This window comes from Frigoribacterium sp. VKM Ac-2836 (assembly GCF_013248995.1).
Lineage (GTDB): Bacteria > Actinomycetota > Actinomycetes > Actinomycetales > Microbacteriaceae > Frigoribacterium.
Map to the genome: position 1 here is coordinate 798,118 of NZ_JABRPK010000001.1, position 115,343 is coordinate 913,460.

Annotated in this window: 104 protein-coding genes, 2 tRNA genes and 1 pseudogene (2 of these 107 only partly in view); 78 read left to right on the plus strand and 29 right to left on the minus strand. The window is 70.3% G+C overall.

Annotated features, from left to right (window positions below; translation table 11 throughout):
- The 9 genes from HRF36_RS03730 to rbfA form a co-directional block, all read left to right on the plus strand.
- Positions 1 to 225, plus strand: partial view of a hypothetical protein gene (locus tag HRF36_RS03730; RefSeq protein WP_173206364.1) — the end only. The gene continues 258 nt to the left of window position 1, outside the view; 225 of the gene's 483 nt are visible here — the last part of the coding sequence; its start codon lies off the left edge, out of view; its stop codon occupies positions 223 to 225.
- A complete protein-coding gene (locus HRF36_RS03735; RefSeq protein WP_173206367.1) occupies positions 216 to 1,214 on the plus strand; it encodes a VWA domain-containing protein in 999 nt (332 codons plus the stop codon). Before HRF36_RS03730 ends, HRF36_RS03735 begins: the two co-directional genes overlap by 10 nt.
- The gene (locus tag HRF36_RS03740; RefSeq protein WP_371739994.1) at positions 1,211 to 2,317 is read left to right on the plus strand and encodes a VWA domain-containing protein; all 1,107 of its coding nucleotides are present in this window, start codon (positions 1,211 to 1,213) and stop codon (positions 2,315 to 2,317) included. The genes HRF36_RS03735 and HRF36_RS03740 overlap by 4 nt, the downstream gene beginning before the upstream one ends.
- Positions 2,314 to 3,147, plus strand: a complete 834-nt coding sequence (locus HRF36_RS03745; protein WP_173206370.1) for a hypothetical protein — start codon at positions 2,314 to 2,316, stop codon at positions 3,145 to 3,147. Before HRF36_RS03740 ends, HRF36_RS03745 begins: the two co-directional genes overlap by 4 nt.
- A gap of 26 nt (positions 3,148 to 3,173) precedes the next feature.
- The gene (locus tag HRF36_RS03750) at positions 3,174 to 4,934 is read left to right on the plus strand and encodes a proline--tRNA ligase (RefSeq protein WP_173206373.1); all 1,761 of its coding nucleotides are present in this window, start codon (positions 3,174 to 3,176) and stop codon (positions 4,932 to 4,934) included.
- Between the two features lie 164 nt (positions 4,935 to 5,098).
- Positions 5,099 to 6,088, plus strand: coding sequence for a transcription termination factor NusA (nusA, locus tag HRF36_RS03755; protein ID WP_173206376.1), 990 nt, complete (start codon positions 5,099 to 5,101; stop codon positions 6,086 to 6,088).
- Positions 6,089 to 6,182: 94 nt separating this feature from the next.
- Positions 6,183 to 6,485 (plus strand): YlxR family protein, encoded by a 303-nt coding sequence (locus tag HRF36_RS03760; RefSeq protein WP_173206379.1) that lies wholly within the window; start codon positions 6,183 to 6,185, stop codon positions 6,483 to 6,485.
- Positions 6,486 to 6,574: 89 nt separating this feature from the next.
- A complete protein-coding gene (gene infB / locus HRF36_RS03765; RefSeq protein ID WP_173206383.1) occupies positions 6,575 to 9,370 on the plus strand; it encodes a translation initiation factor IF-2 in 2,796 nt (931 codons plus the stop codon).
- Positions 9,371 to 9,471: 101 nt separating this feature from the next.
- Positions 9,472 to 10,014: a 30S ribosome-binding factor RbfA gene (gene rbfA, locus HRF36_RS03770; protein ID WP_173206386.1), complete on the plus strand. Its 543-nt coding sequence runs from the start codon at positions 9,472 to 9,474 to the stop codon at positions 10,012 to 10,014.
- A gap of 30 nt (positions 10,015 to 10,044) precedes the next feature.
- Here the strand turns inward: rbfA and HRF36_RS03775 are convergent, their stop codons facing one another.
- The gene (locus HRF36_RS03775; protein WP_371739996.1) at positions 10,045 to 10,914 is read right to left on the minus strand and encodes an A/G-specific adenine glycosylase; all 870 of its coding nucleotides are present in this window, start codon (positions 10,912 to 10,914) and stop codon (positions 10,045 to 10,047) included.
- 68 nt (positions 10,915 to 10,982) lie between these two features.
- Between HRF36_RS03775 and HRF36_RS03780 the strand changes: the two genes are divergently transcribed.
- Genes HRF36_RS03780 through HRF36_RS03800 form a run of 5 tightly spaced genes read left to right on the plus strand, consistent with a single transcriptional unit; the run spans position 10,983 to position 14,318 of the window.
- Positions 10,983 to 11,537 carry a hypothetical protein gene (locus HRF36_RS03780; protein ID WP_173206389.1) on the plus strand — a complete coding sequence of 185 codons (555 nt, stop codon included), beginning with the start codon at positions 10,983 to 10,985 and terminating at the stop codon, positions 11,535 to 11,537.
- A 46-nt stretch (positions 11,538 to 11,583) separates the two neighbouring features.
- Positions 11,584 to 12,483 (plus strand): tRNA pseudouridine(55) synthase TruB, encoded by a 900-nt coding sequence (gene truB / locus HRF36_RS03785; RefSeq protein WP_173206391.1) that lies wholly within the window; start codon positions 11,584 to 11,586, stop codon positions 12,481 to 12,483.
- Positions 12,480 to 12,848, plus strand: coding sequence for a hypothetical protein (locus tag HRF36_RS03790; RefSeq protein WP_173206394.1), 369 nt, complete (start codon positions 12,480 to 12,482; stop codon positions 12,846 to 12,848). The genes truB and HRF36_RS03790 overlap by 4 nt, the downstream gene beginning before the upstream one ends.
- Before the next feature lie 46 nt (positions 12,849 to 12,894).
- A complete protein-coding gene (locus tag HRF36_RS03795; RefSeq protein WP_254280995.1) occupies positions 12,895 to 13,371 on the plus strand; it encodes a hypothetical protein in 477 nt (158 codons plus the stop codon).
- Between the two features lie 5 nt (positions 13,372 to 13,376).
- Positions 13,377 to 14,318 (plus strand): bifunctional riboflavin kinase/FAD synthetase, encoded by a 942-nt coding sequence (locus HRF36_RS03800; protein WP_173206397.1) that lies wholly within the window; start codon positions 13,377 to 13,379, stop codon positions 14,316 to 14,318.
- Between the two features lie 46 nt (positions 14,319 to 14,364).
- Here HRF36_RS03800 and deoC read toward each other — a convergent pair whose 3' ends face one another.
- Positions 14,365 to 15,093 (minus strand): deoxyribose-phosphate aldolase, encoded by a 729-nt coding sequence (deoC, locus tag HRF36_RS03805; RefSeq protein WP_173206400.1) that lies wholly within the window; start codon positions 15,091 to 15,093, stop codon positions 14,365 to 14,367.
- 26 nt (positions 15,094 to 15,119) lie between these two features.
- On the opposite strand from deoC, the gene HRF36_RS03810 reads away from it, so the two are divergent.
- The 5 genes from HRF36_RS03810 (at position 15,120) to HRF36_RS03830 (ending at position 19,779) form a co-directional block, all read left to right on the plus strand.
- Positions 15,120 to 16,739, plus strand: a complete 1,620-nt coding sequence (locus HRF36_RS03810; RefSeq protein WP_173206403.1) for an SDR family oxidoreductase — start codon at positions 15,120 to 15,122, stop codon at positions 16,737 to 16,739.
- A complete protein-coding gene (locus HRF36_RS03815) occupies positions 16,736 to 16,942 on the plus strand; it encodes a hypothetical protein (RefSeq protein WP_173206405.1) in 207 nt (68 codons plus the stop codon). Before HRF36_RS03810 ends, HRF36_RS03815 begins: the two co-directional genes overlap by 4 nt.
- A 94-nt stretch (positions 16,943 to 17,036) precedes the next feature.
- Positions 17,037 to 17,621: a GDSL-type esterase/lipase family protein gene (locus HRF36_RS03820; RefSeq protein WP_173206407.1), complete on the plus strand. Its 585-nt coding sequence runs from the start codon at positions 17,037 to 17,039 to the stop codon at positions 17,619 to 17,621.
- Positions 17,622 to 17,624: 3 nt separating this feature from the next.
- Positions 17,625 to 17,996, plus strand: a complete 372-nt coding sequence (locus HRF36_RS03825) for a DUF6804 family protein (RefSeq protein WP_173206408.1) — start codon at positions 17,625 to 17,627, stop codon at positions 17,994 to 17,996.
- Between the two features lie 127 nt (positions 17,997 to 18,123).
- A complete protein-coding gene (locus tag HRF36_RS03830) occupies positions 18,124 to 19,779 on the plus strand; it encodes a stealth family protein (RefSeq protein ID WP_254281097.1) in 1,656 nt (551 codons plus the stop codon).
- A 42-nt stretch (positions 19,780 to 19,821) separates the two neighbouring features.
- On the opposite strand, the gene HRF36_RS03835 is transcribed toward HRF36_RS03830, so the two are convergent.
- Complete coding sequence (locus HRF36_RS03835; RefSeq protein WP_173206412.1) at positions 19,822 to 20,298, minus strand: NUDIX domain-containing protein; 477 nt, start codon at positions 20,296 to 20,298, stop codon at positions 19,822 to 19,824.
- A 38-nt stretch (positions 20,299 to 20,336) separates the two neighbouring features.
- Here HRF36_RS03835 and HRF36_RS03840 point away from each other — a divergent pair, with 38 nt between their 5' ends.
- Positions 20,337 to 21,170: an oxygenase MpaB family protein gene (locus HRF36_RS03840; RefSeq protein WP_173206413.1), complete on the plus strand. Its 834-nt coding sequence runs from the start codon at positions 20,337 to 20,339 to the stop codon at positions 21,168 to 21,170.
- A gap of 66 nt (positions 21,171 to 21,236) precedes the next feature.
- Here HRF36_RS03840 and HRF36_RS03845 read toward each other — a convergent pair whose 3' ends face one another.
- The 4 genes from HRF36_RS03845 to rplU all read right to left on the minus strand — a co-directional run bounded on the left by HRF36_RS03845 (position 21,237) and on the right by rplU (position 24,345).
- Positions 21,237 to 22,205, minus strand: a complete 969-nt coding sequence (locus HRF36_RS03845) for a phosphodiesterase (RefSeq protein WP_173206414.1) — start codon at positions 22,203 to 22,205, stop codon at positions 21,237 to 21,239.
- A 232-nt stretch (positions 22,206 to 22,437) separates the two neighbouring features.
- Positions 22,438 to 23,613 carry an alcohol dehydrogenase catalytic domain-containing protein gene (locus HRF36_RS03850; protein ID WP_173206415.1) on the minus strand — a complete coding sequence of 392 codons (1,176 nt, stop codon included), beginning with the start codon at positions 23,611 to 23,613 and terminating at the stop codon, positions 22,438 to 22,440.
- A gap of 124 nt (positions 23,614 to 23,737) precedes the next feature.
- Positions 23,738 to 24,004: a 50S ribosomal protein L27 gene (gene rpmA, locus HRF36_RS03855; RefSeq protein WP_043596143.1), complete on the minus strand. Its 267-nt coding sequence runs from the start codon at positions 24,002 to 24,004 to the stop codon at positions 23,738 to 23,740.
- A 29-nt stretch (positions 24,005 to 24,033) separates the two neighbouring features.
- Positions 24,034 to 24,345, minus strand: a complete 312-nt coding sequence (gene rplU / locus HRF36_RS03860) for a 50S ribosomal protein L21 (RefSeq protein ID WP_123518083.1) — start codon at positions 24,343 to 24,345, stop codon at positions 24,034 to 24,036.
- An 87-nt stretch (positions 24,346 to 24,432) separates the two neighbouring features.
- Here rplU and HRF36_RS03865 point away from each other — a divergent pair, with 87 nt between their 5' ends.
- Positions 24,433 to 25,071, plus strand: coding sequence for a hypothetical protein (locus HRF36_RS03865; RefSeq protein ID WP_173206418.1), 639 nt, complete (start codon positions 24,433 to 24,435; stop codon positions 25,069 to 25,071).
- Between the two features lie 30 nt (positions 25,072 to 25,101).
- On the opposite strand, the gene HRF36_RS03870 is transcribed toward HRF36_RS03865, so the two are convergent.
- The 6 genes from HRF36_RS03870 to HRF36_RS03895 form a co-directional block, all read right to left on the minus strand.
- Positions 25,102 to 25,605, minus strand: coding sequence for a DUF779 domain-containing protein (locus HRF36_RS03870; protein ID WP_173206421.1), 504 nt, complete (start codon positions 25,603 to 25,605; stop codon positions 25,102 to 25,104).
- Positions 25,605 to 27,146 (minus strand): aldehyde dehydrogenase family protein, encoded by a 1,542-nt coding sequence (locus HRF36_RS03875; protein ID WP_173206424.1) that lies wholly within the window; start codon positions 27,144 to 27,146, stop codon positions 25,605 to 25,607. The genes HRF36_RS03870 and HRF36_RS03875 overlap by 1 nt, the downstream gene beginning before the upstream one ends.
- Before the next feature lie 159 nt (positions 27,147 to 27,305).
- Complete coding sequence (locus HRF36_RS03880) at positions 27,306 to 28,556, minus strand: GAF domain-containing protein (protein ID WP_173206427.1); 1,251 nt, start codon at positions 28,554 to 28,556, stop codon at positions 27,306 to 27,308.
- Between the two features lie 163 nt (positions 28,557 to 28,719).
- The gene (locus HRF36_RS03885) at positions 28,720 to 29,055 is read right to left on the minus strand and encodes a TraR/DksA family transcriptional regulator (RefSeq protein ID WP_371739997.1); all 336 of its coding nucleotides are present in this window, start codon (positions 29,053 to 29,055) and stop codon (positions 28,720 to 28,722) included.
- Positions 29,056 to 29,074: 19 nt separating this feature from the next.
- The gene (locus HRF36_RS03890; RefSeq protein WP_173206430.1) at positions 29,075 to 30,097 is read right to left on the minus strand and encodes a glutathione S-transferase family protein; all 1,023 of its coding nucleotides are present in this window, start codon (positions 30,095 to 30,097) and stop codon (positions 29,075 to 29,077) included.
- Between the two features lie 93 nt (positions 30,098 to 30,190).
- On the minus strand, positions 30,191 to 33,634 hold the full coding sequence (locus HRF36_RS03895; protein ID WP_173206433.1) for a DNA polymerase III subunit alpha: 3,444 nt from the start codon (positions 33,632 to 33,634) through the stop codon (positions 30,191 to 30,193).
- A 131-nt stretch (positions 33,635 to 33,765) separates the two neighbouring features.
- Here HRF36_RS03895 and HRF36_RS03900 point away from each other — a divergent pair, with 131 nt between their 5' ends.
- Together HRF36_RS03900 and HRF36_RS03905 are read left to right on the plus strand one after the other, a co-directional pair.
- Positions 33,766 to 35,058, plus strand: coding sequence for an aromatic acid exporter family protein (locus tag HRF36_RS03900; protein WP_173206436.1), 1,293 nt, complete (start codon positions 33,766 to 33,768; stop codon positions 35,056 to 35,058).
- Positions 35,059 to 35,258: 200 nt separating this feature from the next.
- Entirely contained in the window at positions 35,259 to 36,623 is a 1,365-nt protein-coding gene (locus HRF36_RS03905; RefSeq protein WP_173206439.1) for a glucose-6-phosphate dehydrogenase, read from the plus strand.
- Between the two features lie 65 nt (positions 36,624 to 36,688).
- Here HRF36_RS03905 and HRF36_RS03910 read toward each other — a convergent pair whose 3' ends face one another.
- The 7 genes from HRF36_RS03910 to HRF36_RS03940 all read right to left on the minus strand — a co-directional run bounded on the left by HRF36_RS03910 (position 36,689) and on the right by HRF36_RS03940 (position 43,419).
- Positions 36,689 to 38,527, minus strand: coding sequence for a glycoside hydrolase family 15 protein (locus tag HRF36_RS03910; protein ID WP_371739998.1), 1,839 nt, complete (start codon positions 38,525 to 38,527; stop codon positions 36,689 to 36,691).
- A 13-nt stretch (positions 38,528 to 38,540) separates the two neighbouring features.
- Positions 38,541 to 39,224: a nicotinamide riboside transporter PnuC gene (gene pnuC / locus HRF36_RS03915; RefSeq protein ID WP_173206445.1), complete on the minus strand. Its 684-nt coding sequence runs from the start codon at positions 39,222 to 39,224 to the stop codon at positions 38,541 to 38,543.
- A gap of 135 nt (positions 39,225 to 39,359) precedes the next feature.
- Positions 39,360 to 39,686, minus strand: a complete 327-nt coding sequence (locus HRF36_RS03920) for a DUF6504 family protein (protein WP_173206448.1) — start codon at positions 39,684 to 39,686, stop codon at positions 39,360 to 39,362.
- 120 nt (positions 39,687 to 39,806) lie between these two features.
- Positions 39,807 to 41,090, minus strand: coding sequence for a type II toxin-antitoxin system HipA family toxin (locus HRF36_RS03925; RefSeq protein WP_173206451.1), 1,284 nt, complete (start codon positions 41,088 to 41,090; stop codon positions 39,807 to 39,809).
- The gene (locus HRF36_RS03930) at positions 41,087 to 41,449 is read right to left on the minus strand and encodes a helix-turn-helix transcriptional regulator (RefSeq protein ID WP_173206453.1); all 363 of its coding nucleotides are present in this window, start codon (positions 41,447 to 41,449) and stop codon (positions 41,087 to 41,089) included. Before HRF36_RS03930 ends, HRF36_RS03925 begins: the two co-directional genes overlap by 4 nt.
- 96 nt (positions 41,450 to 41,545) lie before the next feature.
- Positions 41,546 to 42,586 carry an App1 family protein gene (locus tag HRF36_RS03935; protein WP_173206455.1) on the minus strand — a complete coding sequence of 347 codons (1,041 nt, stop codon included), beginning with the start codon at positions 42,584 to 42,586 and terminating at the stop codon, positions 41,546 to 41,548.
- A gap of 38 nt (positions 42,587 to 42,624) precedes the next feature.
- Positions 42,625 to 43,419: an SOS response-associated peptidase gene (locus HRF36_RS03940; RefSeq protein WP_371739999.1), complete on the minus strand. Its 795-nt coding sequence runs from the start codon at positions 43,417 to 43,419 to the stop codon at positions 42,625 to 42,627.
- On the opposite strand from HRF36_RS03940, the gene HRF36_RS03945 reads away from it, so the two are divergent.
- The 5 genes from HRF36_RS03945 to HRF36_RS03965 all read left to right on the plus strand — a co-directional run bounded on the left by HRF36_RS03945 (position 43,387) and on the right by HRF36_RS03965 (position 47,435).
- The gene (locus HRF36_RS03945) at positions 43,387 to 44,115 is read left to right on the plus strand and encodes a TetR/AcrR family transcriptional regulator (RefSeq protein WP_371740000.1); all 729 of its coding nucleotides are present in this window, start codon (positions 43,387 to 43,389) and stop codon (positions 44,113 to 44,115) included. The genes HRF36_RS03940 and HRF36_RS03945 overlap by 33 nt on opposite strands.
- Before the next feature lie 128 nt (positions 44,116 to 44,243).
- The gene (locus HRF36_RS03950; protein WP_173206461.1) at positions 44,244 to 45,080 is read left to right on the plus strand and encodes an ABC transporter ATP-binding protein; all 837 of its coding nucleotides are present in this window, start codon (positions 44,244 to 44,246) and stop codon (positions 45,078 to 45,080) included.
- Positions 45,077 to 45,766: an ABC transporter permease gene (locus tag HRF36_RS03955; protein ID WP_173206464.1), complete on the plus strand. Its 690-nt coding sequence runs from the start codon at positions 45,077 to 45,079 to the stop codon at positions 45,764 to 45,766. The genes HRF36_RS03950 and HRF36_RS03955 overlap by 4 nt, the downstream gene beginning before the upstream one ends.
- On the plus strand, positions 45,763 to 46,503 hold the full coding sequence (locus tag HRF36_RS03960) for an ABC transporter permease (RefSeq protein ID WP_173206466.1): 741 nt from the start codon (positions 45,763 to 45,765) through the stop codon (positions 46,501 to 46,503). The genes HRF36_RS03955 and HRF36_RS03960 overlap by 4 nt, the downstream gene beginning before the upstream one ends.
- Positions 46,500 to 47,435: an ABC transporter substrate-binding protein gene (locus HRF36_RS03965; protein WP_371740001.1), complete on the plus strand. Its 936-nt coding sequence runs from the start codon at positions 46,500 to 46,502 to the stop codon at positions 47,433 to 47,435. Before HRF36_RS03960 ends, HRF36_RS03965 begins: the two co-directional genes overlap by 4 nt.
- A 95-nt stretch (positions 47,436 to 47,530) precedes the next feature.
- On the opposite strand, the gene HRF36_RS03970 is transcribed toward HRF36_RS03965, so the two are convergent.
- The gene (locus HRF36_RS03970; RefSeq protein WP_173206469.1) at positions 47,531 to 48,199 is read right to left on the minus strand and encodes a DedA family protein; all 669 of its coding nucleotides are present in this window, start codon (positions 48,197 to 48,199) and stop codon (positions 47,531 to 47,533) included.
- 143 nt (positions 48,200 to 48,342) lie between these two features.
- Here HRF36_RS03970 and HRF36_RS03975 point away from each other — a divergent pair, with 143 nt between their 5' ends.
- The 4 genes from HRF36_RS03975 to cydC are packed head-to-tail and all read left to right on the plus strand — an operon-like array spanning position 48,343 to position 54,187.
- Entirely contained in the window at positions 48,343 to 49,755 is a 1,413-nt protein-coding gene (locus HRF36_RS03975; protein WP_173206472.1) for a cytochrome ubiquinol oxidase subunit I, read from the plus strand.
- 43 nt (positions 49,756 to 49,798) lie between these two features.
- Positions 49,799 to 50,800, plus strand: a complete 1,002-nt coding sequence (cydB, locus tag HRF36_RS03980; RefSeq protein ID WP_173206474.1) for a cytochrome d ubiquinol oxidase subunit II — start codon at positions 49,799 to 49,801, stop codon at positions 50,798 to 50,800.
- A gap of 10 nt (positions 50,801 to 50,810) precedes the next feature.
- Entirely contained in the window at positions 50,811 to 52,457 is a 1,647-nt protein-coding gene (gene cydD / locus HRF36_RS03985; RefSeq protein ID WP_173206477.1) for a thiol reductant ABC exporter subunit CydD, read from the plus strand.
- Positions 52,454 to 54,187, plus strand: coding sequence for a thiol reductant ABC exporter subunit CydC (gene cydC, locus HRF36_RS03990; RefSeq protein ID WP_173206480.1), 1,734 nt, complete (start codon positions 52,454 to 52,456; stop codon positions 54,185 to 54,187). Before cydD ends, cydC begins: the two co-directional genes overlap by 4 nt.
- A 30-nt stretch (positions 54,188 to 54,217) precedes the next feature.
- Here cydC and HRF36_RS03995 read toward each other — a convergent pair whose 3' ends face one another.
- Positions 54,218 to 55,045 (minus strand): aminotransferase class IV, encoded by an 828-nt coding sequence (locus HRF36_RS03995; protein WP_173206482.1) that lies wholly within the window; start codon positions 55,043 to 55,045, stop codon positions 54,218 to 54,220.
- Between the two features lie 32 nt (positions 55,046 to 55,077).
- Between HRF36_RS03995 and HRF36_RS04000 the strand changes: the two genes are divergently transcribed.
- From HRF36_RS04000 to holA, 6 genes and pseudogenes are all read left to right on the plus strand, one after another.
- Complete coding sequence (locus HRF36_RS04000) at positions 55,078 to 56,502, plus strand: anthranilate synthase component I family protein (protein ID WP_173206485.1); 1,425 nt, start codon at positions 55,078 to 55,080, stop codon at positions 56,500 to 56,502.
- Positions 56,503 to 56,682: 180 nt separating this feature from the next.
- A complete protein-coding gene (gene leuS, locus HRF36_RS04005) occupies positions 56,683 to 59,229 on the plus strand; it encodes a leucine--tRNA ligase (RefSeq protein ID WP_173207900.1) in 2,547 nt (848 codons plus the stop codon).
- A gap of 89 nt (positions 59,230 to 59,318) precedes the next feature.
- Entirely contained in the window at positions 59,319 to 61,847 is a 2,529-nt protein-coding gene (locus HRF36_RS04010) for a M60 family metallopeptidase (protein WP_173206487.1), read from the plus strand.
- Between the two features lie 128 nt (positions 61,848 to 61,975).
- Positions 61,976 to 62,668, plus strand: coding sequence for a ComEA family DNA-binding protein (locus tag HRF36_RS04015; protein WP_173206490.1), 693 nt, complete (start codon positions 61,976 to 61,978; stop codon positions 62,666 to 62,668).
- A gap of 497 nt (positions 62,669 to 63,165) precedes the next feature.
- Positions 63,166 to 64,461, plus strand: a pseudogene (locus HRF36_RS15730) (ComEC/Rec2 family competence protein); the annotation flags it as partial.
- Between the two features lie 654 nt (positions 64,462 to 65,115).
- Complete coding sequence (gene holA / locus HRF36_RS15735) at positions 65,116 to 66,150, plus strand: DNA polymerase III subunit delta (protein ID WP_254281104.1); 1,035 nt, start codon at positions 65,116 to 65,118, stop codon at positions 66,148 to 66,150.
- A 114-nt stretch (positions 66,151 to 66,264) separates the two neighbouring features.
- On the opposite strand, the gene rpsT is transcribed toward holA, so the two are convergent.
- Complete coding sequence (gene rpsT, locus HRF36_RS04025) at positions 66,265 to 66,525, minus strand: 30S ribosomal protein S20 (RefSeq protein WP_043596189.1); 261 nt, start codon at positions 66,523 to 66,525, stop codon at positions 66,265 to 66,267.
- 244 nt (positions 66,526 to 66,769) lie between these two features.
- Between rpsT and HRF36_RS04030 the strand changes: the two genes are divergently transcribed.
- From HRF36_RS04030 to hemW, 5 genes are all read left to right on the plus strand, one after another.
- On the plus strand, positions 66,770 to 67,921 hold the full coding sequence (locus HRF36_RS04030; RefSeq protein WP_173206495.1) for a pyridoxal phosphate-dependent aminotransferase: 1,152 nt from the start codon (positions 66,770 to 66,772) through the stop codon (positions 67,919 to 67,921).
- A 54-nt stretch (positions 67,922 to 67,975) separates the two neighbouring features.
- Positions 67,976 to 68,284 (plus strand): DUF4190 domain-containing protein, encoded by a 309-nt coding sequence (locus HRF36_RS04035; RefSeq protein ID WP_173206498.1) that lies wholly within the window; start codon positions 67,976 to 67,978, stop codon positions 68,282 to 68,284.
- 94 nt (positions 68,285 to 68,378) lie between these two features.
- Positions 68,379 to 70,229, plus strand: a complete 1,851-nt coding sequence (lepA, locus tag HRF36_RS04040) for a translation elongation factor 4 (protein ID WP_173206501.1) — start codon at positions 68,379 to 68,381, stop codon at positions 70,227 to 70,229.
- A 5-nt stretch (positions 70,230 to 70,234) separates the two neighbouring features.
- Positions 70,235 to 71,008: a DUF1990 family protein gene (locus tag HRF36_RS04045; RefSeq protein WP_173206504.1), complete on the plus strand. Its 774-nt coding sequence runs from the start codon at positions 70,235 to 70,237 to the stop codon at positions 71,006 to 71,008.
- Positions 71,009 to 71,010: 2 nt separating this feature from the next.
- Positions 71,011 to 72,237, plus strand: a complete 1,227-nt coding sequence (gene hemW, locus HRF36_RS04050; protein WP_173206507.1) for a radical SAM family heme chaperone HemW — start codon at positions 71,011 to 71,013, stop codon at positions 72,235 to 72,237.
- A 94-nt stretch (positions 72,238 to 72,331) separates the two neighbouring features.
- Here the strand turns inward: hemW and HRF36_RS04055 are convergent, their stop codons facing one another.
- Positions 72,332 to 72,829 (minus strand): DUF4870 domain-containing protein, encoded by a 498-nt coding sequence (locus tag HRF36_RS04055; RefSeq protein ID WP_254280997.1) that lies wholly within the window; start codon positions 72,827 to 72,829, stop codon positions 72,332 to 72,334.
- Between the two features lie 181 nt (positions 72,830 to 73,010).
- Between HRF36_RS04055 and hrcA the strand changes: the two genes are divergently transcribed.
- From hrcA to leuA, 13 genes are all read left to right on the plus strand, one after another.
- Positions 73,011 to 74,033: a heat-inducible transcriptional repressor HrcA gene (gene hrcA / locus HRF36_RS04060; protein WP_173206511.1), complete on the plus strand. Its 1,023-nt coding sequence runs from the start codon at positions 73,011 to 73,013 to the stop codon at positions 74,031 to 74,033.
- 108 nt (positions 74,034 to 74,141) lie between these two features.
- Complete coding sequence (dnaJ, locus tag HRF36_RS04065; RefSeq protein WP_173206514.1) at positions 74,142 to 75,254, plus strand: molecular chaperone DnaJ; 1,113 nt, start codon at positions 74,142 to 74,144, stop codon at positions 75,252 to 75,254.
- Between the two features lie 2 nt (positions 75,255 to 75,256).
- Positions 75,257 to 76,000: a 16S rRNA (uracil(1498)-N(3))-methyltransferase gene (locus HRF36_RS04070; protein WP_173206517.1), complete on the plus strand. Its 744-nt coding sequence runs from the start codon at positions 75,257 to 75,259 to the stop codon at positions 75,998 to 76,000.
- Positions 76,001 to 76,050: 50 nt separating this feature from the next.
- Positions 76,051 to 76,428, plus strand: a complete 378-nt coding sequence (locus tag HRF36_RS04075; RefSeq protein ID WP_173206520.1) for a histidine triad nucleotide-binding protein — start codon at positions 76,051 to 76,053, stop codon at positions 76,426 to 76,428.
- The gene (locus HRF36_RS04080) at positions 76,418 to 77,533 is read left to right on the plus strand and encodes a PhoH family protein (protein ID WP_371740002.1); all 1,116 of its coding nucleotides are present in this window, start codon (positions 76,418 to 76,420) and stop codon (positions 77,531 to 77,533) included. Before HRF36_RS04075 ends, HRF36_RS04080 begins: the two co-directional genes overlap by 11 nt.
- Positions 77,530 to 77,991, plus strand: coding sequence for an rRNA maturation RNase YbeY (gene ybeY, locus HRF36_RS04085; RefSeq protein WP_173206526.1), 462 nt, complete (start codon positions 77,530 to 77,532; stop codon positions 77,989 to 77,991). Before HRF36_RS04080 ends, ybeY begins: the two co-directional genes overlap by 4 nt.
- Before the next feature lie 4 nt (positions 77,992 to 77,995).
- Entirely contained in the window at positions 77,996 to 79,297 is a 1,302-nt protein-coding gene (locus HRF36_RS04090; RefSeq protein ID WP_173206528.1) for a hemolysin family protein, read from the plus strand.
- Between the two features lie 61 nt (positions 79,298 to 79,358).
- The gene (gene era / locus HRF36_RS04095; RefSeq protein ID WP_173206531.1) at positions 79,359 to 80,297 is read left to right on the plus strand and encodes a GTPase Era; all 939 of its coding nucleotides are present in this window, start codon (positions 79,359 to 79,361) and stop codon (positions 80,295 to 80,297) included.
- A gap of 135 nt (positions 80,298 to 80,432) precedes the next feature.
- Positions 80,433 to 81,695, plus strand: a complete 1,263-nt coding sequence (locus HRF36_RS04100) for a sensor histidine kinase (protein WP_371740003.1) — start codon at positions 80,433 to 80,435, stop codon at positions 81,693 to 81,695.
- Positions 81,692 to 82,384, plus strand: a complete 693-nt coding sequence (locus HRF36_RS04105) for a response regulator (RefSeq protein WP_371740004.1) — start codon at positions 81,692 to 81,694, stop codon at positions 82,382 to 82,384. Before HRF36_RS04100 ends, HRF36_RS04105 begins: the two co-directional genes overlap by 4 nt.
- Positions 82,385 to 82,618: 234 nt before the next feature.
- A complete protein-coding gene (locus HRF36_RS04110) occupies positions 82,619 to 83,950 on the plus strand; it encodes an esterase family protein (protein WP_173206534.1) in 1,332 nt (443 codons plus the stop codon).
- Positions 83,947 to 86,532 carry a DUF2156 domain-containing protein gene (locus tag HRF36_RS16225; protein ID WP_173206537.1) on the plus strand — a complete coding sequence of 862 codons (2,586 nt, stop codon included), beginning with the start codon at positions 83,947 to 83,949 and terminating at the stop codon, positions 86,530 to 86,532. Before HRF36_RS04110 ends, HRF36_RS16225 begins: the two co-directional genes overlap by 4 nt.
- Positions 86,533 to 86,739: 207 nt before the next feature.
- Positions 86,740 to 88,500 (plus strand): 2-isopropylmalate synthase, encoded by a 1,761-nt coding sequence (gene leuA, locus HRF36_RS04120; protein WP_173206540.1) that lies wholly within the window; start codon positions 86,740 to 86,742, stop codon positions 88,498 to 88,500.
- 232 nt (positions 88,501 to 88,732) lie between these two features.
- On the opposite strand, the gene HRF36_RS04125 is transcribed toward leuA, so the two are convergent.
- A complete protein-coding gene (locus HRF36_RS04125) occupies positions 88,733 to 89,395 on the minus strand; it encodes a TRIC cation channel family protein (RefSeq protein ID WP_173206543.1) in 663 nt (220 codons plus the stop codon).
- A gap of 34 nt (positions 89,396 to 89,429) precedes the next feature.
- On the opposite strand from HRF36_RS04125, the gene recO reads away from it, so the two are divergent.
- Together recO and HRF36_RS04135 are read left to right on the plus strand one after the other, a co-directional pair.
- Complete coding sequence (gene recO, locus HRF36_RS04130; protein ID WP_173206546.1) at positions 89,430 to 90,173, plus strand: DNA repair protein RecO; 744 nt, start codon at positions 89,430 to 89,432, stop codon at positions 90,171 to 90,173.
- Positions 90,170 to 90,967 (plus strand): isoprenyl transferase, encoded by a 798-nt coding sequence (locus tag HRF36_RS04135; RefSeq protein ID WP_371740005.1) that lies wholly within the window; start codon positions 90,170 to 90,172, stop codon positions 90,965 to 90,967. The genes recO and HRF36_RS04135 overlap by 4 nt, the downstream gene beginning before the upstream one ends.
- An 11-nt stretch (positions 90,968 to 90,978) precedes the next feature.
- Here HRF36_RS04135 and HRF36_RS04140 read toward each other — a convergent pair whose 3' ends face one another.
- Both HRF36_RS04140 and HRF36_RS04145 read right to left on the minus strand, forming a co-directional pair.
- The gene (locus tag HRF36_RS04140) at positions 90,979 to 91,650 is read right to left on the minus strand and encodes a hypothetical protein (RefSeq protein ID WP_173206551.1); all 672 of its coding nucleotides are present in this window, start codon (positions 91,648 to 91,650) and stop codon (positions 90,979 to 90,981) included.
- A 32-nt stretch (positions 91,651 to 91,682) separates the two neighbouring features.
- Complete coding sequence (locus HRF36_RS04145; RefSeq protein WP_371740006.1) at positions 91,683 to 92,639, minus strand: LysR family transcriptional regulator; 957 nt, start codon at positions 92,637 to 92,639, stop codon at positions 91,683 to 91,685.
- Positions 92,640 to 92,720: 81 nt separating this feature from the next.
- On the opposite strand from HRF36_RS04145, the gene HRF36_RS04150 reads away from it, so the two are divergent.
- The 5 genes from HRF36_RS04150 to HRF36_RS04165 all read left to right on the plus strand — a co-directional run bounded on the left by HRF36_RS04150 (position 92,721) and on the right by HRF36_RS04165 (position 97,605).
- Positions 92,721 to 93,761, plus strand: coding sequence for an aminotransferase class V-fold PLP-dependent enzyme (locus HRF36_RS04150; RefSeq protein ID WP_173206557.1), 1,041 nt, complete (start codon positions 92,721 to 92,723; stop codon positions 93,759 to 93,761).
- A gap of 78 nt (positions 93,762 to 93,839) precedes the next feature.
- Positions 93,840 to 95,225, plus strand: a complete 1,386-nt coding sequence (locus HRF36_RS04155) for a glycine--tRNA ligase (protein ID WP_173206560.1) — start codon at positions 93,840 to 93,842, stop codon at positions 95,223 to 95,225.
- 495 nt (positions 95,226 to 95,720) lie between these two features.
- Positions 95,721 to 96,650 (plus strand): hypothetical protein, encoded by a 930-nt coding sequence (locus HRF36_RS15745; RefSeq protein ID WP_254280998.1) that lies wholly within the window; start codon positions 95,721 to 95,723, stop codon positions 96,648 to 96,650.
- A gap of 122 nt (positions 96,651 to 96,772) precedes the next feature.
- Positions 96,773 to 97,441, plus strand: a complete 669-nt coding sequence (locus HRF36_RS04160) for a DsbA family protein (protein ID WP_371740007.1) — start codon at positions 96,773 to 96,775, stop codon at positions 97,439 to 97,441.
- Entirely contained in the window at positions 97,438 to 97,605 is a 168-nt protein-coding gene (locus HRF36_RS04165) for a hypothetical protein (protein WP_173206566.1), read from the plus strand. Before HRF36_RS04160 ends, HRF36_RS04165 begins: the two co-directional genes overlap by 4 nt.
- On the opposite strand, the gene HRF36_RS04170 is transcribed toward HRF36_RS04165, so the two are convergent.
- Entirely contained in the window at positions 97,595 to 98,119 is a 525-nt protein-coding gene (locus HRF36_RS04170) for an aminoacyl-tRNA deacylase (RefSeq protein ID WP_173206569.1), read from the minus strand. The two genes, HRF36_RS04165 and HRF36_RS04170, sit on opposite strands and share 11 nt — an antisense overlap.
- 15 nt (positions 98,120 to 98,134) lie before the next feature.
- On the opposite strand from HRF36_RS04170, the gene dusB reads away from it, so the two are divergent.
- From dusB to HRF36_RS04220, 10 genes are all read left to right on the plus strand, one after another.
- Positions 98,135 to 99,292 (plus strand): tRNA dihydrouridine synthase DusB, encoded by a 1,158-nt coding sequence (gene dusB, locus HRF36_RS04175; protein ID WP_173206572.1) that lies wholly within the window; start codon positions 98,135 to 98,137, stop codon positions 99,290 to 99,292.
- Positions 99,293 to 99,339: 47 nt separating this feature from the next.
- Positions 99,340 to 100,611, plus strand: coding sequence for a deoxyguanosinetriphosphate triphosphohydrolase (locus tag HRF36_RS04180; RefSeq protein ID WP_371740008.1), 1,272 nt, complete (start codon positions 99,340 to 99,342; stop codon positions 100,609 to 100,611).
- Between the two features lie 133 nt (positions 100,612 to 100,744).
- Positions 100,745 to 102,652, plus strand: coding sequence for a DNA primase (dnaG, locus tag HRF36_RS04185; RefSeq protein WP_173206575.1), 1,908 nt, complete (start codon positions 100,745 to 100,747; stop codon positions 102,650 to 102,652).
- Positions 102,653 to 102,878: 226 nt separating this feature from the next.
- The gene (locus tag HRF36_RS04190; protein WP_173206578.1) at positions 102,879 to 104,501 is read left to right on the plus strand and encodes an ABC transporter substrate-binding protein; all 1,623 of its coding nucleotides are present in this window, start codon (positions 102,879 to 102,881) and stop codon (positions 104,499 to 104,501) included.
- Between the two features lie 157 nt (positions 104,502 to 104,658).
- The gene (locus HRF36_RS04195; RefSeq protein ID WP_173206581.1) at positions 104,659 to 105,753 is read left to right on the plus strand and encodes an ABC transporter permease; all 1,095 of its coding nucleotides are present in this window, start codon (positions 104,659 to 104,661) and stop codon (positions 105,751 to 105,753) included.
- 2 nt (positions 105,754 to 105,755) lie between these two features.
- A complete protein-coding gene (locus tag HRF36_RS04200) occupies positions 105,756 to 106,769 on the plus strand; it encodes an ABC transporter permease (protein WP_173206584.1) in 1,014 nt (337 codons plus the stop codon).
- Positions 106,766 to 108,499: an ABC transporter ATP-binding protein gene (locus HRF36_RS04205; RefSeq protein ID WP_173206587.1), complete on the plus strand. Its 1,734-nt coding sequence runs from the start codon at positions 106,766 to 106,768 to the stop codon at positions 108,497 to 108,499. The genes HRF36_RS04200 and HRF36_RS04205 overlap by 4 nt, the downstream gene beginning before the upstream one ends.
- A gap of 2 nt (positions 108,500 to 108,501) precedes the next feature.
- Positions 108,502 to 109,401 carry an ATP-binding cassette domain-containing protein gene (locus HRF36_RS04210; protein ID WP_173206606.1) on the plus strand — a complete coding sequence of 300 codons (900 nt, stop codon included), beginning with the start codon at positions 108,502 to 108,504 and terminating at the stop codon, positions 109,399 to 109,401.
- Positions 109,398 to 110,453, plus strand: a complete 1,056-nt coding sequence (locus tag HRF36_RS16230) for an NAD(P)-dependent oxidoreductase (protein WP_173206609.1) — start codon at positions 109,398 to 109,400, stop codon at positions 110,451 to 110,453. The genes HRF36_RS04210 and HRF36_RS16230 overlap by 4 nt, the downstream gene beginning before the upstream one ends.
- 113 nt (positions 110,454 to 110,566) lie before the next feature.
- A tRNA-Asn gene (locus tag HRF36_RS04220) sits at positions 110,567 to 110,639 on the plus strand.
- A 130-nt stretch (positions 110,640 to 110,769) separates the two neighbouring features.
- Here HRF36_RS04220 and def read toward each other — a convergent pair.
- Positions 110,770 to 111,339, minus strand: coding sequence for a peptide deformylase (gene def, locus HRF36_RS04225; protein WP_173206612.1), 570 nt, complete (start codon positions 111,337 to 111,339; stop codon positions 110,770 to 110,772).
- Positions 111,340 to 111,380: 41 nt separating this feature from the next.
- On the opposite strand from def, the gene HRF36_RS04230 reads away from it, so the two are divergent.
- The 5 genes from HRF36_RS04230 to HRF36_RS04250 form a co-directional block, all read left to right on the plus strand.
- Positions 111,381 to 112,295, plus strand: a complete 915-nt coding sequence (locus tag HRF36_RS04230; protein WP_173206615.1) for a DMT family transporter — start codon at positions 111,381 to 111,383, stop codon at positions 112,293 to 112,295.
- A 96-nt stretch (positions 112,296 to 112,391) separates the two neighbouring features.
- Positions 112,392 to 113,675, plus strand: coding sequence for a glycosyltransferase (locus tag HRF36_RS04235; RefSeq protein ID WP_371740009.1), 1,284 nt, complete (start codon positions 112,392 to 112,394; stop codon positions 113,673 to 113,675).
- Between the two features lie 57 nt (positions 113,676 to 113,732).
- Positions 113,733 to 113,806 (plus strand) — tRNA-Ile (locus tag HRF36_RS04240).
- 110 nt (positions 113,807 to 113,916) lie between these two features.
- Complete coding sequence (locus HRF36_RS04245) at positions 113,917 to 114,264, plus strand: hypothetical protein (protein WP_173206618.1); 348 nt, start codon at positions 113,917 to 113,919, stop codon at positions 114,262 to 114,264.
- A gap of 332 nt (positions 114,265 to 114,596) precedes the next feature.
- Positions 114,597 to 115,343 carry the start of a hypothetical protein gene (locus HRF36_RS04250; RefSeq protein ID WP_173206621.1) on the plus strand. It continues 2,214 nt past the right edge of the window, so only the first 747 of its 2,961 coding nucleotides appear in the window; it begins with the start codon at positions 114,597 to 114,599; its stop codon lies off the right edge, out of view.

The following is a 115,343-nucleotide window of genomic DNA, read 5'->3' on the forward strand; positions in this document are numbered from 1 at the left end:
CGCGGGGTGCACTCCCGGCTCAGCCTGCTGTTGCGATTCTTCGCCCACGAGACGAACGGTGTCGACACGCACGTGATGACCCTCGCCGACCTGCGCGAGTCGAACCTGCCCCGGCTCGCCGGGGCGGTCGAGCAGTACTACCCGCCGGCCTTCCGTCTCGAGCAGCCCGGCGACCCGGCCCGTGCCGTCGCCACCGCGAGAGACGTGGTGTCGTCATGGGGCTGATCTTCTGGTGGTTGCCGCTCCTCGCATTGGCGGTCGTGGCGGTCGCGGCGTCGCTCTACGTGCGATGGAGGCGTAGGGACCGAGCGCGCCTCCGTCGGCTCGGTGTCCCGGTCGCGCACGGCGAGCGACTGACCGCTCTGCCCACCTACCAGCGTGTCGTGCGGCGCTACCGCATCGCCCTGGCGTTCGTGCTCGCCGCGATGGTCGCCCTGACGGGCATCAGCGTGCTGCTGGCGGCTCGGGTGTCGAGCACCGACGTCGTCGAACCGCAGTCCTACAAGCGCGACATCATGCTCTGCCTCGACGTGTCGGGCTCGATGACCGAGGTCGACTCCCAGATCGTCGACACGTTCTCGTCGCTCTCCCAGGGGCTCGACGGTGAGCGCGTCGGGCTCTACCTGTTCGACAGCTCGGCGGTTCAGGCCTTCCCGTTGACCGACGACTACGACTTCGTCCGCACGCAACTCGAGCAGTACCGCGACTCGTTCGACACCATGGGCGAGAACGGCATCCGTTATTGGACGGGCACCGATCTCGGTGACGGTGCCTCGCTCATCGGCGACGGCCTGGCCTCGTGCGTGCTCGGGTTCGGTGACGACGACAGCACACGACCGAAGTCGGTCGTGCTCGCCACCGACAACTACGTGAACGGCAAGGCCCTGCTCACGCTCACCGAGGCAGCCGACCTGGCGAGCGAGCGTGACGTCCGCGTGTACGCGGTGAACCCCGCCGACCACGGCACCGACGCCGTGGCCGACCAGGTCGCCGCCGAGCTCCGTACGGCGGCGGAGTCGACCGACGGTGGCTACTACGCCCTCGACGACTCGACGACCGTCCCGCAGATCGTCGACGAGATCGATGCCCGCGAGGCGGGGCTCTTCACCGGCACCCGACGGCTCGTGGTGACCGATCACCCGCAGGGGCTGGTGATCGCCGCCCTGCTCGTGGCCATGGGCGGGCTCGTGATGCTCTGGCGGGTGCGGCTGTGACCGCTCGTGCGCTGGTCTTCCAGCCGGTGCTTCCCTGGTGGCTCCTCGCCCTGGCCGCCGTCGCCCTGCTCGGGTTCACCGGCTGGCGCGTCGTAGCCGAGCGTGGCCGACGGCGGGCCCTGCTCACCTGGGCACGGCGCCTGGCGATCGTCGCGTTGCTGCTCGTCGTCGCGGTGCGGCCGAGTCTGCCCGGCGGGTCGGCCCAGGCGTCGGTCGCGCAGCTCAACGTCTTCTTCGTGGTCGACACGACGTCGAGCATCGCGGCCGAGGACTGGGGTGACGGCCAGCGTCGCCTCGACGGGGTGCGGTCCGACATCGCCGAGGTGACCACGCAGCTGGCGGGCGCTCGGTTCTCGCTTCTGACCTTCGACAGCACCGCCGTCCTGCGGACACCTCTGACCGACGACGCGTCCGCCGTGGTCGCCGCTACGGACGCCATGAACCAAGAAGTCACCTACTACTCGAGCGGCAGCTCCATCAGCGAGGCGAACGACCTCCTCTCGGAGCGACTGACCGAGGCACGCCAGAGCGCCCCCGAACGGGCCAACGTCGTGTACTACCTCGGCGACGGCGAACAGACGAGCGGCACGGAGCCCGAGAGCTTCGCCGGGTCGGCGGGCGACGTCGACGGCGGGGCCGTCTTCGGTTACGGCACCGAGCGAGGGGGGAAGATGCGCGTCTTCGACGGCTACGGCGACGAGTACTCGACCAAGGAGTACATTCAGGATCGCACTCGACCCGGCGATCCCGACGCCGTCTCGACGATCGACGAAGACGCCCTGCGGCGCATCGCCGAGCAGCTCGGCGTGGCGTACGCGCACCGCACGGCCGGCACCTCCGTGGACGCGGCCGTCGCGGATGCTCGCGACGGGGCCGTCGCCTCCGACGAGGGGCGGGCCGACAGTCTGATCGACCTCTACTGGATCGCTGCGGTCCCGGCGTTCCTCCTGCTGTTGCTCGACGTCGCCCTCGTCGCTCGGGCGCTGGGAGAAGTCCGTCCGACGAGACCCCAGCGCGACGAGGGTGTGACGGGTCGTGGGCGTGGCCGAGCCACGACGTCGGCTCATGATTCCCCACGATCCGAGAGGCGAGCCCGCCCGTGACCGACACCCTCGTCCCCCCGCCCGTCGACGAGATCCGTCGCGCCCACGAGGAGCACGCCGAACCCGGCGTCGAGCAGTATCGGAAGCGCCTCCGGCGTCGGCTCCTGCTCTGGTCCGCACCGGTGGTGCTCGTCGTCCTGCTCGTGGCCCTGAAGCTGCTCAGCCTGCCCGCCTTCGCCGCCCTGACGCAGTGGTCGTACGGCGACCGCGAGTTCGAGCGCAGCGCCTCCCTCACCGAGCCGCTCGGCGTCGCCAACGCGATCGAGCCGTGGGTGCACCACTTCGACCGCGGCACGGCGTACGCGCAGATCGGCGTGCTCGACGTGGCACGTGGTGAGTTCGTCACGGCACTCGACCTCGCCCCCGACGACGCGACGATCTCGTGCGTGATCCGTGTCAACCTGGTCCTGACCATCGAGGCGCAGGGCGACGCCGCCCTGCTCGAACTGCGCTACGCCGACGCCGAAGCGCTCTACGAACTCGGCAAGAAGACCATCGACGAGGCGCCCGAGGGCTGCTTCCAGCCGCCGGAGGACCCCCAGCAGCCCGACACCTCCCAGCCGCTCGACGACGCCCAGCAGCGGCTCGACGAGAAGGGTGATCAGGCTCAGGGCGGTCAAGGAGACGAGCAGCAGCCGGGTGGTGACGGAAGCGACCCCGGCGCCGGGGGAGACGACCCCGGTGAGGGCGAGGGGCAGGCCGAGTCCGACGACCCCCTCGACCAGCTGCAGCAACAGGGCGAGCAGAGCCAGCAGCAGCAGCAGCAGGACACCGACCGCGATCGCTACTACGAGCAGAACCCGGGCGACTACGACGGCAAGCCGTGGTGACCCGGGAGCGCCCCTAAGCTGGACGGGTGTCCACACGTCTCTCCCAGCTCTTCGTCCGCACCCTCCGAGAAGACCCTTCCGACGCCGAGGTGACCAGCCACCGGCTGCTCGTCCGCGCCGGGTACATCCGGCGTCAGGCACCCGGTGTCTTCGCCTGGCTGCCGCTCGGCCTACGGGTCAAGGCCAAGATCGAGGCCGTCATCCGCGACGAGATGCAGGCCGCCGGTGCGCAAGAGGTGCACTTCCCCGCCCTGCTGCCGCGTGAGCCCTACGAGGCCACCGGTCGCTGGACCGAGTACGGCGACGGCATGTTCCGGCTGAAAGACCGCAAGGACGCCGACTACCTGCTGGCCCCGACGCACGAAGAGGCTTTCACCCTGTTGGTGAAAGACCTCTACTCGTCCTACAAAGACCTCCCGCTCACGCTCTTCCAGATCCAGGACAAGTACCGCGACGAGGCCCGTCCCCGCGCCGGTCTGCTGCGTGGTCGCGAGTTCACCATGAAGGACGCCTATTCGTTCGACGCGTCCGACGCCGGGCTCGACGAGAGCTACCAGAAGCAGCGGGACGCCTACGAGCGCATCTTCACCCGTCTCGGCCTCGAGTACGTCATCGTGAAGGCGGACGCGGGCGCGATGGGTGGTTCGCGCAGCGAAGAGTTCCTGCACCCCACGGCCATCGGCGAGGACACCTTCGTCCGCTCGGCGGGCGGCTACACGGCCAACGTCGAAGCCTTCACGACCATCGTCCCCGAGACCGTCCCGCTGGACGGTCTGGCACCTGCCCGGCGTCTGGCCCCGGCCGACACCCCGACGATCGACTCGCTGGTCGCGCAACTCGAGACCGAGGAGCCCCGCGACGGTGGCCGGTGGACGGCTGCCGACACGCTGAAGAACGTCGTCGTCGCGCTCAGCCACCTCGACGGCACCCGTGAGCTCGTCGTCGTGGGGCTGCCCGGTGACCGTGAGGTCGACATGAAGCGGCTCGAGGTCGCGTTCGCCCCGGCCGAGGTCGAGGCCGCCGGTGACGCCGACTTCGCGAAGAACCCCGTGCTGGTCCGCGGTTATCTCGGCCCCCAGGTGCTCGGCGGCGAGTCCGACTCCGGCATCCGCTACTTCGTCGACCCGCGCGTGGTCGAGGGATCCGCCTGGGTCACCGGGGCGAACGAGAAGGGCGTGCACGTGGCCGACCTGGTCATGGGTCGCGACTTCACCGCGGACGGCACCATCGAGGCGGCCCAGGTCCGCGAGGGCGATCCCGCCCCCGACGGGTCCGGCCCCATCGAGACGGCCCGCGGCATGGAGATCGGCCACGTCTTCCAGCTCGGTCGCAAGTACGCGGAGGCGCTCGGCCTGAAGGTGCTCGACGAGAACGGCAAGCAGGTCACGGTCACGATGGGCTCGTACGGCATCGGCGTGACGCGAATCCTCGCGGTCATCGCCGAGGCGAACAACGACGCCAAGGGTCTCATCTGGCCCGCCAACGTCGCGCCCTTCGACGTCCACGTCGTGGCCACGGGCAAGGACCCCGTGGTCTACGAGGTCGCCGAGAAACTCACCGCCGACCTCGAGGCCCACCGCCTGGACGTCCTCTACGACGACCGTCCCAAGGTCTCGCCCGGCGTGAAGTTCGGTGACGCCGAGCTCCTCGGCGTACCGCAGATCGTCGTCGTGGGCCGCTCGGCCGGCGAGGGCGTCGTCGAGCTCTGGGACCGCCGCACGGGCGACCGCACCCCGGTCCCCGTGGCCGAGGCCGTGGCGACCCTGACGGCACCGCGGGCTTCCTGACCGCCGGCACCGTGCCTCCTCGTCCCGGTCGTGACGACCCCGAGGAGGCGCGGTGCCGACCCCGGCCGACGGTCCGCCGGGCACCCCGCTCTCGGGTACCGTAGGGGGATGCTGCGCGCGCCATCGTGCGTGCAGCCTGCAGATCTGAATAGTGGAGGCCCTCAGTGGACATCGACCTGAGCGTGCTGCGTCTCATGGAGCGCGAGCGTGAAATCCCCTTCGACGAACTCGTGCGCATCATCGAGCAGGCCATCTTGACGGCCTACCTCAAGCACACGAACCAGCCCGAGAGTCGCATCCCGGTCGCTCGCGTCGAACTCGACCGCAAGACCGGGCACGTCTCGGTCTACGCCATCGAGCGCGACGACGAGGGCGAGGTCGTGGGCGAGGCCGTCGACAGCCCGAGCGACTTCGGCCGCATCGCCGCCTTCGCGGCCAAGCAGGTCATCAACCAGCGCCTGCGCGACATCGGCGACGACAAGGTGCTCGGTCAGTTCAAGGGCCGAGAGGGCGACATCGTCGCGGGCGTGATCCAGCAGGGGCCGAACCCCCGCATGATCCACGTCGATCTCGGCACGGTCGAGGCGATCCTGCCCCCCGAAGAGCAGGTTCCGGGTGAGAAGTACACCCACGGGTCGCGCATCCGCGTGTACGTCACGGGCGTCAGCAAGGGCACCAAGGGGCCGCAGATCACGGTCTCCCGCACCCACCCCTCGCTCGTGCGCAAGCTCTTCGCCCTCGAGGTGCCCGAGATCGCCAGCGGCGTCGTCGAGATCGTCTCGCTGGCCCGCGAGGCCGGGCACCGCACCAAGATGGCCGTCCGGGCCACCGAGCCGGGCGTCAACGCCAAGGGTGCCTGCATCGGCGAGATGGGGCAGCGCGTGCGTGCCGTCACGACCGAGCTGAACGACGAGAAGATCGACATCGTCGACTACTCCAGCGATCTGCCCACGTTCGTCGCGAGTGCGCTGTCGCCCGCGAAGGTTTCGTCGGCCTTCGTGATCGACGCGTCGACCAAGGCCGTACGGGCCCTCGTGCCCGACTACCAGCTGTCCCTCGCGATCGGTAAAGAGGGGCAGAACGCCCGCCTCGCGGCGAAGCTCACGGGTGCGCGCATCGACATCCAGCCCGACAGCATCCTCGAGGACGACTGATCGCTCGCACACGACCGCGAGACGGCCGGGGGGCGACCGGCGCACCACGCCGTTCGCCCCCGGCGTCTCCCGTCCGACGACCCGAGGGGGTAAGGTGGAACCCGTCAGAACGTGCATCGGTACTCGAGCGCGCGCTCCGCGGTCCGCACTCGTGCGGGTCGTCGCCCGAAACGGACGCCTCGTGGTCGACACGAGTGCCACCCTTCCCGGGCGGGGTGCGTGGTTGACGCCGTCGATCGACGCGTTCGAGTCGGCAGTGAAGCGCAGGGCCTTCCGCCGTGCACTCCGCCTCGACTCCGAACCCGACGTCGACGAGCTCCGCGCCCACCTCACGCGGATCACCACTTCACGACCCATCGCCACGACAGAACAGGCTGAACGGCACATGGACAACTAATGAGCAACCACTAATGAGCGGCTCGAAATGAGACCCGTCCAGAACTGAAGGCTCTTCCCGTCTCGGGAAGGGCCCGAGACAGGAGAACTGTGGCTAAACCACGCGTACACGAGATCGCCAGCGAGCTGGGGATCGACAGCAAGACCGCACTAGAGAAGCTCAAAGAGATGGGCGAGTTCGTCAAGGGACCGTCGTCCAGCGTCGAGCCTCCCGTCGCCCGCAAGCTGCGCCAGGCCTTCGCCGGTGCCGCCAAGCCCGCGACCCCCGCAGCCAAGGCTCCCGCAGCCGGCGCGGCACAGCAGAGCGCGAGCTCGGCGCCCAAGCCCGGCGGCCCCCGCCCGGCGGCCCCCAAGCCTCCCGTCGTCGAGCAGGCTCCCGACCCCGTAGCGGTCGCCGAGCCCGACGTCGACGCGGCACCCGCACCCGTCGCCCCCCTGACGGTCGCCGAGCGCCAGGCCCAGGCCGAGGCGCAGCGTGCCGCCGCCGCAGCCGCCAAGGACGGCGCAGAGGCTCCGGCCGACGACGCCGCCAAGCCCGGTGCCGCCGGACCCAAGCCCGGCGGCCCGCGTCCCGGTGCTCCCCGTCCCGGCAACAACCCCTTCGCCAGCAACCAGGGCATGGGCCGCCCGAGCGCGCCCCGTCCCGGTGGCTCCGGTGCGGCCAGCAGCATGCCCCGTCCCGGTGGGGCAGCCGGCCCGCGCCCGCAGGCCCCGCGTCCCGGTGCTCCTCGTCCGGGTGCTCCTCGTCCGGGCGTCGGTGCCGGTCCCCGCCCCAACGGTTTCGGCCAGCGTCCCGCCGGTGGCGGCGGAGGTCGTCCCGGCGGTGCCGGTGGTGGGTTCCAGCGTCCCGGTGCCGGTGCAGGCACACCCGGTGCCGCCGGCGGCTTCCGTCCCGGCTTCAGCGGTCCCCGCCCCTCCGGTGGTGGCGGACGCGGTCGTGGACCCGGTGGTGGTACCGCCGGTGCGTTCGGCCGCGGCGGCGGCAAGAGCAAGGCACGCAAGTCGAAGCGGACGAAGAGGGCCGAGTTCGAGATGCGGTCGGCCCCGTCGTTGGGTGGCGTCAGCGTCCCCCGCGGCGACGGCAACACGGTCGTCCGTCTGCGTCGTGGTGCTTCCATCAGCGACTTCGCCGACAAGATCGACGCGAGTCCCGGCAACCTGGTGACCGTGCTGTTCCACCTCGGTGAGATGGCCACGGCGACCGAGTCGCTCGACGAGGCCACGTTCCAGGTGCTCGGTGAAGAGCTCGGTTACAACATCCAGGTCGTCTCGCCCGAAGACGAGGACAAAGAGCTCCTCGAGGGCTTCGACATCGACCTCGAGCAAGAGCTCGAGGACGAAGACGAGTCCGTCCTGCAGATCCGTCCCCCGGTCGTCACGGTCATGGGCCACGTCGACCACGGAAAGACCCGCCTGCTCGACGCGATCCGCAACGCGAACGTGGTCGCCGGTGAAGCCGGTGGCATCACGCAGCACATCGGTGCCTACCAGGTGTGGGCTCCGCACGAGGGCGTCGAGCGCGCCATCACCTTCATCGACACGCCCGGTCACGAGGCGTTCACCGCCATGCGTGCCCGTGGTGCGCAGGTGACCGACATCGCGATCCTCGTGGTGGCGGCGGACGACGGCATCATGCCGCAGACGGTCGAGGCGCTGAACCACGCCCAGGCCGCAGGCGTCCCGATCGTGGTCGCGGTCAACAAGATCGACAAAGAGGGCGCGAACCCGGCCAAGGTGCGGCAGCAGCTGACCGAATACGGCCTCGTCGCCGAGGAGTACGGCGGAGACGTCATGTTCGTCGACGTGTCGGCCCGTGACAACAAGAACATCGACGCCCTCCTCGAGGCCGTCCTGCTCACGGCCGACGCCGGTCTCGACCTGCGCGCGAACCCCGACAAGGACGCCCGTGGCGTCGCGATCGAGGCCCGCCTCGACAAGGGCCGCGGTGCCGTCGCGACGGTGCTCATCCAGTCGGGCACGCTGCGTGTCGGAGACGCGATCGTCGCCGGCACGGCCTACGGCCGCGTCCGCGCCATGGTCGACGAGAACGGCGACTCGGTCGACGAGGCCTACCCGAGCCGGCCCGTGCTGGTCCAGGGTCTGTCGAGCGTCCCTCGAGCCGGCGACACCTTCCTCGTCACCGAGGAGGACCGCACGGCGCGTCAGATCGCCGAGAAGCGTGAAGCCGTCGAGCGCAACGCGTCGCTGGCCAAGGCCCGCAAGCGCATCTCGCTCGAGGACTTCACCCGCGCTCTCGAAGAGGGCAAGGTCGAGGCTCTCAACATCATCATCAAGGGTGACGTGTCGGGTGCCGTCGAGGCGCTCGAGGAGTCGCTGCTCAAGATCGAGGTGGACGACAGCGTGCAGCTGCGCATCATCCACCGCGGTGTGGGTGCGGTCACCGAGAGCGACGTCAACCTCGCCACGGTCGACAACGCGGTCATCATCGGGTTCAACGTCCGTCCCGACACGAAGGCTCGTGAGCGCGCCGCTCGTGAGGGTGTCGACGTTCGGTTCTACTCGGTCATCTACGCAGCACTCGAGGACATCGAGAACTCGCTCACGGGCATGCTCAAGCCCGAGTTCGAGGAGAAGCAGTCCGGTGTCGCCGAGATCCGCGAGATCTTCCGCTCGTCGAAGGTCGGCAACATCGCCGGTGTCATCGTGCGATCGGGAACGATCACCCGGAACGCCCGTGCCCGAGTCATCCGCGAGGGCGTCGTCGTGGGCGACAACCTGGCGATCGACTCGCTGCGTCGCTTCAAGGACGACGTCACCGAGGTGCGGACGGACTTCGAGGCCGGCATCGGCCTCGGCAAGTTCAACGACATCCAGATCGGCGACGAGATCGAGACCATCGAGATGGTCGAGAAGCCCCGGGGCTGACCCGGCGTCATCGCAGTACACGAGGCCCCGCTCCGACTACGGTCGGGGCGGGGCCTCACCCCTCTCGCCACGGCGGCGAGCAGCACGAACAGGAGTGAACAATGGTTGACGCGCAACGCGCCCGCAAGATGGCCGACCGCATCCACGAGATCGTCGCGCGGCGTCTCGAACGAGGCATCAAGGACCCCCGCCTCGGGTTCGTCACGATCACCGACGTCAAGGTGACCGGAGATCTGCAACACGCTTCGGTCTTCTACACGGTCTATGGCACCGACGAGGAGCGCCGCGACACGGGTGCGGCCCTCAAGTCGGCGACCGGCATGCTCCGCAGCGAGGTCGGCAAGAACATCACCGCACGCCTCACCCCGAGTCTCGAGTTCATCCTCGATGCCCTTCCCGAGAACGCGGCGTCGATCGACCGTCTGCTCCAGGAAGCCCGTCAGCGCGACCACGAGAGCCAGTCCATGGCCTCGTCGGCCGAGTACGCCGGCGACGCGGACCCCTACGTGAAGCCCCGCGACCTCGATGCCGACGACGATGCCGACGGCCGTGAGGACGACCTCGACGACGAGCTCGCGTCGGGCGGCGAGCTCGAGGCCCCGGCCCCGGGCGACTCCGCCGAGCCCGACGGCTCGACCCGCTGATCCGACCCCGGTCGGAACACCCTGCCCGCGTCAGTCGGGCAGTCGATAGCCCTCGTCGGGCGACCCCGTGGCCAGGCCGTCACGGAGAAGCCCGGCGAGGGCTCTCTCGCGTTGCTCGTCGCCCGGCCAGACGGCCGCGATCTCGGTCGATGTGACGGGCACGTCACTGGCCCGCAGCTCGGCCATGACGAGCCCGCGCACCTGGCGGTCCGATCCCTCGAAGCGAGCCTGGGTCCGGAGGCGCGGGCCGGCAGGAGCAGGACTGCCCGCCAGCACCCACGCGCACTGCTCGAGCAGCGGGCAGACGTCGCACTTCGGCGACCGCGCCGTGCAGACCAACGCGCCCAACTCCATGACGCCCGCGTTGGTGACCCGTGCCTCCTCGAGGTCGTCGGGCAGCTGCGACTCCATCAGGGGCAGGTCGCGCGAGGCCTTGGGCGCCCAGGGTTCGGCGAGCCCCTCGACGGCGCGGGCCAGGACGCGCCGGACGTTCGTGTCGACGACCGGGTGGCGATGCCCGTACGCGAACACCGCGACGGCCCGCGAGGTGTAGTCGCCGACACCGGGCAGGGCGAGGAGCGAGGGGACGTCATCGGGCACGATCCCGTCGTGCCGGTCGGTGATGGCCACGGCGGCGGCGTGCAGGGCGAGCGCCCGACGCGGGTACCCCAGGCGTTCCCAGGCACGGACCGCCTCGGACGCGGGAGAAGCGGCGAGATCGCGTGGCGTGGGCCACCGCGCGAGCCACTGCTCGAGGCGGGGCAGGACGCGTGCCACGGGAGTCTGCTGCAGCATGATCTCGCTGACCAGCGTGCCCCAGGCGGTGAAGCCGGGCCGACGCCAGGGCAGGTCGCGACCGTTGGCGCGGAACCAGGCGTTCACGGCGGGGGAGATGCTCACCGTGAGAGCCTACGGCGCGTCGAGAGCTCACCCGGCGTCGTGTCGGCACCCGGGCGTACGGTGTCGACATGACCACCCGATGGGCTCCTGCCAAGAAAGACACGCTGCGCGAGCTGGCGACCGAGATCGTCCACAACTACGGTCGCGGTCGCGTGCTCGTCGCGATCGACAGCGACGGAGGCGCGGGTGCGGCCGGTCTCGCCGACGATCTCGTCGAGGCCTTCCGTGAGCAGGGCCACGCGGCGTTCCGGGCGTCGCTCGCCGGCTTCGAGAAGCGCCTCGAGGGGGCCCCCCGCGATTCCTCGCCCGAGCTCGACGAGAGTCTCTTCCGCCGCGTGCTCGTCGAACCGTTCCGGCTCGGCGGCAGCACGGGCTGGGTCGACCGGGCGTGGGACGCCGACGCCGATCGTGCCGTCGAGTCCGCCTGGGTCACCGGGCCCGCGGACGCGGTCCTGCTGGTCGACGGTGCCGACCTCGCCCGTCCTGGCCTCGCGGGGCTCTGGCACTACCGGGTCTGGGTGACGGCGGACGACTCGCGGCTCGACGCCCGGGCCAAGGCGTCGGCCGTCGTCGACAACTCCGATCGTGAGCACCCGCGTCGACGCTTCGACGACGCGTGCTGAGCGCGTCCCCGACGTCCTCGCCGTCGGGCTGCGCTAACGTCGACGGGTGAACAGCGGCATCCTCCTCGTCGACAAGCCGCAGGGCATCACCAGCCACGACGTCGTGTCGCGGGTACGCAAGGCGGCAGGGACGCGCAAGGTCGGCCACGCCGGCACCCTCGATCCTCTGGCCACGGGACTGCTGGTGCTCGGCCTGAACTCGTCGACGCGCCTCCTGACCTTCCTCGTCGGCCTCGACAAGGGGTACGACGCGACCATCCGTCTCGGCGTCTCGACGTCGAGCGACGACAGCGACGGCGAGGTCGTCGGGACGACCTCGGCGGCCGAGGTCACCGATGCGGCCGTGGACGCCGGCGTCGCCCGTCTCACCGGGCCGATCAGCCAGGTGCCCACGACCGTCAGCGCCATCAAGGTGGGCGGGCGTCGTGCCTACGACCTCGCCCGTGCCGGTGTCGAGGTCGAGTTGACGGCACGCGACGTCACGATCTCCGAGTTCACCGTGCTCGCTCGACGTGACGCCGTGGTCGACGGGGTCGCCGTCCGCGACGTCGACGTCCGCGTCTCCTGTTCGTCGGGAACGTACGTCAGGGCCCTCGCTCGCGACCTCGGGGCCGACCTCGGCGTCGGAGGACACCTGACCGCGCTGCGGCGGACGCGGGTGGGGCCGTTCGACGTGTCCGGGGCCTCCGAACTCGAAGGCATCGACGTCGCCCCCGCGTTGCTCCCTCCCGTCGACGTGGCCCGGACGCTCTTCCCGGCGTGGTCGATGACCGCGGCCGAGACCGTCGACCTGGGCCACGGCAAGCGCGTCGCCGTCGACCTGGCGGACACCCCCGGGCCGGTCGCCGCCGTGACGCCTGCGGGCACGCTCGCCGGTCTCGTCTCGGTGCGCGCCGGTGCCGCGAAGCCCATCGTGAACTTCCCGACCGACGAGGTGCAGGCATGATCGAGTGGTTCACCTGGGTGCAGGTGGTGGTGGCCGTCGTGGCCGGTCTCGTCTGCGTGGTCGCCTGCTTCGCGAGACGGCAGCCCGACGACATCACGGTCGGCACGGGCGCCGCGGTGCTGCTGCTGCTGCTCGTGCAGCTCGTCGTCGCGATCGTGGCACCCTTCGTCGGGAACGCGCCGACCGGCAACCTGGTCGAGTTCTACATCTACCTCGTCTCGGCGATCCTGCTGCCGCCGCTCGCCACGGTCTGGGCACTCGTGGACCGCACCCGGTGGAGCAACCTCGTGCTGGCCACCTCGTCCTTCGCGATCGCGGTGATGGTCTACCGCATGTTCCAGATCTGGACCGTCCAGGGCCTCTGAGGCACCCGGTCGGCGGCGGGCCCGCCGGAGTCCTATCCTTGACGGGATGGTCACTCAGAAGTCAACGCGCGCGGTCGGCCTCGGCCGGGTCCTCATCGCCGTGTACGCCCTCCTCGCCCTCGCCGCCACCGGTCGGTCGGTCTTCCAGATCACGACCCAGTTCTCCGAGGCACCTCTGGCGTACACGCTGAGCGCGTTGTCGGCGGTCGTCTACATCGTCGCCACCGTGGCCCTCATCGGCCGCGGCCAGGGCTGGTACGCCGTCGCCTGGGCCACCATCAGCTTCGAGCTCGCCGGAGTCCTGATCATCGGTCTCGTGACCGTGCTCGATCCCGAGCTCTTCCCGCACGACACCGTGTGGTCGTTCTTCGGTCGCGGCTACGGCTTCGTCCCGTTGGTGTTGCCCGTGCTCGGCATCCTGTGGCTGCGTCGACAGGGACGCGCCACCCGTGACGTCGGGGGCGCAGGTGCCGACGACGTGAGGGCCGACGGGGCTCCTCGCGACCCGGGCACGACGAGGTAACGCGCGTGCAGTTCTACGACCGGGTCGGCGACGTGCCGGCCGACTTCGGGCCGAGTGCCGTGACCATCGGCAAGTTCGACGGCGTCCACGTCGGGCATCGCGCCGTGATCGACATGCTCGAGGGCGTGGCACGCGACGAAGACCTGGTGTCCACCGTCGTCACCTTCGACCGACACCCGTTGGCCGTCCTGCGACCCCACGACGTGCCGACGGCCCTCGTCAGCAACAGGCAGAAGCGCGAACTCCTCGACGACGCGGGGGTCGCCGCCACCCTCATGCTCACCTTCGACGCCGAGTTGCGGGCTCTGACGCCCGACGAGTTCGTCGATCGCATCCTGGTCGACGCCCTGCACGCCCGGATCGTGTTCGTCGGCGACGACTTCCGGTTCGGTGTGCGGGGCAGCGGCACCGTCGACACCTTGCGCGAGCTGGGCGCCTCGCGCGGCTTCCGGGTCGTGTCGATCGACGACGTCCGGCCGAGCGGGGGCCGCCGGGCGTCCTCGACCTGGATTCGTGAACTGATGGACGCCGGCGACGTCCGTGAGGCCGGCGTGCTGCTCGGACGCGAACCGTCGGTGCGCGGCATCGTCGTCCACGGCGAGCAGCGGGGACGCGAACTGGGTTTCCCGACGGCCAACCTGGCACGCGACAGCGAGGGGTTCGTCCCGGCGGACGGCGTCTACGCCGCGCGTGTGCTGGTCGGCCACACGCTCTACCCGGCGGCCGTGTCGGTCGGTGACAACCCGACCTTCGAGGGGGTGCCGGCGAAGCAGGTCGAGGCACACCTGCTCGACGTCTCGCTCGATCTCTACGGGCTCGAGGTCACCGTGCACTTCGTCGACTGGGTGCGGGGCAACGTACGCTTCGACGGCCTCGAGGCCCTGATCGCCCACATCGGGGCCGACGTGGTCCGCACTCGCGAGATCTTGGGGCTGCCGACCGCCTGAGCCGTCGGGACGCCGCGCATCGTGGGCGCCGCGCCTCCTCGGCTCGTCAGTACGACGTCGTGTCGTCGCCCGCGCCCGAGGCGCTACCCGTCTCGAGACGGTGTGCCAGGTCGGCGAGGATCGTGCCGCTGGCACTCGTGCCGAAACGCGTGACGCCGAGGTCGAGCATCTCGAGCACGGTGTCGAGGCCTCGGACCCCGCCCGAGGCCTTGACCTGGACCGAGTCGGAGACGGCCTCGCGCATCAGACGCAGGTGGGGGAGCGTCGCCCCGCCGCCCGCGAAGCCGGTGGACGTCTTGACGAACGCCGCCCCGCCGCGCTCGGCGGCCTTCGAGCCCGCGACGATCTGGTCGTCGTCGAGGTAGGCCGTCTCGAGGATGACCTTGACGATCGTGTCGCCCGCGGCGTCGACGACGCCTCGCACGTCGGCCTCGACCTCGTCGGTCAGGCCGCTGCGCAGCCAGCCGATGTTGACGACCATGTCGAGTTCGGCAGCACCGTCGGCGATCGCCTGACGCGACTCGGCGGCCTTGGTTGCCGTCGAGGTCGTGCCGTGCGGGAACCCGATGACGGTGCCGACGAGCACGCCGGTGCCCGCGAGACGCTCGACGGCGTGGGTGATGTCGGACGGGCGGACGCAGACGCTGAAGACGTGGTTCGCGGCGGCGTCGTCGAGGGCGGCGTCGACCTCGGCGCGGGTGAGCTCGGGCTTGAGGATCGCGTGGTCGATCATGCCGGCGACGGCGGAGACGGTGGGGAGCTGCTGGGTAGTCATGATGCGGTCCAGCGTAGCTTGGGCCCATGTCAGTGAACACTCCCGACGGCGTGCCGTCGAGCGCCCCCGTCACGAGCGACACCGATCACGCCGTGGCCTCCCGCCGCGTGTTGGTGACCGGTGCGACCGGGTACATCGGCGGACGCCTCACCCCGCGGCTCGTCGCCGCCGGTGCCGACGTACGGGTGCTCGTCCGGTCACCGGAGAAGCTGCGCGACGTCCCCTGGTCGGCCGACGTGGACGTCGTCCGGGGCGACCTGACCGACCCTGCCACCGTGCGCCCCGCCATGGAGGGCGTGGACGTCGTCTATTACCTGGCCCACGCGATGGGCGGCAAGGGCGACTTCGAACGCGCCGAGGCCGACGCGGCGCACACGGTGGCCGACGCCGCCCGCGACGCAGGGGTGCGCCGCATCGTCTACCTGGGCGGGCTGCACCCCGAGGGCGAACTGTCGAAGCACCTGCAGTCACGCAAGGACGTCGGCGACGTGTTGCTGGCGAGTGGAGTGCCGACGGTGGCCCTCCAGGCCGGTGTCGTCATCGGATCGGGCAGTGCCTCGTTCGAGATGGTCCGGCACCTGACCGACGTGCTGCCCTACATGCCGGCACCGAAGTGGGTCCGCAACTTCATCCAACCGATCGCCGTCCGCGACGTCCTGCACTACCTGCTGGGCGCGGCCGACGTACCCGACGACGTCAATCGCACCTTCGACATCGGTGGGCCGGACGTGCTGCGCTACGGGCAGATGATGAACGGTTACGCCCTGGAGGCCGGCTTGAAACAGCGCCCCATCGCCTCGTTGCCCGTCTTCACGCCATGGCTCGCCTCCCAATGGGTCAACCTCGTCACCCCCGTGCCGCGAGCCCTCGCCGTGCCGATCATCGCGTCCTTGCAGTACGACTGCGTCGTCCGGGAGCACGACATCGACGCCGTCGTGCCGCCGCCGGTCGAGGGGTTGCTGCCCTACCGTCGCGCGGTGCGCCTCGCCTTGCAGCGCGAACAGGACGGCGACGTCGAGACCAGTTGGCAGGACTCCTCGGTCGCGGGTGCTCCCAGCGACCTGCTGCCGAGCGACCCCGACTGGTCGGGTCACATCGTCTACACCGACGACCGGCAGACCGATACGAGTGCACCACCGGCCGAGCTCTGGAAGGTGCTCGAGAGCATCGGCGGCGAGAACGGTTGGTACTCGTTCCCCCTCGCCTGGTCGGCCCGCGGCTGGATGGACCGGCTCGTCGGGGGAGTGGGGCTGCGGCGCGGCCGCCGGAGCGCGACCACGCTGCGCGTCGGTGACGCCCTCGACTGGTGGCGGGTCGAGAAGCTCGAGCGCGGCCATCTGCTGCGGCTGCGGGCCGAGATGAAGGTCCCGGGAGGCGCGTGGCTGGAACTCACGGTCGAGCCGCGGCCCGGAGGTGGCTCGCACTACCGTCAACGTGCGGTCTTCTTCCCACAGGGGCTAAGCGGACGTCTCTACTGGTTCGCGATCCTTCCGTTCCACGGCGTCATCTTCTCGGGCATGCTCCGACGCATCACGGCGACGGCCGAACGGGACGCGGGCTCCCGGGCCCGCGGGGCCCGAGTGGGCACCGGGCACGGGGACGGTCCGACCGGCGCACCGACCACCGACGAGACGGCCGTGGCGTGACCGAGCCGCACCTCCTCGTCCTGTTGTCGACGCCGTCGCCGTTGTCCCCGTCGAGCGGCCAGGCGATGTCGCCGGTGCCGTTGTGGCTCGGGGTGCTCTTCGGGGTGCTCGTCGTCGTCTCGTCGTTCGTCGTGCTGCTGCCGCGCGTGCGGCGTGCGCTCGACCGCGTGTGGTCGAGACGACCGCGCCGTTTCCGACAGTGACGGGTCCGTCGGCCACGTCGAGCGCGCCGGTTCGCCGCTTCCCAGCGGGTGATGGCACGATGGGGGCACTTCAGCAGACCACCAGGAGGTCGTGATGACACACCGAGAGACCGTCGCCTTCGTCGGCGACAGCTTGACCGAGAACGGCGACTGGGCGGCCTGGCTGCCCGACGAGCAGGTCGTCAATCTGGGTGTCGGGGGCGATACGGTCGCCGGCCTGACCGAACGGCTCCACGACGTCGTGGCCGCGAACCCCGACTCGGTGGTGCTGATGATCGGGACCAACGACTTCACCGCGCGGCGCTCGGTCGAGCAGGTCGTCCGTGGCATCGAGAACCTCATGGTGGCCATGCGTCGAGAACTGCCGGGCACCCGTCTGCTGCTGCAGTCGATCGCTCCCCGGGGTGCCGAATTCGCGCCGCGTCTCAAGGACGCCAACCGGCACCTCCGTCAGTTCTCGTCGACCGTACGGGCTCAGTGGCTCGATCTGTGGCCCGCCCTGACCGACGACTCGGGTGACGCCCTGCGGTCCGAGTTCGCGGCCGACCACGTGCACCTCACCGAGGCCGGTTATCAGGCCTGGTTGGCCGAACTCCAGCCCGCTCTCGAGCGTCTGCGCGACGAACCGCCGATGAGCCGCCCGATCAGCGTGCTCGACGTCGCCTACGACATCGAGTAGGCGGTGCCCACCCCCACCGCCCCCACGTTCACGCGACCGGCGCTGGCGCCCGGTCTGCTCGCGGCCGTCGCCCTGCTGGCCGGCACCGCCTTGCTCGACTCCGACGTCTTCACCGTGTTCCGGTACGTCGTGTCGATCTTCGCCCTGATCGTCCTCGTGTTCGCCTACCGGGGTCGAACCTGGTGGGCGCTGCCGTTGCTCGCCGCCGTGGCCGTTCTCTGGAACCCGGTCTTCGTCGTGCCCGTCCAGGCCGACCTCTGGCAAGGTCTGCAGTTCGTCGCCGCCGCGCTCATGATCGCGGTCGGCGTTCTCGTCAAGGTGCCCACCGAGGCGGCGACGAGCTCGCGGGCCACCCCGGCGCGTCGTCGCCGTTGACCGGCACACGCACCGGATCCGCCGGAGTGCCTCCGACCCCGTAAAATGCCGAGGGTGCGCCCGCCCGCCCGAGGCCCGCACGGAAGGTTGAGTCTGCATGGCCACGGAGATCCCCGGTACGTCAGAGATGGTCGGCACGTCCGAGAGCCCTCTGCTGACCCCTCGTCACCGAGCCGGTGGTCTCGACCGAGAGGACGTCGTGGTCCGCAAGGGCCAGTTCACCCTCCTGAACGGTCACCTCACGCCCCAGCAGTCGATGATCGAGGACCTGCTCTACATCCGCCGCGTCCTGGACGCCGCCCAGGTGCCCTTCCTGCTCGTGCGAGGCAACGACATCCGTCCGGTCATCGCCGTGGACGCCGTGCACCGTGAGCGATTCGTCGCCGCCATGGTCGCCGCCTCGGCCACCGAGCCCTTCTACGCCAAGCCCCGCAAGGGTCAGGCGTCGCTCGTCGTCGACGGCGGGTTCGAGCTCGAGACCGAGCGGGTCTTCCGCGTCTATCGTCCGCGCGTCGAGCCCATCGGTCGCCTGCGCTACGGTGCGGGCACGGCCGTGCAGGTCGAGTTCTGGATCATCACCGACGACGAGATCCTCGCCCCGTCCGAGAACGCGCTGATGCGCACCGAACTGCCCCGTGCCGAGGCCGTCGAAGAGACGGTCGAGCGGTACGGCATGGAGTGGCCCACCCTCGAGCACATGTTCGACGACCACGCCACCGACATCACCTTCGACATCGACATCGTCTTCTCGTGGGTCGACGGCAACTCGATCGAGTACCAACGGGCCCGCGCGGCCCAGGCCAAGCGTCACGTCGTCGGTGAGGGCGACGACTCGGCTGCTCGCTTCCGTCAGATCGACGAGCTCAAGTACGCCTTGCGGTCGGTCTACATGTTCGCGCCGTGGGTCCGCAACATCTACATCGCGACCGACTCGCCCGTGCCCGAGTGGTTGGGCGAGCACCCCCGGGTCCGCGTCGTGCGCAGCGAGGAGTTCTTCAGCGACCTCTCGGTGCTGCCGACGCACAACTCGCAGGCCGTCGAGTCGCAGCTGCACCACATCGAGGGGCTCAGCGAGCACTTCCTCTACTCGAACGACGACATGTTCTTCGGGCGTCCGGTCGCCCCGAGCATGTTCTTCTCGCCGGGATCGGTCACCAAGTTCATCGAGGCCGACACGCGCATCGGACTCGGTCACAACAACATCGACCGCAGCGGGTTCGAGAACGCCGCTCGGGTCAACCGCCGTCTGCTGCAGCAGCGCTTCGGTCGGGTCCTCACCCGCCACCTCGAGCACACGGCCGCGCCGCTGCGCCGCAGTGTGCTCTTCGAGATGGAGCACGAGTTCGCGGACGAGTTCGCCGCCACCGCCGGCAGCCCCTTCCGGGCCAAGGAGAACATCTCGGTCACGAACTCGCTGTACCACTACTACTCGTTGATGACCGGCCGGGCCATCGTGCAAGAGAACGCCAAGGTCAGCTACATCGACACGACGATGGTGTCGGGGCTCGCGTCACTCTCCGAGGTGCTGAAGAAGCGTGCGTTCGACTTCTTCTGCCTGAACGACGGCAGCTTCCCCGAGGTCACCGACGAAGAACGCACGGCCACGGTCACGGACTTCCTCGAGCGGTACTACCCGTTCCCGGCCCCGTGGGAGAAGGACGAGATGACGCGCGTGGCCCTCGAGAACGCCGAGCAAGACAGGCGGGCGCTCGGGGCCGAGGCGGCGCAGTCGGGCGAAGCGAGTGGATCGTCGTCGCATCGGGGGCTCGAAGGGTCGGACTGAGGCCGGTCCTGTCCGTCTCGCCCGTTCGGCAGGGGCCGACCGTCAGGCCACCGAGGTGCCGAAGCGGGCCGGCTGCTCCCCAGAGAGAGCCGCGTCGAGACGACCGAGCATGTCCGCCCCCATGGTGGGCAGGTCGTCCAGCCGGAACCACCGGGCCTCGGTGTTCTCGCCGTCCGCCGGGGAGGGTTCGCCCGAGACGTAGCGCATCACGAAGGTGTGGTCGAGGTACCGGGCGCGGTCACCGTTCGCATAGACGACCTCGTCGGTCACTCCGATCGAGGCCAGCCGAGCGGCGACGACGTGGAGGTCGGCCTCCTCGAGGGTCTCGCGGACGGCTGCGTCGGCAGGATGCTCGCCCGGGTCGACGATGCCCGTCACCGGCGTCCAGGCCCCGGTGTCGGCTCGGCGGACCAGCAACGTCTCGTCGCCACGGACGACCACGGCGGTGACTCCGGCGAGCCACAACGGCGCCGTTCCGATCTTCTCGCGCAGGGACAGGACGAAGTCGGGGGTGGCCATGTCAGCACCCTACCGACGGCCAGCCGTAGGCTGACCGGATGCGACTGCCCTGGACCCTTCACGGCACGGACGTGCGGCGCATCTCCGACATGGCGGGTGAGTCGGTTCTCCTCGCCGGCGGCGGGAGGGCCATCCTGCTGCAACTCGCGAACCCCGGTGTGGGGCACGGCGTCGCCGAGCACAGCGACTTCGTCGAGCGTCCGTTGTCTCGGCTGCACGGCACCATGACCTACCTCTACGCCATCGTCTTCGGCACCCCCTCCGAGGTGGCCCACGTCCGCAGGGTCGTCGGGCGGGCGCACCGTCCGGTGCACGACGGACCGTCCTCGTCGGTGCGGTACGACGCGTTCGACCCGGAGCTACAGCTGTGGGTCGCGGCGACCCTCTACGACTCGGCCATGGAGCTCTTCGAGCGGGTGCACGGGCCGATCGACCCGGCGCACGCCGAGGCGGTCTACCAGGACTACGCCCTCGTGGGCACGTCCCTCCAGATGCCGCGGGAGCTCTGGCCGGCCGACCTGGCGTCGTTCCGGCGGTACTGGGACGACGCCGTCGAGGGTCTCGTGGTGGACGACGTCACCCGCCGGGTGGCGCACGAGCTGTTGCACCCGACGACGGGGCCGTGGTGGTTGCGGGGCGTGATGCCCCTGGCCCGACTCGTCACCGCAGGGTCGCTTCCCTCCCGGGTCCGGGACGAATTCGAGCTGCCGTGGTCGGGTCGCGCTCAGCGACGGTACGACCGCGTGATGGGCCTCACGGCCGCGGTCGTCCCGCGTCTGCCACCGCGCCTCCGTCACGTGCTCCGCGACGGGTACCTGCGACGGCTGCGCTCGGCGATGGCGGCCCAGGCCGGCGGCACCGCCCGCGACTGACCCACCTGCCGCCTGCACCGAGCCGGCTCGGCGCGCCAGAACGCGGTGGTGGTGGGCCCGGTCCCGTCAGAGGGTGTCGATCGGCCCGGTCAGCGCCAGGTCGTGCGGGACCACGGGCACCGGCGCCGTGTCGGTCGCCCGGTGCCGTGGGGCGGCCGGGGCGATGCGGACGCCGGCGACGGCCAACCGCTCGGCGACGACGTCGGCCGGCACGTACTCGCCCACGGTCTCGTAGGTGCCGATCGGCACGACCGAGTGCACGACCGTGTTCTCGTAGACGTGCACCAGATTGAACGCCTGGGCGCCGTCGCGACCGCGGGTTCCGCCACCGGCCACGTTGAGGTCCTGCGTGTAGCAGGTGGCCGACGCGACCGACACGGGCACGCCGGCGAAGGTGGCGTTGGTCGAGTAGTGCAGGTGCCCGGCGATGATCGAGCGGACGTCGCTGCCCTCGATCACCTCGGCGAGGGCCGCCTGGTCCCGCAGCTCGACGAGCGTGGTCAGGTCCTGGACACTCGGCACGGGAGGGTGGTGCATCGCGATGACCGTGCCGTCGGGAGCGTCCGTCGACAGCTCTTCGGCCAGCCAGTCGAGCTGGTCGCCCGACAGCCGACCGAAGTGGTGACCGGGCACGGTCGTGTCGAGGGTGATGACACGGAGCCCGTTGACGTCGTAGACGAGGTCGACCGGTCGCTGTGACGGCAGCTGACCGAAGAGCTCGGACCGGAACGCACTGCGATCGTCGTGGTTGCCCATGGCCCAGATGACCTGGGCACCGAGCCGCTCGGCCACCGGTTCGATGAGGGCGCGCAGCTTGCGGTACGCGTCGGGCTCACCCTTGTCGGCGAGGTCTCCCGTGAACACGATGGCCTCTGGCCGGCCGCCGGAGGCCTCGATCTCGTCCATGATCTGACGCAGTCGGGCCTCGCTGTCCACGGCGCCGTAGAGGTCGCGGTCACCGCCGACGAGGTGCGTGTCGCTGAGGTGCAGGATGAAGTGGTTCGGCCTGGGGTGTTCGGCCGTCCGGAGATCCATGGTTCTCTCATTCGATGTCGCCGACGCGGGCTCGGGACGAGACCCTCGTTGTTGATTCGTCACCAGTCCACCACCCGTTTGCCCTGAGCGGGGTGAACCTGCGGGCGCGTTTCGGTGAACGGTCGACGAACGGACCGCATTCCCGCGGGACGACGCTAGCCCCGAGACAGGCGACGACGCGACCCCCAGGAGGCGGGGGTCGCGTCGGCGACACGGCGGACGGTCCGGGGCGTCAGGGCTTGAGGACGACCTTGATGCAGCCGTCCTCCTTGTTCTTGAAGACGTCGTACATGGCGGCGGCCTCGGCGAGCGGCACCGGGTGGGTGACGAGGTCCTCGGTGCCGAGCGGGTCGGTCGGGTCCTCGACGAGGGGCATGAGCGTGTCCATCCACTTCTGGACGTTGCACTGGCCCATCTTGAGGGTGATCTGCTTGTCGAACAGGGTGAGGAAGGGTGTGGGGTCGGCCGTGCCGCCGTAGACCCCGCTGAGCGAGACGGTCCCGCCGCGACGGACGATCTCGAAGGCGAGGTGCATGGCACCCAGGCTGTCGATGCCGGCCTTCTGCATGACGGCCTGGCCGATCGTGTCGGGCAGGGCGGCGGCGAACTTCTGCACGAGACCGATGCCGGCGTGCTCATGGGCCTCCATGCCGACGGCGTCCACGACGGAGTCGGGGCCACGGTCGTCCGTCATGCCCTTGACGACCTCGGCGACGTCCTTCGTCAGGTCGAGGACCTCGACGCCGTGGCGTTCGGCCATCGCGCGACGCTCGGGCACCGGGTCGATGCCGATCACGCGGTAGCCGCGGTACTTGCCGATGCGCGAGGCGAACTGGCCGACCGGGCCGAGGCCCAGCACGACGAGCGTGCCGCCCTCGGGCACCTGGGCGTACTCGACGCCCTGCCACGCGGTCGGCAGGATGTCGCTGAGGAACAGGTAGCGCTCGTCGGGGAGGTCGGCGCCGACCGTGACGAGGTTGGCGTCGGCACGGGCGATGCGCAGCTGCTCGGCCTGGCCGCCGGGCACCTGGCCATACAGCTTGCTGAAGCCGTAGAGGGTGGCGCCCGAGTCGTACTCGGTGACCTGGGTGGTCTCGCACTGCGAGAAGAGTCCGCGGTCGCACATGAAGCAGTGGCCGCAAGCGATGACGAAGGGGACGACGACGCGGTCGCCGACCTTGATGCGGCTGACCTCGGAGCCGACCTGGGTGACGACTCCCATGGTCTCGTGACCGAGGACGTCGCCCTTGTCGAGGAAGGCGCCGAGCGCATCGTAGAGGTGCAGGTCGCTGCCGCAGATCGCGGCCGACGTGACCTTGATGACCGCGTCGCCGGGTTCGATGATCGTGGGGTCGGGGACCTCCTCGACGGAGACATGGGTGACGGACTGGTACGTGAGTGCCTTCATGAGTCCCGTCTACGCGTCCCGACACCACGCCTCCTGAACGAGGGGTACAGCGGGCAGCAAGACGCCTCGGGGCGGCCGGGCCTCGGCCCGACCGCCCCGAGGCGGATGTCGCGTGTGGTGTCGCCTAGGCGACGGCCGTCGCGGAGGCGACGATGTTGACGACCTTGCGGCCGCCCTTGTTGCCGAACTCGACCGAGCCGGGGGCGAGGGCGAAGAGGGTGTCGTCGCCGCCGCGGCCGACGTTGACGCCGGGGTGGAAGTGGGTGCCGCGCTGGCGGACGATGATCTCGCCGGCGAGGACGACCTGGCCGCCGAAGCGCTTCACGCCGAGGCGCTGTGCGTTCGAGTCACGACCGTTGCGGGTGGACGATGCGCCCTTTTTGTGTGCCATGTGTTGTCAGCTCCTGATTTTCGCGAGCACTACTTGGTGGTGATCGAGGTGATCTTGACGCGGGTCAGGTCGGCACGGAAGCCCATGCGACGCTTGTAACCGGTCTTGTTCTTGTAGTTCTGGATGACGATCTTCGGGCCGCGCAGGTCGTTGAGGACCTCGCCCTCGACCGTGACCTTCGCCAGGTCGTCACCCGACAGGATGGTGTCGCCGTCGACGTGCAGGACGGGGACGAACGAGACGGTGTCGGCGGTCGCGGCCTTGAGGCGGTCGACGGTCAGGATCGTACCGACCTCGACCTTCTCCTGACGGCCACCGGCGCGCACGATTGCGAAAGCCATGGGAACTCCAAAGTGTGGGGGATGTGACGCCCGGACTGCCGGACGACGTCGTGGTGCCACGAGGGCAACTTGGATAGTCTTTCACAAATGTCACGACCGATCAAACTTCGCCGCCCGCCGCAGTTCACGGCCGAGATCGTCGCCGACGCCCGCGCCCGACTGCTCGACCTGCTCGACGACCTCGACACCCTCACGACCGGCCACTCGGACGACATCGAGGTCTGGGGTTCCGCCGTCACGACCGCCGGCTGGGAGATCGCGAGCCTCGGCCAGTGGCTCGGGCTCGAGGGCGAGGCGGTGTTGCTGCTCGGCGGCGCCTCGTACCCCGAGATCGCCGAACACCAGGGCACGAGCGCCTCCGCCGTCTACGCCCGTGTCGGTCGCTCCCTGACCCTGGCGCCGTACGCGCACGCCTCCGGCACGGACGGCTCGACCACCCGCGTCTCGGCCGAGGGCCTCGACCAGGCCCGCGCCGAGTACGACCAGGAGGCGCGGGCCGGCGACCCTGCGGACGCCGCCCCGGCCGCGCCCGTCGGCGATTCGCTGGTCGACCGTGTGCCCGACGTGCTGAGGGACGGCCCTCGGCGCACCACCGAGATCGTCGCCGCCCTGCCGGACTACCGGCGCAGCAGTGTGCTCTCGACGCTCAGCGTGCTGGCTCGGCAAGGGGTGATCGAGCGAGTGGGGCACGGCACCTACGCCCTGCCCCACCCGCCGACCGACTGACCGACCCACCGACCGGTGGGTCGTCGACCCTCACGTGGTCGTGCGGGTCACCGCCGCGTCGAGCCCGAACGCCCGCAGCTCGTCGTCGTCGAGCATGCGGGACCGGATGAGGAACCGCTTGCCCTCGGGGCTCTCGACCGAAAACCCGGCCCCGCGGCCGGGCACGACGTCGATCGTGAGGTGCGTGTACTTCCAGTACTCGAACTGGCTGCGCGACATGTAGACCTCGATCGGGTCGAGACCGTCGACGTCCAGGTCGCCGAGGTGCACGTCCACCGCACCGACGCGGAAGAACCCCACGGGGTAGCACATCGGCGACGATCCATCGCAGCAACCGCCCGACTGGTGGAACATCAGCGGGCCGTGCTGGGCGGTCAGGTCCACGAGGAACGCCGCGGCCTCGGGCGACACGTCGACCCGGGACGGGGTGGACCGGGCCGCCCCGGAGGCGGCGGGCGCGACCGGGACGACCCGCGCCTCCTGGGCCGGTGTGTCGGTGGCCGTCGCCGCCGCGGCCGTCTGCTCCGGCGTCATCAGAAGAACCCCATCGGACCGTCCGCGTAGCTGACGAGCAGGTTCTTGGTCTGCTGGTAGTGGTCGAGCATCATCTTGTGGTTCTCTCGCCCGATGCCGGACTGCTTGTAGCCGCCGAACGCCGCCCCGGCCGGGTACTGGTGGTACGTGTTCGACCAGACGCGTCCGGCCTGGATGTCCCGGCCGGCCCGGTACAGCTGGGCGCCGTTGCGGCTCCACACGCCGGCGCCGAGGCCGTAGAGGGTGTCGTTGGCGATCTTGATGGCGTCGTCGTAGTCGCTGAAGCTCGTCAGGGACAGGACCGGGCCGAAGATCTCCTCCTGGAAGATGCGCATCGAGTTGCGGCCCTCGAAGATCGTCGGGTTGACGTAGTACCCCTCGGTCAGGTCGCCGCCCAGGTCGGCCCGGTCGCCGCCGAGCAGCAGCGTCGCGCCCTCCTGCTTGCCGATGTCCATGTAGCTGAGGATCTTCTCGAGCTGGTCGTTCGAGGCCTGGGCGCCGATCATCGTGTCCATCGAGAGCGGGTTGCCCTGCTTGACCTTCTTGACGCGCTCGATGCCGTCGGCGGTGAACTGGTCGTAGATCGACTGCTGCACGAGCGCGCGGCTCGGGCAGGTGCACACCTCGCCCGAGTTGAGGTTGAAGAACGAGAAGCCCTCGAGCGCCTTGTCGTAGAAGTCGTCGCGTTCGTCGGCCACGTCGGCGAAGAAGACGTTCGGGCTCTTGCCACCGAGCTCGAGCGTCACCGGGATCAGGTTCTCGCTCGCCATCTGCATGATCAGGCGGCCGGTCGTGGTCTCGCCCGTGAACGCGATCTTGCGGATGTTCGGGTGGCTCGCCAGGGGAGCGCCGGCTTCGACGCCGAAGCCGTTGACGATGTTCAGCACGCCGGCGGGCAGGAGGTCCTTGACGAGGTCCATGAACACGTGGATCGACGCGGGCGTCTGCTCGGCCGGCTTGAGCACGACGCAGTTGCCGGCCGCGAGGGCGGGGGCGAGCTTCCACACGGCCATCAACAGCGGGAAGTTCCAGGGGATGATCTGACCGACCACGCCGAGCGGCTCGTGGAAGTGGTACGCGACGGTGTCGTTGTCGATCTCGCCCGTGGAACCCTCTTGTGCGCGGATGGCACCGGCGAAGTAGCGGAAATGGTCGATCGCGAGGGGGACGTCGGCGGCGAGGGCCTCGCGGATCGGCTTGCCGTTGTCCCAGGTCTCGGCGACGGCAAGCATCTCGAGGTTGGCCTCCATCACGTCGGCGATCTTGTTCAGCAGCAGCGCGCGCTGGGCGATCGTGGTCTTCTTCCAGGAGTCGAAGGCCCGCCAGGCGGCCTCGACGGCCTTGTCGACGTCGGCCGCGTTGCCCCGAGCCACCTCGGTGAAGACCTTGCCGTTGACCGGGCTCGGGTTCTCGAAGTACTGTCCGCTCGACGGAGCGACGTACTCGCCGCCGATGAAGTGGTCGTAGCGAGGCTTGAAGCTTACCTTCGCGTCCGGCTGTCCCGGTGCGGCGTAGGTGTTCGGGGGAGTGGTGACGGTCATGACGGTCCCTTTCGACGACGGTGTCGGGTCGGCGGCGGGGGTCGCCCGCCGGTGGCGGCAGGCTACGTGGGGTGAGGTTGCATCCGGTTGCGCGTCGGGGCCAGGACCGCACACGATGGAGGCGGGCGAGGGCAGGAGGCGCAGGTCGCGACCGGCGCGTCAGTCCCGGCTCTCGAGTGTCTCGAGGTGCGCGACGAGGTGCGTCCGCCGGGGCGATCCCGCGGGCAGCCGCCGCAGCAGCTCGAGCAGGACGCGCACGTCGTCCCGCCCCGCGGCCGACTCGGAGTACGACAGCAGGGTGTCGATGGAGCCGCCGGTGAGGAGCGCGTCGCGGACGGTCGCGTCGACCTCGGCTCGAAGGGCGACGACGCCGGGTGCCGAGGACGAGGGGAGGGCCGTGCCCGTCCCGGCCCGCACCGCCGCCCGGTGGGCTCCACGGTCGACGAGACCGACGAGGGTGTCGAGGTCGAGCGTCACGGGACGGGGCAGCCGGTACGGACGCGACAGGGGGACGAGCGTCGGGTCGAGGGCCTCGATCACATGCCGCAGCCGGACCATCTCGGGGCGCAGGGTGGATGCGGCGTCGACGTCACCGTAGACGGCGTCGGCCAGTTCGTGCGCGGTGTAGCCCGCGGGGCGGTGGGCGAGCAGGGTCATGATCTCGGAGTGACGGGCACCCAGGGCGATGCGGCCCTCGCCGACCGCGAGGATCGCCTCGTCCCGGCCCAGGGTGGTGAGGGCCGCCGCGACGGTCGTGCGGGGGGACACGACCTGCAGGGGGTGGCGTGTGGGGCGTGCCGGGGCCCGATCGGCCGCCGCGAACCGCAGGAGCGCGAGGTGCGCCTCCACGGCGGCGACGGTGGCCGTGACGAGGGGAAGGGTCATCGCGCCGGCCGCGCGGTCGTCTCCCGTGATGTCGACGACACCGATCAGGTGGCCGTCGACGGGGTCGTGGACCGGTACGGCCGTGCAGCTCCAGGCCTGGACGCGGTGGTTCCAGTGCTCGTCTCCCCGGATCTGCACACCCCGGTCGAGCACGAGCGCGGTACCCGGCGCCGAGGTGCCGACCCGCGCCTCCGACCAGCCGGCGCCGGCGACGAACAGCATGTCCTCCGCGCGGCGGCGCGTCGAGGGGTCGCCCTCGACCCAGAGCAGGCGGCCGTGCTCGTCACCGATCGCCACGAGCAGACCCGAACCGGCGACGTCGTCGACCAGCAGGCGGCGCACGACGGGGAGCGCGAGGGCCAGCGGGTGGTCGCCGCGCCAGTCGTCGAGGTCGTCCTCGGGCAGCTCGAGCCGGGGCAGACCGTCGGGGTCGAGACGATGCCGCGAGGCCCGATCCCACGAATCGCGCACCACCCGGCGTACCGGCCCGGCGTCGCGGGGCGGACGGCTCGCGGTGAGGGACATCGGGCACCCATCGTCGTCGATCGGGGCGAGGCAGCCGTGGTGCGGCGTCGTCGCCGTGGTGCTCTTCAGCGTACGGCGGCACGTGTCCACGGGGAAGGGCGCCGCATGGGGGTCTGCTGTGACCGGGTGGCGGATCGGAGGCGCCGAGGCGCGGAGGCACGGGTCAGCTCGCGCAGTCGATGCAGAGCCGGGCGGTGGGTCGCGCCTCGAGCCGCGCCTCGCCGATCCGGGCCGTGCAGCGCTCGCAGCGGCCGAACGTGCCGTCGGCGAGGCGGGCCAGAGCGGCTTCCGCATCGGCCGCCCGCTCGAGTGCCGACCGGCGGACGGCGTCGAGCTGCGACCGCTCGTAGGCGATGGTCGAGCCCTCGGGGTCGTGCTCGTCGTCGACGTTGGCTCCTTCGCGGGCCGCAGCCACCGCCTCCATGTCGACGAGCAGCCGCCCCGCCAGCGTCAGGGCCTCGTCGCGCGTCATGCGTAGCCGGTCGGAGGGGTCGATCACGCGATCACGGTGCCGGGGGTCAGGCCGACACGAGCGGCGGCACCTCTTCGCCCGCACGCGGCGGAGCCGGGGGAGTCCCGTCGCCGAACGGACGGCCGCCGAGCTGCTCGCGGCCGTGCTCGGTGAGCCACCCCGACGGGTCGGGCCCGACCGGGACGATGCCGGTCGGGTTGATGTCGGAGTGCACGACGTAGTAGTGCGCCTTGATCTGGTCGAAGTCGATCGTGTCGCCGAACCCGGGCGTCTGGAACAGGTCGCGGGCGTAGGCCCAGAGCACGGGCATCTCGGTGAGCTTGTTCCGGTTGCACTTGAAGTGCCCGTGGTAGACCGCGTCGAACCGGGCGAGGGTCGTGAACAGACGGATGTCGGCCTCGGTGATCGTGTCGCCGACGAGGTACCGCTGACCGGCGAGTCGCTCGGACAACCAGTCGAGACGCTCGAACAGGGTGCGGTAGGCCCTCTCGTAGCTCTTCTGCGAGCCCGCGAAGCCGGCCCGGTACACGCCGTTGTTGACGTCACGGAAGACGACGGCGTTCACGTCGTCGATCTCGGTGCGCAGGGCCTCGGGGTAGAGGTCGGGGGCGCCCTCGCGGTGGAAGGCCGTCCACTCGGTGGCGAAGTCGAGGGTGATTTGCGGGAAGTCGTTCGTGACGACCTTGCCGCTCGGCACGTCGACGATCGCCGGCACCGTGATGCCGCGCGGGTAGTCCGGTGTGCGGGCGAAGAACGCCTCTTGCAGCCGTTCGATGCCGAGCACGGGGTCACGACCGTCGGGGTCGAGGTCGAAGGTCCAGCTCCGGGCGTCGTGCGTGGGGCCGGGCAGGCCGAGCGAGATGGCGTCCTCGAGGCCGAGCAGGCGGCGGGAGATGACGCTCCGGTTCGCCCAGGGGCACGCGCGGGCGGCGACGAGGCGGTACCGGCCGGCCTCGACCGGCCAGCCGTCGACGGCGTCCCGCGTGATGCGGTCCTCGATGTAGTTGGTGTCGCGGGTGTACTCCTGGCCCGGCTCGACGTAGCTGCCCTTGACCTGCTGATCGCTCATGACGTCACCCTACGCACGGGCCGTCGGCAATTCCTGGCTGCCGCGGCGCGTGCGGGCGATCGGCGGCCCCGCCGGGCGGGGTGGCGACAGGGGTCAGGAATTGCCGACGGCCAAGGACGAGGAGGCGCGGGTGGCGTTCCAGTCCCGCCACATCGCCTTGAGGTCCCACGCGTTCTCGGCCTCGAGCGAGATGCCGCGCTCACCGGTGCGACGTGTGCGCCCCTGGATCAGCATCAGCTGCGTGCCGAACAGGAGGGAGCCGGCGCGGGCCTGTGCCTCTTCGAAGAAGGTGGAGTCGGAGCAGCCGCTGCCGTCGTCGAGACTGATGAAGACGACGCGTTTGCCGCTGCGCATCGGCGGGGTCTGGGTCGCGATGCGGATGCCGGCCACGAGCACGGTCGTGCCGTTCCAGTGGTCGCGCAGGTCGGCGGCGCGCACCACGCCCAGGTCGTCGAGCATGGGCCGGTAGCTCTCGATCACGTGCTCGCTGACCTCCATCGACAGGATGTCCAGCTCGTCGCTGACCCTCTGCCGGACACCGACGTCGGGCGTTCCGGTCGGCACCGTGTCGGAGTCGTCGATCGAGAAGTCGAGCTGGTTCTCGACGTCGATGGCCCGCGGGCGCGAGGACCGGCCGGTGAGCGTCCGCACCCGGGCCAGGACGTCGCCGCGGGTGCGGCCGGGCCCGGCGACGGAGTCGAGCGCCCCGACCTGCGCCAGGCGTTCGAACAACGACCGGGAGGGCGTCGCCCGCTGCCAGAAGTCGGTGATCGAGTCGTAGGGGCGGTTCACGACGACCCGGGCCAGTTCGGCGTCGCTGATGCCGTGCACGTCGGCGAGCGACAGCCTCAGCCCGAGGTCGCCCACCCTGGTCGGCGCGATCGGGGTCGCCGGAGGCCGGAGACGCTCCACCCGGTAGACGTCGGTCGAGGCGTTGACGTCGAGCGGCAGCACGGGCACGCCCATGCGTCGGGCCTCGGTCAAGAGCAGCCGCTTCGGGTACATGCCGGGATCGTGGGTGAGGATGCCGGCCAGGAACTCGGCAGGGTAGTGAGTCTTCAGCCAGGCGCTCTGGTAGGTGGGCAAGGCGAACGCCGCACCGTGGGCCTTGCAGAAACCGAACGACCCGAACCCCTTGAGCGCCGCCCAGATGCGGTCGACGGCGGCGTCGTCGAAGCGCCGACGACCCGTGTCGGGGTCGAGGTTGCCGCGGGTGCGCTCGCGGAAGGTCGCCTCGAGCGCGTCGTCGTCGCCCTTGCCCATGTGCCGTCGGATCTCGTCGGCCTCGGCGAGCGACACCTGCATGGTCGCCTCGAGGATGCGCAGCACATGCTCGTGGTAGATGACCACCCCGTAGCTGTCGTCCAGGAACGACGCGAAACTCGGGTGCAGGTAGTCGGGCTGCTGGAACCCGTGCTTGGTGTCGAGGAACGGCGCGATCATGTTGCCCTTCATCGGGCCGGGGCGGAACAGCGAGATGTCGGCGATCAGGTCTTCGTAGCGGTCGGGCTGCATCTTGCCGATCAGCTCGCGCTGCCCGGGACTCTCGATCTGGAACATGCCGAGCGTGTGGGTGGTCCGGATCGCCTCGAAGGTGGGCTCGTCGTCGTGGGGGATCTCGTCGAGTTCGATACGACCCTGGCGGTTCACGTAGGGCACGTCGACCGGCAGGGCGCCGGCCAGGGCGGCGCGTGGGCCGTTCACGCGCTCGATCTCGTCGAGGGCGTAGGCGAGGGAGCTCTGCATCCGGACGCCGAGGACGTCGAGCTTGAGCAGGCCGGCGTCGTTCATGTCGTACTTGTCGAACTGGCTCATCGGCAGGCCGATGCCGCTGGGCTGGACGGGAGTCGTGCTGAGCAGGTCGGAGTCACCGAGGATCACCCCGCACGGGTGCATCGAGATGTGTCGGGGCAGCCGGTCCAGCCGTTCGCTGAGGTCGACGAGGAGGTCGATCTGGTCGTTGCTGCGTGCCAGCTCGGCGATCTCGCGCAGTTCGGGCTTCTCGGCCATCGCGGTGCGGAGGTCACGGGCGTTCGAGCGCCAGACGTTCTTCGCCACGAGGTCGATCTGCTCGTCGTCGAGCCCCAGCGCGAGACCGGCGTCGCGCACCGCGCCCCGCCCGCGATAGGTGGACTGCATCGACATGAGCGTGACCCGGTTGCTGCCGTACCGGTCGAAGATCGCCCGGTAGACCTCGTGCCGCCGGGCCGCCTCGACGTCGATGTCGATGTCGGGCAGGGTCTCGCGCTTGTTGCCGAGGAAGCGCTCGAACAGCAGGTCGTGCTCGATCGGGTCGACGTTCGAGATGCGCAGCAGGTAGGTGACGAGGCTGCCGGCGCCCGACCCCCGTGCCGCGTTGCGTACCCTCAGGTCGCGCATCAGCGCCGAGACGTCGGCCACGGTCAGGAAGTACCCCGCGAAGCCGAACCCGGTGATGATGCCGAGCTCGTACCTCATGCGGTCCTCGACCTTCTGGCGCAGGGACCGGTCGGCGTCGCCGAAGCGTTCGGTGACACCGGCCTCGGCCCGCCGGAACAACGCCTGGTCGGGGTCGCCGTCCACGCCGATCGCGCTGAGCTCCGGCACCTTCGGGCGGCCCCATCCCAGGTCGGCGACGGGGTCGATCCGGCAGCGGTCGGCCAGGCGCTCGGTCTCGGCGAGCATCTCGTCGCCGGCACTGCGAGGCAACGACGACGCGTCGCTCACCAGACGGGCCAGTCGGCGCATGTCGACGGGGCGTTTGAGGTACGCCTGGGCGTTCGGCTGGGGCCGGAACGAGCCGAGCGCCGCCAGGTGCCCGGCCGAGTCGAGCACGTCGGCCGTCACGGCCTCGTCGGGGTCGAGGTAGCGCACGGCGTTCGTCAGCACGGCCGGCACCCCGACGTGGTCGGCGAGCTCGAGCATGCGCGCCGCGTGTCGGATGCTGCGGCTCTCGCCCGGTTCGGTCAGATGGCAGACCACCTCGACCACCACGCCGCCGGGCAGCGTCGCCGCCCAGTCGGCGAGGGACGCCGCGGCCTCGCCGTGTCGCCCGGCCTGCACGAGCCGTCCGACGTCGGAGTCGGGCCCCAACAGGACGGTCGCCGCCGGCTCGGTCTCACCCTGGACGAAGCCCCGCACCCTCGATCGGGCGATCGTCGCCACGCTGTTGGCGCTGCCGCTGGCCCGGCGCGTGGCCCGCCCGTGCGAGGCGCTGATCAGACGGCACAGGGCAGCCCACCCCGCCTTCGCCGGGCCGCCACCTCGAGCCCCGTGTGCCAGCACCACGATGCGGTCGACCCCACCGGCACCTCCGCCGTCGCCGCCCACGACCCCGTCGCGGTCGTCCCTGCAGCCCAGCTCGACCCCGACGATCGGGTCGACGCCCGCCGTCCGGCAGGCCCCGACGTGTCGGATCGCCCCGTACAGCCCATCGCGGTCGGTGATCGCCGCCGCGTCGGCCCCCGCCGCGACAGCGGCGTCGACGAGCGCCTTCGGGTGTGCCGTGCCGTGGTGGGCGCTGAACGCCGACGCGACGCGCAGGTGGGTGAAGCTCATGGTCGGTACCTCGGGCTGCTGAACCCCCGGCCGGGTCGTTCGAACAGGTGTTCGACCAGTGTACGTCGCCACGATCACCTCGTCGCGCCCGCGACCCGCCCGCCCACCACGCGGCCTGTCATCATCGAGGCATGCCCGATCGACGCCCCGCCCCGTCCGATCGACGGACCGCCCTGCGTCACGACGCCCGCACCGCGACCCACTGGACCCGCGTCCTGTTGGCCCAGCCGCGCCTCCTGCTCGCCGTGAAGACGGCGCTCGCGGCGGCCCTCGCCTACTGGATCGCCCCGCAGGTGCCCGGTGTCGCGGCGGACTACCCGTACTACGCACCGCTCGGTGCCGTGATCGCGATGTACCCGACGATCAAGAGCTCGCTCCGTCAGGGGCTCCAGGTGCTGTTCGGCGTGATCGTCGGCATCGGTCTCGCCACGACGGTGTTCGCCCTGCAGGACGGACAGCCCGGCGTCCTCGCCGTCGCGCTCCTCGTCGGGGTGGGCGTCCTCGTGGCGGGCATCCGGTGGCTCGGTGCCGGCCGTGACTGGGTCCTGACGGTCGGGTTGTTCGTCCTGTTGCTCGGCGGAGCGAACGCCGGGGACTATTCACTGGGCTACATCGTGCAGATCGGGGTCGGCGTCGTCGTCGGCGTCGTGGTCAACCTGGTGCTCGTGCCGCCGCTCTACGCCTCGCGCGCCGAGCGACGACTCACCCGGGTCAAGGACTCCCTCGCCGACCGGGCCGACGAGATCGCCGGCGTCTTCGAGACGCCCTGGCCCCTCGAGGACGACGAGTGGGAGCGTCGCGTGGGCGTCCTGCCGAGCACCCTCCGCCGTGTACGCGAGGCCGTGCAGTACGCCGACGAGTCCCGGCACCTGAACCCGCGGCGGATGCTCGGGCGCCGTGACCTGGGGCAGGAGTACGCCGACCTCGCCATCTACGAGCGGGTCTCGTTCCACCTGCAGGACGTCGCCGAGGTCTCGGGCATCCTCGGTCGCCGGATCGGCCGACAGATCGGCATGCCCGACGACCTGGCGCCCGACGTCGCCCATGCCGTGCACGGTGTCGCCACCGTGATCCGACGGCACGGGGCCGAGGACGTCGACGCGTTCACCGACGCCCGACGGCGGGTCGCCGACCTCTGGGACGCCGTCGACCGCCACCGCGACCGCCCGACCACCGAGACCAGCGGTGGTGTCTCGATCGCCGTCTCGCTGGGCCGCATCATCGCCGCGCTCGACCCGGACGACACCACGGCGCCCAGCCCGGAGGACGACGCCGCCGAGGAGGCGCGCACGGCCGGCGACGCCGGTTCCGGCGGCCGCGTGGGCGGCACCGACAGCACGGGGCCGGTCGACGACGACAGCGCACCCCGCGACACGGCCCCGCACGACACCGTCCAGGACGGCGACGCCGACACCGCTCACTGACCCCGATACGGCGCGCACCGCCCGGGAGCAGTACGGTTGACCGGGCACCGGCGCCGAGACGCGACCCGTGCCCTCCACGGCCGGGGCGGTCGACGGGAATGCCCGTCCCCCCTGTGCGTTGACACCCGTGGCCCCGAGAACCCCCGCCGCCCGATCGACCAGCGACGACCCGATCGTCGCCCTCCCATGAAAGCTGCACCGTGACAGACACCACCACCCTCATCATCCTCGGAGCCAGCGGAGACCTCACCGAGCGTCTGCTGCTCCCCGGCCTCGCGAGCCTGCTGAAGAGCGACCGCGGCGTCGACGTCCAACTCATCGGTACCGGCCGCAGCGAGCGCAGCCCCGACGAATGGGACGACGTCGTGAAGACCGCCTTCAACGGCGACGCCGGCAGCGACCTGGCCAAGAAGACCCTGGCGTCCAGCCAGTACATCCAGGGCGACCCGACCACGGTCGAGCACCTCAAGGCCCTGTTCGAGGCCAGCGAGGGCACCCCGGTGATGTACTTCGCCCTGCCGCCGGCGATCAGCACCAAGGTGATCCAGGCGCTCGCCGAGATCGATCTGCCCGACGGTCTGCGTCTCGCCCTCGAGAAGCCGTTCGGCTCGGACGAAGAGAGCGCACGTGAGCTGAACGCCGAGCTGCTCAAGATCGTCCCCGAAGAGCGCATCCACCGCACCGACCACTTCCTCGGTCGTGCGACGGTCCTCAACATGATCGGCCTCCGCTTCGCCAACCGCCTGTTCGAGCCGGTCTGGAACAGCGAGAACATCGAGAAGGTCGAGATCTTCTATGACGAGGTCCTGGGCCTCGAAGGTCGTGCCCAGTACTACGACAAGGCCGGCGCGCTGATCGACATGATCCAGAGCCACCTGCTGCAGGTGCTCGCCGTCATCGCGATGGACGCGCCGTCGAGCATCGACTCGGTCGAGTTGCGCAGCGAGATCGCGCGCGTCCTGCGGGCCACCTGGGTCAAGGACGCCGACCCGGTCGCTTCGAGCCGCCGCGCGCAATACGCGGCCGGCACCATCGACGGCAAGGACGTTCCCGCGTACGCCGACGAGGACGGCGTCGACGACGAGCGTCAGACCGAGACCCTCGCCGAGGTCGAGTTCGAGGTCAAGACCCGCCGCTGGGCCGGCGTCCCGTTCATCCTGCGCTCGGGCAAGGGCATGACCAAGATCCGCAAAGAGGTGCTGATCACCTTCAAGCCGGTCCCGGCGCTGCCCGAGGGCCTCAACGGTTCGTCGACGCCCGACACGCTGCGCATCGAGATCAGCCCCGAGACGATGGAGCTCGGCGTCACGACCAACGGCTCGGGCAACCCCTTCGACCTCGAGAAGTCGACGATGTCGGTCACCCTGGGCAAGCCCGAGCTCACGCCCTATGGTGAGGTGCTCAGCGGCATCTTCCACGACGACCCGACGCTGTCGATCCGCGGCGACGTGGCCGAGCGGTGCTGGGCGATCGTCGCTCCCGTGATCGAGGCCTGGAAGGCCGACGAGGTGCCGCTCGACACCTACGCCGCCGGCTCGACCGGCCCGAAGGACTGGCCGGCCTGATCCTCGCGTCGCCCGCCACGGCCGCCCCGCTCGTCCGAGCAGGGCGGCCGTCGTCGTCCGGTGGCTCAGGCCTTCGTCGTCGCGGATCCGGCCGGCTCGATGGAGGCGGCGGCTCGGGCGCGTGAGATCGCGTCCGCCGCGCGGACCAACGCCAGGTGCGAGAGCGCCTGCGGGGTGTTCCCGACGTGGCGGCCGGTCGCGACCTCGATCTCTTCCGAGAGCATGCCGACGTCGTTGCAGTAGCCGACCAGGCGGTCCATCAGGGTGACGGCGTCCTCGACTCGCCCCGAGGCGGCGTACTGCTCGGCCAACCAGAACGAGCAGGTCAAGAAGGGGTTCTCCGTCCCGTCGAGACCGTCGACGCCGCTCTCGGTCCGGTAACGCATCAGCAATCCGTCCTGCAACAGATCGTGCTCGATCGCGGCGACGGTGCCGAGCATCCGAGGGTCGTCGGCGGCGACGAAGCCGACCTGGGAGAGCTGCAGCAGGGACGCGTCGACCTCGGTCGTGCCGTAGTGCTGGGTGAAGGAGGCGCGGTCGGCGTTCCAGCCGTGGGTCTCGATCTCGGCGCGGACCTCGTCGCGCAAGCCGCGCCACCGGTCGAGAGGCCCGTCGAGGCCGAACTGCTCGACCCCCTGGATCGCGCGGTCCAGGGCTGCCCAGATCATCACCCGGGAGTGGGTGAAGTGCCGGAGTTCACCACGGATCTCCCAGATGCCGTTGTCGGGCCGGGTCCAGTTGTCCTCGACGTACTGGATGAGCGCGCGCTGGAGGGGCCAGGAGTACTCGCTCTCCTCCACGCCGAGCAGGCGGGCCTCGTGCAGGGCGACCATCACCTCGCCGAAGATGTCACCCTGGTACTGCTTGTAGGCGGCGTTCCCGATCCGTACCGGCGAGGCCCCGTCGTAGCCGGCCAGCTGATCGAGTTCGCTCTCGTGCAGGTACCGTTCGCCGGCGAGGCCGTACATGATCTGCACGTCCGCAGGGTCTCCGGCGATGGCACGGAGCAGCCAGCCGCGCCACCGGTCGGCTTCCTCCGCGTAACCGTGCAGGATGAGCGCCTGCAACGTCATCGACGCGTCACGGAGCCACACGTAGCGGTAGTCCCAGTTGCGCGAGCCGCCGAATCGTTCGGGCAGGCTCGTGGTCGCCGCGGCGACGATTCCGCCCGTGTCCTCGTTGGTCAGGGCCCGCAGGATCAGCAGCGATCGGTGCACCTCGCGGGAGTAGATCTCGGGTGCCGAGCACCGTGAGGCCCATTCCTGCCACCAGGCGACGGTCTCGTCGATGCGGGCCGACACGTCGACGGGCGTCGGCGGCTCGCGGTGCGACGGGTACCAGGTGAGACTGAAGTCGACCGTCTCGCCCGCGGAGACGTCGAACGTCACCTCGTGCGTGTGGTCGGTGGCCGTCAGTCGCGGACCGCGGACGACGACGGCGTCCGGCCCCGCGGTGGCGACGAGCGCCGTGCCGTCGCCCTCGGGGACCTGCCGTACCCAGGGGACGGCCGTGCCGTAGCCGAAACGGATCGCGAGGTCGACGTGCATCGAGACGGTGCCCGAGACGCCGGTCACCCGGCGGACGACGTCCGCCCGCCGGTCGCCGTAGGGCATCAGGTCGGTGACCTCGACCACGCCGGTGGGAGTCGTCCACCGGGTGACGAGCACGAAGGTGTCGTCGACGTAGTGCCGGGTCGAGGTGGCGTCCGGATCGGATGGGGCCACGAGCCAGCGGCCTGCTTCGTGGTCGCCCAGCAGGGCGCCGAAGGTCGAGGCGGAGTCGAAGCGAGGGAGGCAGAGCCAGTCGATGCTGCCGTCGGAGCCCACGAGGCATCCGGTGTGCAGGTCGCCGATCAGCGCGTAGTTCTCGATGGGCAGGGGCATGCGCTCATCAAACCAGCGCACCCCCGGGTCGGGGTCAGCGTTGCAGCGTCGGGTCGGGCCAGAGCGTCTCGACCTTCGGCTTCTGTCGCCGGGTGCGGGCCCAGACGACGAACCCGGCGAGGGTGAATGCGCCGTAGAAGACGTACATGAACGCGGACGCGTAGTAGCCGGCGCTGAACAGCAGGGGAGTGCCGACGAGGTCGACCGCCACCCAGATCAACCAGAACTCGACCCAGCCCTTGGCCATGCCGTAGGTGGCGAGGAGCGACCCCGTGAAGATCCAGGCGTCGGCCCAGACGGGTTCGTAGGACCCCAGGAGGCGGAACAAGGGCGTCAGCAGCGCGGTGCCGCCGACGAGCGCGACGACGATCAGCACCCGGTTCTTCCATCCCGCCCAGCGGGGCTCGACGGCGACCCCACCGGTGTCACCGGCGTGCTTCCAGCGGTACCAGCCGTAGATCGAGACGACGATGAACATCACCTGACGGGCGGCCTGACCGAGCAGGTTCACCTGGTTCGGAGTGTCGAACACCGCGCCCAGGAACACCGTGAACAGCAGCGCGTTGCCCACGATGCCGATCGGCCAGGCCCAGACCTTGCGCCGCATGCCGCCGAGGGCGCTGAGCAGACCGAAGACGTTTCCGACCACCTCTCGCCAGAGGATCGTCTGGTCGCCGATGTGCAACTGGGCGTCGAACAACCACAGCAACGGATTCATCGGCATGCTCTCTTCGGTCGGGACGGCAGGTGGTACGGGACCACGGCGTCCCCGGGGCGCAGAGCGCCTGGTGCTGCAACGAGTGTGGCACGAGGGCCATTCCCGAGAGGTCGTCTTCGCACCGGCGTCCCCGGGTCAGGCGAACAGCTGCTGCTCGACCCCGTCGTCGAACACTCCGAGCAGCAACCAGGAGTCACCCCTGCCGTCGAGCGCCAGGTCGAAGGTGCCGTCGACCCGATGGGCTCCGTCGGTGAGCGGCACCGCGTCGACCCGCCAGACGGTCATCTCGAGCAGGTGCGCGCTCGCCCCTCGTGGCGCCCTGGTAGCGGACCGCCACCAGTCGGTGCGTGTGACCCAGAGCTCGGGTGAGCTGACGACGCCGTACACGACCCCCCGCCACTCGAAGCGCAGGGGTGCCCCGTCGGGCGTCGTCTCGACCGGGACCTTCTCGTCCACCCTCATCTGCCGACCTCTCGTTCGAATATGTGTTCGAACGGAGTCTACGAATTCCTACCGACATCGGCCATCCCGGTTCCGCCCAGGGCCCTGGTCCGACTGCCGCGCGCCGTGTCGCTCGCGACCTCACCAGCCGGGCAGCGCCTCCTCGACGTGGGTGACCGCCTCGCGGGGCAGGCCGGCCTCGTCCGCGAACGACCGCCACCTCAGCACGGCGTCACGCACCTCGTCGACGATGCCCGACGCGTCCCGCACCAGGAAGCGATCGGCGAGGCGCATCACGTCGGCCCGTGAGACGTCGCGGAAGACACCGTCCACCCCCATGAGGTGCTGGTACGTCCACCGCCCGGTCGGATTGTGGGCGAACGTCACGTCGTACGCAGGGGACAGCCCCCACGAGGCCTCGGGCCCCGCGAGCAAGAAGGACGAGTTCTTCGTGTGGTCGTCGTTGTTCGCCGCCAGCACGTTGAAGACCATCCGGCGGAACGCCTGTGCCAGTGCCTCGTCGCCCGCCCCCAGTCGACGGATCACGTCGAACGACTGCCCGTAGTCGTGTGCCTGTCGCTGCCGGAAGTCGAGGTGCGCCGCCCCGCACAGCGTCAGGACGTGGGCCTTGCCCCCGGCCCGACGGTCGAACCGGCGCGTCATGAAGTGCGACCGCCCGTTCTCGTCGAGCAACCGGCACTCGGCCATGTCGATGCCCGCCGCCCCCGCCATCAGAGAATACGCGTACTCGACCCGACCGGCGAGGCCGCCCGAACCCAACTCGGAGTCCGGGCCCAACCCGTCCAGCTTGATCAACCAGTGCTCGAACCCGTCCGGCGCCGCCAGCTGACCCGACCGGATCTCGCCCGTCGCGCGGTTCCACGCCACCACCGCCTTGGCCCGAGCCCCACCCGCCGACGTCCCCACCTGGATCAACGACCGGATCGCCGACTCGGCCTCACGGTCGTCGCTGAAGCTCGCGTCCAGGACGCTGCGTGCCCCCTCGACCAGCGCGCTCAGCTCGAGCGCGCTCGTCGTCCGCTGACGCGGACCCCGAGACGGCCGGAACTCCAATGCCCCCATGGCCCGGTCCGCCATGTACGCCAACCGGTCCAAGGGGCTCACCTGCTGCCGTGACACCCCCTGGCGCACCAACCAGGCGTCGATCACCGCGTTGCCGAAGTCGTCCGGCATCGCGTCCGCCAACATCGCGGGCAGTCGGTGGAACGTCGCTTCGGGCAGCTGGGGGAAGACATGCCGCCGGGTGCGGATCGGCATCGTCAGAGGCGCCAGCTCGATGCCTCGTGCCACCCAGTCCGGGTAGTACTCGAAGACGTACGCCCCGAGACCCGGGTCGAGTGCCACGGCGCCCACCCGCAGGCCCCACGCCGTCACCTCGACCGCACGGACCGGAACCCAGCTCACGAACCCCCTCCCGACGATCGCCCGCCCCGGGGCCGATAGACCCGGCGGCGCGGTTCGTCCGCCGACGACCTCAGCACGTCGAGCGGACTGACGGCGCTCGCCGGAGCGATGTTGCCGAGTGCGTCGTCGGCGCCCAGTGCTCGCAGGACGCGAACGAGTGTGCGCAGGGTGCTGCCTCGCCCGGCCTCGAGGGACTGCACCGTGCTCGGGGACAGATCGGCACGTCGAGCGAGTTCGAGCTGGTCGAGACCCCGGTCGAGCCTCAGGCGTCGGACCTGATCTCCGACCTGACGTTCTCGGGCGTCGGTCGAGAGGGGGGAGGCCGCTTTCTCGAATGGGTTCTGCTCATCGCTGACCACGGTGCTCCAATCGCGGGATAATCCAATATAGCACCGCTTCATGCCCTCAAAGCATGATTATCCCACTATTGCAGAGTGGCTTCAGTCAACCGACGGTCAGTCGATCACGCCGTTGTCACGGAGTTGTTCCCACAGACCGGCACCGTCGGGCGCCGACACCCAGGCGACGTCGCTCGCACCTGCGTGCTCCGAGCGGGACCGGCCACCGGCCAACACGGCCTCGCTGGGCGACAACTGGCGGATGGCCACGGCCGCGACGTTCTCGGGATGGTCATGGAGGAACGTCCGGTACAGCTCTTCGTCGTGCTGCCCGTCGTCGCCGACGAGGAGCCATCTGAGCTCGGGGAACTCGTCGGCAAGGCGGCGCAGGGACTCTTGTTTGTGCAGTCGTCCGCTGCGGAAGATCCGGTCGTGGGTGGGGCCCCAGTCGGTCAACAGAAGCGCGCCGCTCGGGTAGAGGTTCCGCGACAGGAACCGCGACAACGTCGGTGCCACGTTCCAGGCTCCCGTCGACAGATAGATGACCGGGCACCCGGGGTTCGCCGCGTTCAGGCGCTCGTACAGCACGGCCATCCCGGGCACCGGCCGCCGGGCGTGCTCGTTGAGCACGAAGGTGTTCCATGCGGCGAGAAGCGGTCGGGGCAGCGAGGTGACCATCACGGTGTCGTCGATGTCCGAGACGATGCCGAACCGCGCGTCCGGGTCGATCACGAAGATGGGGGCCTCGACCGGCGTCGACCCTTCGGTGGTCAGGGTCGCGACGTGCCAACCGGGTTCGAGGTCGACGGCGATGCGTGCGTCCAACACGCCACCGCGGTCCGTCTGGACGCGCTGGACACGACCGCCGAGAGAGATCTCGACCAGCGCCTTCTCGACGGGCACGCTCGTGAAGCTGCGCCACCCCCGCACGTTGAGACGGTCGACGCCCGACAGTGTGCCCGTCCGAGTGAGCAGGACGCGCGACAACACCCGGGCCCACCCGGGGCCGCCGTAGCCGCTGTACGGAACGACCGTGGGCAGCAGGCCGCGGCGTCGGGCTCGCTTCTCGCGGAAGCGGTGGACCGCGTTCTCGATGCGAGCCGCCCGGTGCAGGAAGGGCTCGACGGCGGCGGGCGGTGCCTTGCGGGTGTCGGGCATCCGATCAGTCTCGCACGGCGCGTCGTCGAGCGGGTGGGTCAGCTCGCCGGGGCGAGCAGGCCGGGGTGGTCGACCGACGACGAACCGACCTCGGGGCCGACCTCGTGGTGCTGGAGGCGTTCGGCGATCTCGTCGCTGAGGCCCGCGATGCCCTGCACCAGGTCGTCGTCGCCCTCGGTCTCGGGGTCGAGCCAGTCGTCCATGACGTCCGTGCCGACGAGCACCGGCATGCGATCGTGCACCTCGGTCACCGGCCCCGAGGAGGCGCGGGTCAACACGGTGGTCGACAGCAACCACCGCGACGGGGCGCCGACCTCGGCCGACGGGTCGCGCCACCACTCGTAGAGCGCACCGAACAGGACCACCTCGTCGTCGGGCAGCCGGATCAGGACGGGCCGCTTCGAGCCGTCGGGCAGGACCTGCCACTCGTACCAGCCCGTGGCCGGCACGAGACCGCGACGCGAGACCACGGCCTCGCGGAACGACGGCTTCTCGGTGACCGACTCCGACCGCGCGTTGAACAGCGGGGGTCCGGCGTCGGGGCCGGCCGAGCCGCCGGGCACGAGGCCCCAGCGGGCGGCCGCGAGGCGCCGGACCGGGGGGCCACCCGCGTCCTCTCCTCGCGGTGCGGCGTCGACCAGGAGACTCACCGGCCGAGTCGGAGCGATATTCCAGGAAGGTTCTGGGAGAATATCCCCTGATACATCGACGTCGAACAGGGCCACCAGGTCGCTCGAGGCGCGTGCCATCACGAATCGTCCGCACATGCGTCCCATTCTGGTGGCAGCCGCCGACATCCGGTGACCGACACCTCGGTCTCGCTCCGACGTCATCGCACCGTGCCCGACCCCGTCGAGGCATCGCCACGAAACGGAGAAACGTTGCTCGTCACCGACGTCAATGACGCACTGCCCGGGGGTTCACCGCTGCTCAGGAACGAGCCCGTCCAGGCTCGTAGTTCCGCGCGGCTCACCGGGCTGCTGGACGCGGCCGCGGCCATCATCGACGAGATCGGCTACGAGCGTCTGACGACGGCCATGGTCGCCGAGCGGGCGGGGGCCTCGATCGGCACCGTCTACCGCTATTTCCCCGATCGCATCGCCGTCGTGGACGCCCTCGCCCTGCGTTCGGTCCAGCGGCTGACCGTCCGGGTCGGCGAGGCGGTGTCTGATGACGCCGTCAGCGACTGGCGTCGAGCAGTCGACCTGTTCGTCGAGGCCAAGACCGAGATGTACCGAGACGAGCCGGGGTTCCGTGCCATCCGCTTCGGCGACGCACCCGACGTCCGCACTCCCGAGACACGTCAGTACACCAGCCCGTTGGCCGAGCAACTGCTCATGGTCTTCGTCGACCACTGCTCGGTCACGCGCACCGACGAACTCGAGCTGGGTCTGCAGGTGGCGGTCGAGATCGCGAACGCCCTCCTGGCCCGCGCCTTCATCGACGACGCCGAGGGCGACGACCGTTTCGTCGGCCAGTGCCGCACGGTGCTCACGGGGTACCTCGAGACCCTCGTCGCCGTGAGCTGACCTCGCAGGCCGCGCGGCGGCGTGTGGCTCAGGCCTGGACGAGGTCGGTGACACATCGTCGAGATCTGTGGTTGGGTGAACGCCCTGGCAAGTGTCGATTCGTGCTGCCCACGAGGAATGAGCCACCCATGATCGAGTTCCGTTCCGTGACGAAGCAGTACCCCGACGGCACCCTGGCGGTGGACGACTTCAGTCTCGTCATCCCGTCCCGGAAGACCACGGTCTTCGTCGGGTCGAGCGGTTGCGGCAAGACGACGATCCTGCGGATGATCAACCGGATGGTCGACCCGACGTCCGGCGTGATCGAGATCGACGGCAAGTCGATCGGTGACCTCGAGCCGGTGGGGCTGCGTCGCAGCATCGGCTACGTCATGCAGAACTCCGGTCTGCTTCCCCACCGCAAGGTCGTCGACAACATCGCCACGGTCCCCGTGCTCAAGGGCACGTCGAAGAGGGTCGCCCGCGACCGCGCCCTCGAGCTCATGGACACCGTCGGGCTCGACCGGCATCTCGCCGATCGCTACCCCAGTCAGTTGTCCGGCGGCCAGCAGCAGCGCGTCGGCGTCGCGCGTGGCCTCGCCGTCGACCCCAACATCCTGCTGATGGACGAGCCGTTCGGTGCCGTCGACCCGCTCGTGCGGTCCGACCTGCAGCAAGAGCTCATCCGCCTGCAGCGAGAGCTCGACAAGACCGTCGTCTTCGTCACCCACGACATCGACGAAGCCTTCTACCTGGGCGACCAGGTCGTGATCCTCGAGAAGGGCGGCCACGTCGCCCAGCAGGGCAGCCCCGCCGAGATCCTCTCGGCCCCCGCGACCGACTTCGTCGCCGAGTTCATCGGTGCCAACCGGGGCAAGCGGGCGTTGCACGTCGAGCAGACGCCCACCGGGCAGGTGGTGGTCGACGGTGACGGCCGCACCGCCGGGGTGTTGACCGAATCCGTCCGAGGTGGGCAGACGACGTGAACTGGATCTGGTCGAACAGCGACTACATCCTCGACAAGACGATCGTGCACCTCGGGCTCAGCGTGCCTCCGGTCGTCCTGGCGTTCGTCATCTCGCTGCCGATCGGCTGGGCGGCCAATCGGTACACCCGCTTCCGCGGCATCGTCCTGGCGGTCGCCGGCCTGTTCTACGCCGTCCCGTCCTTCGCCCTCCTCGTCGTGCTGCCCGGACTCATCGGGTACAGCATCCGTAGCAACACGAACCTCATCATCGGCCTCACCCTGTACGGGGTCGCCTTGATGGTTCGGTCGGTGGCCGACGGCCTCCAGTCGGTCGAGGCCGACGTGCGTCAGTCCGCCACGGCGATCGGCTACTCGGGGTGGCAGCGTTTCTGGCGCGTCGAGATCCCACTGGCCGGCCCCGTGCTGCTCGCGGGCCTCCGCGTCGTTCTGGTCAGCACCATCAGTCTGGCCACCGTGGGGGGAATCCTCGGCATCAACGGGCTCGGGCTCCTCTTCAACGACGGGCTGCAGCGCGACATCATGGCCGAGATCGTGGCGGGCATCGTCCTCACCATCGTCATGGCGCTGGTCCTCGACGGGCTGCTGGTGCTGCTCGGCAGAGCACTGATGCCCTGGACGAGGGGTCAGGCGCCGACCAGGCAGGCCACGCCGACAGCGGCTCGTCAGAAGGTCGTGGTGCCGTGAACCTCTTCTTCGACGCCTTCGCCTGGCTCGCCGATCCGACGCACCTCTCCGGGGTCGACGGGGTCCCCGTCCGCCTGGGCGAACACCTCTGGTACACGGTCGTGGCCGTGGCCATCGCCTCCGTCCTCGCCATCCCCGCGGGTTACCTCATCGGGCACACGGGTCGTGGGCGCACCCTCGCCGTCGCCCTGACCGGTGGAGCCCGGGCGTTGCCGACCGTCGGGTTGGTGTTCCTCCTGGCGCTTCTCGTCGGCATCGGCATCACCGCCCCGATGATCGCCTTCGTGGTCCTGGCCATCCCGTCGGTGCTCGCCGGGGCGTATTCGGGCTTCGAGGCGGTGGACCGCAAGACCATCGACGCCGCACGGGCCGTGGGCATGACCGAATGGCAGATCGTGACCAAGGTCGAGGTGCCGCTCGGGCTACCCCTGCTGATCGGCGGCATCCGATCGGCCACGCTGCAGGTCGTGGCCACGGCCACCATCGCCACGGTGGTCGGGGCCGGTGGCCTCGGCACCTACATCTTCCGAGGCCTTCGATCGAACGACTACACGCAGATGCTGGCCGGGTCGATCGTCGTCATCGCCCTCGCGATCGTCCTCGAGGTCCTCTTCTCGATCGTGCAGCGCCTGGTCGTCCCCGCGGGCGTCACGGCCGGGCGCCCCTCCGACACCCGCTCCAAGGCCGTCCGGCCCGGGGCGGTCACGGCAACACCCCTCACGAAAGGCACACAGTGATCACAGCGAACAAGAAGGGCCGGCTCACCGTTCTCGGCGCAGTCGCGATCGGGGCCATGGTGGCCCTGGCAGGGTGCTCGTCGAGCGACCCGCTGAGCTCGGGCGACTCGTCCGCGTCGAGCGACGGTGACACGCTCGTCATCGGCTCGCAGCAGTACTACTCGAACGAGATCATCGCCGAGCTGTACGCCCAGGCGCTCGAGGCCAAGGGCTACACGGTCGACCGTCAGTACCAGATCGGCCAGCGCGAGGTGTATCTGCCCGAGCTCGAGTCGGGCAAGATCGACGTCTTCCCCGAGTACACCGGCAACCTGCTGCAGTACTACGACAAAGAAGAGACGGCGAAGTCGCCCGAGGAGGTCGAGTCGGCCCTGGCCGCCGCGCTGCCCTCCGGTCTGACCGCGCTCAAGGCCGCCGCGGCGTCCGACCAGGACAGCTACAACGTGACGAAGGAGTTCTCCGAGGAGAACGACATCACGAGCCTGGCCGACCTCAAGGACTACTCCGGCACGCTGACCCTGGGTGCTCCGCCCGAGAACGCCGAGCGCCCCTACGGCCCCCCCGGCCTGAAGAGCATCTACGGCGTCGACGTCACCTCGACCCCGATCGACGACGGTGGTGGCCCCTTGACGGTCAAGGCCCTGACGGACGGTAGCGTCCAACTGGCCGACATCTACACGGCCAGCCCCCTGATCCCCGAGAACGACCTGGTCACGCTCGAGGACCCCGAGAACATGATCCTGCCGCAGAACGTGGTGCCGATCGTGTCCGACAAGGTCGACTCCGACGCGCAGGACGTCATCGAGAGCGTGGACGCAGTCCTCAGCGCGTCCGATCTGCAGGAACTCAACTCGAAGAGCCAGACCGACAAGGAGTCCTCGGCCACCATCGCCAAGGACTACCTGACCGAGAAGGGCCTGCTCGACAGCTAGGCACCTCCGATCCTCGAGAGCCCCGTTCCGTCCGCGGAACGGGGCTCTCCGTCGTCCGGGGCCCCGCCCGCCGGGCGAGGACGAGGAGGCGCGGGTCAGGACGCGTCGTCGCCCACGCTCTCGTCGGGGTGCGCCATGTGTCGTTCCTCGCGGCGGTGGAGGACCTTCTTGACGACGACCACCAGCAGCGCGAACACGGCGATGATGCCGGCGAAGACGTAGCCGGCCTGGTGCAGCTGGTCGGCGAGTTCGCGGTAGCTGCCCGCGGCGGCGGCACCGACCGAGACGTAGGCGAGCGCCCAGAGGATGCAGGCGGGCGTCGTCCACGTGAGGAACGTCCGGTAGCGCATGGGGCTCGTGCCCACGGTCAGCGGGATCAACGAGTGCAGCACCGGCAGAAACCTCGACACGAACACGGCGATGCCGCCCCGTCGGGCGAGGTAGTTCTCGGCCCGCACCCAGTTCGCCTCGCCGATGCGTCGGCCGGGCGCGCTCGCCCGGATCTTCGGCCCGAAGAACCGGCCGAGGGCGAACCCGACGCTCTCGCCCATAAGGGCGCCGACGACGAGGGCTGCGACGAGCGCTCCGAACTCGAACGGCGACGCGACCGCCGTCGCCGACACGATGGCCACCGTGTCGCCCGGCACGATCAGCCCGAGCAGCACCGAGGTCTCGAGCACCATGGCGACGCCCGCCAACACGGTCCTCACCACGGGGTCGACGGACTGCACCAGGTCGAGCAGTGTCGTCAGCACGTCGTTCACCTGCCCGAGCCTATTCACAGCAAGTGCACGGCGCCCGAGAGCTCAAAACGACACGTGTCGTCTATCTGTCGATCTAGGCTCGTCACGTCCCGACGGTGCGACGCACGACCACCATCACCATCCGAGGGAGAAGGCGCATCCCGATGAACGAGCTGCTCGACCCGCTGCTGCTGTCCCGTTGGCAGTTCGGGCTCACCACCGTCTACCACTTCTTGTTCGTGCCGCTCACGATCGGCATGGCGTTCACGGTGGCCGTCTTCCAGACGGCGTGGGTGCGCACGGGCCGCATCCACTACCTGCAGCTGACCCAGTTCTTCGGCAAGATCTTCCTCATCAACTTCGCGATGGGCGTCGTGACCGGCATCGTTCAGGAGTTCCAGTTCGGCATGAACTGGTCCGACTACTCGCGGTTCGTCGGCGACGTGTTCGGTGCCCCGCTCGCGCTCGAAGGCCTGCTCGCGTTCTTCCTCGAGGCGACCTTCATCGGCATCTGGATCTTCGGCTGGGACAAGGTGCCGAAGAAGCTGCACCTCGCGAGCATCTGGGGCGCGACCGTCGGCAGCATCCTCTCGGCGTACTTCATCATCGCCGCGAACGCCTTCATGCAGAACCCGGTCGGCTACGACATCAACGAGCAGAAGGGCCGGGCCGAGCTCACCAGCATCTGGGAGGTCCTGACCAACAAGGTGGCCCTGGCGGCGTTCCCCCACACGATCTTCGCCTGCTTCATGGTGTCGGCCGCAGTCATCGTCGCGGTCGCCGCCTGGCACCTGTCCCGCAACCAGCACCTCGAGACGATGCGGCCGGCCCTGCGCTTCGGTCTCTGGACGATGGTGGCGGCCGGTGCCCTCACGTTCATCACGGGCGACCAGCTCGGCCTCGCGATGGTCGAGACCCAGCCCATGAAGATGGCCGCCGCGGAGGCGCTCTATCGGACGAGCACCGGTGTGGACGCCTCGTTCTCGATCTTCACGCTGGGCACGCCCGACGGCGTGCACGAGCTCTTCAGCATCCGGGTGCCCTACCTGCTGTCGTTCCTGTCGACGCACACCATCGACGGCACCGTCGAGGGCATCAACGACCTCCAGGCCCAATACGTGCAGCTCTACGGCCCCGGGGACTACACACCGATCATCTGGGTCACCTACTGGTCCTTCCGGTGGATGATGGGCCTCGGCATGGTCAGCGTCCTCGTCTCGCTCGTCGGCCTCTGGATGACCCGCAAGGGTCGTCTGCCGCAGAGCAGGTGGGTGTGGCGGGCCGCGATCTTCAGCTATCCCATGCCCCTCATGGCGATGATCGTCGGGTGGGTCTTCACCGAGATGGGACGGCAGCCCTGGCTCGTCTTCGGGTTGCTCAAGACCGAGGACGGCGTCTCGCCCGGGGTCACCGGACTGACGGTGCTCATCTCGCTCGTCGCCTTCACCCTGATCTACGGAACTCTCGCCGTCGTCGAGTTCCGGCTCATCGTCAAGGCCGCCCAGAAGGGGCCGGCCGACGCGCCGGAGCCCGATCCCGTGTCGGGCGAGATCCGACACGAGGCGACGGTCTACTGATGTCCGCGCCCCCTACCGACCCGATGCGAGAAAGGCTCTGACCATGGACCTCCCCACCCTCTGGTTCGTCATCCTCGGCTTCTTCTTCGTCGGCTACTTCGTCCTCGACGGCTTCGACTTCGGGGTCGGCATGTCGCTGCCCTTCCTCGGCCGGGACGACACCGACCGGCGTGTGTTGATCAACACCATCGGTCCCGTCTGGGACCTCAACGAGACGTGGGTCATCGTCGCCGGCGCCTTCCTCTTCGCGGCCTTCCCCGAGTGGTACGCCACGCTGTTCAGCGGGTTCTACCTCTTGATGCTGCTGATCCTGTTGGCCCTGATCGTGCGCGGCGTCTCGTTCGAGTACCGTCACCAACGCCCCGAGGCGGCCTGGAAGCGCCGTTTCGACCTGATGATCGTCATCGGCTCGGCCGTCCCGGCGTTCGTCTGGGGCCTCGTCTTCGCCAACGTCGTGCAGGGCGTGCCACTCGACGAAGGCCACAACTACACCGGGTCGTTGATCGACCTGCTCAACCCCTACGCCTTGCTGGGCGGCCTCACGACACTGCTGCTCTTCTTCACGCACGGCGTGGTGTTCGTCACGCTCAAGACCGAGGGCGAGATCCGGCAGCGGGCCCGCCGCCTGGCCGCCCGGGCCGGAGTCCTCACGATCGTCGTCGCCGCGTCCTTCCTCGTGCTGACCTCGCTGATGCACGGGACTCTCGCGTCGATCGTCCTCTCGGTCGTGGCGGCCGTCACCCTCATCGCGGCCTTCGTGGCCAACCTCCGTGGCCACGAGGGGCGGTCCTTCGGCTTGATGGCCGTCACGATCGCCCTGGCGGTCTCCAGTCTCTTCGCCGCCCTGTTCCCCGGGGTGATGCCCGCGAGCAACGACCCGGCCAACGGTCTGACGATCGTGAACGCCTCGAGCTCGACCTATACCCTCACGATCATGAGCTGGGTCGCCCTCGTCTTCGTCCCGCTCATCCTCGGCTACCAGGCCTTCACCTACTGGATCTTCCGCAAGCGCATCAGCCGTGCGGCGATCCCGGCTGCGCACTGAGCCGGCTTCCGTGAAACCGCTCGACCCGCGCCTCCTGCGTTACGCCTCCGCCGCCCGGGTGTTCCTCGGACTGGGTGCGTTGCTCGGTCTCGCGCAGACCGTCTCGATCGTCGCCGTGGCCTGGTTCACGACGACAGCCGTGGTCCTGGTCGTCGAGGGTCGCGCAGCCGACGGGCTCGCGACCGCCCTGGTCGGACTCGGCGTCTCGGTGGCGGTCCGGTCGTTCGTGGTGTGGGCGCTCGAGGTGACGTCCGCGCGGGCGGCGGCGCAGGTGAAGAGCCAGCTGCGGGCCCGTGTCGTCGGGGCGGTCGCCGACCGGGGGCGTGCCTTCGTCGACCGGCACTCGTCGGCGCACGTGGCGACCCTCGTCGGTCCCGGGCTCGACGCGCTCGACGCGTACTTCGCCCGCTACCTGCCGCAGCTGGTCCTGACCGCTCTGGCGGCGCCGCTGCTGATCGTCGTCATGGCGCTGCACGACTGGTTGTCGGCCGTGATCGTCGTCCTGACCCTGCCGTTGATCCCCGTCTTCATGGTGCTGATCGGGTGGACGACCCGCACCGCCCAGGCCCGCCAGTGGGATCGTCTCACGCACCTCGCCTCGTCGTTCGCCGACGCCGTGGGCGGGGCGTCGACCCTCAAGTCGTTCGGTCGCGAGCAGCGACAGGTCGAGCGCATCGGCCGCATCACCGACGACTACCGGGTCGAGACGGTGACGGTGCTGCGCGTGTCGTTCCTCAGCGGTTTCGTGCTCGAGCTCGCGGCGTCGTTGTCGGTCGCCTTGGTAGCCGTCTCGATCGGTATCCGGCTCGTCGACGGTTCGCTGGGGTTGACCGCGGGACTGTTCGTGCTGCTGCTCACCCCCGAGGCCTACCTGCCCCTGCGCCAGGTCGGTGCCAATTACCATGCCGCAGCCGACGGGGTCGCGGCGGCGGACGACGTGTTCGACCTCCTCGGAGACGAGCGGGGGTCCGACGCGCCCCGGGCGACCGGGTCGGCGGTCGTCGCGGATCGCCATGAGCCCCGCGCCGACGCCGACGCGCTCGTCGTGGACCGTGTCTCGGTGAGCCGAGGAGGCGCGGTGCGGCTGCCCGAGACCTCTCTCGTCGCCGAGACCGGTCGCGTCACGGCGGTCGTCGGCCCGAGCGGTGCCGGCAAGTCCACCCTGCTCGACGCCGTGCTCGGGCTCGAGTCGTGCGAGGGGCGAGTCGTCTGGCGATCGTCGGGTCTGCCCCCCGCCCGCCGTGAGATCGCGTGGTCGGGGCAGTCCCCCCTGCTGTCGTCCGGCACGGTGGCCGAGAACGTCGCTCTGGGTGACACGGGTGAGCCCGACACCGAGGCCGTCGTCCGTGCCCTGGACCTGGCCGGCGCGGCGGGCCTCGACCCGGCGCTCGTACTCGGGGCCGGCGGCCAGGGACTGTCCGGTGGGCAGGCGCAGCGGGTGTCCGTGGCCCGGGCCCTGTACCGACTCGATCGGGTGGGGTCGCGGCTGCTGCTGGTCGACGAGCCCTCGTCGGCGCTCGACCGGGTCACCGAGGCCCGGGTCGTGGCCGGCCTCCGTCGTATCGCGGCCACGGGCGTGGCCGTGGTCGTCGTCACGCACCGTCGTGCCGTCAGCGACGCCGCCGACCTCGTCGTCCGGGTCGGAGGAGTCTCGTGAACCGCTCGTTGCTCCGCACGGCGCAGCCCGGCGCGCGCCGGGCCGCCCCAGGCCTGGTCTTCGGCTCGCTCAGCGCCCTGTCGGCGGTGGCGCTCCTCGCGGCGTCCGCGTACCTCATCACCCGCGCTGCCGAGCAGCCGCCGATCCTCTACCTCTCGCTCGCCGTGGTCGGCGTCCGGGCGTTCGCGCTGTCCCGGGCGGTCTTCCGGTACCTCGAGCGCCTGTCGAGCCACGACGCGGCTTTCCGTCAGCTGGCGGTGGTCCGCACCGAGATGTACAGGCGGCTGATCCGGGTGGCCCCGGCGGGTCTCGGCCGCACCGACCGAGGCGACCTGGTGGCGCGCGTCGTCGGCGACGTCGACGCCTTGCAAGACCTGCCCCTGAGGGTGGTGCAGCCGCTCGTGGTGTCGAGTCTGACCTCCCTCGTCGCCGTGGTCGGCGTCGCCCTCGTGTCCCCGGCGGCCGCCGTGGTCCTGGCGGGCACGCTCGTCGTGGCCTTCCTCGTCGGCTGTGCGGCCGCCGACCGCCTCGCGCGCCGCAGCGAGCGCACCCTCGCCGATCGGCGTGGGGCGCTCTCGGGCGCGGTGGTGGACCTCGTCCAGAACATCGACGTGCTGATCGCCTTCGAGGCGATGGATCGGCAGCTCGGCCGGGTCGCGAGGCTCGACGACGACCTGCGCCGCGCCTCCTCACGCCGGGCGCTGACCGGTGGCGTCGTCGCCGCCGTCCTCTCGGCCCTGTCGGGTGCCGCCGTGCTCGCCACGATCCCCGTCGTCGCACCCGACGTCGCCTCGGGGGGACTGACCGGCCCGGCCTTCGCGCTGGTGGTCCTGGTGCCGCTCGCCGTCTTCGAGGTCGTCGGCGCGGTGCCGACGGCCGTGCTGGCCTGGCGACGGGTCAGCGCGAGCGGCGACCGCGTCGAGTCGGCGGTGCCCCCCGAGGTCCCCCCGGGCGTCGTCGACGACGGGGCCTTCGGCGGGGCGGCGGCCGACGTCGCCGAGAGCTCACGCTCACTCGACAGCGCCGCGCGGACGCCCGGGACCGCTCTGCGTCTGCGCGACCTGTCGGCGACGTGGCCCGGTGCCGCGGCCCCGGCGCTTCGCGGCGTCGATCTCGACGTGGCCGTGGGCGATCGCCTCGTGGTCGAGGGGCCGAGCGGCGCCGGAAAGACCACGCTGGCCTCGGTGCTCGCCCGCTTCGTGGAGCACACCGGACGCTACGAGGTCGGGGGAGTCGACACCGCGACCCTCGCCCCGGCCGCCGTCCGAGCGGCGGTCGGCCTGATCGAGCAGACTCCGTATCTCTTCGACGAGTCGCTGCGGCAGAACCTCCTCTTCGCCCGCGACACGGCCACGGACGACGACCTGCTCGCCGTGCTCGAGCGTGTCGGGCTGCGCGACTGGGCCGCCGGGCGCGGAGGGCTGGACGCGCCGATGGGGGAGCGGGGTGTCCTCGTCTCGGGCGGTCAGGCCCAGCGCATCTCGCTGGCCCGGGCGCTCCTGCGGGGCTTCCCGGTGCTCGTGCTCGACGAGCCCACGGCGGGTCTCGACTCCGAGACCGCGCGCCGGCTCGTGGTCGACGTCCTCACGACGGCCCGGGACGACGGGTCCACGGTGGTCGTGATCTCGCACGTCGAGGTGCCGGCCGAGTTGATCACACGCCGCGTGCGCATCGAGGCGGGCCGCCTGCACGAGGTCGCCGTCGATGTCGAGGCCGCTCGCGACGCGTGACGACTCGAGGTCGCCGCCGCCGAGCCGCGCTCAGTCGTCGATCGGACGACGCAGACGCTCGAGTCGTCCACGCCAGAGCGCGAGTCGACCGGGCTCCTCGGCCGCGGCCGGGCCGTCGATCCAGCCGGTGACGATGCGGATGCCGTGCAACGCACCGAGGCTCCACACCTCGAATCCGTCGAGCTCGTCCGGCCGGGTGTGGTCGTGCAACACGTCGACTCCGAGGACGGCGGCGAGCGTCGTCAGGCTGCGCACCGTGACGCCCGGCAGACGGGGCAGGTCGTCGGCGGGCAGACAGAGCGCGTCGCCGCGCCACCAGACGATGGAGCTCCAGGCGCCCTCGACGACGAACCCTTCGGGCGAGAGCAGCACCGCTTCGTCGGCCCCGCCCTCCCGGGCCTCGGCGACGAGCGCACCGAGTGCCGCGAGATCGGGGCCCTTGACCGAGGGCTGCGTGCGGGGATCGCGTGCGGCCGTGGCGAGCACGACCGAGCGGCGGCGCGGGGGAGCCGGCCGGAGGCGCAGCTGCAGTCGCGCCCGCCCGGGACGGTCGTCTGCATCGCCGGCGACGAGCTCGACGCGGGGGAACCAGGCGCCCGTGCGGGGCAGCATCGCGACGACCGCAGCCCAGAACGCCGAGACCTCGTCCGCGTCGGGACCGGCGATCACCCCGGCGACCGAGCCGGCGAATCGGTCGCGGTGCACGTCGAGGGCGAGCACCGCACCGTCGTCGATCAGCCACGAGTCGGCGACCAGGAGGGGCGGGTCGGCCTCGCCCCCCGCCACGCTCCGGCTCGTGGACAACTCGCCGCCCTGCCAGACGTGCAGCACGTCGCCTCGCGGTCGCTCGGCACTCATCGCGTGGGGGCTCCGCTCATAGGATCAAGGGTATGCGTCCCGCGGCCGTCCGATCCTCCCTGCCGTGGCGCGACCCCGAATCCGTCGTCCGCCACCTGGCCGCGACGGGCGACGTGGTCTGGCGTGACGCCGGGGTGGACGCCGCCCGCGGGCGATCGATCGTCGGCTGGGGCCGGGCCGCCACGGGTGACGTCCGCGACGGCGGCGCCGACCGGCTCTGGCAGGCGGTGCGCGACGACCTGGCCGAGGTCGAGCCCGACAGCCACCCGCTTGGCTGGGCCGGCTGGCTCGGCTACGGCTTCGGCTGCCGGCTGCTGGACCGTGACGCCACCCCGGGGCACCGACCCGCGGCCACCTCCTCGACCGTCGCCGCCCCGGGTGACGCCCCCGACCTCGCCCTGCTCGACGTCGACCGGGCGCTGGTCTTCGACCACACCGAACGTTCCGTCGAAGCCGTGGCGCGCCGTGGCGACTCGTGGCCCCTCTCGCTGGCCGAGGCCTGGGCCGACGTGCCGCCCGAGCCCCCGGTGCCCGGGCCGACCCGCGCCTCCTCGACCGAGTCCTCTGCGCCCGAGGTGCGCTGGCGGCACCGTCCTGACGAATACCTCGACCTGATCGAGCGCTGCCGCCGCGCCATCGCCGCGGGCGAGGCCTACCAGCTCTGCCTCACCACGGCCGTCGACGTCCTCGGACCGGTGGACGCGCTGGAGGCCTTCGCGCACCTCCGTCGGTCCTCGCCGGCACCGTACGCGTCGTTCGTGCGCCTGGGAGGCGTGACCGTGGTCGGGGCGTCGCCCGAGTCGTTCGTCGAGGTGACCGCCGACGGCCTGGTGTCGTCCTCGCCGATCAAGGGCACGCGACGCCGGGGATCGGGTGCCGACGACACCGTGCTCGCGCGAGAGCTCGTCGAGAGCGAGAAGGAGCGCGCCGAGAACGTGATGATCGTCGACCTGGTGCGCAACGACCTCGCCCGGGTGGCCCGCCTCGGGACGGTCGAGGTGTCCGAGTTGCTCGCCGTGCACTCGTACGAGCACGTCCACCAGCTCGTCAGCACGGTCCGGGCCCGGCTCGATGCGGGGTGCACGGCGACCGACGTCGTCGAGGCGGCGTTCCCGGCCGGATCGATGACCGGCGCACCGAAACGTCGCGCCGTCGAACTGCTCGCCGACCTCGAGGGAGCGCCTCGGGGTGTCTACTCGGGGGCCGTCGGCTGGCTCGGTCGGGACGGCTCGGCGAGCCTCGCGATGACCATCCGTTCCCTCGTCGTGCACGGGGCCCGGGCGGCGACCGTGGGGTCGCCCGCGCGACCCGCCGGAGCGCGCGTCGGAGTGGGCGGCGGCATCACGATCTCGTCGTCGCCGGTCGACGAGCGGGACGAGGTCGAGCTCAAGGCCGCGGCCCTGCTCGCCGTGCTCGGAGTCCGTGCCGCCGACGGTGGCTCGGTGCGCATGTCGTGACCGGGCGTGCCGTTCGATAGCCTTGTCGAGGATCGCTGAGCTCAGCGCACGTCGTCGTGCCCTCGCGCGGGTGGTCCCTACCCACCGCACCGACTGCCAGCAGTGAATGAGAGCCCCGTGGCACACGAGCACGACACGACCGCGACCGACGCCCCCTCGGACACCACGCCCCACGAGGGCGTGCCCGAACGCGAGTACGACGTCGCCCGCCTGCAAGAGAAGTGGCAGTCCCGGTGGGATGCCGAACAGCCGTTCGTCGTCGACCCCGACGACAAGCGCCCGCGCAAGTACATCCTCGACATGTTCCCGTACCCCTCGGGCGATCTGCACATGGGGCACGCCGAGCAGTACGCGCTCGGCGACATGGTGACCCGCTACTGGCGGCAGCAGGGGTTCAACGTGCTGCATCCGATCGGATGGGACAGCTTCGGTCTGCCCGCCGAGAACGCGGCCATCAAGCGCGGAGTCGACCCACGCGAGTGGACCTACGCCAACATCGCTCAGCAGAAGCAGAGCATGAAGCTCTACGCACCGTCGTTCGACTGGAGCCGGGTGCTGCACACGAGCGACCCCGAGTACTACAAATGGAACCAGTGGCTGTTCCTCGAGATGTTCAAGAAGGGGCTGGCCTACCGGAAGGACAGCTGGGTCAACTGGGACCCGGTCGATCAGACCGTGCTCGCCAACGAGCAGGTGCTGCCCGATGGCACGAGCGACCGCTCGGGTGCCGTCGTCGTCAAGAAGAAGCTGACGCAGTGGTACTTCAAGATCACCGACTACGCCGACCGCCTGCTCGACGACCTCAACCAGCTCGAGGGTCGCTGGCCGACCAAGGTGCTCAACATGCAGCGCAACTGGATCGGCCGGTCGATCGGTGCCGACGTGCACTTCACCATCGAGGGCCGTGACGAGAAGGTCACGGTGTTCACCACGCGGCCCGACACCCTGTACGGGGCGACCTTCATGGTGGTCGCCCCCGACTCCGACCTCGCCGCCGAGCTCGTCGCCGACGCGACGGACGACGTCAAGGCGACCTTCGCCGACTACCTCGTCGAGGTGCAGAAGGCCACCGAGATCGAGCGCCAGTCGAGCGAACGCCCGAAGACCGGCGTGCCGCTCGGGCGGGTCGCGGTCAACCCCCTCACGGGCGACCCCATGCCCGTCTGGGCCGCCGACTACGTGCTCGCCGACTACGGCCACGGCGCGGTCATGGCCGTGCCCGCGCACGACCAGCGCGACCTCGACTTCGCCCGCAAGTACGACCTCCCGGTGCGTGTCGTGGTCGACACGAACGCACCCGTCACGGGTGTCATCCCCAAGCTCGAGCTCGACGAGAACGGTCAGGCGATCCTGCCCGACGACCTGCCCGAGCTGAACCCCCGCGAGACGGGCGTGGCGCTGACCGGCGACGGTCGCCTGATGAACTCGGGCGCCTTGACCGGACTCAGCAAGTCGAACGCGATCAAACGGGTCGTCGAACTGCTCGAGGCGTCCGGTGACGGCAAGGCCGCCAAGACGTACCGTCTGCGCGACTGGCTCATCTCGCGCCAGCGTTTCTGGGGCACGCCGATCCCGATCGTGCACGGCGCCGACGGCGTCGAGGTGCCGGTGCCCTACGACGAGCTCCCGGTCCGACTGCCGTCCACCGAGGGGCTCGACCTCAAGCCGAAGGGCAGTTCGCCGCTCGGTGCCGCCGAGGACTGGGTGAACGTGCCCGACCCGCGCGACGGGTCGCCGGCGCGCCGCGACGCCGACACGATGGACACCTTCGTCGACAGCTCGTGGTACTTCTTGCGGTTCCTCGACCCGACCGACTCCGACCGCGCTTTCGACCCGGCCCAGGCCAGCAAGTGGGCCCCGGTCGACCAGTACGTCGGAGGCGTCGAGCACGCCATCTTGCACCTGCTCTACGCGCGCTTCATCACCAAGGTGCTCTTCGACCTCGGTCACGTCGACTTCACCGAGCCCTTCAGTGCACTGCTGAACCAGGGCATGGTGCTGCAGGACGGCGCGAAGATGAGCAAGAGCAAGGGCAACGTCGTCAGCCTCTCCGACGAGATCGACAAGCACGGCGTCGACGCCATCCGCCTGACGATGGCGTTCGCCGGACCGCCAGAGGACGACATCGACTGGGCCGACGTCTCACCCGCCGGCTCGGCGAAGTTCCTCGCGCGGGCGTTCCGTCTCGCGAGCGACGTCGACAGCTCGCCGGACGTGGTGTGGGCCGACGGTGACCAGGCCCTGCGACGGGTGACACACCGATTCCTCGCCGAGGCCCCGGGCCTCAGCGAGGCGTTCAAGTACAACGTCGTCGTGGCCCGGCTGATGGAGCTCACGAACGCCGTCCGCAAGGCGATCGACTCGGGGCCCGGCCGGTCCGACCCCGCCGTCCGCGAGGCGACCGAGACCGTCGCGTTGGGGCTCTCCCTCTTCGCTCCCTACACGGCTTCCGAGATGTGGGAGAAGCTCGGCTACGACGGCGGGGCGATCGCCACCTACGGCTGGCGCAAGGCCGATCCGACACTGCTCGTCGAGACGAGCGTCACCGCCGTCGTGCAGGTCAACGGCAAGGTGCGCGACCGACTCGAGGTGTCGCCCAAGATCACCTCGGACGAGCTCGAGGTGCTCGCCCGCGACTCCACCGCCGTGCAGCGGGCGATCGGTGACAAGCAGATCGTCAACGTGATCGTGCGGGCGCCCCGCTTGGTCAACATCGCAGTGAAATAGCGCCCACCCTTTCGGCGACGGGTCGTCGCGAGTCCCGGCGCCGACGGGCCGGTTCGCTGTCGCTTCGGTCGTGGAATACTATATTAGGTATGTACCTATTACGGACCTTCTTGTTCGGCAAGAATCCCCTCGCTGAGTTGACCCGTGCCCTGATCATCGGAACACTGCTCCTGCTGCTCGGGCTCCTCCATGTTCGCTCGGGGGCGGAGAAACCGAGTGGCGATACCGTCGTACCGGACAACCCCACGGTCGGCATCGAGGTACAACCCCAGAAGGTCGTCATGGGTGGCGAATCCGCCTGGGTTCAGCTGGTCCCGGACTCCCTGGTGGTCGGAGCCCTGCACGTCGACGCACCGGCCGGGACGACGATCGTCGAAGCAGACGCCGACATCCGGCCGATCCCCGGTGCCATCGCAGCGGACGGCCGCTCAGCCGTCTGGGAGGGCAGTCTGTCCTGGTCCGACACGTGGCGTGTGCCCAAGGTGCGTCTGCGAGTCGACGTCGACGTCGCTCCGGGCCGTGTCGACGGAGCCGTTCAGGTCACCGACACCGCCTCGTCCGCCGTTCTCGCCAGCGGGTCGCTCCCTGTGGACATCGTCGAACCCGAGATCGTCGAACCCGACGTCGCCATCGCGATCGAGCCGACGCTGCTCGCCGCCGGGGCCGTGTCGGACTACATCCGCGTGGTTCCCGAGAGCAAGGTGCTCGGGGTTCTCAGCATCACCGCACCACCGGGGACGACGATCGTCGAGGCGACCGCGGACACCCGTCCGATCGACGGGGTGATCACTCCTGATGGGTCCTCGGCGACCTGGCGGGGCAACAACACCTGGTCCTCGGGGTGGCGCGTGGCGAAGGTGCGACTGCGCGCACATGCCGATGCCGTCCCGGGTCGGGTCGACGGCGCGGTTCGCATCACCGAGACCGGCGGCACCCGGGTCCTGGCGGCCGGTTCGCTTCCCGTCGATCTGGTGGGTCGTGTCGAGGTGACGGTCCCGGCTCTCCGATCCGGTGCGACGTCGGACCCGATCTCCGTGCACGTGCGTTCCGATGCACGAGGCGCCCTCCGTGTCGTCGCCCCGACCGGGATGGCCATCACGGACGCCGGCGTGCACGGGGCGGCGGTGACCCCTCACATCTCTGCGGACCGGGCCTCGGTGACGTGGCCCGAAGGCGACACTCCGTGGTCGAGTCCCTCGCATGAAGCGTGGTTCCGGCTGCAGGCGGTCGAACGCCAGGCTGGTGTCCGCCATCCGGGCGACGCGCGCGTGGTCGACGGCGGCGACCGCGTCCTCGCTCACGGAGCCTTCGCTGCCGTCGACGCGGGCCCTCGTCCGGCGTCCATCGTGGTGTCGGCCGATCGCAGCAGCACAACCGTCCGCGTGTACGGGATCGGCAGCGCCGCGGCGGAGCGAGCCCGTGAGGGCCGTGCGCTACGTCACAGCGACCTCCAGCCGACCGGTCGATTCGTCCGTAAAGGAGACCGGGTGGCGATCGACGTGCCTCCGGGTGCCCCGATGATGAGCGTGCGCCTCGGTCTGTACGGTGCCTACCAGAACGTCGCAGCGACTTCCCTGTCGTCGCCGGTTCCGACGCCGAGTGGCACGACGACAACCGTCGTGGCCGACCGTGATGGGATGGTCTTTCTGACGGGTACCGCGAAGGCCGATTCCGCGGTGGTGACGGTGCGAGGTGGCCAGCCCGTCCCGACGTTCGTCCTCGGGCAGACGACCGATGACGAGTTTCGCGAGCAGCTCGTGGCGCTGCCGGACGTGCCGATCGTCGAACTCGTGGCAGGGCGGGTCTTCGGTGACTTCCAACGGCGCACCGCAGACTCCTTCCCGACGGATCTGGAGGCACGGCTGCAGAGCTGGGACGACGTGGTGGTCATCACCAACGGCATGCACAACCTGCACGACGACCTGACCGGGAACGCTGGGAAGGCACCACACCGCATCTACATCGCCTCGCCGGACAGCGGCGCCGGGTACGCGAGCGCCACGCAGGAGCGCGTGACCTTCCAGATCGACACCGGCGCCGCACGGAACCTGTTCGCCGACGATGTCTCGGACCAGTGGGGGCTGTGGCACGAGATCGGCCACACCTATCAGACACCGGCATATACGTGGAACGGGCAGGGCGAGGTGTCCGTCAACATCTCTGCGCTCGAGGTGCAGCAGAAGATCGGCGCCGGGAACCGGCTCGACAGGCAGCAACGGGTGATCAACGCCTTCTTCGCGAAGCCCGTCGGCGAGCGGACCTACGGTGGCTCCGACCTGTTCGTTCGTGTGCTCATGTACGACCAGCTCCGGCGCGCGTTCGGCGATCAGTTCTACCCGCGCCTGAATCAGGAGCTCCGCGACGCGGAGGCGCGTGGCGAGCTCGACCTGAGCACCAGCCAGGCGAAGATCGACGCCTTCGCCTCCCACGCAGCCACACTCGCCGACAGAGACCTCCGACCGTTCTTCCAGGAGTGGGGACTGCCGATCGGTCCGGACGCCGCGGCAGAGATGGCCGAACGGCCAGGGCTTGAGCACGAGATCTGGAAGAACATCGACACGGGCCAGAACCGCGTTGAGGTGATCCTGCCGGCAGTCGGCGCCTCGGAGGCGCGATAGCCGCATCGCGGTGAAGGAGCCGCGCCCGGGGGCGTGTCTCGTCCCCACCTGTCGACGGCCGTCCTGGTTCCCCAGGGCGGCCGTCGTCGTCCGTGCGGGGGGCAGGACGGCTCGTACCGTGTCGGATCATGACCGTCAGCTTCCGCACCGCCGTCGACCCGTCCGAGCCGGGCGGTCCGAGGTGGCGCGTGGGGCTCGGAGCGGTCGTCGTCCTGCTCCTCGTCGTGCTGGCGGTGAGCGTCGCCGTGTCGGCCTTCGCCACCCGAGGAGGCGCGGCGGACGCGGTCGTGACCGTCGCGCCGGGCACCGGGGCCGAGGTCGAGGCCGCGGCAGGGTCGGGCACCGCGCCTCCCGGGGGTGCCCCGGTCGTCTTCGTTCACGTGCACGGCCAGGTGGCGTCACCGGGTCTCTTCGAGCTGCCGACCGGCGCGCGCGTGGTCGACGTGGTCGCCGCGGCCGGAGGATTCACGGCCGAGGCCGACCAGGCGGCGGTGAACCTGGCACGGGTGCTGGTCGACGGCGAGCAGCTCCGGGTGCCGGCCGTGGGCGAGGTGGCCGACGACGGGGCCTCCGGTGAGGGCGGGGCGGCCGGTGGCTCGGCGCCCGGTGCTGGGGTGGCGGCCGGTGGCGGAACGGTCGACCTCAACCTCGCGGACGAGGCGGCACTGCGGACGCTCCCCGGGGTGGGTCCCGCGACCGCGGCGGCGATCCTGTCCTGGCGCGACGACAACGGGCGCTTCCGCAGCGTCGACGACCTGCTCGGGGTGCCGGGCATCGGCGCGAAGACGCTCGAGAAGCTTCGCGACCGGGTGCGGGTGTGACGTCCCGTGGCGTGCTCGACCTGCGGCTCGGCGTTCCCGTGGGCGTGGCCTGGGTCGGGCTCGCGGTGGGCTCGACCCGAGCGGGGCTGCTTCCCGTCGTCGCGGCGGCGGCCCTCGTCGTCTGCGTCGTCGCGACGGGACTCGTCGTCGCGGCACGGGTGGGCCTCCTGGTGACCGGGCAGGTCCTGCTGGTGGTGGCCCTGAGCGCCGGTGCGTGCGCCGGGCTCACCGGTCAGGCCGCCGTGCGCGACGACCGCCGTCATCCCGCTGTTCTCACGTCGTCGGTCGGGCATGCGGTCACCGTCGAGGGGCGTCTGCTCGACCGGGTCGAGGGGCGCGCCGACGTGACGGCGGTGTCCGTCGACCGGGTCGACGTCGGCCAAGGGGCCGTGGCTCTCGGGTCCCGGCTGCCGGTGCGGGTGTTCGGTGCCCGCCCCGAGGGGCGCGATCCGGTCGAGATCGGCGCGCGGGTGTCGGCACGGCTCGTGCTGGCCCCCGTGAGGTACGGCGAGGCGGTCGCGTTCGAGGGAGGCGCGGTCGAGCCACTCTGCGTCCTCGCCGGACCCGGGCAGCTGTCGGACTGGTCGAACGGGCTCCGGTCGGCGTTCCGTGCCGCGACCGCGGGGCTCCCGGGTGACGGTGGGGCCCTGTTGCCCGGGCTCGCGATCGGCGACACCTCCGACGTGCCCGACGACCTGGACGCCGCCATGAAGCAGACGTCGCTCAGTCACCTGACGGCCGTGTCGGGTTCCAACTGTGCCGTCCTCGTCGCCCTCGTGACGTTCGTCGGGTCGCTGCTTCGGGTACCCCGCCTGATGCGGCTCGCGGCCGCCGTCGTGGTGCTCGTCGCGTTCGTCGTGCTCGTGACGCCCGAGCCGAGCATCGTCCGGGCGACCGTCATGGCCGTGCTCGTGCTCGTGCACCTGGCCGTCGCCCGACCGATCGCCGGCGTGCCCGTCGTCGCCCTCGCGGTCGCCGGTCTGCTCTTCACCGACCCGTGGTTGGCCCGCGACCTCGCCTTCGTCCTCTCGGTCCTCGCGACGGCGGGTCTCGTGGTACTCGGTGGACCACTGACCACCCTGCTGACACGCGTCGTGCCCGAACCGGTGGCGGCGGCCCTCGCCGTGCCGGCCGCGGCGCAGCTCGCCTGCCAACCCGTGCTTCTCGCCCTCGAACCGAGCATCGCGCTGCACGGCGTCGTGGCGAACGTGCTGGCCGGCCCCGCGGCTCCCGTGGCGACCCTGGGTGGGCTCGTCGTCTGCGTTCTCGCGCCGTCGCTGCCGGGTGCGGCGACGGCGGCCGCCTGGGTGTCGTGGCTGCCGTCGTCCTGGGTGGCCGCCGTGGCCCGAGCTGCCGCCACCTGGCCGGGCACCCGACTCGCCTGGGACGCCTCGACGTCCGGCGTCGCGTCCCTGGTCTGCCTCACGGTGCTGATCGTCGTCGCGGTGGTCGCGAGGTCCCGGGGACGCACGCGAGCGGTCACGACGACGCTGGTCGTGGCCGCCCTGGTGGTGACGGTCGGCGTGGCGAGCGGGCGCACCCTGGCGACCCGTGCCTCCGTACCCGCGGGGTGGGTCGTCGCGCAATGCGACGTGGGCCAGGGCGATGCGGTGCTCGTGCGCAGCGGGCCCGCCGTGGCACTGATCGACGTGGGCGACGACGAGGCGGCACTCGACCGCTGCCTGTCGACCTTCGGCGTACGACACGTCGACCTGCTCGTACTCACCCACTTCGACCGCGACCACGTGGGGGCGGTCGGTTCGGTCGTCGCCCGGGTCGGCACGGCTCTGGTCGGGCCCGTGGGGCGGGGGGAGGACACCGAGGTCGTGACGGCGCTGCGCGACGGTGGCGCCAAGGTCCAGGAGGCGCAGATCGGCACCCGCGGACGCCTGGGCGACCTCACGTGGCGGCTGCTCTGGCCGCCTTCCGAGACCCCGGCGGGCAACGACGCCAGCCTCGTGCTGCGCGTCGACCCCGGCGAGGGCTGCCAGGTCGGATGCCTCTCGCTGCTCGACCTCGGTGATCTGGGCGAGACCGCGCAGCGCCGTCTGCTCGCGTCGCCCGATGGTCGCGGTGGCCTCCGACCGGTCGACGTCGTCAAGGTCTCGCATCACGGGTCCGCGGATCAGCATCCCGAGTTGTACGAGCGGGTGTCGGCGCGCGTCGGATTGATCGGCGTGGGTGCCGGCAACTCGTACGGGCACCCGACCGAGAGCGCGCTCGGGCTGGTCCGGCACAGCGGAGGAACGGTGGTCCGCAGCGATGAGGCCGGTCAGGCGGCGGTCACGCCCGTGGACGGTGCCGGCGGCGGTGTCGGCCTGCGAGTCTGGCAGGAGCACGCGGGACGCCGGGACCGCGACCACGCGTCCGGCACGTCGGTGGCGTCCTCTAGCATCAGAGGTGGCGCGGCGGGCCCCGTGCCCGTGGGACGACGTCCGAGAGGCAGCATGGCAGCGCGAGCGAGTGGCAAGACGGCGAAGAAGGCCTCGGTCGCGATCGACCAGGTCGGGTGGGACAGAATCCGGCCCGCGGCCGTGATCCTGGTGAGCGGTCCCGAGCGGTTTCTCGCCGATCGTGCGTCGCGCCAGGTGCGCGACCAGCTCGCCGCCGAAGACCCCAGCCTCGAAGTGCACGACCTCGAGGCCGATCACTACCAACCGGGCGAACTCGTGACCCTGGCGAGCCCGTCGCTGTTCGCCGAGCCACGTCTCATCCGCGTCTCGAACGTCGAGAAGTGCACCGACGCCTTCCTCACCGAGACGCTCCGGTACCTCGAGACTCCCGCCGACGACACAACCCTGGTGTTGCGTCACGGTGGCGGGGTCCGGGGCAAGAAACTGCTCGACGCCGTGCGGGGTGGCACCGGTGGCGGCCTCGAGGTCGTGTGTGCCGAACTCAAGAAAGACACCGAGAAGCTCGAGTTCGCGGCGGCCGAGTTCAAGGCCGAACGTCGACGCATCACCCAGGGGGCCCTGCGGGCGCTCGTCACGGCCTTCAACGACGACCTGGCCGAACTGGCCAGCGCCTGTCAGCAGTTGATCAGCGACGCGGCGGCCGAGATCACCGAGGCGACCGTCGAGAAGTACTACTCGGGCCGGGTCGAGACCAACGCCTTCAAGGTGGCCGACGCGGCCATCGCCGGTCACCAGGGCGAGGCGCTCGTCCTGCTGCGTCACGCGCTGTCGACCGGAGCCGACCCCGTCCCCGTGGTGGCCGCGTTCGCGATGAAGATCCGCACGATGGCCAAGCTGCAGGGCTCGTACGGCGGCTCGGGCCAACTCGCCTCGCGCTTCGGTCTCGCCCCGTGGCAGGTCGAGCGGGCACAGCGCGACCTGCGCGGGTGGTCCGAGGAGGGGCTGGGTCGATGCATCGAGTTGCTCGCCGAGACCGACGCGGCCGTCAAGGGAGCCGAGCGCGATCCGGTGTACGCACTCGAGCGCATGGTGACCATGATCTCGACGCGCGGTGCGTTGTTGTCGTGAGCCGCGCCTCCTGATCCACCACTCGTCGCTGTGACCGTCGCCGCGGACGACGAAGGCCCCGTCTCGAACGAGACGGGGCCTTCGTCGTCGAACCCGGGGGCTCGGTGGGGGAGCCTAGAGGGCGCCGACCTGCTTCGCGATGGACGACTTGCGGTTCGCGGCCTGGTTCTGGTGGATGACACCCTTGCTGGCGGCCTTGTCGAGCTTCTTCGACGCGAGGAGCAGAGCCGAGGTGGCCTTGTCCTTGTCGCCGGCGGCGATGGCCTCGCGCGTGGCGCGGACGGCGGTCTTGAGCTCGCTCTTGACGGCGCGGTTGCGGTCCTGAGCCTTCTTGTTGGTGCCGATGCGCTTGATCTGCGACTTGATGTTTGCCACGTGAACTACTTTCTGGTTTCTGTGTCTCGGACGGATGTGCGCCAGCCGAGCGTCCGACCGACGTGAATCGATCGACCCGGTGCTGCCGCCGGTGATTGCCACCGGAGCGGCTCTCGGCTGCGATCGCGTTCCGCCACTGCAGACGTAACGCGCAAGCCAACAGGCAACGTTACCAGCAGCAGGCCCGACTCTCAACGAGCGCCGGTCCATCGGCGTGCCGTGTCGTACGGGGTACCGTGCCATCATGCCTCAGCTCGCGCCCCACATGACCACCGTGCCCGCGTCCGGAATCCGTCGGGTGTTCGAGCTCGCGGCCCAGTTGGACGACGTCGACATGCTCGTGGTGGGCGAGCCCGACGTGCCGGTGGCCCGCCACATCGCCGACGCCGCCCGCCGCGCCTGGGCCGACGACCGCACCGACTACACGCCGAACGGCGGCATCCCTGCCCTGCGCGAGGCTCTCGTGGCCAAACTGGCCCGCGAGAACGACGTGCACGTGGACCTCGAGCAGGTCTGGGTCACCGTGGGCGGCACGCAGGCCCTCCACCAGACGATGGGGCTCTTGCTCGCGGCGGGCGACGAGGTCCTCGTACCCGACCCCGGCTACACGACCTTCACGATGAACGCCCGCATGCTCGACGCCGTGCCCGTCCCGTACGCGCTGACGCCCGACCTCGGCTTCCACCCCGATCTCGACGAACTCGAGAACCTGGTCGGCGACCGCACCCGCGTCATCGTCGTCAACAGCCCGTCGAACCCCCTCGGCGTCGTCTACCCGGAGGAGACGCTGAGGCGGCTTCTCGACTTCGCCCGGAGGCACGACCTCTGGGTGATCAGCGACGAGGTCTACGAGTACTTCACCTACGGGCCGAGACACGTCAGCCTCGCCTCGCTCGACACCGACGACCGGGTGTTCAGCGTCTTCTCGCTGAGCAAGACCTACGCGATGACGGGCGTGCGGGTGGGCTACCTCGTGACGCCCAAGGGGCTCGCCGAGACGATGCGCACCGTCCAGGAGGCGGCGATCAGTTGCGTCGCGGAACCCGACCAGCACGCCGCCCTCGCCGCCATCGTGGGGGACCACCAGTCCGTGGCCGACGCCCGTGAGCACTACCGCAGCAACCTCGACCTCGCCACGACCCTGCTCACCGACCGGGGCATCCGCTACCTCGAACCCACGGGGGCGTTCTACCTCTGGATCGACATGGGCCATGCCTCGCGAGGTGACGTCGCGGGGTGGGCCGAGCGGTTCCTGCTGTCGGAGCGTGTCGCGGTCGCGCCCGGCAGTGCCTTCGGGCGGAGCGGTGAGGGCTGGATCAGGGTCTGTCTCGCCTCGGCGCCCGAGGTGATCACGAGGGGACTCGGCAAGCTGCCCGCCCCGGGTGACCCCCGCTGACATCCGGGGGTCAACCCCCTGGGGTCGACGCGCGGGACTTCCTAGGCTCGAAGCATGACGAACCGACCCCTGAACACCACCGTCTCCGCCCCGACCACCGGCGTCCGCTCGCCCCTCGCGGTCTGGAGCCTCGTCCTCGGCCTCGCCTCGATCGGCTTCGGTTTCACCTTCGTCGTCCCCATCGCCGGCCTCGTCCTCGGCATCCTCTCCCGACGTCGTGAGCCCGAGGGCCGCACGATGGCGCTCATCGGCATCGTCTCGTCCGTCGTCATGCTCGTGGGCACGGTGATCGCGCTCGCGATCGGTCTCGCCGTCGTCGGGGGAGCGGGCATCCTCGCGCTCCTCCCCGGCACCGCAGGCTGAGCGGCGGCCCCGCCGGAGCGGCTCGACGCCCGAACCGACGCCCCGGCGTGGGAGAATCGTGGGGTACCCCCGCCCACCACCCCCAGAGGATCGTGTGAGTCCCCAAGCAACCCGCGCACTCGAGCCGGCGTCGACCGAGCCCGAGTCCCTCCGCAACTTCTGCATCATCGCGCACATCGACCACGGCAAGTCCACCCTCGCCGACCGCATGCTCGGCATCACCGGCGTGGTCGAGTCGCGTGCGATGCGTGCGCAGTACCTCGACCGCATGGACATCGAGCGCGAGCGCGGCATCACGATCAAGAGCCAGGCCGTGCGCATGCCGTGGGAGCGCAACGGCGAGACCTTCGCGCTCAACATGATCGACACTCCCGGCCACGTCGACTTCAGCTACGAGGTCTCCCGGTCGCTCGCCGCCTGCGAAGGCGCCATCCTGCTCGTCGACGCCGCGCAGGGCATCGAGGCGCAGACCCTGGCGAACCTCTACCTGGCGCTCGAGAACGACCTCGAGATCATCCCGGTCCTGAACAAGATCGACCTGCCGGCCGCCGATCCCGACAAGTACGCGGCCGAGCTCGCGGGGCTGATCGGCGGCGACCCCGCCGACGTCCTGCGCGTCAGCGGCAAGACCGGCATGGGCGTCGAAGAACTCCTCGACCGTGTGGTGGACCGCATCCCGTCGCCCGTCGGCGTCAAGGACGCCCCGCCCCGCGCGATGATCTTCGACTCGGTGTACGACAGCTACCGCGGCGTCGTCACGTACATCCGCATGATCGACGGCACCCTGCACCCTCGCGAGAAGGTGCAGATGATGTCGACGAAGTCGACGCACGAGATCCTCGAGATCGGCGTCTCGTCGCCCGAGCCCGTCCCGAGCCAGGGTCTCTCGGTCGGCGAGGTCGGCTACCTGATCACGGGGGTGAAGGACGTCCGCCTGTCGAAGGTGGGCGACACCGTCACGACCTCGGCCAAGCCCGCGACCGAGGCCCTCAGTGGTTACACCGAGCCTCTGCCGATGGTGTTCTCCGGGCTCTACCCGATCGACGGCAGCGACTACCCCCTCTTGCGTGAGGCTCTCGACAAGCTCAAGCTGTCCGACGCCGCGCTGGTCTACGAGCCCGAGACGTCCGTCGCGTTGGGCTTCGGCTTCCGATGCGGGTTCCTCGGCCTGCTCCACCTCGAGATCGTCACCGAGCGCCTCGATCGTGAGTTCGGCCTCGACCTCATCACGACGGCGCCGAGTGTCGTCTACGAGGTCACCACCGAAGACAAGAAGACCGTCACGGTGACCAACCCGAGCGAGTTCCCGGGCGGCAAGATCGCGAGTGTCAGCGAGCCCATGGTGAAGGCGGGCATCCTCGCGCCGAAGGACTACGTCGGCGTCATCATGGAGCTCTGCCAGCAACGCCGCGGCACCCTTCTCGGCATGGAGTACCTCGGCGAAGACAGGGTCGAGATCCGGTACGCGATGCCCCTCGGCGAGATCGTGTTCGACTTCTTCGACAGCCTCAAGTCCAAGACGGCCGGCTATGCGAGCCTCGACTACGAGCCGATCGGCGACCAAGAAGCCGACCTGGTCAAGGTCGACATCCTGCTGCAGGGCGAGCAGGTCGACGCGTTCAGCGCGATCGTCCACCGCGACAAGGCCTACGCCTACGGCGTGCTCATGACGGGGCGTCTGCGCGAACTCATCCCGCGTCAGCAGTTCGAGGTGCCCATCCAGGCTGCGATCGGTGCCCGCATCATCGCCCGTGAGAGCATCCGTGCCATGCGCAAGGACGTCCTCGCGAAGTGTTACGGCGGCGACATCTCGCGCAAGCGCAAGCTGCTCGAGAAGCAGAAAGAGGGCAAGAAGCGCATGAAGACCATCGGCCGGGTCGACGTGCCCCAAGAGGCCTTCATCGCCGCCCTCAGCGGCGACGTCGAGAAGAAAGACAAGAAGTAGGGCCCATGCGTCGAGCCACCCACACCGAGACCCGCACGACCTACGGCGAGGTCGGGGCGACACAGGCCCCCGACCTGATGCAGTACCCGCCGAAGGGCTTCAAGCCGGCTGAGTACCGGGCCCGAGTCGGCCACGGCGACGCACGCTTCGCCGCGGCTTGGATCGCAACCATGACCTGGCAGATCCAGGAGCGCAGTGGCATCCGCGTCCGGGTCGACAGCGTGCCGCCGGAAGACGAGGGCGAGTACACGCCGGTCCAGTTCGACGAACACGGGCAGCCGGTCGATGCGGCCGAGTGGGCGACCGCCCGCGACGAGTCGCGGTACTCGCCCGACGGCACACCCCTGCTCACGGCGGGCACGACCGCCACGCTCAGCATCGAGGCCTACGGGCGCACGGTCCAGGCCCCGGTCCGCGTCGTCTACGTCATCGACGAGCCGAAGCGCAAGGGCTTCGCGTACGGCACCCTGGACGGCCACCCCGAGAGCGGTGAGGAGTCCTGGATCGTCGACCAGACCGACGACGGCTCGGTCTGGCTCTCCATGCGGTCGTTCTCGAAGCCGTCGAGCGCGAAGTGGCGCCTCGTGGCACCGTTCCTGCGACGGACCCAGGCGCAGTACACGAAGCGGTACCTGCGAGCCCTGAGCCTGAACGACAAGGGCGAGCAGACCGACGAGGTCGTCGTCGTCGAGGACACCGAGGCCGGCGTGGGCGACCCCCGTGGCGACGAACGTCCCCCGACCGGCCCGCGCGGCGACGCCACGGGAACCGGCGTCTGACGGTGCCCGGAGCCCTTCCCCCCGGTGATCCGGCCCCCGTCGACGGCCACCTGCCCGAGACCGTCACGGTGGGTGCCGAGGCGCGACGTTTCGGGGTGTACCTGCACGTCCCGTTCTGCCGGGTGCGCTGCGGTTACTGCGACTTCAACACCTACACGGGTGACGAGCTGCGGGGTGCTCGCCGCGACGACTACGCCGCGCAGGCCGTCGCCGAGATCGAGCTCGGCGGGCGCGTGCTACGCGAGGCGGGCCTGCCACCGCGCCGCGCCTCCTCGGTGTTCTTCGGCGGGGGCACCCCGACGATGCTCCCTCCCGGCGATCTGACCTCGATGCTGCACGCGATGGTCGACACCTGGGGCCTCGAACCCGGTGCCGAGGTCACGACCGAGGCGAACCCCGACTCGGTCGACGCCGCCTACCTGCGGCAGCTCGCCGAGGCCGGGTTCACCCGCGTGAGCTTCGGCATGCAATCGGCCGTTCCGAGCGTGCTGTCCACCCTGGAGCGCACGCACGACCCCGAGCGCATCCCGTTCGTGGTCCGCTGGGCGCGCGACGCCGGGCTCGACGTCAGCCTCGACCTCATCTACGGCACCCCCGGCGAGACCCTCGACGACTGGAGGCGCTCGCTCGACGTCGCCCTCGAGCAGCGACCCGACCACCTCTCGGCGTACTCGCTCATCGTCGAAGAGGGCACGAAACTCGCCCGCCAGATCAGACGTGGCGAGGTGCCGACGCCTGACGACGACACCGCGGCCGACATGTACGAGATCGCCGACGACCGGCTGGCCGAAGCCGGGTACGACTGGTACGAGGTGAGCAACTGGTCGCGTGGCATCGAGCACCGCTCGCGACACAACCTGGCCTATTGGCAGGGCCACGACTGGTGGGGCGTCGGACCCGGTGCGCACAGCCACGTCGGCGGCGTCCGCTGGTGGAACGTCAAGCACCCGGCCGCTTACCAACAGCGCATGGCCGCGGGCGAGTCACCGGCCGCCGGTCGCGAGACCCTCGACGACGAGACGCGTCGCGTCGAGCGCGTGCTGCTCGGGGTACGCATCCGCGAGGGGCTGCCGACCTCGGAGCTCGACGAGGACGGCCGTCAGGCGGTCGCCGCGCTCATCGCCGACGGATGGGTCGAGGGGCGTCCGGCCCTCCAGGGTCGGGTCGTTCTCACGCGTGAGGGCCGCCTCATGGCGGATGCCGTCGTGAGGCGCCTGTTGCCCGACTGACCCGACGCCCGGGAGGCGCGGGCCGACAACACAGGAGGCGCGGCTCCCGGGGGAGTCGCGCCTCGCGTCGTGCCCGTGCGGGCCGGCCGAGTGGCTACTTGATGAACTCGATGGTCAGCGGGTACTTGTACCACTGGCCCTTGTTGGCCGCGACGGCGGCGATGATCGAGAAGATGATGACCAGCACGCCGGCGACCAGCGCCAGCAGGCCTCCGATGACGATGATCGACAGGATCGCCGAGATCACGTAGACGATCGCCATGGTGATCTGGAAGTTCAGAGCGGTCCTGGTGTGCTCACGGATGAACGGTCCACGGTCCTTGAGCACGAGGTACCCGACCAGAGCGGGCACGAAAGCGAAGATGATGCCGCCGAGGTGGATGAGGGTCGCCCAGAGCTTCTCGTCCTCGGGACGCATCGGCTGCACGGGCTGCGGCTGGTAGCCGGGCTGCTGACCGTAGCCGGGGCCGGGCTGCTGGCCGGGGCCGGACTGCTGGCCGGGGCCGGGATGGCCCTGCCCGTAGGGCCGGCCGTCCTGGCCGGGCCGACCGTTCTGCGGGCCGTTCGGCTGGGCGGGAGGGGTCTCGGTCATGGCTGCACCTGTTCGTGAGTGTCCTGCGGATGTCCCCGCCACCCTAGGCCAGCCGGGCGCGGCGCGAGTAGGCCTCGCGACGGAGGTGACGTACGATTGGCAGTCCGGCACGTCGAGTGCCAGGCCCGGTCGCCCGGTGTGCGGACGACCCGGGGGGCGGTCGAGCGAAGAGAGGTGCGTCATGGTCTCCGAACGCGGTCTCGAAGTGCTGCGCGTCATCGTGCACGACTACGTGGCGTCCCGCGAGCCGGTGGGATCGAAGTCCATCGTCGAACGACACCAGTTCGGCGTCTCGGCGGCGACGATCCGCAACGACATGGCCCTGCTCGAAGAAGAAGAGCTCATCGCGGCCCCGCACACCTCGTCGGGCCGTGTGCCGACCGACAAGGGCTATCGGCTCTTCGTCAACCAGCTCGCCGACCTGCGGCCCCTCAGCGCGGCGCAGCGTCAGGCCATCGAGACGTTCCTCGGTGACTCGACCGATCTCGACGAGGTGCTCGGTCGGACGGTCCGACTGCTGTCGCAGCTCACCAACCAGGTGGCCCTGGTCCAGTACCCCACGTTCTCCCGTGCCCGCGTGCGTCACGTCGAGCTGGTCAGCCTGGGCGACGGTCGCGTCATGACGGTGCTCATCACCGACAGCGGCCAGGTCGAACAGCGGGTCGTCGACATCCGCACGGCCGTCGACGAGTCCTTCCTGTCCGAGCTGCGGGCCGCCGTCAACGTCGCCGTCGGTGGTCGTCCCCTCGCCGAGGCGGCTACGGCTCTGGCGGACCTGCCCTCGCGTTTCCGTCCCGACCTCGCGGCGGTCGTCGGCATCGTCGTCGCGAGCCTCACCGAGCAGATCGCGGCCGGTCGCCAGGACCGCCTGGTCATGGCCGGTGCGGCGAACCTCGTCCGGACGGGCGACGACTTCAGCGGCGATCTCTACCCGGTGCTCGAGGCGATCGAAGAGCAGGTCGCCCTGCTGCGACTGTTCGGCGAGATGCAGCTCGACGCCGTCGACGTCGCCGCGAGCATCGGGCGGGAGAACGCCTCGTTCGGGTTGTCCCAGACATCCGTCCTGGCCAGCGGCTATTCGACGCAGGGCAGCGAGATCGCACGGCTCGGCGTCCTCGGGCCCATGCGCATGGACTACTCGACCAACATGGCGGCGGTGCGTGCCGTCGCCCGTTACTTGTCGTCGCTGCTCACCGAGCGGTAGCCGACGCCCGCGGCCCCGGCCGTCACGCGACCCCACCCCCGTCCCGGTCCGCCGGGCCCGGCACCGCCGGGAAGACCACCACACCACATCAGAGGCAGACGAGAACCAGTGGCAGATCATTACGACGTCCTCGGAGTCGACCGTCAGGCGACCCCCGAAGAGATCAAGAAGGCGTACCGCAAGCTCGCTCGCGAGCTCCACCCCGACGTCAACCCCAGCCCCGAGGCGTCCGAGCGGTTCAAGGACGTGACGCACGCCTACGACGTGCTGAGCGACCCCCAGCAGCGCGAACGCTACGATCTCGGTCCGCAGCCCGGATTCGGCGGCGGCGGCGGCGGGGCCGCCGGCTTCGGCGACATCTTCGACGCGTTCTTCGGCGGGGGCGGCCAGGGCCAGCGCCAAGGGCCCCGATCCCGGCGAGAGCGGGGGCAGGACGCCTTGCTCCGCCTCGAGGTCGACCTCGACGACATCGTCTTCGGCACCCAGCGCGACATCGAGGTCGACACGGCCGTCCTCTGCGACACGTGCAGCGGCTCGTGCTGTGCGCCCGGCACCTCCCCGCAGACCTGCGACATCTGCGGGGGCTCGGGCCAGATCCAGCGCACCGTGCGTTCGCTGCTCGGCAACGTCATGACGTCGAGCCCGTGCGGCACCTGCCGCGGCTACGGCACGGTCATCCCCAACCCCTGCCCCACCTGCCAGGGCCAGGGACGCGTGCGCGCCCGTCGATCGATCCCCATCGACATCCCCGCCGGTGTCGACACGGGTCTCAGACTCCAGCTGCCCGGCCAGGGCGAGGTCGGTCAGGCCGGTGGTCCGAACGGCGACCTGTACCTCGAGGTCAAGGTTCGACACCACGACACCTACAGCCGCAACGGCGACGACCTGCTGGCGACACTCGAGGTGCAGATGGCCGACGCCATCCTGGGTACGTCGACGACGCTCACCGGGCTCGACGGCGAGATCGAGGTCGAGATCAGACCCGGCACGCAGAGCGCCGACATCATCACGGTGAAAGACCGGGGCATCACTCGCCTGCGCGGCACGGGACGCGGTGACCTCAAGATCGGCGTGCAGGTGGTCACCCCGACCAAGCTGAGCCACAAAGAGCGCGAGCTCATCGAGAAGTTCGCCTCGGGCCGACGCTCACAGGAACCCGAGCTCTCGCACTTCCAGCAGGGTCTCTTCGGCAAGTTGCGCGACCGCTTCCTGAACTTCTGATCGTGGCGCACTTCTACCTGGTCGACGACCTGGCCGACGCCGAGGCCGGTGCGACCGTCGAGGTGCTCGGGTCCGAGGCGCGGCACGCGGTCACGGTCAGTCGGGTCCGGGTCGGCGAGCCGCTCACCCTCGGCAACGGTCGAGGGCTCGTGGTTCAGGGAGACGTGGTCGAGGCGGCGCCCGACCGGTTGCTCCTGCTCGCGACCCGAGTGGTCCGACACGAGCCACCGGTGACCCGCCTGGTCCTCGCCCAGGCCCTCGCCAAGGGCGATCGTGACGAGCTCGCGGTCCAAGCCGCGACCGAACTCGGCGTCGATGAGATCGTCCCGTGGGCCGCTGCCCGCAGCATCTCCCGCTGGGAGGGTCCCAAGGTCGCGAAGGGGCTCACCCGGTGGTCGTCGATCGTCCGCGAAGCGACCAAGCAGTCCATCCGGCCGTGGGCGCCCGAGGTGTCCGGATTGGCCTCGACGAGGCAGCTGGCCGAGCGCGCCTCCCGGGATCTCGTGCTCGTGCTCGAGCCGTCCGCCGCGCAGGCGTTGACGACGGTCGACCTGGCCCCAGGAGGCGCGGTGCCCGATCGGGTCGTGGTCGTCGTCGGTCCCGAGGGCGGGGTGTCACCCGCCGAGCTGCACCAACTCGCCGAGGCGGGCGCCCAGGCCGTCCGGCTCGGGGACGCCGTGCTGCGCACCTCGACGGCCGGTCCCGCGGCCCTGTCCGTGCTGAGCGCGCGTCTCGGCCGCTGGTGAGCCCGTCGTCGCCGAGGGCCGTGTCGGCGGTCGTCGCTACGATGGGCCTCATGTCCGAGACCCCCGACGAGCCCACCGTCTTCAGTCGCATCGTCGCGCGCGAGATCCCCGCCGACATCGTGTTCGAGAGCGACACCGTCCTCGCGTTCCGTGACATCGCGCCGCAGGCCCCCGTCCACCTGCTCGTGGTGCCCAAGACCCAGGCGTACCGCGACGTCGTCGAGCTCGCAGCCGGCGACCCGGCGCTGCTCGCCGAGATGGTCGCGACGGCCTCGCGGCTCGCCGCCGATCCGGTCGCGTTCGGGGAACACTCCGGGGCCGAGTTCCGTTTGATCTTCAACACCGGCGCATCCGCCGGGCAGACCGTGTTCCACGTGCACGCCCATGTGCTCGGTGGTCCCCTGGAGGAAGGCACCCTTGCCCACTAGCGACACGAACGCCACCGGTCCCACGACACCGATCACGGGCGACGACGTCCGCCGGGTCGACGTCACCGTCGACGGCGTCGCCATGGTCCAGCTCCTGGGCCCGCAGGACCGCCTGCTCCGTGCGGTCGAGAAACAGTATCCCGAGGTCCGCGTGCTCGTGCGCGGCAACGAGGTCACCCTCGAGGGCCCGTCGGCCGTCGTCGGTCGGGCCGAGGGGCTCGTCGCCGAACTCGTCTCGATGGTCCGTGGCGGCCACGACCTCGGCCCGGCCGAGGTCGCGACGTCGGCCCGTCTGCTCGACTCGGGGCAGGGCAGCCCGTCCGAGGTCTTCGGCCAACCCATCGTCACCAGCCGTGGCAAGGGTGTCCGGGCGAAGACTCCGGGCCAGAAGGACTACGTCGACGCCATCGACCAGCACACGATCACGTTCGGCATCGGCCCGGCCGGCACGGGCAAGACGTACCTGGCGATGGCGAAGGCCGTCCAGGCCTTGCAGCGTCGAGAGGTCCAACGCATCATCCTCACGCGCCCCGCCGTCGAGGCGGGCGAGCGACTGGGCTTCCTGCCCGGCACACTGACCGACAAGATCGACCCCTACCTCCGTCCGTTGTACGACGCGCTCAGCGAGATGATGGACCCCGAGATCGTGCCCAAACTGCTCGCGGCGGGCACGGTCGAGGTGGCTCCTCTCGCGTACATGCGCGGTCGCACCCTGAACGATGCGTTCGTCGTCCTCGACGAGGCACAGAACACGACACCCGAGCAGATGAAGATGTTCCTGACCCGGCTCGGCTTCGGCTCGCGCATGGTCGTCACGGGTGACGTCACCCAGGTGGACCTGCCCACGGGGGCCAGCGGCCTCCAGCTCGTCACGACGGTCCTCGACGGCATCGACGACATCCATTTCGCCCGTCTCACGAGCGACGACGTGGTCCGACACACCCTCGTCGGTCGCATCGTCGACGCGTACACGACCTACGACGCCGAACGGCAGGCCCACCAGCACCGCCGTCACGAAGAGGCCCACGAACAGGCCGAGGGGGGCAACCGCGCCGAGCGTCGAGCCGAGGTCCGCGACCGCCTGCCGAAGAGAGGAACCCGATGAGCATCGAGGTCGCGAACGAGTCCGCCGTCGAGGTCGACGAGGCCACGATCCAACGGCTTGCCACCTTCGCGCTCGACCAGATGCACGTGCATCCCGAAGCCGAACTCGCCGTGCTGTTCGTCGACGAGGCCGCGATGGAACAGCTCCACGTCCAGTGGATGGACGAACCCGGCCCGACCGACGTGCTGAGCTTCCCGATGGACGAGTTGCGTCCGGGCACCGAAGACGAACCGACGCCCGCCGGTCTGCTGGGCGACATCGTCGTGTGCCCGCAGGTGGCCGTGGCACAGGCGGCCACGGCGGGGCACACCCCCCTCGACGAGATGCTCCTGCTGACCTGTCACGGCATCCTGCACCTCCTCGGGTTCGACCACGCCGAGCCCGACGACGAACGCGAGATGTTCGGGCTCCAGCGCGAGATCCTCGCGGCCTTCGCCGCGGCAGACACGAGTCGGTGACGAGATGATGATCACCGTCTTCGTCGTCGTGGCGGTCTTCCTGGTGGTGTTCGGCGGCCTGCTGGCCGCAGCCGACTCGGCTCTGGGCGTGCTCAGCAGGCAGGACCTCCTCGACGAGGCCGACGACGATCCCCGCCATGCCACGGCCCTGACCGCCATCGCGGCCGACGTCGGGGCGCACGTCAACGCCGTGAACTTCGTCCGCATCCTGGCCGAGACCTCGGCAGCGGTCCTCGTGTCGTTGTCGTTCGCGTTCTCCGTCGAGCCCTGGTGGCTGGCCCTGCTGCTCTCGGCGCTCATCATGACGGTCGTGTCGTTCGTGCTCGTGGGGTCCAGCCCGCGCAGCGTGGGCCGCGCGCACGCCCGGGGGCTCGTCCGGCTCACGTCGGGCCTCGTGCGATTCGTCCGGATCGTCCTGGGTCCCCTCGCCGACGCCCTGGTGGCGATCGGCAACCGGGTCACTCCGGGTCGTCCCCGGAGTGCGTCCTTCTCCTCCGAAGAACAGCTGCTCAGCATGGTCGACGAGGCGACCGAGCTCGACGTCCTCGAAGAAGACGACAGAGAACTCATCCACTCGATCTTCGAGTTCAGCGACACCGTGGTCCGAGAGGTGATGGTGCCCCGCACCGACATGGTCACCCTCGACGCCACCGCCTCCGTCGGCTCGGCGATGAGCCTCTTCCTCGGCCGGGGCGTCTCGCGGGTGCCCGTCGTCGGCCGCGACTCCGACGACGTCGTCGGCATCGTGTACCTCCGCGACCTCGCCCGACGGCTGCACGAGCACAGCGGTGACGACTCCGCTGCCGTCACGACCCTCGCCCGCCCGGCCGTCTTCGTGCCCGAGTCGAAGAAGGCGGACGACGCCTTGCGTCAGATGCAGCTCGACAAGAACCACCTGGCCATGGTCGTCGACGAGTACGGCGGCATCGCGGGTCTCGTCACGCTCGAGGACTTGATCGAAGAGCTCGTGGGCGACATCAGCGACGAGTACGACCGCGAGGTCGCCCCGCATCGCGAGGTCTCCTCGGGGGTCTTCCGCGTGAGCGCCCGACTTCCCGTCGACGAGCTCGGCGACCTCTTCGGTCTCGAACTCGACGACGACGACGTGGACTCGGTCGGCGGGCTGCTCACCAAGGTCCTGGGTCGTCTACCCGACCAGGGATCGGTCGTCCGCGTCTCGGGCCTCGTCCTGACCGCCGACCGCACCGAAGGACGTCGGCACGACCTGCAGACCGTCCTGGTCGAGCGTGATCCCCAGCTGGCCGACGCGCAGGCCGCGTTCTCCGACACCGCCCGCGACGACTGATCATCGGGTCGGCGCGGCCCACCACTCTCCATCCGTTCCACCACGTCCACGAAAGGCCCCCATGTCGACCACCGGAGACGACCACACCACCTCGGCCGCGCCTCCTTCGGGGGCGTCCTACCGTGCGGGCTTCGTCTCGTTCGTCGGGCGGCCCAACGTCGGCAAGTCGACGTTGACCAACGCCCTCGTGGGCGAGAAGGTCGCGATCACCTCGTCCAAGCCGCAGACGACCCGTCGGGCCATCCGCGGCATCGTGCACCAGTCGACCGGACAGCTCGTCCTGGTCGACACGCCGGGCATGCACCGACCACGCACGCTTCTCGGCGAGCGGCTCAACGACATCGTCCAGACCACGCTGGGCGACGTCGACGTCATCGGGTTCTGCGTGCCCGCCGACGAGAAGCTGGGCCCGGGTGATCGGTTCATCAACGAGCAACTCGACGCCTATCCGAGGGCGAAGAAGGTCGCGATCGTCACCAAGACCGACGCCACGTCGCGGCCTGCGGTCGCCGAGCAGCTGCTCGCCGTCAGCCGGCTGCGCGACTGGGAGGCGATCATCCCCTTGTCGGCCGTGAGCGACGTGCAGCTCGACGTCCTCACCGCCGAACTGATCAAGCTCATGCCCCTGTCGCAGCCGTTGTACCCGTCCGACGCCGTCACCGAAGAGGGGCTCACCGACCGGGTGGCCGAGTACCTCCGCGAGGCCGCGCTCGAGGGCGTGCAGGACGAACTGCCCCACTCCCTCGCCGTGACCATCGACGACATGGTCGAGCGCGACGACAAGGATCTGCTCGAGATCTACGCCAACCTCTTCGTGGAGCGAGACAGCCAGAAGGCCATCGTGATCGGCAAAGGCGGCCAACGCCTGCGCGAGGTCGGTGAGCGCGCGCGGGCACAGATCGAGCCGCTGGTCGGCAAGCAGGTGTTCCTGTCGATCCGTGTCAAGGTCGCCAAGGACTGGCAGCGCGACCCGAAGCAACTCGGTCGACTCGGGTTCTGACCCGCATCCCCGACCGTCCGGCCCGTCGCGGGCGGGCGGACGGCCCTCGTTCCTGCGGATGATCGTGATGGTCCCGAGGTCGTCCGTGTCGCTCGCAGGGCCTGCGCGGGTGTCCGCAGGTCGTACGGTGGTCAGGTGATCTTCCGACGCCTCGCGCCCTACCAGGTCGCCGTCGACCTGACGGCGGCGGTGCTGCTCGGCGTGGTCGGCCTGGTCCTGTCCGACGGCGTGGTGACCACCCCGTTCGTCGTGCTGGGGATGACCGTCACGTTCGCGCTGCGGCGGTTGTCACCCGGGCTCGCCCTCACCGTGGCCTGGCTGGTCGCGGTCGCCCAGATGGTGACGGGCAGCACCCCCGGTTTCACCAACCTCGCCATCTGCGCGGTGTTGTACTCGACGGCCGCCTACGGTACCGACCGGGTCAAGTGGTCCGGTCTGGTCTCGGTGGGCGGCGGTGCCGTCGTGGGGACGTTCTATCTCTCGTTCGTTCAACGGACCCTGTTCGGGGTCGACTACGACGTCTACGCCGTGACCGACGTCGTGCGCATCCTCTTGCAGCTGGGCATCACGCTGCTCGGGTTCCTCGCTCTGCTCGGACTGCCCTGGGCCGGGGGACTGCTGGCCCGGGCGCGGTGGTCCGAGCGGCTCAGCCGTGAGGCTCGGTTCATCGCCGAACGCGAGACCGCCCGTGCCGAGAACGATGCCGCTCGCGCCGAACGCGAGGCAGCCCGTGCCGAGCGCGACATCGCGGTCGAGCAAGAGCGCAACCGCATCGCGCGCGACATGCACGATGTCGTCGCGCACTCCTTGGCGGTCGTGATCGCCCAGGCCGACGGGGCCCGCTACGCCGCCCGGGTCGACCCGACGTCCGTCGAGGGGGCGCTCACCACGATCGCCACGACGGCGCGCGAAGCCCTGGGCGACGTCCGTGTGTTGCTCGGGCAGTTGCGGCACAGCCAGGGCGAGGCGCCTCAGCCCGCTCTCGGCGATCTCGACCGTCTGCTCGAACAGATGCGCGGGTCCGGCCTCACGATCGACCTCCGCGTGACGGGTGAGCCCCAGGTGCTCGGGACGAACCGGCAGTTGGCCGTGTTCCGCATCGTGCAGGAGAGTCTGACCAACGTCCTCCGGCACGGTGCCGCGGACCAGCCCGTCGACCTGCGTTTCGACTGGCGGTACGAGGCACTGCATCTGGTGATCTCGAACGTCGTCCGACCGCCGACACGCCCCGTCGACACCACCGGTGACGAGCGACGAGGCGGCCACGGGCTCGACGGCATGCGCGAGCGCGCCACCCTGGCGGGCGGATCGCTCACCACCCAGAACGCCGACGGACGCTTCGTCGTCCACGCCATCGTGCCGACCTTGGCACTGACCCAAGAGGTACGCATCCGATGATCGACATGCCCGGCCGTTCGACGGCACCCATCCGCGTCGCCCTGGTCGACGATCAGGCCCTGTTCCGCGCCGGCATCAAGATGTTGGTCGGCTCGCAACCCGACCTCGAGTTCGTGGGCGAGGCCAGCAACGGCGACGAGGGTGTCTCGATGGTCGCGCGCACCACCCCCGACGTGGTCCTGATGGACATCCGCATGCCCGTCATGGACGGCATCGCCGCCACCACCGCCGTCCTGGCGCAGGCCGAGGCGGCGTCCCGCCGCCCGCCTCGCATCATCGTCCTGACGACCTTCGACCTCGACGAGGCGGCCACCCGGGCGATCCGAGGAGGCGCGAGCGGTTTCGTCCTCAAGGACGCCGACCCCGAGTTCCTGCTGGCGGCGATCCGCACCGTGCACTCGGGCAACGCCGTGATCGCGGCGTCCGCGACGCGTGAGCTCTTCGAACACTTCGACGGACGTGCCTCACGCGCCCGAGCCGTGCCCGAGTCGTTCGGGACCCTCACCACGCGTGAGCGGGACATCTTCGACCTCGCGGCGCGGGGGCTCAGCAACTCCGAGATCGCGTCACGCGAGTTCCTCAGCGAGGCGACCGTCAAGACGCACATCAGTCGGGTGCTGTCGAAGTTGTCGCTCCGCGATCGGGTGCAGCTCGTGGTCTTCGCGTACGAACACGGCCTCGCCCGGTAGACGCACCGGGTGGGCGACGTCCCGCCCGAATCGGGTCGAATCGCTGGCCCCGCGCTGCTGGCCCCGCACTGCTGATCGTGCCGTGCTGACCGTGTGGTGCCGACTATGCGGTAGCTGACCGGTGGTGATGAGCCTGCTGTGATCGAGGTGGACACCGCGTGTTGTTCTCGTCGAGAGCGGCAGAGTGACTCCTGGGTGGTCGCCACCCCGCTCCTCCGCCGAAAGAAGCTCCGCATGAACTGGTTGCTGTCGGTCCCGTTGCTGTCGTCGACGGTGCTGCTCGTGATCGACGTCGTCGCCGCCCTGGTCGTGATCGGGCTGCTCGTCCGACCGCGGACCCGCAGGACGTGGTGGCGGTGGGTGGTCCTCGCTGTGCTCGTCGGTGCCGGACTGGGGGCCGTCGCCACGTGGTGGCTCGGCGACGTGCGCGACGTGCTGGGCCTGTCACCGACCTGGGTGGACCGCCTCTGGGTCGCCGCGGTGGCCGCCGGCCTGGGGGTCGTCGTGGTCAACCTGTTCCGCACCCGCTGGTGGCGGAAGCTCGTGGCCGTGCTGGCCGTTCTGGTGTTCGCCTCGGCCGGTGGCCTGGCCCTCAACCGAGACGGCAGCGTCTACCAGGACATGTCGCAGGTGCTCGGCCAGGACGAGGTGCCGGCCCTGTCGGTGACCACCACCGCACCTCCGTCCGCGGCCCCTGACTCGTCACCGTTCGACCCGACCCTCTGGTCGACCTGGAAGGCCCCCGCCGACCTGCCCGCCACGGGCCGGTACGGAAGCGTGTCGATCCCCGGCAGGGTCTCTCATTTCCCGGCACGCGACGCCGTCGTCTACCTCCCTCCCGCGGCTCTCGTGGCGGATGCTCCCGCGCTCCCGGTGATGATCATGATGTCGGGCCAACCGGCCGAACCGAGTTCGGTGGTCACCGCCGGGCACCTCGTCGAGACACTGGACGCCTTCGCGGCGAAGAACCACGGTCTCGCGCCGATCGTCGTCGTCCCCGACCAGCTGAGTGCCGACGCACACAACCCGATGTGCGTGGACGGGGCACTGGGCAACAGCGCCACCTACATCACCACCGACGTGGTCGACTACATGGCGAGCCATTTCCACGTGGCCTCCGGGCCGAGGGCGTGGGCGATCGGTGGGTTCTCTCAGGGCGGCACCTGTTCGATCCAGTTCGCCGCGGCGCGACCCGACCTGTTCTCCACCTTCATCGACGTGTCGGGTGAGCTCGGCCCCTCGATCGGTGATGAGAAGACCACGATCGCCCAGGGTTTCGCCGGGAACCGAGCGGCTTACGAGGCCGCCCAACCGCAGGCGATCATGGCGCGGCACAGGCCCTACGCGGACACCGCGGCGTTCTTCGCCGTGGGTGCGACCGACGGTCGCTACGGTCAGATCATGACGGTGAACTCGGCGGCTGCGGCGAAGGCGGGGATGGTGGTGACACGCTACGTCTCACCGGGCAGCGGACACGACTGGACGACCGCGACCAACGGGTTCGCCCACGGCATCGGGCAGTTCTACCCGCGCCTCGGCTTGAGCGCGACGGTGCAGGTACCGTGAGCGCCGAGGTGGCCGAGACCGGCCCGGATGCGCCGACACCGCACACTCCGCACGAGCCGGGGCCTGCACGGCGGGTCACGTCCGGCATCGCGACCCGGATCGGGGCGTTCGTCCGGGCCCACCCCGTGAGCCTCGCCGTCGCGCTGCTGCTCGTCGTGCTGGCCCTCGCCTCGGGCAGCCTGACGCATGCTCCGAGCGAGCGGCTGCGCGAACTCGTCGGCGCGGGGCTCGACCCCTTCGAGGACCGCACCTCGTGGCTGCTCGTCTTCGGCTCGGTGTTCTTCGCCGGCGGTCCCGCCCAACTCGTCCTCGCCGTGATCGGCGTCCTCGTGCTCGTGGGCGCGGCCGAACGTCGCATGGGCTGGGCCCGCACGGTCGCGGCCTACCTCGTGACGGCCGTCGTGGCGACGGGTGTCGGCGTCGCGGTGCAGGCCCTCGGGCAGGCGGTCGGCGAGACCTGGGCCCTCGAGGTGGCGGCCGAGTCCACCCTGCACCCGCTCACCCCGGCCCTCGGCACGATCATGACCGCCAGTGCGTCCTTCGGGCCGCTCTGGCGGCGCCGCATCCGATTGGTCGGCTTCTCGGTCGTGTTGGCCTTCGTGCTCTACGACGGGCACCCGTCGGGTCTCTACGCGCTGCTCGGCGCCCTCGTCGGGCTCGTTCTCGGGGTGGTGACGGTCGGTCGCCGGGCCGAGCGCGGATGGCTCCGCAGCTCGCACCACGAGGTGCGGCGTCTCGCGTCGACGATCGTCGCGGTGACGGCGCTCGGTCCCGTCCTGACGCTGCTCACCCGCAGCCCGATCGGCGTTCTCTCACCTCTCGGCATGCTGTTCCGGGACGTCCTGCCGGGGCGGTCGCTCTCGGCCGCCTGCGCCGCGGCAGCGCAGGGGGCTCCCGACCGGCACGTGCCTCCGATCGGGGCGTGCGCTCGTGTGGCCGCATTGGCGGGGATCGACACCGTGCCGACGGTCCTGCTCAGCCTGCTGCCCTTGGCCGTTCTGCTCGTCAGCGCCTGGTACCTGCGACGCGGGAGGCGGCTCGCCCTCGACGTGGCCGTGGCCGTCAACGGGCTGCTCGCCGTCTTCGCGGGCCTCTACTACGTGGTCCTGCCCGTCACCACCGATGTCGTCGTCGATCAGCCCCGCCACGTCGTCGAGAGGGTCGTGCTCGCGGGGCTGGCGGTCGCCGTGCCGGCCTCGGTCGCCTGCGGGCTGTTCCTCCTGCGCCGTCACTTCGGCATCGGGGCCGAGGCAGCGCGCCGCCGCCGCTACGCCTTCGTCGTGGTGTCGTCGGGGCTCGTGCTGGCGGCGACGTTCGCCGCCGTCGGGTGGGCGGGTCGCGCCTCCTTCGTCCCGGCGATCGGACCGTGGACACTGCTGCTGGACGTACCCGAGCGCTTCGTGCCGGTCGGGTTCGTCGGCCTGACCCACATCGGACCGATGCCCGACGGCGGGATCGTCCGGGCCGCGTTCGAATGGGTCGGACCGCTCTGGTGGTTCGTCGTGCTCGTCGGGCTCGTGGTCGCGGCGGCTCGGCCCGGCGACGTCCGTCCCGACGCGGCACGCGAGCAGGTGCGAGAGATCGTGCACCGTGGGACACCGGGCACGCTGTCGCACATGGCTCTGTGGGAGGGCAACCGGTACTGGTTCACGGGCGACGGCCACGCCGCGGTCGCCTATCGCGTCGTCACGGGCATCGCCATCACCACGGGCGAGCCCCTGTGCCCGGCCGACCGCATCCCCGAGGTCACCCGCGAGTTCGCCCGCTGGTGCGACGACCAGGGCCTCACCCCGGTCTTCTACAGTGTGCGGGGCGAGCTCTCGCCCCTCTACGACGAGATGGGCTGGGCGACGCTGCCCGTCGGCGAAGAGACGGTGCTGCACCCGGAGACCTTCGCGATGACAGGCAAGAAGTGGCAGGACGTCAGGTCGAGCATCAACCGCGCGACGAAGAACGGCATCCGAGCGGAGTGGACCCGGTACGCCGACCTCCGGCCCGCCGTGGCCCGGCAGATCGGCGAGATCAGTGAGCAGTGGGTCGCCGAGAAGAACCTGCCCGAGATGGGCTTCACCCTCGGCGGGGTCGACGAGTTGACGGACCCGGACGTGGCCCTCGTGCTGGCCCTCGACGAGAACGACTCGGTCCAGGCCGTGACGAGCTGGCTTCCCTCGTGGCGCGACGGCGAGGTCGTCGGTTGGACGCTCGACTTCATGCGACGCCGACCGGACAGCATGAACGGCGTCATGGAGTTCGTCATCGCCTCGTCGGCCCTCGCCATGAAAGAGCAGGGCGTCGAGTTCCTCAGCCTCTCGGCCGCGCCGCTCGCGACCAACGGACCGTCCGAGGGCCCCGCGACGCAGACCGAGCGTGTGCTGACCTTCCTCGGACGGGTGCTCGAGCCCGCGTACGGGTTCCAGACCCTGCTCACGTTCAAGAAGAAGTTCCAGCCCGAGTTCGTGCCACTCGTCATGGCCTTCCCCGATCCGGTGCAACTGCCGGCCATCGGCACGGCCCTCGGTCGCGCCTACCTGCCCGACCTGTCGGTCGGGGCCGTCGTGCGGCTCGTCCGCACGGTCGTCTGACCGGGCCACCGACCCGAGGAGGCGCGGTGCGCGAAGGCGACGACCCGCGCCTCCTCGGTCGGTGCTAGCCTCGTCACGTGTTCACCGGCCTGCTCCTTCTTAGCTGCCGCGGCGAGTCCTGACCCAGGCCCCCCTCGTCGCGGAGTTCGTCGTCGGCCGACACCCCCGCGAAGAGCAGCCCTCCCCGGGCGAGAGAGACCACAGGACATGAAGAACGCACAGCAGCCGTCGGCCATGCCGATCCACAAGTACCGGCCCTTCCACGAGCAGATCGCCGTCGACCTGCCCGACCGGACCTGGCCCTCGAAACGCATCACCGAGGCTCCGCGCTGGTGTGCGGTCGATCTCCGAGACGGCAACCAGGCGCTCATCGACCCGATGAGCCCCGAGCGCAAGCGCATCATGTTCGACCTTCTGGTCGGCATGGGCTACAAAGAGATCGAGGTCGGCTTCCCGAGCGCTTCGCAGACCGACTTCGACTTCGTGCGCAGCCTCATCGACGAGGGTGCGATCCCCGACGACGTCACGATCCAGGTGCTGACCCAGGCGCGCGAACACCTGATCGCCCGCACCTACGAGTCGATCGCCGGGGCCAAGCAGGCCATCGTCCACCTCTACAACTCGACGAGCGTGCTGCAGCGCGACGTGGTGTTCCGGACCGACCGCCAAGGCATCGTCGACATCGCACTCGAGGGCGTGCGCCTGTGCCTCGAGGCCGAGAAGACCATCCCCGAGACGGCCGTGTTCTACGAGTACTCGCCCGAGAGCTACACCGGCACCGAGCTCGACTTCGCCCTCGACATCTGCAACCAGGTGATCGAGGCCTTCGACGCCACGCCGTCGCGGCCCGTCATCGTCAACCTGCCGGCCACCGTCGAGATGGCGACCCCGAACGTCTACGCGGACTCCATCGAATGGATGCACCGCCGCCTCGCCCGCCGGGACAGCGTCATCCTGTCGTTGCACCCGCACAACGATCGTGGCACCGGCATCGCCGCCGCCGAACTCGGTTACCTGGCCGGCGCCGACCGCATCGAGGGTTGCCTCTTCGGCAACGGCGAACGGACCGGCAACGTCGACCTCGTCGCCCTCGGCATCAACCTGTTCACGCAGGGCATCGACCCGCAGATCGACTTCAGCGACCTCGACATGGTCAAGCGCACGGCCGAGCACTGCAACCAGCTGCCCGTGCACGAGCGCAGCCCCTGGGCAGGCGACCTCGTCTACACGGCGTTCTCGGGCTCGCACCAGGACGCGATCAAGAAGGGCTTCGAGGCCATGGCCGCCACCGCGGCGTCGCGCGGCGTCGACGTCGACGAGCTCGAGTGGGCCGTGCCGTACCTGCCGGTCGACCCGAAAGACCTGGGCCGCAGCTACGAGGCGGTCATCCGCGTCAACTCCCAGTCGGGCAAGGGGGGCGTGGCCTACCTGCTCAAGGCCGACCACGCCCTCGACCTGCCACGCAAGCTCCAGATCGAGTTCAGCGGGGTCGTCCAGTCGCGGACCGACAGCGAGGGTGGCGAGATGACGAGCGCCCACATCTGGTCGATCTTCCAGGACGAGTACCTGCCCGCCGACGCCGCCGACGACAAGTGGGGTCGCTTCGAGTTGACCCGTACGAGCACGTCGAGCGACATGTCGGGTCAGACGACGCTTGACGTGGACCTGCGCGTCGGCGAGAGCGTCGAGTCGACGTCGGCACGAGGGACGGGGCCCATCGCGGCGTTCATCGCCGTGCTCGCCGAGCAGGGCGTCGGGGTCAAGCTGTACGACTACGTCGAGCACACCCTGAGCGCGTCGGGTGACGCCCAGGCGGCCGCCTACGTCGAGCTCGACGTCGACGGCACCCGGCTCTGGGGTGTCGGCATCGACGCCGACATCTCGACGGCTTCGCTCAAGGCTGTCGTGTCCGCGGTGAACCGCGCCATCCGCACGGCGACCGACGTGCGAGAGCTCGCCTCCGTCTGAGCGACCCGTCCCGATCCGCCCCCGGCACCCTCGGTGCCGGGGGCGTCGTCGTGCCCGCAGGAGTGCCGTGGAGCCGAAGTGGGCGCCGTCGAACGGGTGGAGATGCGGACAACTCCTGGCCGGTGTCGCGTGTCGGTGGGGGGATGCGGCGTGTCGGGCTCCACCGGCGCAGGGAGCAGGATTTGCCGACCCGACCCCACCCGGCCCGATCCGAACCGAACGGGTCGCCGCGTCAGCGGGGGCGTCGCCAGCGGGGGAGCCGGCTGAGGGCGCGCTGCTCGGGCAGGGTCCAGCCGAAACGCACGGCCAGCAGGCGGATCACCAGCGTGATCGACGTCCCGACGATCGCCGACACGGCGACCGGGGCCCCGAGCGACACCGCCACCACGAGCACGACGGTGCCCCCGGCCGCGGCCACGGCGTAGAGGGACCCCACGTGCATCATCGCGATGGTCAGATTCATCAGCAGGTCGCGTAGCACCGAACCGCCGACGGCCGCGATGACGCCGACGAAGACGGCGGGGATCTCGGGCAGCCCGAGGGAGAGCGCCTTGGTCGACCCGATCGCACCGAGCAGCCCGATCGTCAGGGCGTCGAGCACGGTGATGACCCCGGCGAGTCGGGTGAAGACGCGTTGCAGCGCCATGCCGAAGATGGCGGCGGCCACGGCGACCAGCAGGTACCAGTTGCTGGTCATGGCGCGAGGCACCTGCCCGAGTAGGACGTCGCGCAGGACGCCGCCGCCGAGGCCGGTGGCGATGCCGATGATGGCGATGCCGAGCAGGTCGAGACGACGGTCCTTGTACTCGGAAGCGAACATGGCGCCCTGCAGGCTGCCGATGCCGACGGCGAGGAGGTCCACCCACAGGGGTACGGCGAAGGCTGTGGCGTGCACCTGACGTTTGTACCACGCATGCGATGCTTGGGCGGTGCCCGTCTACCGTGATGAATGCGTCGTGCTGCGCACCCACAAGCTGGGTGAGGCCGACCGCATCCTCACGATGCTGAGTCGCAACCACGGCAAGATCCGCGCCGTGGCGAAGGGCGTCCGACGAACGGCGTCGAAGTTCGGCGCGCGGCTCGAGCCGATGATGGTCGCCGACCTGCAGCTCTACGAGGGCCGGTCGCTCGACATCGTGCAGCAGGCCGAGTCGCTGGGCTCGTACGGTGCCGTGATCGCGGGCGACTACGAGAGCTACACCGCCGGCAGCGTCATGGTCGAGACGGCCGACAAACTGACCGAGGCCGAGGCGGGATTGCAGCAGTACCTCCTGCTCGTCGGGGCCCTCCGCTCTCTGTCGAGGCACGAGCACGCCCCCCAGCTCACGCTCGACTCCTATCTGCTCCGTGCGCTCAGCATCGCGGGCTGGTCACCCAGTTTCGGCGACTGCGCCGTCACCGGCGCACCCGGGCCGCACTCGGCCTTCGTCGTCCAACTGGGTGGGGTGGTGGCCGACTCGCACGCGCCTCCCGGGGCTCCGCGGCTGACGCAGGAGGCGCTGGCCCTGTTGGGCGCGCTGCTCACGGGGGACTGGGATCACGCCGAGGACGCCCCCGAAGCGACCCGCAACCAGGCGAGCGGCGTGGTCGCCGCCTACACCCAATGGCATCTCGAACGCGGACTGCGATCGTTGCAGCACGTGGACCGGGTGTCCGGAAGAGAGAGACCGTGAAGAAGACCCACCGTGACGCCGCCGACTTCCGCCCCCTCGACTGGACCGGCGTCCGCCCGCCGGCCATGCCGAAAGGAGCGGTGCCCGAGCACGTCGCGATCGTGATGGACGGCAACGGGCGCTGGGCCAACGGGCGCGGGCTCACCCGCGTCGAGGGACACAAGGCCGGTGAGATGTCCCTGCTCGACGTGGTCGCGGGAGCGATCCAGATCGGTGTGAAGCACCTCAGCGTCTACGCCTTCTCGACCGAGAACTGGAAGCGCTCGCCCGACGAGGTGCGGTTCTTGATGGGCTTCAACCGTGACGTGCTGCACCGCCGGCGCGACCAGTTGAACGCCTGGGGCGTGCGGGTCCGTTGGGCCGGGCGGAAGCCCCGGCTGTGGGGGTCGGTCGTCAAAGAGCTGCAGTTCGCCGAAGAGTTGACGAAGGGCAACGACGTCCTGACGCTCACGATGTGCGTCAACTACGGCGGGCGGACCGAGATCGCCGACGCGGTGCGGTCCATCGCGGACGACGTCGCCGCCGGACGGCTCAAGCCCGCGGCCGTCGGCGAGAAGCTGATCCAGAAGCGGTTGTACGCGCCCGAGTTGCCGGACGTCGATCTGTTCGTGCGCAGCTCGGGCGAGCAGCGGACGAGCAACTTCATGCTCTGGCAGTCCGCCTATGCCGAGATGGTGTTCCTCGACCGGCTGTGGCCCGACTTCACGCGCACGGACCTGTGGCAGGCGGTGGAGACCTACGCCTCCCGCACGCGCCGGTTCGGGGGAGCGGTGGACGCCCCGACCACGGCCTGACCGCGAGCCGGTCAGAACTGGATGTTCGCTCCCAGGAAGATCCGCTCGGCCGGCCACAGGAACTGCAGGGTGAGCGGCCCGTCGCTCGCCCGGTGGAACCACGCGTTCGCGAAGACGGTCGACTCGCCCGGCAGCAGGTACCACGTGGCGCTGTCGGCGGGGAACTTCGACTCGAGCGACGTCTGGTAGCCGAGCTGGGTCAAGAGGTCCTGCCCGGCGAAGACGTCCTGCGTGGCGAGGTCGTTGCCGTACGACGAGTAGTCGGCACTGAGGTCGGTGAGGTCCAGGCGTCGTTGCGAGTTGTTCGTCAGGACGTAGGCCGTCACCTCGACGTCCGTCCCCGCCGGGTAGGGGTCCGTGCCGTCGGGGCGGGCGTAGATCGAGGGTGCGGTGGTCGTGAGCTCACCGACGCCGTAGACGTAGATGGTGAGGTCTTTGTAGTTGACCTGGTTGAGCAGCGTGCCGCCGGGCGCGAGTGCGTCGGGCTGCGAGCCGGTGCCGCCGCCCGTGCCGGGTGCGCCCGTCACCTGGGGCTGGGGAGCCCCGGTGCTCCCGGTGCCCGGTGTCGACGCCGATCCGCCCGCACCCACGGGAGTCAGGTCGTCGAGGCTCGGGAAGCACCCGGTGAGCCCGACGAGGGTCAGCACCGAGACGGCGACGCCGACGGTCAGTCTTCTGCGCACGACCTGTACCTCTCCCGATTCGTCCTTCCAGCCTAACCCGGTGCCGTGGAGGGCTCGTGGTGCCGGACCGGTGCGAGCCCCAGCGCGTCGCCGTCCACCTCCTCGAAGGCGTCCAGGACGGCGCGCACGCTCGGCACGCGGTCGCCACCGCGCCCGTGCACGACGTGCACCACGCGGGCGAGTCCGTCGTCGAGCTCGACCACGCGCACCCCGTCGGGCACGGCCGCGGACACGAGCGACAGCCCTGGCAGCAGGGCGACGCCGAGCCCCGCCGCGACCAGTCCGAGCACGGCCAGCGCGTTGTCGGTCTCGAGCACGATGTCGGGCTCGAACCCGGATGCCGCGCAGGTGGCGAGCAGATGACCGCGGCACCGGGGGCACCCGCCGATCCACCGCTCGTGCGCCAGGCCCGCGAACTCGTCGCCCTGCGCGAACACGTGCGCCGAGGGCACGGCGAGCACGGTGCGGTCGACGAAGGAGGCGCGGTGCAGCAGACCGTCGAGGTCGCGTTCGGCCCCGGGGCCGCCCCCGTGGCTGAAGGTGACCGCCACGTCTGCCGAGCCGTCCCGCAGTCGCGCCAGAGCCTCCGGGGGCTCCGCCTCGACGTAGTCGACCGTCAGGCCGGGGTGCTTGTCGCGCAGGCGGGACAGCACGTCGGGGACGATCGTCGACGAGGCGCTCGGGAACCCGGCCACCGTGACACGGCCCAGGGCGACGCCGCCCAGGTCGTCAAGGTCCTGCCGCGCGGCGTCGAGGGCGGCCTGGACGTGGACGGCGTGCGCCGCGAGCCTCTGCCCGGCCTCGGTGAGGGCCACGCCGCGCCCGACGCGCAGCACGAGGGGCTGGCCGACCTGGCGCTCGGCGCGACGCAGCTGCTGGCTGACCGCGGGCTGGCTGTATCCGAGCAGGACGGCCGCTGCCGTGATGGTGCCGGCGTCCGCGACGGCGCGGACGACGCGGAGCGAGGCGAGGTCGAGTGGGTCGGTCACGCTCGAATCATAAGCTGGCGTGATGGACGGCATCAGACACTGGCGGTTGTCCCGTGGTCTCCTCGGGTCGAGCCTGGGGGCATGACCACACCGCGTCCCGACCTCTTCGCCCCTGTCCCGGGTTACCTGGCGGCATGCACGATGGGCCTGCCCCTTCGTTCCACGACCGACGCGCTGCGAATCGACCTCGACCGGTGGGCCTCCGGGCAGGCCGGTCCCGCCGCCTACGGTGCGGTCGTCGAGGAGGCGCGCGCGGCCTTCGCCCGCCTGGCCCGGGTCGACGTCGGTCGGGTCGCGATCGCGTCCCAGACGTCGGCGATGGTCGCGGTGATCGCGGCCTCGGTCCCCGACGGTGCCGAGGTGCTCGTTCCCACCGGCGACTTCAGCTCGATCGTCTACCCCTTCGTGGTCCAGGAGGCGCGAGGCGTCCGGGTGCGGAGCGTCCCGCTCGACGAGGTGGCCGGTTCCGTCGGGCCCGGCACCCATCTGGTGGCCTGGTCGGCCGTCCAGTCCGCCACCGGCGAGGTCGCCGACGACGCGGGCATCGTCGCGGCGGCGGCCCGCCACGGAGCGCTGACGCTCTGCGACCTCACGCAGGCCGCGGGCGTACGGCCCGTGGACGCCTCGCGGTACGACGCCAGCGTCACGCACGCGTACAAGTGGTTGTGCTGCCCGCGCGGGGTGGCGTTCCTCACCCTGGGCGAGCGGCTGCAGCCCCTCCTGGTGCCGACCCAGGCGGGCTGGTACGCGGGCGACGACGTATGGGCGTCGTGCTACGGCCCCGAGATGCGCCTCGCCACGGACGCGCGGGCGTTCGACGTGTCGCCCGCCTGGCAGGCCTGGGCCGGGGCACTGCCCGCCCTGCGGACCTTCGCCGGGCTGGACGCCGACGAGACCTGGGCGCACGCCGCCGGGACGGGCGACGTGCTCTGCGCGCGGCTCGGGCTCGAGCCGCAGGGCCGCGCGATCGTGACCTGGGCCGATCCCGACGGACGCGACCAGCGCCTCCTCGGCGATGCCGGTCTGATCGTCTCGGGCCGCGCCGGTCGCATCCGCGTCGCGTTCCACCTCTGGAACGACGAGAGCGACGTCGAGGCCGTCGCCACCGCGCTCGGCCGGTGACGCTCCGCCGCTAGAGTTGCCGGGTACCTCGACCGACCGGGCACCCAGCTCGGGCCTCAACTCATCGGAGCATCACACGTGGCAGCACCCAACCGTCTCGATTCCGTCATCGCCCTGGCCAAGCGCCGCGGGTTCGTCTTCCAGTCGGGAGAGATCTACGGCGGTTCGCGTTCGGCCTGGGACTACGGGCCCCTGGGGGTGGCCCTCAAGGAGAACATCAAGCGCCAGTGGTGGCAGACCATGGTGCAGGGCCGTGACGACGTCGTCGGCCTGGACTCCGCGGTCATCCTGCCGCGTCAGGTATGGGAGGCCTCGGGTCACGTCGAGGTCTTCAGCGACCCGCTGGTCGAGTCGTTGCACACCCACAAGCGGTACCGCGCCGACCACCTTCTCGAGGCGTACGAGGCGAAGCACGGCCACCCGCCCGAGAACGGTCTCGCCGACGTCCGCGACCCCGACACGGGCCAGCCGGGCTCGTGGACCGAGCCGCAGAACTTCTCCGGTCTGCTCAAGACGTTCCTCGGCCCGGTCGACAACGAGCAGGGCATGGCCTATCTGCGACCCGAGACCGCCCAGGGCATCTTCACCAACTTCGACAACATCCTCCAGTCGTCGCGCATCAAGCCGCCGTTCGGTATCGGTCAGATCGGCAAGAGCTTCCGCAACGAGATCACGCCCGGCAACTTCATCTTCCGCACGCGCGAGTTCGAGCAGATGGAGATGGAATTCTTCGTCGAACCCGGTAGCGACGAAGAATGGCACCAGTACTGGATCGACCAGCGGTTCCAGTGGTACGTCGACCTCGGCATCGACCCCGAGAACCTGCGCCTGTACGAGCACGCCGCCGAGAAGCTCTCGCACTACTCGAAGCGCACCGTCGACATCGAGTACCGCTTCCGTTTCGCCGGTGGCGAGTTCGGCGAGCTCGAGGGCATCGCGAACCGCACCGACTACGACCTCAAGACCCACGCCGCCGCCTCGGGCAAAGACCTGACCTACTTCGACCAGGCGAAGAACGAGCGGTGGACCCCGTACGTCATCGAGCCCGCGGCCGGACTCACCCGCTCGCTCATGGCGTTCCTGGTCGACGCGTACACCGAGGACGAGGCGCCCAACGCCAAGGGAGGCGTCGACAAGCGCACGGTGCTGAAGCTCGACCGCCGCCTGGCCCCGATCAAGGTCGCCGTGTTGCCGCTCAGCCGCAACGAGCAGCTGTCGCCCATGGCCCGCGGGCTCGCCGCCGACCTCCGCAAGTTCTGGAACATCGACTTCGACGACGCCGGAGCCATCGGCCGCCGTTATCGCCGACAGGACGAGATCGGCACTCCGTTCTGTGTGACCGTCGACTTCGACTCGCTCGAGGACGACGCCGTCACCGTACGGGAGCGCGACACCATGGCCCAGCAGCGCATCCCGCTGGCGGGGCTGCGGGCGTACCTGGCCGAGCAGCTGCTCGGCGCGTAGCCGCCAGACGCGGCGCGCCCCGACGGGCCCTCGACGTGCAGCCGCTGCGCGACGAGGGCCCGTTCCGTGTCGGCAACTCCTGCCCCCTGCGTCGCCAGGCGCCGGACACCCGGCGTGCCGGCCGTCCGAGGCGCAGGGGACAGGAGGTGCCGACAGGCGCGGTGCCCGTCCTGCCCCCGCATCCGTCGGCGCGAGCACCCGCACCCGTCTGCGCGAGCACCCGCACCCGTCTGCGCGAGCGCTCGCACCCGTGCGCTCCCTCATGCGGTCCCGGGCGGTCCGCCTGCTGATCCGCCGGCAAGTCCGGAATCCTGCCGCGACCTGAGCCCTGGGGCCGGCGTGTCGCCTGCCGCACGGGCAGGAGGCAGGAGTTGCCCTCGCGCGAGTGGCGGTCAGGATGGTGAGGGCTCGGCCCCAGGGGGCCGGGCGGCGCTGCCGTCCCCAGCCCGCCCCGGGTGCCCACGGCCGAGGGGCACCGCTCGGCACGCTGTGGACATGACCACGATCGCCGAACTCGTCGCCGAAGCGGGAGGCCTGCTGCACAAGCGTGATCTCGTCGCACAGGGCGCCACGGACCGCCACCTGACCGCCGCCGTCCGGTCCCGCTCGGTGAGGCGGCCGCGCCGGGGCTGGTACTCGACCTGGCAGAGCCACGATCCGCGCTTCGTGGCCGTCGCGGTAGGGGGCCGTCTCACCGGTGCGGCCGCTCTGCACCAGCTCGGGGCCTGGTCGTGGCGGCGCCCGCCCATCACCGTGTCGGTGCTCGAGACGGCCTCTCGTCTGCGTCGACGTCGTGGGGTCCGGGTGGTCTGGGACCCGGTCGAGACGGGGCAGAGGGGGTCGACCTGGGCGGTGGACCCCCGAGATGCCCTCTCTCGCGCGGTCGTCGAGGCGAAGTCCTTCGAGGACGCCGTCATCCTGGTCGACTGGGCTCGCCGGGCCGGCATCGTGACCGACGACGAGGACGCGGCCGAGGTCCTGGCGCGGAAACGTGCCGACGCGGCAGGTCTCGTGGCTTGGAGCGACGGGGGGTCCGAGAGCATCCTCGAGTCGGCGGCCGGGACGCGGCTGCGGCGAGACGGTCACGACGTGGTGAGGCAGGTGCCCGTAGGCGACACGGGCAAGATCCTCGACATGCTCGTGGATGGTCTCGTCGGTCTCGAGACGGACGGCCGGGAGCACCACGAGAGGCGGTTCGACCAGGATCGCCTGAAGGACGCCGACGTCGCCCTCCAAGGGTGGGTGCCCTTCCGCGCGGGGACGACGATGGTGCGGGACCTATGGGCCCGCACCTCTGCCGCGATCGATGCCCTCGTCGACACGGCTGGTGGTCCGAGACGGTCGCCACCTGTCGGCAACTCCTCCCTGCCGCGCGTGCTCGGACCCCGCGGGCGCCGGACCTGGAGGCTCGCGATGCCCCCGTGACGCAACGAGCAGGAGTTACCGACGGTCGACGGCGGGTGAGGGGCTGGGGGTCGGCCTCGAGAGCGACGAGAGCAACGAGGACGTGGGGGAATGGGCGGGCCCCGACGCGAGTTGAGCCTGCCGTGACCGCAGACTCCACCATCCCGCCCGCGACCGTCAAGGTCGACATCTGGTCCGACATCGCCTGCCCGTGGTGTTTCATCGGCATGCGGAAGTTCGAGGAAGCCGTGCGACGCTTCGACGGCACCGTCGAGGTCGAGTACCACTCGTTCGAGCTCTCGCCCGACACTCCGGTCGACTTCGAGGGCGACGAGGTCGACTTCCTCTCGAAGCACAAGGGCATGCCCGCCGAGCAGGTCCGGGGGATGCTCGGCACCGTGGCCGGCATCGCGTCAGAGGTCGGTCTGGCCTACGACTTCGACCGCTTGCAGCACACGAACACCGTCAAGGCGCACGAACTGCTGCACTTCGCCAAGGCGGGTGGCCGTCAGATCGAGATGAAGGAGCGCCTCCTGCGCGCCTACTTCGAGGAGGGTCGCCACGTGGGCCGCGTCGACGACCTCGTCGTGCTGGCCGCCGAGGTCGGTCTCGACGAGCAGGAGGCGCGTGAGGCCCTCGAGACGGGGCGTCACCTCGACGACGTGCGCGCCGACCAGGCCCAGGCGCAGGCGTTCGGCATCACCGGAGTCCCGTTCTTCGTCCTCGACGGCAAGTACGGCATCTCGGGCGCGCAGGCCCCCGAAGCATTCGTCCAGGCCCTCGAGCAGGTCGCTGCCGAGGTGGCCCGGTGACGGAGACCGCAGGGTTCGGGGCCACCTCGCCCTCGGCACCCTTCACGATGCTCGGTTCGCCCGACGCCGTCGCCTGCGAGGGGGACTCCTGCCTCGTCACCCCGGCGGGCACCGTCGTCGTGCCCTCGGACGTCGAACCCGGGAGGCGCGGCGTCAGTCGCTGATGTCGGCCACGGTCGCGTCGTACCCGGCGATCAGGGCGTCGGCCTGGACGAAGGCGCTGAAGCCGTGGGCTCCGGCACCGAGGGCGACGCGCCTCCCCACGATGCGGGAGTCCGCGACGACCGGCCAGGCGGTCGAGCTGCCCAGGGGGGTGATCGTGCCCCGCTCGTACCCGGTGGCCTCGAGGGCCACGTCCGCGCTCGGCATCGAGAGCCGGTTGACGCCGACGACCGCTCGAAGCTTGGCCCACGAGATCTGTCGGTCACCCGGCACGAGCGCGAACAGGAACGAACCGTCGTGCCGCTTGATCACGAGGCTCTTCACGATGTCGGACGGCTGCAGTCCCAACAGGGTCGCCGCCGCCTCGAGCGAGTCGGCGGCCGGGCGGGCCACGACCTCGACCTCGAGACCTCGCGCGGCGGCGTCCGTGCGCAGCCGCCCCGTGCCGTCCACCGGGTTCGAGTTGCCCCCGACGTCCAGGTCGTCCACACCACTCGTCAGCCCGCCGTCGCTCATGGGAGAATCGTAACGATGTTCACCACCACCCTGCCCTCGCGTGGCCTCTCGATCGGTCCGATCGACGTGGCCTCTCCGGTCGTGCTCGCGCCCATGGCCGGCATCACCAACACGGCCTACCGCCGCCTCTGTCGCGAGTACGGCGCCGGTCTCTACGTCAGCGAGATGATCACGAGTCGGGCGCTGGTCGAGCGCACACCCGAGTCGATGCGTCTGATCCAGCACCACGAGTCCGAGACGCCGCGCAGCATCCAGCTCTACGGTGTCGAGCCCAACACGGTGGCCGAGGCGGTCACCATGCTCGTGGCCGAGGATCGCGCGGACCACGTCGACCTCAACTTCGGGTGCCCGGTGCCCAAGGTCACGCGCAAGGGCGGCGGTTCGGCCCTCCCCTGGAAGATCGGCCTGTTCCGCGAGATCGTCGAGGGTGCGGTCAAGGCCGCGGGTGACATCCCCGTGACCGTCAAGATGCGCAAGGGCATCGACGACGACCACCTCACCTATCTCGAGGCCGGCCGCGCCGCGCAGGGCGCAGGCGTGGCGAGCATCGCGTTGCACGCGCGTACGGCGGCCGACTTCTATTCGGGCACGGCGGACTGGTCGGCCATCGCGACCCTCAAGCAGACCGTGACCGACGTGCCCGTGCTCGGCAACGGCGACATCTGGTCGGCGGCCGACGCCCTGCGCATGGTCGACGAGACCGGCTGCGACGGGGTCGTCGTCGGTCGGGGCTGCCTGGGACGTCCGTGGCTGTTCGGCGACCTCGCCGCGGCCTTCCGCGGTGAAGATCTGAAGGCCGAGCCGACCCTCGGCGAGGTGGGCCGCGCCTTCCGCCGCCACGCCGAGCTGATGGTCGAGTTCTGGTCAGGCGACGAGGGTCGCGCCTGCCGCGACATGCGCAAGCACGTCGCCTGGTACTTCAAGGGTTACCCGGTGGGGGGCGAGGTGCGGGCTGCACTCGCCCTCGCCGACTCGCTGCAGCAGATCGACGACCTGCTCGCCACGATGGACCCCGACGAGCAGTACCCCGGCGAGGCCGCCGAGGGGCCGCGCGGTCGCGCCGGTAGTCCCAAGCGTCCGGCCTTGCCCGACCGGTGGCTCGAGAGCCGCGACCTCGACGAGGCCTTCAAGGCCGAGCTCGCCGCCGCCGAACTCCACCACAGCGGAGGCTAGGCACGCCCGTCAGCGAGTTCCCCACCCTTCCCGACCGAGAGGCCCCGGTGTCCACCGAAGCCCTGCTGAGTGCCGCCCCCGGCTACGACCCCGCCGACTCCGAGCGATGGCTGCCCGAGCAGCACTCCAACCGTCGCAGCGACTTCGCTCGCGACCGGGCGCGCCTCCTGCATTCTAGTGCCTTGCGTCGCCTCGCGGCGAAGACGCAGGTGCTCAGCCCGACCGCCGGCCTCGACTTCGCCCGCAACCGGCTGACGCATTCGCTCGAGGTCGCGCAGGTCGGCAGAGAGCTCGCGACGAGCCTGGGTCTCGACCCCGACGTCGTCGACACGGCCTGCCTGGCGCACGATCTCGGGCACCCGCCGTTCGGGCACAACGGTGAGCGGGCCCTCAACGAGTGGTCGAGCGACATCGGGGGCTTCGAGGGCAACGCGCAGACCCTCCGGCTGCTGACGCGCATCGAGCCCAAGGTGATCGACGCGACGGGTCGCAGCTTCGGCCTGAACCTGACACGGGCCAGCCTCGACGCGAGCTGCAAGTACCCGTGGCCCACGGCTCAGGGCATCCCCGACCCGGGCGGGCGCATGAAGTTCGGTTTCTACGACGACGACACGGCCGCGTTCGAGTGGCTGCGCCGGGGTGCCCCTCGTCGGCGGCGGTGCGTCGAGGCCCAGGTGATGGACCTCAGCGACGACATCGCGTACTCGGTCCACGACTTCGAGGACGCCGTGGTCAACGGCTACGTCGACGTCGCCGCGCTGGGGGCCCGGGTCGACCACGACTCGCTCGTCACGGCGATGCACGAGTGGGTCGGCGGCGAGTTGAGCCGCGACGAGCTCACCGAGGCCTTCGACCGACTGCAGGCGCTGCCCTTCTGGCTCGAGTCCTACGACGGGAGCCGGTTCGCCCAGGCCCGCCTCAAGAACCTCACGAGCCAGCTGATCGGCCGCTTCGCCGGCTCGGCCACCCAGGCGACGCGCGAGTCCTACCCCGGCGACGCCCTGATGCGGTTCGGCGCCTCGGTGGTCGTCGCCCCCGACGTGATCGGCGAGATCGCCGTGCTGAAGGGCATCGTCGCCGCGTTCGTCATGACCCGCGACAACCGACAGCCGATCTACCTGCGTCAGCGCGAGGTGCTGACCGGCCTCGCCGACGCACTCTGGCAGGCGGGCCCGTCCGAGCTCGATCGGGGCTTCGCGGCCGACTGGGCCTCGGCGGACGACGACGCCGCCAGGCGTCGAGTCGTCGTCGACCAGGTCGCCTCGCTGACCGACCAGAGCGCCATGGCCTGGCACGACCGGCTGACCGCCGGCCGGTAGGGCCGACAGGCCTCCGTCAGGCGACGACGCCCCGAGGAGGCGCGGGTCCCTCCCGGCCCCGGCGCGCCTCCTCGTCCTCCCGCGGTGCTCTCCTCGGGTGGGAGTCGGCGGCGTCGCGACCTAGAATCGACACGTGCCCGGCCTGATCAAACGCAACGACATCGACGAGGTCCGGTCGCGCACCAACATCGCCGACATCGTCGGCGACCACGTCACCCTCAAGGGTGCCGGTGTGGGCTCGCTCAAGGGTCTTTGCCCGTTCCACGACGAGCGCAGTCCGAGTTTCCACGTGCGGCCGCAGGTGGGGCGATACCACTGTTTCGGGTGCGGCGAGGACGGCGACGTCTTCAGCTTCGTGATGAAGACCGACCACACGACGTTCCAAGAGGCCGTCGAGCGCATGGCCGCGCGCATCGGCTTCGAGTTGCACTACGAAGACGGCGGGCAGGCCAGCGATCACGGCAACCGGGCACGGTTGATCTCGGCGAACGAGGCCGCGCGTGAGTTCTTCGTGGGCCACCTGACGGGCGCCGACGCCGAGCCCGCCCGGCGCTTCCTCGGCGAACGGGGCTTCGATCCGGCTGCTGCCGAGCGTTTCGGTGTCGGCTTCGCCCCCAAGTCGTTCGACGCCCTGCGGTCGCACCTCAAGGGGCTCGGCTATCGCGACGAAGAACTCGTCACCGCGGGGTTGCTGAGCCAGGGCGACCGCAGCCCCTACGACCGCTTCCGCGGGCGGTTGGTGTGGCCGATCCGCGACGTCACGGGGTCGACCATCGGGTTCGGCGCGCGTCGGTTGCTCGAGGACGACAAGGGCCCCAAGTACCTCAACACCCCCGAGACGCCGATCTACCACAAGTCGCAGGTGCTCTACGGGCTCGACCTGGCGCGGCGGGACATCTCGAAGGGCAAGCAGGTCGTCATCGTCGAGGGGTACACCGATGTCATGGCCTGCCACCTGGCCGGGGTCACGACGGCCGTGGCGACCTGTGGCACGTCGTTCGGCGTCGACCACATCAAGGTGTTGCGCCCCATGCTCGGTGATGTCGGCGGTGCCGACACGTCGACCGGCGGCGAGGTGGTGTTCACCTTCGACCCCGACGAGGCGGGCCAGCGGGCCGCGTCCCGCGCGTTCGCCGAAGAGCAACGGTTCGCCGCACAGACCTTCGTCGCCGTGGCACCCGACGGCCTCGACCCGTGCGACCTCCGGTTGAACCGCGGCGACGACGCCGTGCGTCGTCTCATCTCGACCAAGCGGCCGATGTTCGAGTTCATGATCCGTCGACTGATCGACGGGCACGATCTCGAGACCGTCGAGGGCCGTGTGTCGGCACTCCGGGCCGCCTCACCGGTGGTGGCCGGCATCCGCGACCGGTCGATGACCCAGGGCTACGTGCGGTCACTGGCGGGTTGGCTCGGGCTGGACCCGGCCGACGTGGCGAGGTCCGTGGACGACGCGGGTCGCGCCTCCTCGGCCCAGAACGCCCTCGAGCGCTCCCAGCCCAAGAGCGTGTCCGACGGCCGGCAGTCGATCACGAGCCTGCCGCCGGTGCCCGACGAGCCGGCCGGCCCGAGCCTGCTGACGCTGCCGGGTGACCTGACCACCCGCACCGAGCGCGATGCGCTCATGGCCATGCTCCAGCATCCGGCGACGGTCGGCTTCGAGCTCATGCAGCGGGCGACCCGGGCTCGCATCGAGAACAGCGCACTGGCGGTCGTCCGCGACGCGATCGGGGCGAGCCTTGACCGGTTCGACTCCTCTGACTGGCTCGACGTGGTCCTCGGCCAGACCCCGTCACCGTTCGACTCGTTGGCGAAAGAGCTCGCGATCGCGCCGATCCCCGAGCGCGAAGGGCGCGAGATCACGACCTACTGTCGGGGCATCGTCGTCTCGATCGTCGAACGCGACCTGATCCGCGAGAAATCGGAGTTGCTTGGCCAGTCCTTCCGTACCGACGTGAAGTCCGAGCCCGAACGGTGGCGAGAGATCCAGGTGCGCATCGCGGCGGTGGAGTCCGAGCGCCGGTCCATCCGCCAAGAATGACGCCGGTGCCCGCCGATGGTGGTGCGCGTGAACGCGCATACATCGGCCGTGCTCGTGGCGAAGCGGACCCGACCAGTTGGCAAGGGTTCGTTGCGGGCCTGTAAACAGTTGCGAGATGAGCCAGTCTCGGACTCACGGGTGTGTTACCAATGGACGTTCCCCGAAACGGCCGCGTCCACAGCACGGCCCGGGGCCCCCTTGCACACAGAGAAAGAGGTAACCGGATATGACATCCGACTCCACGCTCGCCCGACGCGCCCTCGCCGTCGTCGGTGGCGCCGCTGCCACCGCGCTCGTCCTCTCGGGCTGCGCCTCCGGTGGTGACGCGACCGACGCGCTCGACGGTCTCAGCATCGGCACGACCGACGTCATCACGTCGCTCGACCCCGCCGGTTCGTACGACAACGGGTCGTTCGCCGTCCAGAACCAGGTGTTCGGCTTCCTGACGAACGCCCCGTACGGCAGCCCCGACGTCGAGCCCGACCTGGCCGCCTCTGCCGATTTCACCAGCCCGACCGAGTACACGGTCACGCTGAAAGACGGACTGACCTTCGCGAACGGCAACGCGCTCACCTCGAGCGACGTCAAGTTCAGCTTCGACCGCCAGCTGGCGATCGCCGACCCCAACGGTCCGTCGTCGTTGCTCGGCAACCTGGCCAGCACCGACGCACCGGACGACACGACCGTCGTCTTCACGCTCAAGTCGGCCGACCAGACCTGGCCCCAGGTGCTCTCGAGCCCCGCCGGCCCGATCGTCGACGAGGACGTCTTCTCGGCGACCGCGCTCACCGACGCCGACGCCATCGTCAAGGGCAACGCGTTCTCGGGTCAGTACACGATCACCGACTACTCGCAGAACGAGACGATCGCCTACGAGGCGAACGATGCCTACGACGGCGTGCTCGGCGCTCCGAAGACCGACTCGGTCCTGGCGACGTACTACACCGAAGAGACCGACCTGAAGCTCGCGGTCCAGAACGGTGACGTCGACGTGGCGAACCGCAGCCTGAGCCCCACCGACCTCGCCGACCTGGCCAAGGACGACTCGCTCACGGTGCACAACGGCCCCGGCGGCGAGATCCGCTACCTGGTCTTCAACTTCAACACCATGCCGTACGGCGCCACGCAGCCCGACGCCGACCCGGCCAAGGCCTTGGCCGTGCGTCAGTCGGTGGCCGACACGATCGACCGCGCCGCCCTCGCGAAGGACGTCTACAACGACACCTACACGCCGCTCTACTCGGTCGTCCCGGACGGCCTGACCGGCGCGACGAAGCCCCTCGAGAGCCTCTACGGCGACGGTCAAGGCGGTCCCGACGTCGACAAGGCCGCCGCGGCCCTGTCTGCTGCCGGTGTCACCACTCCGGTCTCGATCGACCTCCAGTACAGCCCCGACCACTACGGTGCGTCGAGCGACGAGGAGTACGCGCTGATCAAGTCGCAGCTCGAGGCGAGCGGCCTGTTCACCATCAACCTGCAGTCGACCCTCTGGGACACCTACAGCACCGAGCGCCGTGAGGACGCCTACCCCGTGTACCAGCTGGGTTGGTTCCCCGACTTCTCGGACGCCGACAACTACCTGACCCCGTTCTTCAGCGCGGACAACTTCGTCGGCAACCACTACGACAGCCCGACCGTCCAGGGTCTGCTGACGCAAGAGATCGGCGAGCAGGACGCGTCGGCGCGTGAGGCGACCATCGGTCAGATCCAGGACGCCGTCGCGGCCGACCTGCCCACGCTGCCGTTGCTGCAGGGCACGCAGGTCGTCGTGTCGCAGTCGGACGTGAAGGGCGTGGACGACACGCTCGACGCATCGTTCAAGTTCCGTTACGGTGCGCTGAGCCGCTGACGCGCCTCCTCGGTCCCTGAGTCCCGTCGGTCCGCCGACCGGGTTCGGGGGCCGGGGGACTCCGCACCACGGCCGTCCGCCGAGGGGGCGACCCGCGAGAACGCGGGGCGCCCCCTCGGCCTGCGGCCGGCACCACACCATCGAAAGGCCCAACGACGTGACCCTGATCACCGACGGCTCCCTCACGGCGCCGCCCACTCCCAGCCCGGGGAAGTCCCGCGGCTCCGGGGGCGGCGGCCTCGGACGCTACATCGTGGTCCGCGCGATCCTCATCGTGCCGACCGTGTTCATCCTCGTCACGCTCGTGTTCTTCCTCATGCGTGTGGTCGGAAACCCGATCACCGCCTCCGTCGGTGGTCGCCTCACCGAGGCGCAGCTGCAAGAGCGTCTCGCGGCCGCCGGCTACGACCGCCCGGTGATCGTCCAGTACCTCGAGTACCTGGGCCAGATCGTCCGCGGTGACTTCGGCACCACGGCGACGGACAACCGCGAGATCAGCGGCATCCTGCTGCAGTACGGCAGCGCCACCATCGAGCTGGTGTTCTACGCGCTGATCGTGGCCCTCGTGCTGGGCATCCCCCTCGGCATGCTCGCGGCCTACGTGCGCGACCGCTGGCCCGACGCGATCCTGCGCGTCCTCGCGATCCTCGCCTACGCGACCCCGGTCTTCTTCGCCGGCCTGTTGCTGAAGCTGACCTTCTCGGTCTGGCTCGGCTGGCTGCCCCTGGGCGGTCGAGCCAGCACGCGCGTCGCCATCGCCCTGGGACGCATCGACAACCCGACGGGCATCTACATCGTCGACGCCCTGCGCACCGGCAACTCGACGATCATCGTCGACGTCCTGTCGCACGCCGTGCTGCCCGCCCTGGCCCTCGGCGTCCTGACCGCCGGCATCTTCCTGCGCCTCGTGCGCACCAACGTGATCGGCACGCTCGGTTCGGAGTACGTCGACGCGGCTCGGTCGCGGGGTGTCAGCGAGTTCCGGCTCGTCCGGGCCCACGCGCTCAAGCCCGCGCTGATCCCGATCATCACCGTCATGGGACTCCAGATCGCCATGCTGCTCGGCGGCTCGGTGCTGACCGAGACGACCTTCGGCTGGCGGGGGCTGGGGTTCCAGCTGCAGCAGTACCTGTCGGCCCGTGACTTCGTCGCCGTGCAGGGCATCGTCGCCGTCCTCGCCGTCATCGTCGCCGTGACCAACTTCGTGGTCGACGTGATCGCCGCCCTGATCGACCCCCGCGTGAGGTACTGACCATGACCGATGCAGCCGTCGGGGCCGACCGCCGCGAGCCCCTCTACAAGCGCCTTCCCGTCGTCGCCCAGATCCGCCGTTCGGTGGGTCTGCAGCGCGGCATGCTGCTGACCGGCGTCGTCATCGTCGCCGTGTTCGTCGTGCTGGCGATCTTCGCCCCGCTCATCGCGCCGTACGGCTTCGGCCAGTTGCGCGGAGCCACCGAGGCGTTCCCACGCCAGGCGCCGCCCTCGGCCGAACACCTGTGGGGCACCACGGTCGGTGGCTACGACGTCTTCAGCCGGGTCATGTGGGGCACCCGCACCGCCGTCGCGGTCGTCATCGTGGCCGTCGTGCTGTCGATCACGATAGGTGTGACGCTCGGCCTGATCTCGGGCTACCTCGGCGGTTGGCTCGACCGCGTGCTCGTGGTCGTCGCCGACGCCGTCTACGCCTTCCCCTCGCTGCTGCTCGCGATCGTCGTGTCGATCGTCATCAGCGGTGGCCAGTCGAGCCTCTGGGGTGGCATCATCTCGGCGGGCATCTCGATCACCGTGGTCTACGTGCCGCAGTACTTCCGGGTCGTCCGTGCGGAGGCCACGAGACTCAAGGCCGAGGCGTTCGTCGAGTCGGCCAAGGTGAACGGCAGCAGCACGGGTCGCATCATGTTCAAGCACGTCCTGCGGAACGCCACGCGCAGCCTGCCGCTGATCCTCACGCTGAACGCGTCCGAGGCGATCCTGACTCTGGCGGCCCTGGGATTCCTGGGCTTCGGCATCGGCCCGACCTCGGCGGCGGAGTGGGGCTACGACCTGAACCGCGCGCTGTCCGACACGGCCAGCGGCATCTGGTGGACCGGCGTCTTCCCCGGTTCGGCGATCGTACTGATGGTGCTCGGCATCACGCTGATGGGCGAGAGCCTGAACGACCTGGCCGACCCGCGCCTCCGGACCCGCCGTCGCGCGAAGCGCAAGACGAAGGGCACCCGCGCTGTCGAGCAGGCCCCGACCACGACGAACGACGAGGTGACCGCATGAGCGCCGACACGACCACGACCGGCCCATCGGCTGCGCCTCGCGACGAGCGTCCCGTCGCCGTCGGCATCACCGATCTCGAGGTGACCTTCGCGACCGACGGAGGTGACGTGGCCGCCGTGCAGGGCGTGACGCTCGACGTCCGTGCCGGCGAGGTGCTGGCCATCGTCGGCGAGTCGGGCAGTGGCAAGACCGTGACCGCGAAGACCATCCTCGGCCTGCTGCCCGAGACGGCGGTCGCCACCGGTGCGGTGCTGCTCTCGGGGCAGAACGTCCTCGAGATCGGCCCGAAGAAGGTGCGCGAGCTGCGCGGCACCGACGTCGCCATGGTCTTCCAGGAGCCGTCCACCGCGCTGAACCCCGTCTACACGGTGGGCTGGCAGATCGCCGAGGGCCTTCGGGCGCACGGCAAGGTCGGACGCAAGGAGGCGCGGGTCAGGGCGATCGACATCCTGCGCCGCGTGGGCATCCCGGACCCCGAGACCCGGGTGGACTACTACCCGCACCAGTTCTCGGGCGGTCAGAAGCAGCGTGTGGTCATCGCCATGGCGCTCGTGCTCGATCCCTCGGTGATCGTCGCGGACGAGCCGACCACGGCTCTCGACGTGACCGTGCAGGCCGAGATTCTCGACCTGCTTCGGCGCTGCCGTGACGAGTTCGGCACCGCGATCGTGCTCATCACCCACAACATGGGCGTCGTCGCCGACCTCGCCGACCGTGTCGCCGTCATGTATCTCGGCAAGGTCGTCGAACAGGCGCCCGCCGTCGAGTTGTTCGCGAATCCGCAGGACGACTACACCAAGCGTCTGCTCGGCTCCGTGCCCAAGCTCGAGGCTCGTGGTCACACGCAACAGGAGCAACCGGCCGACAGCGAGGTGGTCGTGCGCGCCCGCGGGCTCGAGATCGAGTACCCGGGTCGCCTCGGCCGCGGCGGCTTCCGGGCCGTCAAGGGCGTCGACTTCACGATCGCGCGGGGCGAGGTGCTCGGCCTGGTCGGCGAGAGCGGTTCGGGCAAGACCACGATCGGGCGGGCCATCGCGGGGCTGACGAAGGTCACCGGCGGATCGCTCGAGGTGCTCGGCATCGAGATGAACGGCGTGCACGAGCGTGACTTCAAGCCGAAGCGCGCCGACATCGGCTTCGTCTTCCAGGACCCGGCGTCGAGCTTCAACCCGCTGCTGACGATCGCCGAGTGCGTCGCCGAACCGCTCATCGTCCACGGTCGCTCGAAGGACGCCCGGGCCGCCCGTCCGCGCGTCGACGAACTGCTCGAGGCGGTCCAGCTACCGAAGGCGTTCGCCGATCGCTACCCGCACGAGCTCAGCGGTGGTCAGCGTCAGAGGGCGAGCCTCGCCCGGTCGTTGGCGCTCGACCCGACGCTGCTGATCGCCGACGAACCCACCAGCGCCCTCGACGTGTCGGTGCAGGCTCGTGTGCTCGAGCTGTTCACCGAGCTGCAGTCCCAGCTGGGCTTCGCCGCGCTGTTCATCAGCCACGACCTCGCGGTCGTGAACATGCTGGCCGACCGGATCGGCGTGCTGTTCCACGGCGACCTGATCGAGAGCGGACCGAACGACCAGGTGCTCGGCGCACCCGAGCACCCCTACACGCAGCGCTTGTTGGCGTCGTTGCCGGTGCCCGATCCGATCGAGCAGGCCTCGCGCCGCGAGCGGTTGGCCGAACTGGACCGCCGGTCGGCGGCGGTCGACGCGCGCGGCGACGGGGCGGCCTGACGGTGCCGGGGCGCGAACTCGACCTCGACCAGCCGGTCGTCACGGACGACCTGTCGCTGCTCTACCCCGCCCGTGCAGGCCATCCGGCCGTCCGGGCCGTCGACGGCGTCACGCTCCGCGTCGAGCCGGGCGAGATCGTCGCCGTGCTCGGCGAGAGCGGGTCGGGCAAATCGACCCTCGCCATGGCCCTCGCGGGGTTGACCGGCACGGGCCGCGTCGACGAGGGGCGGCCGCGTCTGGTCGGCGGCGCAGCCCGGGTGTTCGGTCAGGACGTCGGCAAGCTCTCGGGTCGGCGCCGAGACCGGCTCAGCGCCATGGTCGGCTATCTGGCACAGGACGACGGCGAACGCCTGAGCCCCGACCTGACCGTGGGTGAGGCCATCGCGGAGCCCATCTACCTGAGGGACCGCAAGTTCGACCGGACCGAGGCCGGGCGCATCGTCGCCACGCTCGTCGACGGTGTCCACCTGCCGCTCGGCACCATGCTCAAACAGACCTGGGAGCTCAGCTCGGGCCAGCGCCAGCGCGTCGCCCTCGCCCGCAGCCTCGTCCTCGAACCACCGCTGCTGATCGCCGACGAGCCCGCCCGCGGCGTCGACGTCCTCGTGCGCCAGGCCGTCCTCGACGTGATCAAGAACCTGCACGCCGGTCGCCAGTTCTCGGCCCTCGTCGTCACCTCGTCGGTGGCCGAGGCCCGGGCGATCACCGACCGCGTCGCGGTCATGCGGTCCGGCCGCCTGGTCGGGTTGGGCGACATCGACGAGGTCCTCCGGACGGGCATCGACCCGTACGTCAAGGTCCTCTCGCAGACGACCCCGATCGACATCATCCGACCCGAAGAACGCGAGGACGGGCATCCGCTCGACCCCGACGCCGGCACCACGGGCGACCACGCATCGTGACCGCCGAGTCGGCCTCGGGCCCGCAGGCGTCCGATTCGGCACCAGCGACGAGCCCAGGAGGCGCGCGCGGCCACCGCGCGGTCGTCACGGCGGGTCCCGTCCTCACGACCGGGCGTCGCCCGACCCCGGGCGGCGTCTCGGTCGGCCCCCGCCCGACGGCGGTCTTCGTCGACGCCGTCCGCGCCGGGGGAGCGGAGGTCGTCCCGCTCGGCCCGGAGACCCGAGGACTGGTGTGGCTCTCGTACCGCGACCCCGCCGGCCTCGCTCGGGTCCTGGACGAAAACCCGGGCATCGAGTGGGTGCAGCTGCCCTACGCCGGGGTCGACGCCTTCGCCGACGTGATCTCCGCCCGTGCCGAACGAGCGCTGCCGCTGTGGACCAGCGCCAAGGGCGCGTTCGCCGAGCCCGTGGCCGAACACGCGCTCATGCTGGTGCTCTCGCTGTTGCGGGTCGTGCCCCAGCGCGTCCGCGCGACGGCCTGGGCCACCGAACAGCAGGGGCGCTCGCTCTACGGACGGCACGTCGTGATCGTCGGCGCCGGCGGCATCGCGATCGAGCTGATGCGCCTCCTGGCTCCGTTCGAGGTCCGGGTGACGATCGTGCGTCGGACGGATGCCCCCCTGCCCGGCGCCGATCGGACGGTGCCCGTGGAACGCCTCGACGAGGTGCTGCCGGACGCCGACGTCCTCGTCCTGGCCGCCGCCGCCACGCCCGGCACGGCCGGCCTGCTGGACGCACGTCGCCTGGCTCTGCTGCCGCCGACTGCCGTGTTCGTGAACGTCGCCCGCGGCAGCCTGGTCGACACGGACGCCCTCGTCGAGGCGGTCAGGGCGGATCGTCTCTGGGGGGCGGGGGTCGACGTCACGACGCCGGAACCGCTGCCCGGCGGTCACCCGCTCTTCGACGAGCCGCGCGTCATCGTGACCCCTCACCAAGCGGACACACCGGAGATGACCGCCCCGTTGCTGGCCGAGCGCATCCGCCACAATGTCCGCGCCTTCCTCGGTGACGGCGAGTTCATCGGAATCGTCGACCCGCTCGACGGGTACTGAGGCACGGGCCAGGACACGCGACGCGCCGCGTCGTCGGCGTGGTCCGTCGGGTCCTCAGATCTTTGCTAGAGTTGTCTCCGCTGTCACGGACGAGAATCCGGGGCGGTTGCCATTCCTCGATAGCTCAATTGGCAGAGCAGCCGGCTGTTAACCGGCAGGTTGTTGGTTCGAGTCCAACTCGGGGAGCGAAGGCCCAGAGGCTCCACCCTCTGGGCCTTTTCTCGTTCCCGCTCCGACTCCGGGGCACACGAGAAGGAGGCGCGTCCTGCGGTTCGCGGGACGCGCCTCCTCCGTCTCGGGACGACCGGGACCGTCGTCAGTCCTCGAGGTGATCGACACCCGGCAGCCACGTGCCGCCCGGCTGCCCCCAGCCCTTCTTGCGGACGGCCTTGGCCGCCGCCTTGTGGAACGGGTGCTCGAGCCGGTCGACGTACAGGACGCCGTCGAGGTGGTCGTACTCGTGCTGGAAGATGCGGGCGAGCCAGCCCCAGGCCTCGATCTCGACCTCGTCGCCCTCGAGGTCGGTCGCGCGCAGCACGACGCCGTCCGCGCGTCGCAGCGGGAACCTCTCGCCCGGCACCGAGAGGCACCCCTCGGACTCGGAGTCGTCCTCGTCGAGCGGCTCGATCGAGAGCGGGCTCTGCCAGAGCGTCGGGTTGATCGCGACGCCCCGCCACGACTCGCCCTCGTCGTCGGTCCACGAGTAGACGAACAGGCGCTTGCCGACCCCCACCTGCGGGCCTGCGAGGCCCACGCCCGGAGCGGCGTCCATCGTCTCGAACATGTCGGCGACGAGCCTGCGCAGTTCGTCGTCGACGACGGCCACCTCGGAGGCGGGGGAGTGGAGCACGGGGTCACCCGTGATGGAAATCGGTCGAACGGCCATTCGTCCAGACTATCCAGCTCCACGACGCTAGCGTGGGCCGCGTGACGACGGACATCGGGGAGCTCACCCAGCAGGTATCCCTGACCCCCTACCAGGCGCTCGGCATCCCCATCGCCCTGATCGGCGCGGTGTTCCTGTCGATCGGCGCCCAGTTGCAGCATCGCGGCGTCGCCAAGGTCGAGCGACGCATCGGTGCGGCGAAGAGCGGCATGAACGTCCGACAGGTGCTCGCGCTCGTGGGTCGCCCCTCGTGGGTGATGGGCACGCTGATGCTCGGCCTCGCGATCCTGTTCCAGCTGACCAGCCTGCGCATCGCACCGTTGCTCGTGGTGCAGCCGCTCGGGGCGGTCGCGCTCGTGATCACGGCCGTCCTCAACTCGCGTTCCACCGGACGACGGCTCGATCGGCGGGCCAAGCGGGCCATCCTCTTCTGCGTAGGCGGCGTCGGGCTCTTCGTGACGGTGGCCGCGTTCACGGCCATCGAGCCCGAGATCACGACCGGGCAACTGGTCACCGTGCTCGTGATCCTCGCAGTCGTCGGGGCCGTGCTGGGCGTCGCCTTCGCGTTGTTGCGCCGACGTCGCAGCGCCCTGTTCTACATCATCGCGGCGGGCGTGCTCTACGGCTTCGTCGCGACCCTCGCCAAGGTCGTCCTCAACCGCGTCTTCGCCGGCAACTTCGACTGGTTGACGATCGTCTGCATCGTCTTCCTGCTCGGCGCCGGTCTGCTCGGGGGGTACTTCGTCCAGAACGCCTACTCGTCCGGGCCGCCCGACCTCGTCATCGCCGGCCTCACGGTGGTCGACCCGCTCATCGCCGTCGGTATCGGAATCGTCGTGCTGGGGGAGGCGCAGAACGCGCCGCCGATCGCGGGCGTCTTCTTCTTCGTCGCCGCGGCCGTCGCCGTCTACGGCGTGTTCCAACTCGCCAAATACCATCCCCAGACCCGAGCCTGAGCTAGCGTGGGGGTCGTCGCGACCGTCGGCCCCTCGACCCGTGGGCCGGACGACGCGCCGCACCGTTCACCGAGCACGAGAAGGACGCCACGACCCGTGACACCTGCCCCGACGCCCTCGGAACCCGGTCGTCCCGACGACGCGACGTCGGCAGACGTCGTCGGCCGCGCCTCCTCGGGGTCCTCCGATCGACTCACCGTGTTGATCGCCGGCGACACCTTCCCGCCCGACGTCAACGGCGCGGCCAACTTCACCGAGCGCCTCGCCGTGGGACTCGCACAGCGTGGGCACGACGTGCACCTCATGGTGCCGGCGGCCAGTCGTCACCACGGCACCTTCCTCGAGCAGCACGGCGGCGTGACCCTGACGGTGCACCGGCTCTACTCGACCCGCTGGCCGCTGCACGACTGGCTGCGTTTCGCGACCCCGTGGCGGGTGCAGGAGCACGCCGAGAAGATCTTCGACGAGATCCACCCCGACGTGGTGCACATCCAGTCGCACATCGTCATGGGTCGCGGCGTGGCACAGGTCGCCGAGCGCCGGGGCGTTCGCATCGTCGCGACGAACCACTTCATGCCCGAGAACCTGCTCGAGCACACCGGGTTGCCCAAGGGCTTGCGGGCGAAGGCGACCCAGATGGCCTGGAACGACGCGAGCAAGACGTTCCACAAGGCCGCCGCGATCACGACGCCGACGCAGAAGGCGGCGACGTTCCTCGAGAAGTCGGTGGCGGTCACCGGTGTGCTGGCCGTGTCGTGCGGCATCGAGGCCGGCCACTACACCGCCCTCGACACCCGCCCCGAGGCGAACCGCATCGTGTTCGTCGGTCGGGTCACGGCCGAGAAGCAGATCGACGTGCTGCTCAGGGCCATGACGCTGCTCGACCCGGCCCTCGGCGCGACGCTGACGATCGTCGGCGGTGGCGATCTGTTCAAGCAGTTGCAGTCGACGAGTCGCGACCTCGGTCTCGCCGACGTCGTCACCTTCGTCGGCTACCTGTCCGACGACGAGCTGCGCCGCACGCTGACCGAGTCGACCGTCTTCGCCATGCCGTCGATCGCCGAATTGCAGAGCATCGCCAGCCTCGAGGCGATGGCCTCTGGCCTGCCCATCGTCGTGGCCGACGCGATGGCCCTGCCGCACCTGGTGGACGAAGGCCAGAACGGGTTCCTGTTCCGTCCGGGCGACAGCCGCGATCTCGCCGAGAAGCTCACGACGGTCCTGACCGCGACCGACGATGCCTACCTCGCCATGCGCCGGGCGAGCTTGAAGATGATCGAGGGTCACGACATCGAGCGCACGCTCAGCGTGTTCGAGAGCCTGTATCGTGGTCAGCCGGTGGTCCCCTCCACCGACGCGGCGTCCGACCGCGCGCACTGACGGTCGACCGCGGCACCGCCCCGGCCGACCCCGGCTCGCAACGGCGGGACGACGCGAGGGGCGGTAGCTCAGCCGGTTAGAGCAGTCGACTCATAATCGATCGGTCACGGGTTCAAGTCCCGTCCGCCCTACTCGCCGTCCCTGCCGGCTCCCTGCCGCGGGGTCGTCTCGAGCCACGGGCCTGCTGTGAGCGCGGCCGTGTCGTCGCGCGGCACGCCCGCCGCATGACACGATGTCGTCCATGTTCACCAAGCGGCCCCGACAGCCCGGGCCCGCCCCCGACGCCTGGGGCAGCTCCTCTTCGGACGACGGACGGTCCGCTCCGGCCCGCATGGGCGTGGGGGCCCAGGTGTACGTACTCGACTCGGACGACGACCCGGGGACGCCGTTCCCGTACGGCCCGACCGGCATCGTGGTCCGAGCCGGGGGCAGTGCCTGGCAGGGCGTGTCGGCCATCGGTGGTTCGGCCCGCACCTGGTGGGTCGAGTTCGACTCGCCCCAGATCGACCGTGACGGCGACGGACCGGTAGAGAGTGCCCAGGTCGCGGAGCGGTTCCTCCGCCTGGCACCACCCATCGCTCCTCACTGATCGCCCCGTCGTCTGGCCCCGCCTGATCTGGCCGTGCGTGCGGTCGTGCTGCGCGAGAGCTGTGCTGCGCTCTGTTATCCCTGAGCTCCGAGCCTCGAGATGTCACGACGTGCCGCTCGCCTCCGTACACGCGCGGCACGTCGTGACACCTGGGTAGCCCGACTCGCTCGACCCGAACCCGCGCTGCGGGCGTTACGGCCGCGGGCCGCCTGCCGCTGCTCGGGGGCCTCCGACATCCCTGGTTTGATCTTTGCTCTTGTATTTCAGGCTAAAAATGTTAATCTTGCACATGACGTTGATCCGAACTCATGATGACAAGAAGGAGAGCTGACATGGCGCTCAGCCGCGCGATACGCGAGACCGACATCTTCTCGGGGGCCACGACGAGACGGCGTCGGATCACCGTCGCCGTCGCGGTCGCGATCATCGTCGGCGTCGTTCTCGCCGTCGGGACGGTCACGGCAGCACAGAGCGCGTCCGTCACCATCGAGTTCCTGGTCAACTCGCTCGGGCAAGAGGCCGACGCCAGCCCCGGCGACGGCAGCTGCGCGACCGCGGCTGGCGAGTGCACCCTCCGCGCAGCGATCGAGGAGTCCAATTCCTTGCAGGCGGCGCCGGGCAAGGTCCAGATCGGTGTCGATCCGGCCTTCGCCGGCGGCACCATCCCGCTCTCGACATGGTCGAGCACCTGGATGCGCACGACGACCCTCGGCGGCACCATCCCCGGCGACTACGGCGCCGTGTATTCCGTCACCGCGCCCGTGAAGATCGACCTCGGCCACAAACTCAAGGCGTCGACGACATCGGACAGCCTCCAAGCCGCACTGTTCTACCTCGACGGTGACTCGATCACCGTGTCGGGCGTCGACGACTCGTTCGCTTCCGAGACCACCTTCTACGTCGGCCCCGACGCATCGAACGTGACGGTCCAGGACGGGTCGATCACCACCTCCACGTACTACCCGGAACGGTTCATGGTGGTCCGCGGTGGTGCGAAGAACATCCGGTTCACGAACTACACCGTGCAGGGCTACGCGGCCCACACCACCGAATGGGGCTGGGGTTGGGTGGATGGCGCC

Bases quoted from the DNA above. Each gene is read 5' to 3' on its own strand.
- dusB (WP_173206572.1), top strand. From the start codon at position 98,135: ATGTTCACCACCACCCTGCCCTCGCGTGGCCTCTCGATCGGTCCGATC.
- rbfA (WP_173206386.1), top strand. From the start codon at position 9,472: ATGGTTGACGCGCAACGCGCCCGCAAGATGGCCGACCGCATCCACGAG.
- HRF36_RS04045 (WP_173206504.1), top strand. From the start codon at position 70,235: ATGCGTCGAGCCACCCACACCGAGACCCGCACGACCTACGGCGAGGTC.
- hrcA (WP_173206511.1), top strand. From the start codon at position 73,011: ATGGTCTCCGAACGCGGTCTCGAAGTGCTGCGCGTCATCGTGCACGAC.
- HRF36_RS03975 (WP_173206472.1), top strand. From the start codon at position 48,343: ATGAACGAGCTGCTCGACCCGCTGCTGCTGTCCCGTTGGCAGTTCGGG.
- HRF36_RS03835 (WP_173206412.1), bottom strand. From the start codon at position 20,298: ATGGCCACCCCCGACTTCGTCCTGTCCCTGCGCGAGAAGATCGGAACG.
- HRF36_RS04010 (WP_173206487.1), top strand. From the start codon at position 59,319: ATGTACCTATTACGGACCTTCTTGTTCGGCAAGAATCCCCTCGCTGAG.
- HRF36_RS03790 (WP_173206394.1), top strand. From the start codon at position 12,480: ATGATCGAGTGGTTCACCTGGGTGCAGGTGGTGGTGGCCGTCGTGGCC.
- HRF36_RS03735 (WP_173206367.1), top strand. From the start codon at position 216: ATGGGGCTGATCTTCTGGTGGTTGCCGCTCCTCGCATTGGCGGTCGTG.
- HRF36_RS03845 (WP_173206414.1), bottom strand. From the start codon at position 22,205: ATGGATCTCCGGACGGCCGAACACCCCAGGCCGAACCACTTCATCCTG.
- leuA (WP_173206540.1), top strand. From the start codon at position 86,740: ATGAAGAACGCACAGCAGCCGTCGGCCATGCCGATCCACAAGTACCGG.
- HRF36_RS03840 (WP_173206413.1), top strand. From the start codon at position 20,337: ATGCGACTGCCCTGGACCCTTCACGGCACGGACGTGCGGCGCATCTCC.
- HRF36_RS04055 (WP_254280997.1), bottom strand. From the start codon at position 72,829: ATGACCGAGACCCCTCCCGCCCAGCCGAACGGCCCGCAGAACGGTCGG.
- HRF36_RS03870 (WP_173206421.1), bottom strand. From the start codon at position 25,605: ATGACGCCGGAGCAGACGGCCGCGGCGGCGACGGCCACCGACACACCG.
- HRF36_RS03895 (WP_173206433.1), bottom strand. From the start codon at position 33,634: ATGAGCTTCACCCACCTGCGCGTCGCGTCGGCGTTCAGCGCCCACCAC.
- HRF36_RS04035 (WP_173206498.1), top strand. From the start codon at position 67,976: ATGACGAACCGACCCCTGAACACCACCGTCTCCGCCCCGACCACCGGC.
- HRF36_RS04205 (WP_173206587.1), top strand. From the start codon at position 106,766: ATGAGCGCCGACACGACCACGACCGGCCCATCGGCTGCGCCTCGCGAC.
- rplU (WP_123518083.1), bottom strand. From the start codon at position 24,345: ATGGCTTTCGCAATCGTGCGCGCCGGTGGCCGTCAGGAGAAGGTCGAG.
- HRF36_RS03850 (WP_173206415.1), bottom strand. From the start codon at position 23,613: ATGAAGGCACTCACGTACCAGTCCGTCACCCATGTCTCCGTCGAGGAG.
- HRF36_RS04150 (WP_173206557.1), top strand. From the start codon at position 92,721: ATGACCACACCGCGTCCCGACCTCTTCGCCCCTGTCCCGGGTTACCTG.
- era (WP_173206531.1), top strand. From the start codon at position 79,359: ATGTCGACCACCGGAGACGACCACACCACCTCGGCCGCGCCTCCTTCG.
- HRF36_RS04000 (WP_173206485.1), top strand. From the start codon at position 55,078: ATGCGTCCCGCGGCCGTCCGATCCTCCCTGCCGTGGCGCGACCCCGAA.
- pnuC (WP_173206445.1), bottom strand. From the start codon at position 39,224: ATGAATCCGTTGCTGTGGTTGTTCGACGCCCAGTTGCACATCGGCGAC.
- HRF36_RS04170 (WP_173206569.1), bottom strand. From the start codon at position 98,119: ATGAGCGACGGCGGGCTGACGAGTGGTGTGGACGACCTGGACGTCGGG.
- deoC (WP_173206400.1), bottom strand. From the start codon at position 15,093: ATGACTACCCAGCAGCTCCCCACCGTCTCCGCCGTCGCCGGCATGATC.
- ybeY (WP_173206526.1), top strand. From the start codon at position 77,530: ATGAGCATCGAGGTCGCGAACGAGTCCGCCGTCGAGGTCGACGAGGCC.
- HRF36_RS03890 (WP_173206430.1), bottom strand. From the start codon at position 30,097: ATGAGCGATCAGCAGGTCAAGGGCAGCTACGTCGAGCCGGGCCAGGAG.
- HRF36_RS03950 (WP_173206461.1), top strand. From the start codon at position 44,244: ATGATCGAGTTCCGTTCCGTGACGAAGCAGTACCCCGACGGCACCCTG.
- HRF36_RS15745 (WP_254280998.1), top strand. From the start codon at position 95,721: ATGACCACGATCGCCGAACTCGTCGCCGAAGCGGGAGGCCTGCTGCAC.
- cydB (WP_173206474.1), top strand. From the start codon at position 49,799: ATGGACCTCCCCACCCTCTGGTTCGTCATCCTCGGCTTCTTCTTCGTC.
- HRF36_RS04015 (WP_173206490.1), top strand. From the start codon at position 61,976: ATGACCGTCAGCTTCCGCACCGCCGTCGACCCGTCCGAGCCGGGCGGT.
- HRF36_RS04110 (WP_173206534.1), top strand. From the start codon at position 82,619: ATGAACTGGTTGCTGTCGGTCCCGTTGCTGTCGTCGACGGTGCTGCTC.
- holA (WP_254281104.1), top strand. From the start codon at position 65,116: ATGGCAGCGCGAGCGAGTGGCAAGACGGCGAAGAAGGCCTCGGTCGCG.
- HRF36_RS04075 (WP_173206520.1), top strand. From the start codon at position 76,051: ATGTCCGAGACCCCCGACGAGCCCACCGTCTTCAGTCGCATCGTCGCG.
- HRF36_RS03995 (WP_173206482.1), bottom strand. From the start codon at position 55,045: ATGAGTGCCGAGCGACCGCGAGGCGACGTGCTGCACGTCTGGCAGGGC.
- HRF36_RS03865 (WP_173206418.1), top strand. From the start codon at position 24,433: ATGTCACGACCGATCAAACTTCGCCGCCCGCCGCAGTTCACGGCCGAG.
- HRF36_RS03780 (WP_173206389.1), top strand. From the start codon at position 10,983: ATGACCACCCGATGGGCTCCTGCCAAGAAAGACACGCTGCGCGAGCTG.
- HRF36_RS04200 (WP_173206584.1), top strand. From the start codon at position 105,756: ATGACCGATGCAGCCGTCGGGGCCGACCGCCGCGAGCCCCTCTACAAG.
- HRF36_RS03900 (WP_173206436.1), top strand. From the start codon at position 33,766: ATGCCCGATCGACGCCCCGCCCCGTCCGATCGACGGACCGCCCTGCGT.
- HRF36_RS04105 (WP_371740004.1), top strand. From the start codon at position 81,692: ATGATCGACATGCCCGGCCGTTCGACGGCACCCATCCGCGTCGCCCTG.
- HRF36_RS04030 (WP_173206495.1), top strand. From the start codon at position 66,770: ATGCCTCAGCTCGCGCCCCACATGACCACCGTGCCCGCGTCCGGAATC.
- HRF36_RS04245 (WP_173206618.1), top strand. From the start codon at position 113,917: ATGTTCACCAAGCGGCCCCGACAGCCCGGGCCCGCCCCCGACGCCTGG.
- HRF36_RS03880 (WP_173206427.1), bottom strand. From the start codon at position 28,556: ATGTCCCTCACCGCGAGCCGTCCGCCCCGCGACGCCGGGCCGGTACGC.
- HRF36_RS03795 (WP_254280995.1), top strand. From the start codon at position 12,895: ATGGTCACTCAGAAGTCAACGCGCGCGGTCGGCCTCGGCCGGGTCCTC.
- HRF36_RS03830 (WP_254281097.1), top strand. From the start codon at position 18,124: ATGGTCGGCACGTCCGAGAGCCCTCTGCTGACCCCTCGTCACCGAGCC.
- rpmA (WP_043596143.1), bottom strand. From the start codon at position 24,004: ATGGCACACAAAAAGGGCGCATCGTCCACCCGCAACGGTCGTGACTCG.
- HRF36_RS04190 (WP_173206578.1), top strand. From the start codon at position 102,879: ATGACATCCGACTCCACGCTCGCCCGACGCGCCCTCGCCGTCGTCGGT.
- HRF36_RS03920 (WP_173206448.1), bottom strand. From the start codon at position 39,686: ATGAGGGTGGACGAGAAGGTCCCGGTCGAGACGACGCCCGACGGGGCA.
- HRF36_RS04090 (WP_173206528.1), top strand. From the start codon at position 77,996: ATGATGATCACCGTCTTCGTCGTCGTGGCGGTCTTCCTGGTGGTGTTC.
- HRF36_RS03940 (WP_371739999.1), bottom strand. From the start codon at position 43,419: ATGACGTCGGAGCGAGACCGAGGTGTCGGTCACCGGATGTCGGCGGCT.
- HRF36_RS03935 (WP_173206455.1), bottom strand. From the start codon at position 42,586: ATGCCCGACACCCGCAAGGCACCGCCCGCCGCCGTCGAGCCCTTCCTG.
- def (WP_173206612.1), bottom strand. From the start codon at position 111,339: ATGGCCGTTCGACCGATTTCCATCACGGGTGACCCCGTGCTCCACTCC.
- HRF36_RS03820 (WP_173206407.1), top strand. From the start codon at position 17,037: ATGACACACCGAGAGACCGTCGCCTTCGTCGGCGACAGCTTGACCGAG.
- HRF36_RS03810 (WP_173206403.1), top strand. From the start codon at position 15,120: ATGTCAGTGAACACTCCCGACGGCGTGCCGTCGAGCGCCCCCGTCACG.
- HRF36_RS03875 (WP_173206424.1), bottom strand. From the start codon at position 27,146: ATGACCGTCACCACTCCCCCGAACACCTACGCCGCACCGGGACAGCCG.